Annotated in this window: 103 protein-coding genes, 2 pseudogenes and 1 riboswitch (2 of these 106 running past the window's edge); of the genes and pseudogenes, 58 read left to right on the top strand and 47 right to left on the bottom strand. The window is 63.3% G+C overall.

The window, feature by feature from the left end; translation table 11 throughout:
- The 3 genes in view from RhoBH5_RS13790 to RhoBH5_RS13780 are tightly spaced (at most 25 nt apart) and all read left to right on the top strand, a layout consistent with a single transcriptional unit that may run on beyond the window.
- Positions 1–1,259: the 3' portion of a PepSY-associated TM helix domain-containing protein gene (locus RhoBH5_RS13790; RefSeq protein WP_007734624.1), read on the top strand. The gene continues 172 nt to the left of window position 1, outside the view; 1,259 of the gene's 1,431 nt are visible here — the last part of the coding sequence; its start codon lies off the left edge, out of view; its stop codon occupies positions 1,257–1,259.
- A gap of 25 nt (positions 1,260–1,284) precedes the next feature.
- Entirely contained in the window at positions 1,285–1,785 is a 501-nt protein-coding gene (locus RhoBH5_RS13785) for a copper chaperone PCu(A)C (RefSeq protein ID WP_228401951.1), read from the top strand.
- On the top strand, positions 1,778–2,995 hold the full coding sequence (locus RhoBH5_RS13780; RefSeq protein WP_270008421.1) for a Dyp-type peroxidase: 1,218 nt from the start codon (positions 1,778–1,780) through the stop codon (positions 2,993–2,995). Before RhoBH5_RS13785 ends, RhoBH5_RS13780 begins: the two co-directional genes overlap by 8 nt.
- 80 nt (positions 2,996–3,075) lie before the next feature.
- Here RhoBH5_RS13780 and RhoBH5_RS13775 read toward each other — a convergent pair whose 3' ends face one another.
- Both RhoBH5_RS13775 and RhoBH5_RS13770 read right to left on the bottom strand, forming a co-directional pair.
- Entirely contained in the window at positions 3,076–4,212 is a 1,137-nt protein-coding gene (locus RhoBH5_RS13775; RefSeq protein ID WP_047269279.1) for a GIY-YIG nuclease family protein, read from the bottom strand.
- 45 nt (positions 4,213–4,257) lie between these two features.
- Positions 4,258–4,845, bottom strand: coding sequence for a TetR/AcrR family transcriptional regulator (locus RhoBH5_RS13770; RefSeq protein ID WP_270008420.1), 588 nt, complete (start codon positions 4,843–4,845; stop codon positions 4,258–4,260).
- A gap of 178 nt (positions 4,846–5,023) precedes the next feature.
- Between RhoBH5_RS13770 and RhoBH5_RS13765 the strand changes: the two genes are divergently transcribed.
- The 3 genes from RhoBH5_RS13765 to RhoBH5_RS13755 all read left to right on the top strand — a co-directional run bounded on the left by RhoBH5_RS13765 (position 5,024) and on the right by RhoBH5_RS13755 (position 8,231).
- Positions 5,024–6,589: an LVIVD repeat-containing protein gene (locus RhoBH5_RS13765; RefSeq protein WP_270008419.1), complete on the top strand. Its 1,566-nt coding sequence runs from the start codon at positions 5,024–5,026 to the stop codon at positions 6,587–6,589.
- Positions 6,586–7,242, top strand: a complete 657-nt coding sequence (locus tag RhoBH5_RS13760; RefSeq protein ID WP_054187968.1) for a DUF305 domain-containing protein — start codon at positions 6,586–6,588, stop codon at positions 7,240–7,242. Before RhoBH5_RS13765 ends, RhoBH5_RS13760 begins: the two co-directional genes overlap by 4 nt.
- A 65-nt stretch (positions 7,243–7,307) precedes the next feature.
- A complete protein-coding gene (locus RhoBH5_RS13755; protein WP_270008418.1) occupies positions 7,308–8,231 on the top strand; it encodes a DUF2797 domain-containing protein in 924 nt (307 codons plus the stop codon).
- A 7-nt stretch (positions 8,232–8,238) separates the two neighbouring features.
- Here the strand turns inward: RhoBH5_RS13755 and RhoBH5_RS13750 are convergent, their stop codons facing one another.
- The gene (locus RhoBH5_RS13750) at positions 8,239–8,709 is read right to left on the bottom strand and encodes a hypothetical protein (protein WP_003945723.1); all 471 of its coding nucleotides are present in this window, start codon (positions 8,707–8,709) and stop codon (positions 8,239–8,241) included.
- A gap of 251 nt (positions 8,710–8,960) precedes the next feature.
- Here RhoBH5_RS13750 and RhoBH5_RS32585 point away from each other — a divergent pair, with 251 nt between their 5' ends.
- The 3 genes and pseudogenes from RhoBH5_RS32585 to RhoBH5_RS13735 all read left to right on the top strand — a co-directional run.
- A complete protein-coding gene (locus tag RhoBH5_RS32585) occupies positions 8,961–9,782 on the top strand; it encodes a roadblock/LC7 domain-containing protein (RefSeq protein WP_333482247.1) in 822 nt (273 codons plus the stop codon).
- Positions 9,783–9,894: 112 nt separating this feature from the next.
- Positions 9,895–10,260, top strand: a complete 366-nt coding sequence (locus tag RhoBH5_RS13740; RefSeq protein WP_232319051.1) for a pyridoxamine 5'-phosphate oxidase family protein — start codon at positions 9,895–9,897, stop codon at positions 10,258–10,260.
- 78 nt (positions 10,261–10,338) lie between these two features.
- Positions 10,339–11,082 (top strand): annotated as a pseudogene (locus RhoBH5_RS13735) (HNH endonuclease family protein); the annotation flags it as partial.
- 16 nt (positions 11,083–11,098) lie between these two features.
- Here RhoBH5_RS13735 and RhoBH5_RS13730 read toward each other — a convergent pair.
- The 4 genes from RhoBH5_RS13730 to RhoBH5_RS13715 all read right to left on the bottom strand — a co-directional run bounded on the left by RhoBH5_RS13730 (position 11,099) and on the right by RhoBH5_RS13715 (position 14,669).
- Positions 11,099–11,269, bottom strand: coding sequence for a hypothetical protein (locus RhoBH5_RS13730; protein ID WP_007734610.1), 171 nt, complete (start codon positions 11,267–11,269; stop codon positions 11,099–11,101).
- 353 nt (positions 11,270–11,622) lie between these two features.
- Positions 11,623–11,991 (bottom strand): hypothetical protein, encoded by a 369-nt coding sequence (locus tag RhoBH5_RS13725; RefSeq protein ID WP_029537646.1) that lies wholly within the window; start codon positions 11,989–11,991, stop codon positions 11,623–11,625.
- Between the two features lie 289 nt (positions 11,992–12,280).
- Positions 12,281–13,399 carry an Ig-like domain-containing protein gene (locus tag RhoBH5_RS13720; RefSeq protein WP_042452525.1) on the bottom strand — a complete coding sequence of 373 codons (1,119 nt, stop codon included), beginning with the start codon at positions 13,397–13,399 and terminating at the stop codon, positions 12,281–12,283.
- A 55-nt stretch (positions 13,400–13,454) separates the two neighbouring features.
- On the bottom strand, positions 13,455–14,669 hold the full coding sequence (locus RhoBH5_RS13715; protein ID WP_042920340.1) for an Ig-like domain-containing protein: 1,215 nt from the start codon (positions 14,667–14,669) through the stop codon (positions 13,455–13,457).
- Between the two features lie 297 nt (positions 14,670–14,966).
- Between RhoBH5_RS13715 and RhoBH5_RS13710 the strand changes: the two genes are divergently transcribed.
- The 3 genes from RhoBH5_RS13710 to RhoBH5_RS13700 are packed head-to-tail and all read left to right on the top strand — an operon-like array spanning position 14,967 to position 17,574.
- The gene (locus RhoBH5_RS13710; RefSeq protein ID WP_215515674.1) at positions 14,967–16,466 is read left to right on the top strand and encodes a SulP family inorganic anion transporter; all 1,500 of its coding nucleotides are present in this window, start codon (positions 14,967–14,969) and stop codon (positions 16,464–16,466) included.
- A 35-nt stretch (positions 16,467–16,501) separates the two neighbouring features.
- Positions 16,502–16,927, top strand: a complete 426-nt coding sequence (locus tag RhoBH5_RS13705; protein WP_051649485.1) for a MerR family transcriptional regulator — start codon at positions 16,502–16,504, stop codon at positions 16,925–16,927.
- Between the two features lie 26 nt (positions 16,928–16,953).
- A complete protein-coding gene (locus RhoBH5_RS13700) occupies positions 16,954–17,574 on the top strand; it encodes an L-threonylcarbamoyladenylate synthase (protein ID WP_003945756.1) in 621 nt (206 codons plus the stop codon).
- Between the two features lie 34 nt (positions 17,575–17,608).
- Here the strand turns inward: RhoBH5_RS13700 and RhoBH5_RS13695 are convergent, their stop codons facing one another.
- The 3 genes from RhoBH5_RS13695 to RhoBH5_RS13685 all read right to left on the bottom strand — a co-directional run bounded on the left by RhoBH5_RS13695 (position 17,609) and on the right by RhoBH5_RS13685 (position 21,417).
- Positions 17,609–19,522 carry an alkyl/aryl-sulfatase gene (locus RhoBH5_RS13695; protein ID WP_003945738.1) on the bottom strand — a complete coding sequence of 638 codons (1,914 nt, stop codon included), beginning with the start codon at positions 19,520–19,522 and terminating at the stop codon, positions 17,609–17,611.
- A 99-nt stretch (positions 19,523–19,621) separates the two neighbouring features.
- Complete coding sequence (locus RhoBH5_RS13690) at positions 19,622–20,185, bottom strand: TetR/AcrR family transcriptional regulator (protein ID WP_270008417.1); 564 nt, start codon at positions 20,183–20,185, stop codon at positions 19,622–19,624.
- Positions 20,182–21,417 (bottom strand): cytochrome P450, encoded by a 1,236-nt coding sequence (locus RhoBH5_RS13685; protein WP_075832365.1) that lies wholly within the window; start codon positions 21,415–21,417, stop codon positions 20,182–20,184. Before RhoBH5_RS13685 ends, RhoBH5_RS13690 begins: the two co-directional genes overlap by 4 nt.
- Positions 21,418–21,525: 108 nt before the next feature.
- Between RhoBH5_RS13685 and RhoBH5_RS13680 the strand changes: the two genes are divergently transcribed.
- Entirely contained in the window at positions 21,526–22,371 is an 846-nt protein-coding gene (locus RhoBH5_RS13680; protein ID WP_270008416.1) for a glycosyltransferase family 92 protein, read from the top strand.
- Positions 22,372–22,484: 113 nt separating this feature from the next.
- On the opposite strand, the gene RhoBH5_RS13675 is transcribed toward RhoBH5_RS13680, so the two are convergent.
- Positions 22,485–22,643 (bottom strand): hypothetical protein, encoded by a 159-nt coding sequence (locus tag RhoBH5_RS13675; protein ID WP_156423205.1) that lies wholly within the window; start codon positions 22,641–22,643, stop codon positions 22,485–22,487.
- Positions 22,644–22,848: 205 nt separating this feature from the next.
- On the opposite strand from RhoBH5_RS13675, the gene RhoBH5_RS13670 reads away from it, so the two are divergent.
- Complete coding sequence (locus RhoBH5_RS13670) at positions 22,849–23,610, top strand: SDR family NAD(P)-dependent oxidoreductase (protein ID WP_007734596.1); 762 nt, start codon at positions 22,849–22,851, stop codon at positions 23,608–23,610.
- On the opposite strand, the gene RhoBH5_RS13665 is transcribed toward RhoBH5_RS13670, so the two are convergent.
- Positions 23,592–23,729, bottom strand: coding sequence for a hypothetical protein (locus tag RhoBH5_RS13665; protein WP_003945592.1), 138 nt, complete (start codon positions 23,727–23,729; stop codon positions 23,592–23,594). The two genes, RhoBH5_RS13670 and RhoBH5_RS13665, sit on opposite strands and share 19 nt — an antisense overlap.
- Before the next feature lie 219 nt (positions 23,730–23,948).
- Between RhoBH5_RS13665 and RhoBH5_RS13660 the strand changes: the two genes are divergently transcribed.
- The 3 genes from RhoBH5_RS13660 to RhoBH5_RS13650 all read left to right on the top strand — a co-directional run bounded on the left by RhoBH5_RS13660 (position 23,949) and on the right by RhoBH5_RS13650 (position 27,220).
- Positions 23,949–24,893 (top strand): alpha/beta fold hydrolase, encoded by a 945-nt coding sequence (locus RhoBH5_RS13660; protein ID WP_047269548.1) that lies wholly within the window; start codon positions 23,949–23,951, stop codon positions 24,891–24,893.
- A 263-nt stretch (positions 24,894–25,156) separates the two neighbouring features.
- Positions 25,157–25,930, top strand: a complete 774-nt coding sequence (locus tag RhoBH5_RS13655; protein WP_042452552.1) for a VOC family protein — start codon at positions 25,157–25,159, stop codon at positions 25,928–25,930.
- Positions 25,931–26,065: 135 nt separating this feature from the next.
- Positions 26,066–27,220: an alkaline phosphatase family protein gene (locus tag RhoBH5_RS13650; RefSeq protein ID WP_007734589.1), complete on the top strand. Its 1,155-nt coding sequence runs from the start codon at positions 26,066–26,068 to the stop codon at positions 27,218–27,220.
- Here the strand turns inward: RhoBH5_RS13650 and murJ are convergent.
- The 4 genes from murJ to RhoBH5_RS13630 all read right to left on the bottom strand — a co-directional run bounded on the left by murJ (position 27,206) and on the right by RhoBH5_RS13630 (position 31,989).
- Positions 27,206–28,834 carry a murein biosynthesis integral membrane protein MurJ gene (gene murJ, locus RhoBH5_RS13645; RefSeq protein ID WP_238565244.1) on the bottom strand — a complete coding sequence of 543 codons (1,629 nt, stop codon included), beginning with the start codon at positions 28,832–28,834 and terminating at the stop codon, positions 27,206–27,208. The genes RhoBH5_RS13650 and murJ overlap by 15 nt on opposite strands.
- 97 nt (positions 28,835–28,931) lie before the next feature.
- The gene (locus RhoBH5_RS13640) at positions 28,932–29,960 is read right to left on the bottom strand and encodes a beta-ketoacyl-ACP synthase III (protein ID WP_003945837.1); all 1,029 of its coding nucleotides are present in this window, start codon (positions 29,958–29,960) and stop codon (positions 28,932–28,934) included.
- Between the two features lie 161 nt (positions 29,961–30,121).
- Positions 30,122–30,763 (bottom strand): response regulator transcription factor, encoded by a 642-nt coding sequence (locus tag RhoBH5_RS13635; RefSeq protein ID WP_003945784.1) that lies wholly within the window; start codon positions 30,761–30,763, stop codon positions 30,122–30,124.
- Positions 30,751–31,989 carry a sensor histidine kinase gene (locus RhoBH5_RS13630; RefSeq protein ID WP_179090776.1) on the bottom strand — a complete coding sequence of 413 codons (1,239 nt, stop codon included), beginning with the start codon at positions 31,987–31,989 and terminating at the stop codon, positions 30,751–30,753. Before RhoBH5_RS13630 ends, RhoBH5_RS13635 begins: the two co-directional genes overlap by 13 nt.
- Before the next feature lie 109 nt (positions 31,990–32,098).
- Here RhoBH5_RS13630 and RhoBH5_RS13625 point away from each other — a divergent pair, with 109 nt between their 5' ends.
- The 4 genes from RhoBH5_RS13625 (at position 32,099) to RhoBH5_RS13610 (ending at position 37,940) form a co-directional block, all read left to right on the top strand.
- Positions 32,099–32,881 (top strand): ABC transporter ATP-binding protein, encoded by a 783-nt coding sequence (locus RhoBH5_RS13625; RefSeq protein WP_051649487.1) that lies wholly within the window; start codon positions 32,099–32,101, stop codon positions 32,879–32,881.
- Positions 32,881–35,364 carry an ABC transporter permease gene (locus tag RhoBH5_RS13620; protein ID WP_270008415.1) on the top strand — a complete coding sequence of 828 codons (2,484 nt, stop codon included), beginning with the start codon at positions 32,881–32,883 and terminating at the stop codon, positions 35,362–35,364. Before RhoBH5_RS13625 ends, RhoBH5_RS13620 begins: the two co-directional genes overlap by 1 nt.
- A 21-nt stretch (positions 35,365–35,385) precedes the next feature.
- Positions 35,386–36,015 carry a class I SAM-dependent methyltransferase gene (locus tag RhoBH5_RS13615; protein WP_270008414.1) on the top strand — a complete coding sequence of 210 codons (630 nt, stop codon included), beginning with the start codon at positions 35,386–35,388 and terminating at the stop codon, positions 36,013–36,015.
- Between the two features lie 89 nt (positions 36,016–36,104).
- Complete coding sequence (locus tag RhoBH5_RS13610) at positions 36,105–37,940, top strand: acyl-CoA dehydrogenase (RefSeq protein WP_007734578.1); 1,836 nt, start codon at positions 36,105–36,107, stop codon at positions 37,938–37,940.
- 85 nt (positions 37,941–38,025) lie between these two features.
- On the opposite strand, the gene RhoBH5_RS13605 is transcribed toward RhoBH5_RS13610, so the two are convergent.
- Positions 38,026–38,658, bottom strand: coding sequence for a hypothetical protein (locus tag RhoBH5_RS13605; protein ID WP_270008413.1), 633 nt, complete (start codon positions 38,656–38,658; stop codon positions 38,026–38,028).
- Positions 38,659–38,837: 179 nt separating this feature from the next.
- Here RhoBH5_RS13605 and RhoBH5_RS13600 point away from each other — a divergent pair, with 179 nt between their 5' ends.
- Positions 38,838–39,560 carry an ATP-binding cassette domain-containing protein gene (locus RhoBH5_RS13600; protein WP_007734574.1) on the top strand — a complete coding sequence of 241 codons (723 nt, stop codon included), beginning with the start codon at positions 38,838–38,840 and terminating at the stop codon, positions 39,558–39,560.
- A 5-nt stretch (positions 39,561–39,565) separates the two neighbouring features.
- Positions 39,566–41,578, top strand: a complete 2,013-nt coding sequence (locus tag RhoBH5_RS13595; protein WP_270008412.1) for a YhgE/Pip domain-containing protein — start codon at positions 39,566–39,568, stop codon at positions 41,576–41,578.
- A gap of 2 nt (positions 41,579–41,580) precedes the next feature.
- On the opposite strand, the gene RhoBH5_RS13590 is transcribed toward RhoBH5_RS13595, so the two are convergent.
- Positions 41,581–42,153: a nucleotidyltransferase family protein gene (locus RhoBH5_RS13590; RefSeq protein ID WP_270008411.1), complete on the bottom strand. Its 573-nt coding sequence runs from the start codon at positions 42,151–42,153 to the stop codon at positions 41,581–41,583.
- Positions 42,154–42,218: 65 nt separating this feature from the next.
- Between RhoBH5_RS13590 and RhoBH5_RS13585 the strand changes: the two genes are divergently transcribed.
- The 3 genes from RhoBH5_RS13585 to RhoBH5_RS13575 all read left to right on the top strand — a co-directional run bounded on the left by RhoBH5_RS13585 (position 42,219) and on the right by RhoBH5_RS13575 (position 44,018).
- Positions 42,219–42,464: a helix-turn-helix transcriptional regulator gene (locus tag RhoBH5_RS13585; RefSeq protein WP_007734566.1), complete on the top strand. Its 246-nt coding sequence runs from the start codon at positions 42,219–42,221 to the stop codon at positions 42,462–42,464.
- A complete protein-coding gene (locus RhoBH5_RS13580; protein WP_270008410.1) occupies positions 42,461–42,949 on the top strand; it encodes a hypothetical protein in 489 nt (162 codons plus the stop codon). The genes RhoBH5_RS13585 and RhoBH5_RS13580 overlap by 4 nt, the downstream gene beginning before the upstream one ends.
- Before the next feature lie 85 nt (positions 42,950–43,034).
- Positions 43,035–44,018 carry an LLM class F420-dependent oxidoreductase gene (locus RhoBH5_RS13575; RefSeq protein WP_007734562.1) on the top strand — a complete coding sequence of 328 codons (984 nt, stop codon included), beginning with the start codon at positions 43,035–43,037 and terminating at the stop codon, positions 44,016–44,018.
- Between the two features lie 4 nt (positions 44,019–44,022).
- On the opposite strand, the gene RhoBH5_RS13570 is transcribed toward RhoBH5_RS13575, so the two are convergent.
- Both RhoBH5_RS13570 and RhoBH5_RS13565 read right to left on the bottom strand, forming a co-directional pair.
- Positions 44,023–46,245, bottom strand: coding sequence for a VanW family protein (locus RhoBH5_RS13570; protein ID WP_065352000.1), 2,223 nt, complete (start codon positions 46,243–46,245; stop codon positions 44,023–44,025).
- A 294-nt stretch (positions 46,246–46,539) separates the two neighbouring features.
- Complete coding sequence (locus RhoBH5_RS13565; protein WP_003945465.1) at positions 46,540–47,895, bottom strand: acetyl-CoA C-acetyltransferase; 1,356 nt, start codon at positions 47,893–47,895, stop codon at positions 46,540–46,542.
- 130 nt (positions 47,896–48,025) lie between these two features.
- Between RhoBH5_RS13565 and RhoBH5_RS13560 the strand changes: the two genes are divergently transcribed.
- A complete protein-coding gene (locus RhoBH5_RS13560) occupies positions 48,026–49,372 on the top strand; it encodes a 3-oxoacyl-ACP reductase (RefSeq protein WP_270008409.1) in 1,347 nt (448 codons plus the stop codon).
- Positions 49,372–50,235: a MaoC/PaaZ C-terminal domain-containing protein gene (locus tag RhoBH5_RS13555; RefSeq protein ID WP_007734551.1), complete on the top strand. Its 864-nt coding sequence runs from the start codon at positions 49,372–49,374 to the stop codon at positions 50,233–50,235. The genes RhoBH5_RS13560 and RhoBH5_RS13555 overlap by 1 nt, the downstream gene beginning before the upstream one ends.
- A gap of 100 nt (positions 50,236–50,335) precedes the next feature.
- Here the strand turns inward: RhoBH5_RS13555 and RhoBH5_RS13550 are convergent, their stop codons facing one another.
- Together RhoBH5_RS13550 and RhoBH5_RS13545 are read right to left on the bottom strand one after the other, a co-directional pair.
- Positions 50,336–50,935 (bottom strand): TetR/AcrR family transcriptional regulator, encoded by a 600-nt coding sequence (locus tag RhoBH5_RS13550; protein ID WP_003945885.1) that lies wholly within the window; start codon positions 50,933–50,935, stop codon positions 50,336–50,338.
- Positions 50,936–51,007: 72 nt separating this feature from the next.
- Positions 51,008–52,186 (bottom strand): glycoside hydrolase family 3 N-terminal domain-containing protein, encoded by a 1,179-nt coding sequence (locus tag RhoBH5_RS13545; protein ID WP_058039141.1) that lies wholly within the window; start codon positions 52,184–52,186, stop codon positions 51,008–51,010.
- A gap of 101 nt (positions 52,187–52,287) precedes the next feature.
- On the opposite strand from RhoBH5_RS13545, the gene RhoBH5_RS13540 reads away from it, so the two are divergent.
- The 4 genes from RhoBH5_RS13540 to RhoBH5_RS32580 all read left to right on the top strand — a co-directional run bounded on the left by RhoBH5_RS13540 (position 52,288) and on the right by RhoBH5_RS32580 (position 58,570).
- Complete coding sequence (locus tag RhoBH5_RS13540; protein WP_003945900.1) at positions 52,288–52,755, top strand: universal stress protein; 468 nt, start codon at positions 52,288–52,290, stop codon at positions 52,753–52,755.
- 45 nt (positions 52,756–52,800) lie between these two features.
- Complete coding sequence (locus RhoBH5_RS13535; RefSeq protein WP_083058398.1) at positions 52,801–53,889, top strand: isochorismate synthase; 1,089 nt, start codon at positions 52,801–52,803, stop codon at positions 53,887–53,889.
- A 129-nt stretch (positions 53,890–54,018) separates the two neighbouring features.
- Positions 54,019–54,192 (top strand): DUF2613 domain-containing protein, encoded by a 174-nt coding sequence (locus RhoBH5_RS13530; protein ID WP_003945488.1) that lies wholly within the window; start codon positions 54,019–54,021, stop codon positions 54,190–54,192.
- Positions 54,193–54,235: 43 nt separating this feature from the next.
- Positions 54,236–58,570, top strand: a complete 4,335-nt coding sequence (locus RhoBH5_RS32580) for an alpha-(1->3)-arabinofuranosyltransferase (protein WP_333482248.1) — start codon at positions 54,236–54,238, stop codon at positions 58,568–58,570.
- A gap of 23 nt (positions 58,571–58,593) precedes the next feature.
- On the opposite strand, the pseudogene RhoBH5_RS13520 reads toward RhoBH5_RS32580, so the two are convergent.
- Positions 58,594–59,643: pseudogene (locus RhoBH5_RS13520) on the bottom strand (acyltransferase family protein); the annotation flags it as partial.
- A 216-nt stretch (positions 59,644–59,859) separates the two neighbouring features.
- Between RhoBH5_RS13520 and RhoBH5_RS13515 the strand changes: the two are divergent.
- On the top strand, positions 59,860–60,993 hold the full coding sequence (locus RhoBH5_RS13515; protein ID WP_270008408.1) for a DUF3068 domain-containing protein: 1,134 nt from the start codon (positions 59,860–59,862) through the stop codon (positions 60,991–60,993).
- A 169-nt stretch (positions 60,994–61,162) separates the two neighbouring features.
- Positions 61,163–62,119 (top strand): ABC transporter substrate-binding protein, encoded by a 957-nt coding sequence (locus RhoBH5_RS13510; protein ID WP_136471523.1) that lies wholly within the window; start codon positions 61,163–61,165, stop codon positions 62,117–62,119.
- Here the strand turns inward: RhoBH5_RS13510 and RhoBH5_RS13505 are convergent.
- A complete protein-coding gene (locus RhoBH5_RS13505) occupies positions 62,100–63,326 on the bottom strand; it encodes a lipopolysaccharide biosynthesis protein (protein WP_116057169.1) in 1,227 nt (408 codons plus the stop codon). The two genes, RhoBH5_RS13510 and RhoBH5_RS13505, sit on opposite strands and share 20 nt — an antisense overlap.
- Positions 63,327–63,359: 33 nt before the next feature.
- On the opposite strand from RhoBH5_RS13505, the gene RhoBH5_RS13500 reads away from it, so the two are divergent.
- Complete coding sequence (locus RhoBH5_RS13500) at positions 63,360–65,099, top strand: hypothetical protein (RefSeq protein WP_270008407.1); 1,740 nt, start codon at positions 63,360–63,362, stop codon at positions 65,097–65,099.
- Here the strand turns inward: RhoBH5_RS13500 and RhoBH5_RS13495 are convergent.
- Positions 65,046–66,260 carry a glycosyltransferase family 4 protein gene (locus RhoBH5_RS13495; RefSeq protein ID WP_270008406.1) on the bottom strand — a complete coding sequence of 405 codons (1,215 nt, stop codon included), beginning with the start codon at positions 66,258–66,260 and terminating at the stop codon, positions 65,046–65,048. The genes RhoBH5_RS13500 and RhoBH5_RS13495 overlap by 54 nt on opposite strands.
- Positions 66,261–66,433: 173 nt before the next feature.
- On the opposite strand from RhoBH5_RS13495, the gene RhoBH5_RS13490 reads away from it, so the two are divergent.
- From RhoBH5_RS13490 to RhoBH5_RS13470, 5 genes are all read left to right on the top strand, one after another.
- A complete protein-coding gene (locus RhoBH5_RS13490) occupies positions 66,434–67,204 on the top strand; it encodes a class I SAM-dependent methyltransferase (protein WP_003945692.1) in 771 nt (256 codons plus the stop codon).
- Between the two features lie 4 nt (positions 67,205–67,208).
- Positions 67,209–68,096 (top strand): ROK family protein, encoded by an 888-nt coding sequence (locus tag RhoBH5_RS13485; protein WP_076948595.1) that lies wholly within the window; start codon positions 67,209–67,211, stop codon positions 68,094–68,096.
- A 139-nt stretch (positions 68,097–68,235) separates the two neighbouring features.
- A complete protein-coding gene (locus tag RhoBH5_RS13480; RefSeq protein ID WP_007734522.1) occupies positions 68,236–69,423 on the top strand; it encodes a phosphotransferase family protein in 1,188 nt (395 codons plus the stop codon).
- Between the two features lies 1 nt (position 69,424).
- Positions 69,425–70,594 carry a hypothetical protein gene (locus tag RhoBH5_RS13475; protein WP_042452600.1) on the top strand — a complete coding sequence of 390 codons (1,170 nt, stop codon included), beginning with the start codon at positions 69,425–69,427 and terminating at the stop codon, positions 70,592–70,594.
- Positions 70,595–70,598: 4 nt separating this feature from the next.
- Positions 70,599–72,044 carry an aldehyde dehydrogenase gene (locus tag RhoBH5_RS13470; protein WP_003945530.1) on the top strand — a complete coding sequence of 482 codons (1,446 nt, stop codon included), beginning with the start codon at positions 70,599–70,601 and terminating at the stop codon, positions 72,042–72,044.
- Positions 72,045–72,374: 330 nt separating this feature from the next.
- On the opposite strand, the gene RhoBH5_RS13465 is transcribed toward RhoBH5_RS13470, so the two are convergent.
- From RhoBH5_RS13465 to RhoBH5_RS13445, 5 genes are all read right to left on the bottom strand, one after another.
- Positions 72,375–73,076 carry a (2Fe-2S) ferredoxin domain-containing protein gene (locus RhoBH5_RS13465; protein ID WP_064111920.1) on the bottom strand — a complete coding sequence of 234 codons (702 nt, stop codon included), beginning with the start codon at positions 73,074–73,076 and terminating at the stop codon, positions 72,375–72,377.
- Positions 73,073–74,044 (bottom strand): ABC transporter substrate-binding protein, encoded by a 972-nt coding sequence (locus RhoBH5_RS13460; RefSeq protein WP_228232469.1) that lies wholly within the window; start codon positions 74,042–74,044, stop codon positions 73,073–73,075. Before RhoBH5_RS13460 ends, RhoBH5_RS13465 begins: the two co-directional genes overlap by 4 nt.
- Before the next feature lie 86 nt (positions 74,045–74,130).
- The gene (locus RhoBH5_RS13455) at positions 74,131–74,949 is read right to left on the bottom strand and encodes an ABC transporter ATP-binding protein (RefSeq protein WP_270008405.1); all 819 of its coding nucleotides are present in this window, start codon (positions 74,947–74,949) and stop codon (positions 74,131–74,133) included.
- Positions 74,946–75,953: a FecCD family ABC transporter permease gene (locus RhoBH5_RS13450; protein ID WP_047269567.1), complete on the bottom strand. Its 1,008-nt coding sequence runs from the start codon at positions 75,951–75,953 to the stop codon at positions 74,946–74,948. The genes RhoBH5_RS13455 and RhoBH5_RS13450 overlap by 4 nt, the downstream gene beginning before the upstream one ends.
- A 117-nt stretch (positions 75,954–76,070) precedes the next feature.
- Positions 76,071–76,206, bottom strand: a riboswitch (cobalamin riboswitch).
- Positions 76,207–76,222: 16 nt separating this feature from the next.
- Positions 76,223–76,831, bottom strand: a complete 609-nt coding sequence (locus tag RhoBH5_RS13445; RefSeq protein ID WP_270008404.1) for a TetR/AcrR family transcriptional regulator — start codon at positions 76,829–76,831, stop codon at positions 76,223–76,225.
- 52 nt (positions 76,832–76,883) lie between these two features.
- Between RhoBH5_RS13445 and RhoBH5_RS13440 the strand changes: the two genes are divergently transcribed.
- The 3 genes from RhoBH5_RS13440 to RhoBH5_RS13430 are packed head-to-tail and all read left to right on the top strand — an operon-like array spanning position 76,884 to position 79,111.
- Positions 76,884–77,822, top strand: coding sequence for an alpha/beta hydrolase (locus RhoBH5_RS13440; RefSeq protein ID WP_161120897.1), 939 nt, complete (start codon positions 76,884–76,886; stop codon positions 77,820–77,822).
- Between the two features lie 10 nt (positions 77,823–77,832).
- On the top strand, positions 77,833–78,780 hold the full coding sequence (locus RhoBH5_RS13435) for a cation diffusion facilitator family transporter (protein ID WP_042452614.1): 948 nt from the start codon (positions 77,833–77,835) through the stop codon (positions 78,778–78,780).
- A gap of 28 nt (positions 78,781–78,808) precedes the next feature.
- On the top strand, positions 78,809–79,111 hold the full coding sequence (locus RhoBH5_RS13430) for a hypothetical protein (RefSeq protein ID WP_063314961.1): 303 nt from the start codon (positions 78,809–78,811) through the stop codon (positions 79,109–79,111).
- Positions 79,112–79,168: 57 nt separating this feature from the next.
- Here the strand turns inward: RhoBH5_RS13430 and epsC are convergent, their stop codons facing one another.
- From epsC to RhoBH5_RS13400, 6 genes are all read right to left on the bottom strand, one after another.
- Positions 79,169–79,747, bottom strand: coding sequence for a serine O-acetyltransferase EpsC (gene epsC / locus RhoBH5_RS13425; protein ID WP_003945907.1), 579 nt, complete (start codon positions 79,745–79,747; stop codon positions 79,169–79,171).
- A 5-nt stretch (positions 79,748–79,752) separates the two neighbouring features.
- The gene (cysK, locus tag RhoBH5_RS13420; protein WP_003945916.1) at positions 79,753–80,688 is read right to left on the bottom strand and encodes a cysteine synthase A; all 936 of its coding nucleotides are present in this window, start codon (positions 80,686–80,688) and stop codon (positions 79,753–79,755) included.
- A 181-nt stretch (positions 80,689–80,869) separates the two neighbouring features.
- Entirely contained in the window at positions 80,870–82,699 is a 1,830-nt protein-coding gene (locus tag RhoBH5_RS13415) for a phosphoenolpyruvate carboxykinase (GTP) (RefSeq protein WP_003945806.1), read from the bottom strand.
- A 277-nt stretch (positions 82,700–82,976) separates the two neighbouring features.
- The gene (locus tag RhoBH5_RS13410) at positions 82,977–83,315 is read right to left on the bottom strand and encodes a DUF6802 family protein (protein WP_058039155.1); all 339 of its coding nucleotides are present in this window, start codon (positions 83,313–83,315) and stop codon (positions 82,977–82,979) included.
- A 134-nt stretch (positions 83,316–83,449) separates the two neighbouring features.
- Entirely contained in the window at positions 83,450–84,601 is a 1,152-nt protein-coding gene (locus tag RhoBH5_RS13405) for a hypothetical protein (RefSeq protein ID WP_231915004.1), read from the bottom strand.
- Positions 84,602–84,782: 181 nt separating this feature from the next.
- Entirely contained in the window at positions 84,783–85,679 is an 897-nt protein-coding gene (locus RhoBH5_RS13400) for a GTPase domain-containing protein (RefSeq protein ID WP_007734494.1), read from the bottom strand.
- Between the two features lie 199 nt (positions 85,680–85,878).
- On the opposite strand from RhoBH5_RS13400, the gene trmB reads away from it, so the two are divergent.
- From trmB to RhoBH5_RS13385, 3 genes are read left to right on the top strand one after another with little or no spacing between them, the layout of a single operon-like run.
- Positions 85,879–86,637 (top strand): tRNA (guanosine(46)-N7)-methyltransferase TrmB, encoded by a 759-nt coding sequence (gene trmB, locus RhoBH5_RS13395; RefSeq protein WP_270008403.1) that lies wholly within the window; start codon positions 85,879–85,881, stop codon positions 86,635–86,637.
- Positions 86,634–87,341, top strand: coding sequence for an NYN domain-containing protein (locus RhoBH5_RS13390; protein ID WP_003945733.1), 708 nt, complete (start codon positions 86,634–86,636; stop codon positions 87,339–87,341). The genes trmB and RhoBH5_RS13390 overlap by 4 nt, the downstream gene beginning before the upstream one ends.
- A gap of 10 nt (positions 87,342–87,351) precedes the next feature.
- Entirely contained in the window at positions 87,352–90,291 is a 2,940-nt protein-coding gene (locus RhoBH5_RS13385) for an MMPL family transporter (RefSeq protein ID WP_007734492.1), read from the top strand.
- Here RhoBH5_RS13385 and RhoBH5_RS13380 read toward each other — a convergent pair.
- Both RhoBH5_RS13380 and RhoBH5_RS13375 read right to left on the bottom strand, forming a co-directional pair.
- On the bottom strand, positions 90,266–92,128 hold the full coding sequence (locus tag RhoBH5_RS13380) for a DUF2339 domain-containing protein (RefSeq protein WP_270008402.1): 1,863 nt from the start codon (positions 92,126–92,128) through the stop codon (positions 90,266–90,268). The genes RhoBH5_RS13385 and RhoBH5_RS13380 overlap by 26 nt on opposite strands.
- A gap of 121 nt (positions 92,129–92,249) precedes the next feature.
- Entirely contained in the window at positions 92,250–92,822 is a 573-nt protein-coding gene (locus RhoBH5_RS13375) for a TetR/AcrR family transcriptional regulator (protein ID WP_042920278.1), read from the bottom strand.
- A 152-nt stretch (positions 92,823–92,974) separates the two neighbouring features.
- Here RhoBH5_RS13375 and RhoBH5_RS13370 point away from each other — a divergent pair, with 152 nt between their 5' ends.
- Together RhoBH5_RS13370 and RhoBH5_RS13365 are read left to right on the top strand one after the other, a co-directional pair.
- Positions 92,975–93,502, top strand: coding sequence for a cupin domain-containing protein (locus tag RhoBH5_RS13370; RefSeq protein WP_007734488.1), 528 nt, complete (start codon positions 92,975–92,977; stop codon positions 93,500–93,502).
- 35 nt (positions 93,503–93,537) lie between these two features.
- Positions 93,538–93,990 carry a MaoC family dehydratase gene (locus RhoBH5_RS13365; RefSeq protein WP_003945664.1) on the top strand — a complete coding sequence of 151 codons (453 nt, stop codon included), beginning with the start codon at positions 93,538–93,540 and terminating at the stop codon, positions 93,988–93,990.
- 4 nt (positions 93,991–93,994) lie between these two features.
- Here RhoBH5_RS13365 and RhoBH5_RS13360 read toward each other — a convergent pair whose 3' ends face one another.
- Genes RhoBH5_RS13360 through RhoBH5_RS13345 form a run of 4 tightly spaced genes read right to left on the bottom strand, consistent with a single transcriptional unit; the run spans position 93,995 to position 97,787 of the window.
- Positions 93,995–94,714, bottom strand: coding sequence for a DUF1707 SHOCT-like domain-containing protein (locus tag RhoBH5_RS13360; RefSeq protein WP_007734485.1), 720 nt, complete (start codon positions 94,712–94,714; stop codon positions 93,995–93,997).
- A gap of 17 nt (positions 94,715–94,731) precedes the next feature.
- Positions 94,732–95,364, bottom strand: a complete 633-nt coding sequence (locus RhoBH5_RS13355; RefSeq protein ID WP_047269712.1) for a response regulator — start codon at positions 95,362–95,364, stop codon at positions 94,732–94,734.
- A 28-nt stretch (positions 95,365–95,392) separates the two neighbouring features.
- Complete coding sequence (gene macS / locus RhoBH5_RS13350; RefSeq protein ID WP_270008401.1) at positions 95,393–96,616, bottom strand: MacS family sensor histidine kinase; 1,224 nt, start codon at positions 96,614–96,616, stop codon at positions 95,393–95,395.
- Positions 96,609–97,787, bottom strand: a complete 1,179-nt coding sequence (locus RhoBH5_RS13345) for an AI-2E family transporter (RefSeq protein ID WP_007734480.1) — start codon at positions 97,785–97,787, stop codon at positions 96,609–96,611. The genes macS and RhoBH5_RS13345 overlap by 8 nt, the downstream gene beginning before the upstream one ends.
- Before the next feature lie 192 nt (positions 97,788–97,979).
- Here RhoBH5_RS13345 and RhoBH5_RS13340 point away from each other — a divergent pair, with 192 nt between their 5' ends.
- Complete coding sequence (locus RhoBH5_RS13340; RefSeq protein ID WP_003945952.1) at positions 97,980–99,458, top strand: adenylate/guanylate cyclase domain-containing protein; 1,479 nt, start codon at positions 97,980–97,982, stop codon at positions 99,456–99,458.
- A gap of 9 nt (positions 99,459–99,467) precedes the next feature.
- Entirely contained in the window at positions 99,468–100,574 is a 1,107-nt protein-coding gene (locus RhoBH5_RS13335) for a TIGR00374 family protein (protein ID WP_058039159.1), read from the top strand.
- Here the strand turns inward: RhoBH5_RS13335 and RhoBH5_RS13330 are convergent.
- Positions 100,571–101,251, bottom strand: coding sequence for a FadR/GntR family transcriptional regulator (locus tag RhoBH5_RS13330; protein ID WP_007734477.1), 681 nt, complete (start codon positions 101,249–101,251; stop codon positions 100,571–100,573). The two genes, RhoBH5_RS13335 and RhoBH5_RS13330, sit on opposite strands and share 4 nt — an antisense overlap.
- Positions 101,252–101,414: 163 nt before the next feature.
- Here RhoBH5_RS13330 and RhoBH5_RS13325 point away from each other — a divergent pair, with 163 nt between their 5' ends.
- The 4 genes from RhoBH5_RS13325 (at position 101,415) to RhoBH5_RS13310 (ending at position 105,750) form a co-directional block, all read left to right on the top strand.
- A complete protein-coding gene (locus RhoBH5_RS13325) occupies positions 101,415–103,151 on the top strand; it encodes a 2-isopropylmalate synthase (protein WP_270008400.1) in 1,737 nt (578 codons plus the stop codon).
- Positions 103,152–103,229: 78 nt separating this feature from the next.
- On the top strand, positions 103,230–103,778 hold the full coding sequence (locus tag RhoBH5_RS13320; protein ID WP_003945643.1) for a YceI family protein: 549 nt from the start codon (positions 103,230–103,232) through the stop codon (positions 103,776–103,778).
- A gap of 64 nt (positions 103,779–103,842) precedes the next feature.
- Complete coding sequence (locus RhoBH5_RS13315; protein WP_042920346.1) at positions 103,843–104,220, top strand: DUF3054 domain-containing protein; 378 nt, start codon at positions 103,843–103,845, stop codon at positions 104,218–104,220.
- Positions 104,221–104,277: 57 nt separating this feature from the next.
- On the top strand, positions 104,278–105,750 hold the full coding sequence (locus tag RhoBH5_RS13310; protein ID WP_003945468.1) for a peptide MFS transporter: 1,473 nt from the start codon (positions 104,278–104,280) through the stop codon (positions 105,748–105,750).
- A gap of 6 nt (positions 105,751–105,756) precedes the next feature.
- Here the strand turns inward: RhoBH5_RS13310 and RhoBH5_RS13305 are convergent, their stop codons facing one another.
- The 3 genes from RhoBH5_RS13305 to RhoBH5_RS13295 form a co-directional block, all read right to left on the bottom strand.
- Positions 105,757–106,494, bottom strand: a complete 738-nt coding sequence (locus RhoBH5_RS13305; protein WP_003945554.1) for a sulfite exporter TauE/SafE family protein — start codon at positions 106,492–106,494, stop codon at positions 105,757–105,759.
- A gap of 30 nt (positions 106,495–106,524) precedes the next feature.
- Positions 106,525–108,204 (bottom strand): NTF2-like N-terminal transpeptidase domain-containing protein, encoded by a 1,680-nt coding sequence (locus RhoBH5_RS13300; RefSeq protein WP_064074132.1) that lies wholly within the window; start codon positions 108,202–108,204, stop codon positions 106,525–106,527.
- Between the two features lie 107 nt (positions 108,205–108,311).
- Complete coding sequence (locus RhoBH5_RS13295) at positions 108,312–110,129, bottom strand: penicillin-binding transpeptidase domain-containing protein (RefSeq protein ID WP_270008399.1); 1,818 nt, start codon at positions 110,127–110,129, stop codon at positions 108,312–108,314.
- A 96-nt stretch (positions 110,130–110,225) separates the two neighbouring features.
- On the opposite strand from RhoBH5_RS13295, the gene RhoBH5_RS13290 reads away from it, so the two are divergent.
- The 4 genes from RhoBH5_RS13290 to RhoBH5_RS13275 all read left to right on the top strand — a co-directional run bounded on the left by RhoBH5_RS13290 (position 110,226) and on the right by RhoBH5_RS13275 (position 114,103).
- A complete protein-coding gene (locus tag RhoBH5_RS13290; protein WP_003945732.1) occupies positions 110,226–110,780 on the top strand; it encodes a hypothetical protein in 555 nt (184 codons plus the stop codon).
- 218 nt (positions 110,781–110,998) lie between these two features.
- Positions 110,999–112,600, top strand: coding sequence for an ABC-F family ATP-binding cassette domain-containing protein (locus RhoBH5_RS13285; RefSeq protein ID WP_162114325.1), 1,602 nt, complete (start codon positions 110,999–111,001; stop codon positions 112,598–112,600).
- Between the two features lie 8 nt (positions 112,601–112,608).
- The gene (locus tag RhoBH5_RS13280) at positions 112,609–113,190 is read left to right on the top strand and encodes a hypothetical protein (protein ID WP_228401920.1); all 582 of its coding nucleotides are present in this window, start codon (positions 112,609–112,611) and stop codon (positions 113,188–113,190) included.
- 142 nt (positions 113,191–113,332) lie between these two features.
- Positions 113,333–114,103, top strand: coding sequence for an alpha/beta fold hydrolase (locus tag RhoBH5_RS13275; RefSeq protein ID WP_003945805.1), 771 nt, complete (start codon positions 113,333–113,335; stop codon positions 114,101–114,103).
- Between the two features lie 18 nt (positions 114,104–114,121).
- Here RhoBH5_RS13275 and RhoBH5_RS13270 read toward each other — a convergent pair whose 3' ends face one another.
- A protein-coding gene (locus tag RhoBH5_RS13270) for a heavy metal translocating P-type ATPase (RefSeq protein ID WP_099697079.1) crosses the window boundary here: on the bottom strand, positions 114,122–115,343 show its 3' portion. The gene runs 857 nt beyond the window's last position; the window shows 1,222 of its 2,079 coding nt (coding positions 858–2,079); the start codon falls outside the window, past its right edge; its stop codon occupies positions 114,122–114,124.

The following is a 115,343-nucleotide window of genomic DNA, read 5'->3' as shown; positions in this document are numbered from 1 at the left end:
TGGCACCCACCATCGAGAAGTTCGTTTACAGCGACTACCTCCAGACCGACACCACCGGACAGATCGCGTCACTGAACGACCAGATCCGTTCCGCTCAGCAGTACCGCCCCGACTTGACGGTCTCGGCAGTACGTCCGTCCCCTGCTGCCGGCGAAACCACCCGAGTCCTGTTCACCGATCCGTCGCTGGGCGAATCGGAGAGGCTCGCCGTCTTCGTCGATCCGGTACTCGCACAGCCGGTCGGCGAGTTGGCGGTCTACGGAAGCAGTGGTTCGCTGCCGCTGCGAACCTGGATCTCCCAACTGCATCGCCACCTTCATCTGGGCGAACCCGGCCGCCTCTACAGCGAATTGGCCGCGTCGTGGATGTGGGTGGTCGCACTCGGCGGTGTCTACCTCTGGTTCCGTCGTTACCGCACCGCCCGGAACGCTCGACTGCTCACGATCGACCGAGCATCCACCGGACGAAGCCGGACCCTGAACTGGCACGGTGTCGTCGGCATCTGGATAGCAGTTGCATTGGTCTTCCTCTCGGCGACCGGCCTCACGTGGTCGACCTACGCCGGAGAGAACGTCAGCAATCTGAGAACCGCGTTGAGTTGGACGACGCCCTCAGTTGTGAAAACTCTCGGCGACGCTCCCCCTCCGGCGACAGGCGGGCACGAGGGTCACGACATGGCCCCCGCCGCCACCGGCACGCTGACGGACACCAACGTCGGACGCGTCGACACCGTCCTCGGTATCGCCAGGTACAACGGGATCACCGGTCCCGTCGAAGTATCGATACCCGCGAACGCCGAGACGGCGTTCACCGTCGCCCAGACACGTCAGCCCTGGGTGTACAGCAACAACACCATCGCAATCGACGGAGCGACGCAAAAGGTCACCGACGAGTTGTGGTTCTCGGATTGGCCACTCGCAGCCAAACTTTCGGCCTGGGGAATCCAACTCCACATGGGCCTGCTGTTCGGTCTTGCCAACCAGATCGCACTCGCCGCACTGGCACTCGCACTGGTCAGCGTGGTCATTCGGGGCTACATCATGTGGTGGCGCCGACGCCCCACTCGTGGCTCCGACTGGGCAGTCGGCCGGGTTCCTGCCCGCGGCGGAATCCGCAACCTCTCCCCGGTCGGCCTCGTTGCTCTCGTCGCGATCACGGCGTTGGTCGGCTGGTTCGTTCCGCTACTCGGCATCAGCCTTCTCGCATTCCTGCTGATCGACCTGTGCATTGCGGCGTTCAAACGCCGTGCCACCACCTGACACTTCACGAATTACGGAGACACACATGACTGTTCGCACAAAGATATTCGCAGCTGTTGCACTGTCCGCAGCTCTCGCCCTGACCGGCTGTTCTTCCAACTCCGACAAGGAAACCGAAGCTGCACAATCCATCACAGTTCAGGATCAATGGGTCAAGGCCGCGCCGGAAGGAATGAGCGCGGCGTTCGCCGAACTCGTCAACTCCGGTGACAAGGACGTACGCGTGGTCTCGGCCACCAGCCCCGCGTCGTCTCGACTCGAACTGCACGAAGTCGTGACCGGCGACGGCGGAACGATGACGATGCGTCCCAAGGACGGCGGTTTCCTGGTCCCTGCCAACGGGTCCGCCTCCCTCACCCCGGGCGGTGACCACCTCATGTTCATGGACCTGTCCGCGCCACTGCTCCCGGGCGCAGAAACCGACCTCACCTTGATCTACGACGACGGTTCCAGCACCACGTTCACAGCCCAGATTCGCGACTTCTCCGGTAATCAGGAGAACTACGACCCGAATCACGGTGGCTGAGAACACGAACCCGCCCAGCCGAGCACTCAGCCGGCGGCGCCTTCTCGGAGGAGGCGCCGCCGCGCTCGGCGTCGCGGGAATAACTTGGGGCGCAACCACAGTGGTGGAGCGCAGCGAACACGAGCAGCAAGCAGGCAAGCTGGTGGAACCGTTCTACGGCGTCCACCAAGCTGGGATCGCCACCACTCCGCAAGCGCACGGCACGTTCATCGGGTTCGACCTATTGCCTGGAGCCGATCGAGCTGTGGTCGTCGGGATCATGAAGATGTGGTCCGAGGATGCGTCACGGCTGACCGCCGGTAACCCGGCGTTGGCGGACACCGAACGGGAACTGGCCGTGGATCCGGCCCGCTTGACGGTGACCGTCGGCTACGGTCCTGGCCTGTTCACCAAGCTGGGATTGCAAGCACGTCAACCGGACTGGTTCGAGCCGTTGCCGAGCTACGAGATCGACCGACTTGACGACCGATGGGGCGGGTCGGACCTGTTGCTGCAGATTTGTGGCGACGATCCGGTGACCATTGCTCATGCTGTGCGAGTTCTGACCAAGAACGTCCGATCACTGACGACCATCCGGTGGACGCAAAAGGGATTCCGCAACGCTCGCGGCACCACGCCTGAGGGAACCACGATGCGCAATCTCATGGGCCAAGTGGACGGGACCGTCAATCCTGCTCCGGGAACAGTGGATTTCGATTCACTGATCTGGCACGACGGCGCGGGTCAGTCGTGGCTGGCGGGCGGAACCTCGTTGGTACTGCGACGCATTCGCATGGAAATGGATACCTGGGACGAACTCGACCGTTCGGGGCGCGAACTCACGATGGGGCGCACGTTGTCCAATGGCGCTCCGCTCAACGGAACCAACGAATTCGACGAAGCGGATTTCACACTCACGGACAAGTTCGGCATTCCGGTGATCCCGCCAGGATCACACATCGCGCGAGCCCACCAGACGCATGAGAAGGAGCAGTTCTTCCGTCGGGCATACAACTACGACGACGCACCCGAGAGCGAGCAGACCTCGAATTCGGGATTGATCTTCGCAGCATTCCAACGGGACATCGCCGAGCAATATCTACCGGTCCAACAGCGATTGAGTGACTTCGACGCACTCAACGAGTGGACGACGCCGATCGGTTCTGCGGTGTATCTCATTCCGCCGGGATGCACCGAGAACGACTATCTGGGAAGCGGATTGCTCGGCTGACAACCCCGGGCAACGATATTGTGGGGGCTGGATCCGAACGGATCCCGCCCCCACAATGCCTTCTACCTGAAGTTGTTGCGTTACTTGGACTTACGAGGTCCCGGCATGACCGCACCTGGACGGGCGGTAGTCAACCTCGTGACCCAACCACTGACGGGCCACTTCTTCAGTCCGACGTTGTGTGGGGTGACCTCGGTTCCGACGTACTTGGCAGCAAGCTCGTCGTCGACGGTTCCGTTGAACCGCCACAGTTGGCTTCCGTCGGCATTGCGGGTGGACACCTCCCATGACTGAGCACGGAAGGCACCACGAATGATGCTGTCGGCAAACACCAGAACGGGGATTCCGATCTCGGCACGAACGGCCGCACCGGCAGACCACTCGGCGCGCGCGAGTTCGTAGATCTCTTCCGGCGTTGCTCCCGGACGGGCGGAGGCCGGTACGTGGAGGACGATGCTCGGCGTCGGGAGTTCCGGCGCGGGATCAGCCGAGTAGCGCAATGCGAGTTCCTCGACGCGGGTCGCTCGGGCGTCCTTGTCCGAGGTATCGCCTGCGAGATTGGTCAGACCCTCTCCCGCGTCGGTGATCCGCAAGGCTTCCACGATGCCGCGGACGACCTCGTCGGTAGTGGCGGCCGAATCCGTGGCGGCAGAGACCGAGCGGAGGAGTACGAAGTGCTCCACCGCCGAACCTGCGTCGTAGATCTCGCGGATCCGAGCGATCTTGGCTGCCGTCACAGCAGCATTCGACTCGGCCGGAGCGTCCGCTCCTTCGAGGTTCGCGAGTTCACCGAGCGCTTCGAATACCGGCGCGAATACTTGATTTCCCGTGCCGTGCCCGACATGGAACACCTGGTCGTTACGCGGGTCACGCAAAGCAAAGACATACTGCCCCAGCCTCTTCCCGACCTTCTCGGAGAACGGCTGCGGAGCGGGCTTCCTGACGACGACCTCGGTGGACAGAGTGCGCATCACGGCCAGACGTAGTGCGTCTGGCACGCTGGTGGAACCGGCAGCACCGGAAAAGATTGCCGCCGAAGCAGCGCTGATCGAGGTGAACGTGCGGCCGACTTGCTTCTCGAGAGAGGCAGAGACCGTACCGACCGCAGTCAGTTTTGCATCGAGGGTGCCGTCACCCTCGACAAGGAACTCCTTGATCAACGGAGCAACGAGCAAAGTGGAGCCGATAGCGCGAGGAACTGTCCAGACAATAGCCATGCCACGAGCCTAGGCGATCACCTCGAGACGCGAGGCGAACGCGACTCAGCCCGCCGCTGCCGGCCCGGCCAGTCCCTGCACAAGAAGGTTCCACGCCGAGTGTGCGACTTCTTTTCGCGAGCTCTCGGCAGTCCGTTCCATGATCGCGGCGAACATGGCGATCGCCAGGATCACGTCCTCAGCAGTCACGGACTCACGGATCTTCCCAGCTCGACGCGCCCCCTCGAGGCGTCCTTCGAGGAGATCGGTCAAACGTGTGCCGGCCGAATTCAGTCGAGAGTCGCCGAAGGAGACGGGCTTGATGACCTCCACGAACACGATGGAGGTGGTGATCTGGTCTACCAACAAACGAAAAAGATCGTCGAGAGTCGAATCCGGATCGGCAGCCATATCTTGCAGCTCGACGATGTTCTCGTCGAACACCGCGAGTGCGAGGCTTTCGCGAGTGGGAAAGTGCCGGTAGAGGCTGCCCTGACCGACGCCGGCCGTGCGGGCGATCAGGCTGAGCGGAGCAGCAAAACCCTGAGTGGCGAACACCTCACGAGCTGCTGAGACGAGTGCCGCACGATTGCGCGCCGCATCTCTCGGCCCTCTGTTGAGAGATCCGCTATTGACGCGGCCAGACGATGTCACGCACACTACGATACCAACCGGACAGCATTGTCCGGTTGGTTGCGGCCCGACACCGGTTCACACCCCGACCCGATCGTCGTGAGCGCTCGAACACGCGCCTGCCCTCCGTGCTGCCTGTCCGTGAGATACGTCTGCCCGTGAGATACGAAAGGCAATCCCGCACCGGGAGTTGGACTCGATGAAATCGTTCACGACCATCAGAACCAGATCTGCCATCGCACTCGTCGCCTTGATCACCGTCCTTCCCGTGTGCGTCGCGTCGGCTGAGCCCGCCACTGCCCCGGGCTCGATCCACGAGAATCCGGGTGTCGCTTCCACCGCCGCAAGCCGCGCCGAATGCGGCCCGGGATCGATGCCCGAGACCGGGTTGCAGGGTGATGTTCCGGCCGAGGACCGAAACAGCGGACGCAGCCGAGACGGCTACAGCTGCAACATGTCTCAGATCGGCGGCTACTCGGGTCGCGGCGGCGGGATCACGTCCACCAACTTCGAACACTGCTCGTACGTCGGCAGTTTCTTCCCCGGGAACCTCCTGGGCCCCGCACAGGGCGTCCAAGTTCTCGACGTATCGGATCCTGCCAATCCCGCTCTCACCGCCACGCTGACCGAACCCGCGATGCTGGCCGGAACGTGGGAGAGCCTCAAGGTCAACACCGCGCGAAAGCTGCTGGTGGGCACGGGCGTTCCGCTCTTGACCGGCGTCGGCCTGATGTCGGTCTACGACATCTCCGATTGCGCGCACCCGAAACTACTCAACCCCGGACCAGGAACCGATCTGGGGATGCTGCTGCCCATCACCAATCACGAGGGAGGATTTTCACCGGACGGGAACACCTACTGGTCTTCCGGCACCGCTCCCGGCGTGGTGAGCGCCGTCGATCTCACCGATCCCGCCAACCCACGCGTCGTCTGGCAGGACCTCATCGGGTTGTCGACGCACGGCTTCGGAATCAGTCCCGACGGAAATCGCATGTACTTGTCGAACAATCTCGGCGGAATACATGTCCTCGACATCAGTGAGGTTCAGCGCCGGGTCCCGAATCCTCGGGTGCGCCAACTGTCCCAGCTCTCGTGGACCGACGGTTGGGCCACCCAACACAGCATTCCGGTCACCTACGACGGTTCGCCGTACCTGTTCACCGTCGACGAAGGTGGTTCCGGCGGAGTCAAATTGATCGACGTCTCCGATGACGACGAACCGTCGGTCGTCAATTCGGTGAAGCTCGAAATCAATCTGCCGGAGAATCAAGACGCTGCGCTGGCGTCTGCTGCCGGCGGATCGCTGTTCGCGTACGAATCTCACTACTGTTCGGCAGATCGCCCGGTCGACCCGACGGCGCTGGCATGTGGATGGATCTCGAGCGGGATTCGGGTCTTCGATGTTCGAGATCCCTTCGACGTCCACGAAATTGCGTACTTCAACCCACCTGCTCGGACCGGCGACAATCTCGAACTCGCCAACTCGCCACACGCTCTCGCGTCGCTCATCGGCGTACCCGTTCTCAGCACCCCGGCAATCGCGCAGTCGATCGCGCAGGGCCAGTTCGACCCCGGCCAAGCACTGAGTTCGCGGTCGGGCATGGTCGCTCTCGGCGACATCTCGACCGATTGGTGTTTCTCCCCACCCGAATGGCGAGGGGCCACGTTGTGGGCGACGTGCGCCGACAACGGCTTTGTTGCCATGCAACTCGAAAACGGTGTCTACACACCACCCGCTGACCAGAAGACGACCGTGGGATCATGACGGCGCCGCGATCGGTCAAAGCCGTCGCACTCGTGGCCGCGGCACTGATGCTGCTCGTACTCGGCGCAGCACTACGTCCGCTGTTCGCACCCGAGAACCACACGCAGAGAGCTGTTCTGAGCGAAACCGAAATCGGATTCGTGCACGACATGGCGGCCCACCATCAACAGGCCCTCTTCATTCTCGCGCGTCTGAGTCCCGATGTGGACCCGGCGGTGACGAGACTGGCCCAGCAGATCGACGATGTTCAACGAACGGAAATCGGTGTCATGCTCGGCTGGCTGAGGTTGGCCGGTGTCCCGCCGAACAGTAGAACGCCGATGGCGTGGATGGAGGCGCCGCCGAGCGGCGCCGGCGACTCTCGTCATCACCCGGCAACGCTGGACACCGAGACCGACTCCATGCCGGGTATGGCTACGACCGAAGAACTCGAGAAACTGAGCAGCGCTCGCGGGCTCGACGCCGAGGTCCATTTCCTTCAACTGATGGAACGCCACCACCGTGGCGGGATCGCCATGGCGCAGGCCGCCGACGCCCTACTCGAGAGCGGGCCGGTGAAACAGTCCGCCCGCGACATGATCAACACCCAGAGTCAGGAATCCGGGCTGATGACGCTGATGCTCGAACAACGTGGGGCACAACCACTGCACTGACCCGCATGTGCAGTGACTACCATAGGTGTCGACCTGCGAACTACAGAAGGAATCGACACTTCATCATGACCCTGCTCGTTCGCGGAATCGATTGGTCGAACCCGACAGCACCGCGGATCCGATGCGTCGACGACACCACTTCCGCTACGACCTTCTTCACTCACGACTCGGTGCTGCGATTCTCCGTCGACGAGACGAAGGGCCGCCGCTGCCTCGGCTGGCGAGATCTCACCGCCGAAGGTCCAGGACACTCGCCGTGCGACCGCGGGGCGACGGTCACCGCAGGACGCCAATGCGACCGATGCCGAAATCGTGAGGGGTTCACCACGGTTCATCAGGCACACGTCAGCGGCGCGCACATTCATCCGAATGTGCGTACCTACCTCGCACAACCACAATGGCTCTACGTCGACGTATTCGCCGGCGGCCAGATGAAGGTGGGGACGGCGTCCGAGTTCCGCAAGCATCCGCGAGTCGCCGAACAAGGGGCAATCTGCGCATTGTTCGTAGCGCGGTCGACGGACGGTTACAGCATTCGCGCCCTCGAAGCCCGAGTTTCGGAGCACTTCCACTTGAGCCAGGCAATACGTACGTCTCGGAAGATCGAAGCGTTGACAGGCCCCTTGGATCGAGAGAAACTACGAAAGTCGTTGCACCACTTCGTATCGTCGATCAAAGACGAGCTGAATGACATCGGATCGGACATCGACGGAATCGAGATCCTGGAGGCTCCCGAAGAATGGACGGCGCCGGCGTGCGCTGACGTGGTCTTCGATGCGGCACCGTTGATCGCGTATCCGCACACTTTCGAGTCCGGGGAACATTCCTTGTATCTGGAGGGCCTTGCCGGTTCGATCGCCTCGCTGCGGATCGACCCCGATCCTGAATCGCCACGCTTCGTCGCGGATCTGTCCGGACTGGTCGGTCGAACCATCACCGTCGGCGAGTTCGAGTCCCCTGGCGTGGCGATTCAGGAATCGTTGTTCTGAAAGTAGGTCAGCAACTTCCCGCGGTCGCTGCGGCGAATCCGCGAGTGACCTCGGCCTGCTCGTCGGCAGACAGGCTCGACCATTCGGGATAAGCCTGGATGGAGGTCAGCATGTCGTTTGCCAATGATTCACGCGTCATGCCCATTTCCTCTCCGGACTCGTCGATGGCCGGCTGGTATGCGTCGAGGTACCGGAGAACGTCGGAGCACGCCTGCGCGTAGGTCCGTGGCAGCGCCGAACTCACATTCGGGTCGGACGGGACCTCAGCCGGAGCACTCGAGTCGACCGAAGGGGTCTCGGTAGGTATTTCCGACGACGTCGCCGGAGCCTCGGATGACGTCGTCGACGTCGCTGTGGTGGTCGCCGAAGCAGAGGAAGTGAGTGTTCCGACCTCGGTCGGCTTGTCTCCGTCTGAACCGCAGGCAACCAGCGCCACCAGCGAGCAGGCACCGATGAACCCGGTGATCGTTTTCTTCATCCCTCAAGGATGCCAGAGGGCCACTGGCGTTCGAACGGACCGGCATCGCCCGTCAGCGCCAATTGCCCGAGCATCCGGCCGAATCCGAGCGCCTCGCCCTCCCGACTGCGGGATTGGACTGTATGCCCCGTTCGCGAACCCATGCTACGGTGACTTAACTGCAAAATAACTACGGGTGGGATTGTCCGGTCTGCCGCGTTCATCCGGAACGCTCCGATCGGAAATAGTTCGTCTATAAGGGGCTGGAACGAGTGGGACTTTTTCGTCGACGAGGTTCCCGCGAGGAAGACGACGATCGCGGGCAAAACCTCGATCGCAGCGACCCCGGGTACGCCGCCTGGTTCGCGAACGTCGCCGACGCGGGTGGTCAGCCGATTCCGTACAAGCGACCGCTGACCGCACCGGTGTATCCGCAACTCCAGCCGCCGGCCCCGGACTACGAGACGGATACGAGACGGCCACTCAACGCACCCGCCGGAGACGGCTGGCTACCCGCAGACCGCATCGACGAATTCGAGTCGTCGAATGGCCGCCCATCTGCACCGAACGGAACGAGCCCACAAATCTCCCAAACTGAAAAGTTGCCGCCCGACCCACTCCCGACGCCGCAACCAACGATTCCACCTCGAAATGTACCGATGACTTCACCACCGAAGCATCACCTGGAGTCGCCCCGCGCGACTCGGCCCTACCAAGGAGAAGCAATGAGCAACATCGACAAGATCCTCGGCGAATTGATGCGCATCGACGGTGCCAGCGGTGCAGCCGTCGTCGACGCCGACAGCGGAATGGTTCTCGGCATGAGCGGCAACCCGTCATTCAGCCTCGAGTACGCCGGCGCCGGCAACTCCGAGGTTGTGCGAGCAAAGCTCCGCACGATGAGTAACTTGAGGATTACCGACACCCTGGAAGACATCCTGATCACCCTGAGCAACCAGTACCACCTCATTCGCGTCCTCGAGACGCCCGGACTGTCGACGCTGTTCGTGTACCTCGTTTTGGACCGTGCGCGTGCGAACCTGGCGCTGGCCCGCCACAAGCTGGGCGAACAGACCCCCAAGATCGAGATCTGACGCTTCCACTCCCTTCCCGACAATGCCCGGTCCTCGCCAACGGCGAGGGCCGGGCATTGTTCGTTCCGAACACTCGATTGGTGAACCTCGCGCCGGCGCCGATACTGGGACCGTGACTATCGCGGATGCTCCTTGCGTGTGGTTGACCACCCTCCGAAGCGACGGCTCGCCGCACACGACTCCGGTCTGGTTCTTACTGCATCAGAACACATTCTGGATACCGAGCGCTGAGCAGAATCGTAAGGTTCGGAACCTGCTGGACGATCCTCGGGTCTCGTTGGCAGTCGACGGATCCGCTGGCGACCCGTGGGTCGCACAGGGCCTCGCGACAATTCATCACGATGTCGGCGAATTCGTCGACCTCCTGAGACTTTTCGGCGAGAAGTACGACGGCTGGGATGCCGCAGACGAAACTCGTGAAGGTCCGCGGGTCCTCGTCTCGGTCCCGGTGACTCGATGGTTCCTTCGACCGGACTGACAGACAGTGCCGGTTAGGCCCGAATTGTCGTGAATGACATACTTGTAGTTCATCTCTCGCAGAAATGGACTCTCACACATGGCACGCACGGCACATCACAGGCGCGGCATCACCGGCGTCACCATCGGCATTGCTGCCGTGATCGTGCTGGGAGGTTGCGCCAATTCCAACGCCGACGCGCCCGAAACATCTTCTCTCGGTTCGGGAATCGGATCCGGTGTCACCACGACGGTCGTGACCGAAGCCTCGGCTCCTTCGTCCGCCGCAATTGAACTGCTGGCACAGATCCCCGTCAAGGGACGCGCACCCAAGACCGGATACGACCGCGCGCTGTTCGGTACCGCCTGGACCGACGACGTCACCGTCGAATTCGGCCACAACGGCTGCGATACTCGCAACGACATCCTGCGGCGTGACCTCACCGACCTGACATTCAAGGACGGCTCCAAAAGCTGCTCGGTCCAAACCGGTACGCTCCGTGACCCGTACACGAACAAGACCATCGCGTTCACCCGCGGCCAGGACACGTCTTCTGCAGTCCAGATCGATCATGTAGTCGCACTCTCGGACGCCTGGCAGAAGGGCGCACAACAGCTCGATACACAGACGCGAACCAATCTGGCCAACGACCCTCGAAACCTGCGCGCTGTCGACGGGCCCACGAACCAGAAGAAGTCGGATTCCGACGCGGCGACCTGGCTGCCACCCAACAAGGCCTACCGCTGCCAGTACGTGACTGCTCAAGTGGAAGTCAAAGCGGCATACGGTTTGTGGGTCACCCAAGCCGAACACGACACCATCGCAGACATTCTCGCGACCTGCTGAACTCTTGCGGTGATCAGCGGCCCTTGATCAGATACCGCACAATCGCCATTCCGAGCGCGAGGCCCACTACGGTGGCGAGCGCTGCAACCAGACCGTGACCGGTCAGTGCGACGAACACACCGGTGATGACTGCGACGACGGCAATGATCCCCGCGTCCACTCTGCTTTGACCACGTTCAGGCATGGCACTCTCTCGTGCTGTCAGGTCCGTCCGCTCCCCTCGTAGCGGACGGACCCAGCGGCAATCTGTCGAAATGCGCGAACTCCGGTGGCCTCACCGGGCTGACTTTGCGGGCGGTCCTGCGAGGCCGGCACGTCCCCCGGAGCCAACTCACATCGGTTCACGAAGTCCGTACCTTCGCAGAATATACCGATTGGTAGGTAATTACCGAGGGCTAAAGTCCCTGGTCATGGACTCATGCGACGAGTGGTCGGAAACTCGAGACGAACGAGCACATCCGCGAGGCGAGCGTTAGCCGAGATAGCAGAGGTCCGTGGCCACGGCCAGAGGCCCATCTGGAATCAGAGCGGCGACGTCTATGACCCGAAAAGTGATCCGAGATCCAACGATCCGACTGACGACACTCGCTTCCAATCAGCGCAATATGCGGTGGTGAAGCGAGAATCCGTCAAGAGAATCGTGACTGTCGCCGGTTCGAGGGTGCTTTCGAACTCGAGGACATTCAATTCACCATCGCCGTCGACTTTCGCTCGGCCGTATATGCACGGCATGTCAGCTGATACGGGCCCAGACGTCGTGTACGTTCCCGGCAACACCTCCCACGGCACGTCGAACAGTCCGTGACCAGGAATCGTTCCCGGCGCTGCTGAGGCCGCAGACGTCCCGATCATTGCCACACCGACAGCTACTGCTGCAGCGGACGCGAGCAAACTAACCTTGCGCATTTTCCCTACCTTGTTCATACCTGAACCGCAGCGGCGAGTTCGAAGGCTTGTTGATGTAAGAACCCGCGGTTCGCGCAGTTCTTCAACTAACGGTAGTAAAAGGGCACGAGTTTTGGTGAGCTACCTTTTTGTGGTTCTGGCCCGATTTCCGTGACGGAGACTCCCATTGAGAAGATCAGAGAACGCCGGCGTTGCGGCTCTCGGCATGATTCGAACCTGTCATTCCAGTATTCGATCACACACCCGTCTTCGAGCCGAAACGTCGACGCTCCCCTGCCGTTTGGGTGACTCAGCCTCCGAGTGAGCCCGTCGGCAGCTTCGAGAAGATGTCCCCGAGGCTTCCGGTTCCACCAGGAGTTTCCGGTTCCGTCGGATCCACCGGCTCGACGACGATGACACCAGGCACGGTGACGGTCACGGTCTTGTCCGCAGATTCCGAAGAACTGAACTTCTTGGTACCCAAGAACTTTGCGGTGATGCGATGCTCGCCCTGGTCGCGGAACGGCCAGACCAGTTCTGCATGGCCATTGGAATCGACTGTGGCGCTGCCGATCTTCGTATCGCCGTCGAAGAACTCGACCGTTCCCTCACCCGGGTTCGGGTCGATACTCGCCGCAATCTTGACGTCTTCGCCCGTCAGTGCCTCCAGTGCGACAGCGACCATCGTCTCGGTCTGGTTGGTCGTGAAAACCTCGGTAGTCGAGAGGGCGTTGCGTCCTTCCCCCGCAGCAACACAATACCCAGCGGCATTGACCCACCGGGACTCACCGAAACTCATGCTCGTGTCTTTGATCTTGATGCTCGGGCTCGTCGCCCCGGCGCGCAGGTGCGTCGTCGCGTTTCCCTCGTCGGACCGAGCTTCGAGTTTCAATTCGACTGCCGGTAAACGAAAGTCCGTGTTGGCCTTGACTTGCAGCCCTTCCTTGGGCTTGTTGTCGTTCGCGCTCGGACCGTCGTTGACTGTCTTGTTGCCGGTACCGGTAATTCGCAGGTACTCACCCGCCGGGTTCGCGTTTCCGTCTGCGCCCACCCGGAGCAGCACCGCAGTCTCGCCGGTCAAGTTGGACGACGAATCACCGACGAGGGAGTACGAAACCAGGGTTGCCCCTTGCGGTAGTGCGATGTCGTACTTGATACGACCGGTGTCCGAATCCGAACTACGCATGGTGCCTGGATGCAATTTCACTGTGAACTGTTCGCCGGGACGCACGGACGTGGGCGCCGTTACCTCCATGTTGTCGGAGAACGACGAATCCCAATCGGTGGCGCCGTCGACCCGGCACTTGTGTTCGAAGGAAACTGTCCGCGTCACGGTATCGGAAGCCGCTGCCACCGGCGCGGACACAGCGAGGAGTCCGGCCGCGAGTGCTGGTACGACAGCGCAAACTGCCAGAGTGCGGGGGTTCATGTGTTGCCTTTCAGAAGAACTCGGCCATTGAAAGTTCAGTGAGGTAGGACCGTGATCACTTGCCACCGAGCGAACCCGTTGGCAGCTGCGGCAGAACGGACTCGAGGCTGCCGAGACCGCCCGGAGTGCCCGGATCGGTCGGGTCGGGATCGACCGGACCTGTGGTGTCACCGGTCACCGTGAGTACGTGTGCCGCCGACGTGTACTTCGCCTCGTCTCCGGTAGCGGTGAATACTGCAGTCACGGACTTGGTACCCGCCTTACCGAAGGTGAGATCCAGGCGCGCAATACCGCGAACCACCGGCCGCGGGTCACCGACGGGTTTGCCGTCGACCATGAACTGTACTGTTCCCGTTGTGTTTTCCGGATCGACGTGAGAAGCAAAAGACACCTTGGTACCGGTCGCGGCGGTAGCCGGTCCTTCGAGCTTAGTCACGATGTCCGCGCCTGGCTCAGGATCAACGGGCCCCAGGTCCCCGTCGATCTTCGTGGATGCCAGGGCGCCGGCACCGGCATTGAGGGGGCCGGCCTCAGCGTCGCGCGGCGAGCAGGATGTGGGCGCCCAGATGGTTCCCGCGAGCCAGTGACTGACCTGAGGGAGGAAGGTCAAAAATGACTCGGGCCCGCCGAAAGTACCTGCAGCACCCGAAGTCCGGACATTGGTTTCGACTGCGCCGGACGGCCCGGCCTTTACGGTGATTCTGATCTTCGGAAAGACGATGTTGGTCTCGACTCCGGACTGAGCATTGATCGCCAGCCCACCGTGCGCACCCGACGACGATGACGGGCTGTTGCCGATCGCTTCGTTTGCGCCGGACAACCGGAGTATCGGACCGTCCGCTGCGGGAGTGCCGTCTTCGTTGACACGAATCACCGAAGCAGGTTTCCCGGCAATAACATTGCCCGGATCGGTGACCGTCGCCGAAACGAACTCCGCGTTGGTCGGAATCGGCAGATCAATCTTCAGACGCGAGATCTTCTTGACGCTTGCGCCGCTCACATCGTTCGGGATCTGGACGCTACCCGGATCCACGTCGATGTCGAAGACCTGACCTGGCGCGACTACCGTCGGAGCCGAAACCCGCACCGTGGCAGGCTTTCCGTCTGACGAAGGACCGGAGAACGCACTCGGAACTGCGCGGCACGTGACCTGGAACGTTGTCGACGTGGTTTCTGCAACGGGCGCCGCGGTCGCCGGAATCACGGCCACAGCGGTTCCACCGGCAAGGAGGCCGGTAAGGAGCGCAGCATTCAGTAGGCGTTTTGACATGATGTCCTCTCGGAACAACCTGATTGACGTTTGCCGCCGAACTGTAACGGAGCCAGCGCCCGAGTTGACCCTTTTTCAATAAACAAAAACCACACAGTAGGTAAATACTTGGTAAGGGTTACTGGTCGTCACATCTGACCGCCACCGCGAGCGTTACCCCTCTCGATCAATCTCGCGATTCGAGATCCATTGCGGGGAAACACAATTCGACAGAAATCCGCGCCGTAGTGAGAACTCCGTTCATACTCTACCCTTACAGGAGGGTAGAGTATGAGAACCTCGTCAGGACGGAATCTCATGGCAGTAACCATCGCTTCATCCACCAACGACAATTCGGTTCGCGCCGCGCTCCGGTCACCTCACCGTCTCAAAACGGAGGTTTTGGCCGGACTGGTCGTGGCGTTGGCACTGATTCCCGAGGCGATCTCGTTCTCGATCATCGCCGGCGTCGATCCGCGGGTAGGACTGTTCGCGTCGTTCACGATGGCAGTGACCATCGCCGTCGTCGGCGGACGACCCGCAATGATCTCCGCAGCTACCGGCGCCGTCGCACTGGTCGTCGCTCCACTGACGCGCGAGTACGGAATCGACTACCTGATTGCGACAGTCCTTCTGGCCGGCCTTCTCCAGATCGTGCTGAGCCTCCTGGGCGTCGCAAGGTTGATGCGCTTCATTCCGCGCAGCGTCATGGTGGGATTCGTCAACGCACTCGCCATCTTGATCTTCATCGCCCAACTCCCCCACCTGATCGATGTTCCGTGGCTCGTCTACCCACTCCTTGCAGTCGCACTTCTGATACTCGTATTCCTGCCGAAACTGACGAACTCCGTCCCGGCTCCACTGGTGGCAATCGTGCTACTGACAACCGCCACAGTCGTTTTCGCGTTCGATGTCCCCAACGTCGGCGACGAGGGCGAGCTTCCGTCGAGCCTACCGACGCTACTGTTCCCCGACGTCCCCCTGGACATGCACACACTGTCGATCATTGCGCCGTACGCATTGGCCATGGCGCTCGTCGGACTCCTCGAATCGTTGATGACGGCCAAGCTCGTCGACGACGTCACGGATACTCACTCGAACAAGACCCGAGAAGGGTGGGGCCAAGGCGTCGCGAACATCGTCACCGGCTTCTTCGGGGGCATGGGAGGGTGCGCGATGATCGGCCAGACCATGATCAACGTCAAGGTCTCCGGCGCTCGCACTCGAATCTCGACTTTCCTGGCGGGCGTGTTCTTGCTGATACTCGTCGTCGGCCTCGGCGATGTGGTGGCGTTGATTCCCATGGCCGCATTGGTGGCCGTCATGATCATGGTCTCGGTCGGCACTTTCGATTGGCACAGCATCAATCCGAAGACCCTGCGCCGCATGCCGATCGGCGAGACAGTGGTCATGTTGGTCACCGTGGTAGTCACCGTCGCGACCCACAATCTTGCCTACGGCGTGATCATCGGAGTGATCACCGCGATGGTCATCTTCGCTCGCCGCGTCGCGCATCTCACCGAAGTGATCGACGTCGCGCATCCGGACGAGGACACCCGTGTCTATGCGGTTCGAGGCGAACTGTTCTTCGCATCCAGCAACGATCTGATCTACCAATTCGACTACGCCGGCGACCCGAAGAACATTGTCATCGATCTGTCCGAGTCTCATGTCTGGGACGCGTCGACCGTCGCGACACTGGACGCCATCACCACCAAGTACGCGGCCAGAGGCAAGAATGTCGAGATCGTGGGGCTCGGCGACGCATCGGCCGAGCGCCACCTGCGCCTGTCCGGTCGCCTGGGTGACGGTCACTGAGAGTATGGAGGCCCAGCGCGAGGAAAGTGGGAGTGATGTCTGAGCCGGAACATGCGGGCCAAGGGCCGAACATGCAGATCGGACAGGTTGCCGAACGCACCGAACTGTCGATCAAGACGATCCGTCATTACGACGAGGTCGGTCTGGTTACTCCGTCCGAGCGGAGCGCCGGAGGATTCCGCCTCTATACCGAGGCCGATGTCCAACGGCTACTGGTAATCCGACGAATGAAGCCGCTCGGATTCAGTCTCGAAGAAATGAAACAACTTCTCGATTCTCTGGCAGTGCTCGGCGACGAAGCTTCGGACGCGTCAACGCGCACCGCTGCAACCGAATTCGTCACCGACTGCCACACCCGGGCGGAAGAAAGCTGCACACACTTACGTAAGCAACTCGCCTACGCCGAAGAGCTGACGGGTTTGCTCGCCGACCACAGTCTCAAGGGTGAACGGCATTCGTGATCTGCAAGCTGAACTAAGCTGAGTTGATGGCCCGATACTTCGACGTTCACCCGGAAAACCCGCAGCCGCGCGCGATCAGCCAGATCGTCGAAATGCTGCGCAACGACGCGGTCATCGCCTACCCCACCGACTCCTGCTACGCCCTGGGCGCCCGAATGGACAATCACTCGGGCACCGATCGGATCCGCGAGATCCGTCATCTGCGTTCGGACCATCACTTCACGCTGGTCTGTGCCGATTTCGCGCAGCTCGGGCACTTCGTCCACGTCACCAACTCGGCGTTCCGCGCGGTGAAAGCGGCTACGCCTGGGCAGTACACGTTCATCCTTCCCGCCACGAAGGAAGTTCCGCGTAGGCTGGCACACGCCAAGAAGAAGACCGTCGGAGTGCGTATCCCCAGCCACCCGGTAGTGCGGGCACTCTTGCAAGAGTTGGGTGAACCCATCCTCTCCAGCACCCTTCTCCTGCCCGGCGCCGAGGAACCGATGACGGACGGCTGGCAGATCAAGGAAGAACTCGACCACCAACTCGACGCCGTCATCGACTCGGGTGACTGCGGAACCGAACCCACCACAGTCGTCGACTATTCGTCCGGTGTTCCCGAAATCGTGCGCGTCGGCGCGGGAGATCCTTCTCGTTTCGAATGATCCCCCGCCCGGGCCACATCATGGAGTCGACCAGTCACGGCGTGACGATATCGAACCACAGATCGAAGTCCTCCAGCAGCGAGATGAACGTCTCCAGTTCGGACTGATCTCCCACAGCTTTTGCCGTTCCGGCCTTGATGGATTCGGTGAGCGAGGTCGTTCCCAGATACACCTCGTTGAACACGGCACGGGTCAAGGTCAGAGTCAGAGCGGCCGAAGCATCTGCCTTGTCCATGTCGTAGTTCAGCACGCCGTTGCGCACTGTGACCAGGACGTTGTCCGCGGTGTCCGACAACACGAATCGCAACGACAGGTCGACGTCGGCGGCCTTCGGGCCATCGAGGCGAACTGCCCAGAAGTCCAGCATCTGCTCGAGCGGCATCACTGCGACCACGGCCGGGCCAGTGGGGTTGTTGGACGGCATCGGCGCCAGCGGATGCCGCAATTCCATCGCTCCGACCAGGTAGAAGTTGCGCCACGTACCGTTCTCGGCTTGGTAGCCGAGTTGTTCGTACGTGTCCGCCAACAACTCTCGCGCTTTCTGATTACTCGGATCGGCGAACACCAGATGGTTCACCAACTCCGCGGCCCAGCGGTAGTCGCCGTCGTCGAACGCCTGCTTGCCCTTGGTCAGAAGTGCGTCCGGCCCGCCGACGGCTTCGACGTAGCGCTTGCCGTTCTCCACCGGCGGATGGGGATTGAGATGAGCGGGAACGCCGTCGAACCAACCGAGATAGAAGGTGTAGATCGCTTTGACGTTGTGACTGAGCGAGCCGTAGTACCCACGGTTGTACCACTGCTTTCCGATCGCGTCGGGTACCTCGATCTGGTCGGCAATCTCTACCGGTGTCAGTCCCTTGTTGGCAAGGCGCAACGTCTGATCGTGCAGATACTTGTACAGATCTGCCTGATCCGACATCAGCTTCAAGATCTTGTCGTTGCCCCACGTGGGCCAATGATGCTGCGCAAAGATGATTTCGACGTCGGGGAACAGTTCCATTGCCAGACGCACGTAGTGCGACCACGCTTTGGCGTCGCGAGTCTTGGCGCCGCGCAACGTGTATAGATTGTGCATCGTGTGCGTGACGTCCTCAGCTGACCCGAGCGCCTTGAAATCTGGTAAATAGAAGAGCATTTCGGACGGCGCTTCGGTTCCCGGCGCGAGCATGAACGTCACGCGCACACCGTCGATGACCTCTTCGTGCACCGGTTCGGTGATGACGTCGGTAGGCACGGCGAACGTCGAAGTGCCGTGAGAAGTGGACAGGCCGAGACCACCGGATACCTGCCCTTGTGGCCCCGGACGCAGGAACGATCCGTACATGTACATTCCGCGACGTGTCATCGCCGTGCCGGCAAGTACGTTCTCGGAAATCGCTTCCTCCGTGAAACTGTCTGGTGCGTAGACCTTTACGGCACCGGACTCGATCTCTTCGTCGGTGACAAATCCTTTGACACCGCCGAAGTGATCGCCGTGGGAGTGCGTGAAGATGATTGCCTTGACCGGAACCTTCGGGCGGTGCTGGTAGTACAACTCCAGCGCGAGAGCGGCTGTTTCCGCGGACATCAGAGTGTCACCGATGATCAACCCGGTGTCGCCCTCGATGATCGTCGTGTTGGACAAGTCCTGGCCGATCACCTGGTACAGACGATCAGCCAGCTTGAACAGTCCACCGCCCTTTCCCATCAAAGTGGCTTGGCGCCACAGACTCGGGTTGACGGTATCCGGTGCATCGCCGTCGGCGAACCCGTAGGCGTCGTACGAGAAGATGAACTGCCCTTTGTCACCTTTGACCAGTCCGCCATCGATGAGCGGTGCCACGAGACCTCGAGAAATCAGTTCGAAGTCGAAGGTGTCGTCGAAAGGAAGGTCACGGAGAACCTGGGCATTTGCCAGGCGAGTCGCTTCGGTGGCGGGCTTGGGGTCGAGTTCGGACGGTGTAGTCATCTTCTCTTACGCTCCTCGGGAACTCGCGGTGACCTGTGTCGGGATATCGGTTCATCCTCGATTCCCACGCAGCCCTCGCGCATCACCCGGAAGGGATGATCAGGTGGCCCGTCCAGCAATCAACAGCGCAACGACGAACTCACGCACCAACGTCCGCTCGTCGTTCTCGTCCGCCCCCGGCACCATGAGCAGCGAGAGGATCACCCGCACGATCCAGCGTGCCCGCGACGCTGTGCCTGCTCCGAGTTCACCGAGCATCGCGACACCAAGTCCGTTGATGACGTCGGACGAATTGGCGAGTTCACCGGCAAGACTCGCATCGCCCGGGGCGAACCATGCAGCCAACGTCGGAGTGCTACGCACCGCGGAGACTGCGGTGAGTATGGCCGTCTCCAGACGCTCACTCGGATCGTCGATGGTCGCTACCGATTCCGCGATCGCAGTTCCCAGCCTGCGAGCTTCGCGGTGAACGAACGCAATGTGAAGAGCCTGCCGATTCTCGAAGTACCGATACAAGGTGGCTCGGGAACATCCTGCAGCAGAGGCTATCTCCGCCATACCGACCGCGTTGACGCCTTTCTCGACGAACAATTGTGCCGCACTGTCGAGGATCTTCTCGGCTGCCGCCAAGGCGCGCCCCTCGGCGAGCCAGTCGTTGCTCATGGCCGAGTCACCGACATCGGAGCCGAGAGCGGACGGCGCACGTAGTTGCCCGGCGCGTATTGCATCGCGTCGATGTCGACATGGAAGTCGGGAATCCGGGAAAGCAACTCTTCCAAAGCAACTCGCGCCTGCATTCGAGCTGCCGACGCGCCCAGACAATGGTGGGCGCCATGGCTGAAGGTGAGGATCTTCTGCGGTCGACGCAAGACGTCCAACTCCGCCGCGTCGGGTCCGTACTTCTCGGGATCACGATTGGCCGCACCGTACATCAGCAGAACCTTACGTCCTGCCGGAATCACTTTGCCACCCAAGGCCACATCTCGCGTCGTGGTGCGTGCCAGTCCTTGGACCGGCGAGGTGAGTCGAAGCAACTCGTCGACCGCGTCGGTGATCAATGCGGGATCGTCCAGCAGGATCTGACGCTGGTCGAGGCGTTCGGTCAGCATCGCCACCGAACCACCCAGCATTCCTGTCGTGGTGTCGTTTCCCCCGGCCACCATGGTGAAGGCGAAGCCCAGAATCGACAGCAGGCCGGACATGTCGCCGTCTTCACCGAGTCCAGCGGCGAGTAGGTGCGAAATCGTGTCGTCATCCGGTTCGACCTTGCGGCGTTCGATCAGCGAAGCGAAGTACATCATCAGCTCACCGGTGGCGGCCTGCGCCGTCGTCGCTGCCGCGGCCACACCACCTGCCGAATTGGCAGCGACAATGGCTTCGGTCCAGCCGTCGAACTGGTCACGGTCCGATTCCGGCACACCCAGATAGTGTGCGACAACCATAGACGGCAACGGTTTGAAGAGCTCGACGACGATATCGCCGCTGCCACGCGCTTTCAGCGCCTCGATACGTTCGACGACAAATTCGCGAACCATCGGCTCGACCGCCGATACCTGACGCGGAGTGAAACCCTTCGACACCATGCGCCGGAACTCCGACTGCACTGGCGGATCCTGCATCACGAACGGCGGATTGTCCTGCATCCCGATCTGTTCGAGTTCACCGTAGACAGTGGTCAATCCCTTTGCCGACGAATACGTCTCGTAGTCGCGAGCGGCGTTGTAGACGTCTTCGTGACGGGTGAGCACCCAGTAGTCGTCCTGCGGCGCAGCTTCCGGCACAACGTTGTGCACCGGGTCGTTCTCGCGCAATGCGTCGTACATGGCCCAGGGCGAACGCCAGGACTCCCCGGTGGAAGGTACAAACCGTGGCGAATGTGACACAGAAGTTGTCATGACTCGACTATGAGACAAATTGCCAAATGTGTCAACGTTCTACGATCAACCGTTCCCACGAGCAGCATTGAGTAACTCGCATCCACGCAGAGCACTATCGCGTGTCGGGTGATCACGGATCCGAAGAATCATCCGAACAGCTCTGACGCCGGGCGCCGCGCCGTGGTTGCGGTCCTGCTCCCCCGCGAACATCTCCCCTTCATCAGGAACTGGTGCCTGCACCACATCGAGCAAGGCTGGGAGGTTGTTCTCTACGACAACACCGGTTCCGTCGGGTCCACCCGCAAGACAAGCGCATTCAGTCTCAACCGTTGGCACGGCCGCAGCGAGGACAAGAGAGGCAACTCTTACGGCGCCTTCACCCGATCGATGTCGGACAGTGAAGTTCAGGTCGCATTCCGCAAAGAACTGCACGACCTTCCGGTGACGATCGTCGACTGGCAACCGCGCGACGCGGACGGTCGGATCGTGCACGGACAGGTAGAGGCGTACGTCGATTACGTGAGCCGGTACCGCGACACCGTCGCATGGGCAGCATTCATCGACGCCGACGAATACCTCCAACACGCACCAGGATTGGACTGGGAGGTTCTACTTGCCGGCGTTACTCAAGCGGGTTCGCACCGCGTCGTTCTCGATGCTCTGGTCTACGAATCCAGGTGGACGCGCGACGGGCAATTGCGAGACGTCGAGGAATTGAAATGCCTTGGGCTACAGAGCCATGGTTGCAAGAACATCGTCAGGCTGTCGGAGATTTTGCGAGCAGACGTCCACTGGGCCTGGAAGACAAGCGAACCGGACACCCTCATACGACCGGACAGATCGCTCTACTACTTCCGCCACTACCGCGGTTCGGAGGCGATGCTCGACTACACTCCGCTGCCGAACTTCGGACCCCAGGTCCACGAAGAAGGTGCGGATGTGCCGGCAAAGATCGACGTATCACAAAAATGAATGTGCCTGCAAGACACAGGTATTCATCTGCAGACAAACCTCCGGCCCGCATCCACGAAGGCAATACCTTCAGAATGCGGGCCGGGGGCCGTAAATCCGGTTCAGCGAAGCAATCAAGCCTTCGGCTGCGAGCTTCCTGCGCCACCAATTGCGCCGAGAAGACCTGCAACTGCGCCGATGCCGACGAGAACGCCGCCCAGGCCTGCAATGATCTTCTGGAAGTCGCCGAGAGTTGCGAGGTCCGTCTTGCTGCTGCCAGTGGTGAATGCCATGTCTAGCTCCTCATCATGGAATGTGTACGCGGTCCGCGCGCCCGGTATGTAACGGCGCTCACAATATACGTAAGACGACCGAAATTTGAAGCGGTGCCGCTGAGTGGGACGTAACTCACATCTCATCCAGCGGGAACCCACGAGTAACAATGCGCGATTCGGACAACGCTTCGGGAACCGTTGAATGACGAGCAGGAGAACAGCAGTGGGCAAGTTGGATGGAAAAGTGGCCCTGATCACTGGCGCAGGGCAAGGCGTCGGCCAGGGAGTTGCGTTTGCGCTCGCCAAGGAGGGCGCTTCCGTCGCGGTCGCGGGCCGCACTGAGTCGAAACTCGTCGTCACATGTAACGAGATCGCCGAACGCGGAGGCCGTGCCGAACCGGTGCTCATGGATATCGCCGACGCAGATTCCATCACCGGAGCCGTGGCGCGAACGGTGAAACTGTTCGGCGGCGTCGACATTCTGATCAACAACGCCAGCCTCAACCCGCTCGGCAACGTCCTCGACCTCACTCCGGAGCGCCTTGCCGACGGATTGACGTCCGGCCCCGTCGCGACTCTGCGAACCATGCAAGCCTGTTACCCGTTCATGAAGGAGCGCGGCGGCGGGGCAATCATCAACATGGTCAGCTCCGTGGCCGTCCGCTGGGACGCTGCCGGCTACGGCGGCTACGCGGCCGTGAAGGAATCCGTCCGAGCCCTCAGTCGCGCGGCAGCATGCGAATGGGGCGTCGACGGGATCCGGGTCAACGCGGTTGCTCCCCACGCGTCGTCGCCGGGGCTGCAGCGGTGGGCAGATGCACGCCCGGAGGAGGCTGCCGCCTTTGTTGCCGGGATTCCGCTACGGAGGATCGGCGACTGCGAAACGGACATCGGAACCGCGGTGGCTTTCCTGGTCGGCCCGGATGCCGCGTATCTGACTGGAGCAACAATTCCGCTCGACGGTGGTCAGTCGCGCTGGGGCTGAGAGCTGGCGTCGTCGAAGGCAAGCACCGCCGACTTGGCTTCGGCGATCGGGCGGCGGAAAACGAAACCGACCAGAACGGATGCCAAAACCAAGGCGGCCAGAACAATGAGCCCGACCATCCACCACATGGTTTTCAGTATGCCCGAACCGACCTCCGCCGGACGCGCGCCACGGCCGTCGGAAAGCGGCGACAGCCTCGAAAAGTGCTGAACACCAGTCAAATTCCGTTTTGCCCGTTTCCTGAGCTTCTTGAGAAGCCGTGATCGATGACACATATTCGGATCCCGAACCGGAACGAGTGCGTGACTACGACGACACCTCGGTGCGTCCTGGCATGTATGGAATCCGCTGTTTCGGCCCAACTCGTCGACGGAAGCACCCTCACACACCCGTGGGGCGGGACAAGCAACATCACCGATCTCGGCGGTGACGTTCACTGGATCGACTTCGGCGGTCCCAGCGGAGCGCCGCCCATCGTGCTCGTTCACGGTCTGGGCGGCTCGCACCTGAACTGGGTGCGGGTCGCACCGGCGCTGGCGGCGCGCACGCGCGTGTACGCACTTGACCTCGCCGGATTCGGACTCACCTCTGCCCGTGGGCGACACACCGGCGTCGACGCCAACGCAGTACTTCTGAATCGCTTTCTCGACACAGTGGTGGGTGAGCCCGCCGTCCTGTTCGGCAATTCCATGGGCGGAATGGTCTCGGCAATGTCGACCCATGCCAGTCCCGAATCAGTCGCCGGCCTGGTGCTGGTGGATCCGGCGCTCCCCCTGCCCGTCCAACTTCCCGATCTGACCGTCGCCGCCCAATTCGCGCTCTACTCGATGCCGTACGTCGGTGAGCAGGTTCTCGGCTTCGGACGCCGAAAGATGTCAGACCGGCAGTTGGCCGCTCAGATGACCAGATTGTGTTTTGCCGATCCGACGCGAGCCGACCCCGCGGTCCTCGACGCGGGCGCTGCCTTGACGGCGATTCGCCGCAACGAACCTACCCAGGATGCCGAATTCCTTCAGGCAGCACGGTCACTGCTGATGACCCTCGCCCGTCCTGCCTCCTATCGAAAGACATTGCGAGAGATCACGACTCCGACGCTCCTGATGCACGGCGATCGCGATCGGCTTGTCCCGGTCGAGGCCGCACGGGCAGCCGCTGCTGCACATCCACACTGGACCACCATCATTCTCGGCGACACCGGCCACACCCCACAATTGGAGATTCCGGACGAGTTCACCCGTCATGCGCTCGCGTGGCTCGATCGCACGGGGCTGATCAGGAGCTGACACGTACCGGCACTACACCCGCGGAACGGCCTCGCCGATCGAGCAAGTGCCCCATCAACTTCGGAGTATCAAGAACGATTCGGCGGTCGTCTGCGTTGGCAGGTCCGGCCCACCGGGGAACGCGAAACGGTCACATACCCCAAAGCTCTCGAACCCTGGGAATGTGTCGGGGTACGCGCGTAGCGTGAGATTCAGGCCTTCCTCGGCCAAACATTTCCGCGTCCCCTGCTTGTGTATCCGTTTCGGTTAAGGAGAGTTTTCAGATGCCCGCACGCACAGCGCTCGACGGAACACCCTGTTGGATCGACCTCACCAGCTCCGACACCGAGGTTGCCAAATCCTTCTACACCAACGTGTTCGGCTGGCAGGCTGACACAAACGACGACCCGCAGTACGGCGGCTACGCGATCTTCAGCAAAGACGGGCAGCCCATCGCCGGGCTCGGACCCCAGCAGGAGGGAAACCCCTACGGCAACGTGTGGACCACCTACATCTCCTCGACTGATGCGGCAGCGTCGGCGTCCAAGGCCCAAGCCGCGGGCGGAACGATCATGATGCCGTCGATGCAGGTCGGTCCTCAGGGCAGCATGGCGATCGTGGGCGATCCGGCCGGTGCCGTCGTCGGCATCTGGCAGGCAGATCAGCACCACGGCTTCGGTTTGGTCGGCGAGGCCGGAGCGCCGGTCTGGCACGAGACCTTGTCCAAGAACTACGCCGCGGTCCTGCCGTTCTACACCGACGTGTTCGGCTGGACTTACGAGTCGATCGGTGACAGCGACGAGTTCCGGTACTCACAGGCCAAGCAGGGCGACACCGTCGTCGCCGGTTTGATGGATGCCAGCTCGTTCCTCCCGGCAGAGGCGCCGTCGTTCTGGCAGGTGTACTTCGGGGCGGACGACACCGATGCGGCCGTCGCCAAGGTCGTCGAATTCGGCGGCAGCGTCTTGCGCGATCCCGAGGACACGCCCTTCGGCCGTCTCGCGTCGGTGGCCGATCCACTAGGTGCCAAGTTCCAGATCTCCACGATCATGGAATGAATCTCCGCGCGGAGGCCGCACCGGTCCGCGGTCTCTGCGCGCTGATCATCTGGAAAGTCCGGATTTGACCGCACAGATTTGAACACTCGCCCAGAAGGTATGCAGTTTTCTGCGTCCAACGCCTAATCTCATGGGATGCCCGCCCCCGCCCCTCTCCTCGATGTGTACTCGCAGCCGACTCTGTCGACGCTTGCGCCGTCGGTACTCGCTTCTCTCGGAGTGAGCGGCGAAGCGAACCGTCTCGATCTACAGCCCAGCAAGAAGACCGTAATTCTGCTGGTAGACGGGATGGGCGCGAACTTGCTCGCCCGCAACGCCGAACACGCACCATTCCTGAATTCACTCGTCGGAACGCCCATCCGGGCAGGCTTCCCCACGACGACGGCCACCAGCATTGTCTCACTGGGGACCGGTCTGCCTTCGGGAGCGCACGGCATCACCGGCTACCAGTCCTACGTCGAAGAAGCCGATTCGGTGTTCAACTGGCTGGGTTGGCACAGCGCGGGCAAGAAGGAATCTCAGACCGACTCCATCGTCCCGGAAACCCTGCAGCCGCAGGCCACGACGTTCGATCGCGCCGCCGCAGCCGGCATCACCGTTACAACCGTCGTACCGTCGAAGTTCGACGGCAGCGGCCTCACCCGTGCCGGGATGCGCGGTGCCCAGTTCGCCGGAATCCAGGCATACGGAGACCTCCTCGCTCGCACCGTGGCGGCGTCGAAATCTGCCGACCGCACGTTCACGTACTGCTACATCAGCGAGATCGATGCACTCGGCCACGTCTACGGACCCGAGTCCGAGCCGTGGATTTTCCAACTGATGCTGGTCGATCGACTGGTCGAGCAACTCGCCGCGGCTCTCGGTCCGGACGTGAGATTGCTGGTGACGGCAGACCACGGAATGGTCGACGTGTCGGACGAGAACAAGATCGACTTCGACAACACTCCGATTCTGTCCAAAGATGTACTCGCTCTTGCCGGTGAACCTAGATGTCGTCACATCCACACCCGAGAAGGCGCTGCACAAGATGTTGCGGACCGCTGGCGCGCCGAACTGGGTGACCGCATGTGGATCGGGACGAGGTCCGAGGGCATAGTCGCAGGATTGTTCGGGCCTGCAGTGCATTCCGAGTATCACGGCCGGATCGGTGATGTCATCGCCATTGCGTCCGGGGACGTGGCCGTCGTACGTCGATCTGTCGAATCGGGACTGTCCGGACTCCGTGGACAGCACGGCGCCCTCACTCCGGACGAACTGCTGGTACCGCTCTTGTCCTCAGGACAGCAATAGGGTTCGCGCCCGGCGAATCTCGGGAACACCGACGACCTTGCATGCACCCAACAGGACGACGGCACCGACGGCCGCACCCGCCGACAATGAAATAACAGCAGCAAGCCTGGGCTCGGGAACTCGGTTCTGAACCGCCACCACCAAAGCGAACGCACAACCACCTGCCAGAATTGCCGCCGCCGAAATCCTTCCGACGGTGGCCTGCACGCGACGGAATCCCAACAGCCCGTATCGCTTTCGAAGAAGGATGTGGCCGAGTACCGCTCCACACACGTAGGAGAACGAGCCGGCAGCACAGACGGCCAGGACCAGCCTTTCGTCACTAGCCGACAGTGACGCAAGAAGGACGAGCACAGTCTTGGCGACCACCATCACCAGGGCGATCACCGCGGGAGTTCGGGTGTTGTTGTCGGCGTAGAACACTCGCAGCTGAAGCATGACCATCGCAAAGGGCACCAGCCCGAATGCACTGACCGCAACGGCCGTCCCGATCAACCGGGCACTGCTGCCGTCGACCCGGCCGAAGAAGATCAAGGTGGTCAACGAGGGACCGAACACCATGAGCGCCACAGTGACCGGAATCAGCGCCACCACAGAATACCGGGCTCCCCGGCCGAGATCGGATACGACGCCGACGTCGTCACCCGCAGCAACCGACCTGGCGATCCGCGGCATCAGCACCGTCAACAACGACACACCGAGAATGCCGTACGCCACTTGAAACAGCAGATCCGCGTGCGTGTACATCGAGTAGACGTGACGGGAGAGAGTGACCTTCATCGTCACCCACACACCGATCTGGCCGGCAACGACGTACACAAGTACCCAGCCGAGCAACGGCGCCCCGACGCGCACCGGGCGCCAGGTGTGCGGTACGACCCGCACGCGAAGGCGCCACCGAAACCCGTTGCGGTGCAGCGCTCGAGCAACGACGGCGGTTTGCGCCACGATCCCGAGCAGAGTGCCGATACCGATCACCAGAACCTGCGCGGTGGTCATCGACTCGGGAGTCAGAGCCACCGGCCCCGGGATACACAGGAAGACCGCGACCGTCACCAGAAGGACGACGTTGTTGATCACCGGTGCCCAGGCCGGCGCGCCGAACACCGATCGAACGCTGAGCACAGCCGTCATCATCGCCGTGACGCCGTAGAAGAAGATCTCCGGAAGAAGCAAGTACGCGAAGAGCGTCGTCAGCTCTCGTTGAGCCGGATCATCGATCACGGCCGAGACCAGAGGCGGCGCGCACACCACGGCCACTACCGTCACGAGCGCAAGAGCCAGCGCTCCGACGGTGAGAACGCGCTGCGTCTGCTCTCGTTCGAGCGTCCGCCCACGGCTCCGTTGCCGCGTCAGATACGGAAGCAGGACGCTGGCGAGAATCCCGCCGAGGAGGAGCTGATAGACCATGTTCGGGAAGCTGTTGGCCGCGTTGTACGCATCACTGACCAGGGCGATGCCCAGGACCGCGGCAAGGGCAAGGGTGCGGACGAAGCCGGTGATCCGACTGACCGTGCTGGCGAGCGCCACTTGCCCGCCCATCTTCGCCAAGCTGCCGCCCGTCACACCATTACGTTCGGACTCCCGTTCGGACTCCCCCACGTTCTCGACCATCTCGCCAGAGTGCCACATCGCAGACGTTCGACGATCCGGACGGAAACGGAAGGGCGCCCCGAACCGTGGGTTCGAGGCGCCCTTGCGAAAGGAACAATCAGGCGGATTCTGCTCCAGCCAACGGCGGCATGACGACAACCTGACCGGCGAAGGACAGGCCCGCACCGAAGGCGAGAAGCAATGCCTTGTCGCCCGGCTTGCACTGGCCGTCGCGCAGCATCTGCTCCATGGCGAGCGGGATCGAGGCCGCGGACGTGTTGCCCGTCTCGGCGATGTCGTTGGAGACGGGGAAGCCCTCGGGCAGCTTCATGCTGCGAGCGATGACCTCGTTGATGCGCTGGTTTGCCTGGTGCGGCACAAAAGCGTCGATGTCTTCGATACCCAGCCCCGACTTCTCCAGGGTGCGAGTGGCGACCTTGCCCATCTCGAAGGCAGCCCAGCGGAACACCGCGGTGCCGGCCATCTTGATCCACGGCCGAGGTCCGGTCGGGTTCTTGGTGTAGTCGAGCCAGCTGGGCTCCTGAACGATGGCGTCGGACTGGCTGCCGTCCGAACCCCACTCGACCGGGCCGATTCCGACGGTGTCGCTCGGGCCGACGACAACTGCGCCTGCGCCGTCACCGAAGATGAAGCGCACGCTGCGATCGGTGGGCTCGGTGGCCTCGCTCATCAACTCGACGCCGACGACGAGTACGTGATCAACCGTGCCACCGCGAACGAGGTCGCTGGCCACTGCAAGAGCGGTACAGAAACCGGCGCAGCCTGCCGCGACGTCGAAAGCAGCCGGACCCTTGATGCCGAGCTCGTGGGCGACGATGGACGCAGCCTGGGGAGTCTGCAGGTCCCACGTCGACGTCGCGATGATCACGGCGCCGATCTGCTCAGGGGCAATGCCGCTGACGTCCAGTGCTTTACGGGCCGCGCTGATCGACATCGCGAGGATGCCTTCACCCTCGCCGGAGAACCGGCGCGACTTGATACCCGATCGCGTCTGGATCCACTCGTCGGTGGAATCGATCAGCTCACAGATCTCGTCGTTGGTCACGACTCGCTCCGGGCGGTGAACGCCGAGCCCGAGAAGGACGGACTGCCGACCTCCGGCCACACTGGCAATCGGCTTACCCATTGATCGATCTCCTCGTTGGTTTCTGGTGATGACGCGCATTCGACATCACACGTTACGTACAGGACATAAGCCCCTGCCTCTCAGGTCACCGTTCGATCACGGCAACAACATGAGGCTGGCTCACATTACGCTTCGGTCAGGTATGTAGTCCAGATCCATGATCAGGCGCGCAAATGAGCTAGAACTGCCAAAACACGACGATGCCCGCTTTCGGAAGCCGACAGGCCGAGTTTTGCGAAGATATTTCCTATGTGCTTGCTCACAGCAGTGTCGCTGACGACCAGTTTCCTGGCGATTTCCTGATTTCCCAACCCCTCCGCCATCAGTCCGAGAACTTCGGACTCGCGTGGAGTCAGCGATCTGATCGGATCGTCGGCGCGTCGACGGCTCATCAGTTGGGATACGACCTCGGGATCCATCACCGTTCCACCGTCGACGACCCGGTTCAATGCGTCGACGAACTCGGCTACCTTCCCGACTCGTTCCTTGAGCAGGTACCCGACCCCGCCGGCGCCTCCTGCCAACAATTCACCGGCGTAGCGATCCTCGACGTACGCGGAAAGGACCAGGACGGGAAAGCCCGGGCGAAGCTTGCGCACCTCGATCGCCGCTCGAAGTCCCTCGTTGGTGAAAGTAGGAGGCATCCGGACGTCGAGCACCGCGGCGTCGGGGGCGGTCTCCTCGAACACCGTGAGGAACTGCGCGGCGTCGGAGACAGCAGACACCTCGAAGCCCTCTCCGCGGAGCAGCAGTGCCAGCCCCTCTCGCAGGAGAGCGTCGTCCTCGGCAATCAGAATCCGCACGGTAGTTCCACCCTCATCGTTGTCGGTCCACCCTCCGGGCTCTCCAATACTGCGGTTCCTTCGAAAGCCTCGACCCGGCGTCGAATACCCGCCACGCCGCCGCCCGGGCGTTCGTTCGCGCCGCCGTGACCGTCGTCGATCACGTCGATGAGCATCGTCTCACCCGACGAGTCGTCCGACGTCTCCGTCCGTGCCGTGACGGTGACCCTGCGGGCTCCGCTGTGTTTTGCGACGTTGGTCAAGGCCTCGGCGACGACGAAGTACGCAGCAGCCTCGACGGCAGCCGGGGCACGGCGGAGCTCGTCGATCTCGAGTACACAGGGCACGGCGGAGCGCCCGGCGAGCGCCGAGATCGCGCCCTCCAGACCCAACTCGTCGAGGATCGGCGGGTAGATGTCGTGCACCAACGTCCGGAGTTCGCTCAACGCCTCGGTGGCCGCATCTTGGGCCCGATGCAGTTGTGGCAGAGCCTGGTCCGGATTGTTCTGCAACGACCGCTCGGCCATCCCCAACATCATCACCACCGCGACCAGACGGTTCTGCGCTCCGTCGTGCAGATCCCGCTCGATGCGCTTGAGTTCGGCCGAATGCGCGTCGAGCGCCGCAGCGCGGCTGGCCGTCAGGGCGGTGACGCGCTTCGAGAGGTCCGAACGCGTATCCGGCGCAAGCAAAGTCGTGGTCGACCAGCTGATCCATTTCGCCATCGCGGGGATCAACCACCACGCGATCAGGAAGTACAGGATGCCGATCAACGGCATTCCGGCAGCGCCCAGCCACGACGTCACGGGGTACGGGTTGTTGACGGGTTCGCCCGCGGGCATCTGCTGCCAGTACAGCGGGACGGCAATCGCATTGAGCGCACCGAGTGGCAGAGCAATGGTCAGCATCGCCGCGACGAAAGCACCCAGACCATGAATCGACAACCAGGCCGCGTCGCGCCTCGTCGACTGATCGGTGAGGAACCGGCTCCAGTCCCCGAATGTCGGATTGCTGGGCATCGGTGGGTATCGCTGCAGAACAGGGCGTCCGGTGTACGCAGCGGTGCGTTTGCGAGCCAGGCCGGCCCACCACCGGAGCACTCGCACGTACGACGGCAACAGCAACCAGCCGACGATCAGAATCGAGAGCGACAACAGAATGAGACCGACCATCAGCAAGAACAGGGAAACCACAGCTGCCGCGCCCTCGACGAGCACGTACACCGCAGCCCTGGTTCTCTTCTTCACTGCCCCAGCATGCCGCACCACACCGCACGATCCACTACAGCTGGCTACACCATTGATTCGGGACTCTGCTGGATGTCGACGAATGGCGAATCTCCATAGCGTTCTTCCCATGAAGAATCGACACTCGGTCCTCGCCCCGCCGGCTCCTGGTGCCACGGGAGCTCGAACATCTGCCGTGCGACTCGAAGGGGTCAGCAAGGTCTACGGCAACGGCCGCGGCGCCGTGACCGCCCTCGACAACGTCAGCCTCACTCTGCCGCGCAGCACCTTCACCGCAGTGATGGGCCCGTCCGGATCAGGTAAGAGCACTTTCCTGCACTGCGCCGCGGGCCTCGACCGACCGAGCAGCGGATCGGTGTGGCTGGGCGACACCGAAATTTCACAACTGAAGCCGAAGGCCCGCAGCATCTTCCGTCGCGATCACATCGGTTTCGTCTTCCAGGCCTACAACCTGCTCGGCGCTCTCGACGTCGAGCAGAACGTCACGCTCCCCCTACTCCTCGCCGGGCGACGAGCCGACAAGCAGTACCTGACCTTCGTCCTCGAATCCGTCGGACTCGGATCACACCGAAAGCGCAAACCCTCCGAACTGTCCGGCGGTCAGCAGCAACGCGTCGCCATCGCGCGCGCCCTCGTCACTCACCCCGACGCACTCTTTGCCGACGAACCGACCGGCGCCCTCGACTCCCGCAGCGCCAAGCAGGTTCTGGAGTTGTTGCGCCGGACGGCTGCCGAGTTCGATCAGACCATCGTCATGGTCACGCACGACCCGGTGGCCGCGTCGTACGCCGATCGTGTGCTGTTCCTCGCCGACGGGAAACTTGTCGGGCACATCGACCGCCCGACCCCGCAGCAGATCGCCGAGCGCATGACGCACCTCGGGGACTGGTGATGATGAAAGCGCACACCTTTGCGCACCTGAAAGCGCACCGCTCCGGTTTCGTCGCCGTGTTCGTCTCCGTATTCTGTGCAGCGCTCCTCACCTGCGGTCTGGGTGTGCTGCTGGAATCGGGAGTGCGAGGCGGTGTCTCACCACATCTCTACGCCGGTGCCGACGCCGTCGTGAGTGCACCACAGGCGCTCGAGGTCAAGGAAGACGCCGATCAGCCCTTTGCCGAGCGAGTTCTCCTCGCCGGCGATACGGTCCGCAAGCTCGACGCACTCGATGTCACCGTGGTTCCCGACATCTCCGTCCCCGTCAGCACCGCCGAGGGCGTCGTACTCGACGCACATCCTTGGGAAACAGCACAATTGGCGCCGTACTCGCTCATCGAGGGGCGCGCTCCGCAGAGCCGCGACGAGGTGGTCTCGACCACGGGCGCCGCGCTCGGCGAGCGAATCACGCTGGCTCACGGCGCGGTAACGGACGAGTACACCGTCGTCGGCACAGCTGATTCGGCTTCGGCGCCGTCACCCGACCGTCCGGCACTCGTCTTCCTCGACGACGCAGAGGCCGAACGGTTGTGGCCGCACCAGAACTCGGTCACCGCAGTCGGATTGATCGCTCCCGAAGGCGTCAACGCCGCCGCTCTCGCTCGCGACGCACTCGCCGGAACCGGTGCGGAGGTCTCGACCGGCACCGCACGCGGAGGCATCGAATTCCTCGACGCCGGTGCTGCGCGGACGCAGTTGATCGTGCTCTGCGCGTCGTTTGCCGGTCTCGCGTTGATGGTCAGTATGTTCGTCGTTTCCAGCACGCTGTCGCTCTCGATCAACGCCAGACGCCGAGAGTTCGCTCTGCTGCGGGCAATCGGAGCCACCACGCGGCAAGTGCACGTCATGATCGGACGTGAAGTGCTGCTCGTTGCTGCTGCGGCGGCAGCTCTCGGCGCGGTGCCCGGATACCTGCTCGCCCGAGTGCTTGGCGCACAGTTCGCCGACGCCGGGGTCATGCCCACCGATTTCGCGCTGGCCTACAGCCCGCTTCCGGCGATCGCAGCTTTCCTGATCTGCGTACTCACTGCCCGCGCGGCAGCGGCGATCGCGGCACGACGACCGGCGAAGCTCGACCCCGTCGAAGCGCTTCGCGAATCCGAAAGCGGCCCGGCGAAACTGAGCCGCGGACGCATCGTCACCGGGCTGATCTTCGGCGCCGCCGGCCTCAGCGCCTGCGTCCTCCCTGCTTTCCTGCCCGGCAGCGTGGCGGCCGCTGGAGCCGGTTCGAGCGCACTGTTGTTGATCTTCTCGGTCGCGCTGCTCGGCCCCTTGTTGGTGCGCGGCATCATCAAGGTGATCGGCGGTCCGCTGCGCCGCAGTGGGTCGGCGTCCAAAGTTCTCGCTGCCGCCAACGCCGAATCCAATTCGAGACGGCTCTCGTCGGCGGTTGTTCCGTTGGCTCTCGCAATCGCGCTCGGCTCGGTGCAGTTCTTCAGCCAGAGCACCGTCGCCGCCGAGGCGACCAACCAGTCGATCAAGGGCGTCACCGCCGACCTGATCGTCGGCGCACCAGCCGGTATCGCTCCCTCACTCCTCGAGTCGATCGCATCGGTGCCCGGAGTGAGTGCGGCAAACCCGGTGGTCCGCAGTCAAGTCCTCCCGGTACCCAGCGGTGAGGAAGGCGGCTCAGCCGACAGCGCGATCGCGGCCCAGGGCATAGACGCCGCCAGCGCCGACGCGACCCTCGATCTCGCGGTGACCGAGGGCGACCTCAGCGCTCTGACCGGCGATACCGTTGCCGTGAGCGAAGACGGCGCCTTCACCCTCGGAGCCAAGGTAGGCCAGCGCGTCGACCTCTATCTGGGTGACGGAACACTGGTACATCCCATGGTCGTCGCAAAATATGGTCGCGGCCTCGGATTCGGGGACGTGACCATGCCGATCGAGACTTTGCGTCAGCACTCCACCGACGCTCTGATCGACACCGTTCTGGTTGCTGCCGAACCCGGACGGTCGGCCGAAGTCCAGCAGTCGTTGCGCTCGTTCCCCTCGATCGCCGCGATGAACCAGGACCAGTTCGGGGCCGCAGGCGAAGATCAGCGTCGCATGCAGTCGTGGGTCAGCATCCTCGCCGTCCTCGTCCTGCTCGGCTATCTCGCAGTCGCCGTCGTGAACACCCTGGTCGCCGCCACTGCCGAGCGTTCCCGCGAGTTCGCGCTCCTTCAACTGGTGGGCTCGCGGACGAGGCAGGTCCGAGCAATGATGCGCATCGAGTCGTTGATGGTGGTGGGAATCGCCGTCGTGGTCGGATCACTGATCGCCCTGCCGCCTCTGATGGGCATTGCCGTAGCGGTGTCCGGGCAGCCGATCCCGGCGATTTCACCGGCGATCTACGGTTCCATCGTCGCGGTGACCGCTGTTCTGGGATTTGTCTCCATCGCGATCCCGACGCGCGCCGCTCTACGCAAGAACCCGATGGACGGAGTGCGTAACCACTGAGTGGCACTACCGTCGTCATCTATGGATGCGGCCTGGGACAAGAAGTACGAAGAAACCGAGCTCGTCTGGGGCGCTCCTCCCAACGAACTGCTGGTGGAATACGCGACGGCCCTCCCCCACGGCCAGGCACTGGACCTGGCGTGCGGCGAGGGCCGTAACGCGTTGTGGCTCGCGACCCGCGGTTGGGAGGTCACCGGGATCGACTACTCGGCCGTCGCGATCGAGAAAGCCCGCACGATCGCGGCCCGCTCGCCCCGATCGGTTCTCGACCGGCTCGACTACCGATGCGGCGACGTCACCGTCGCGGATTACGCCTCGAGGAACGGGCAGGGATACGACTTGGCCCTGCTTCTTTACCTTCATCTGCCCGCACCACAACGCACCCTGGTTGTGAACCGTGCCATAAATTCTCTGAAACCTGACGGAATCCTCATGATTTTGGGTCACGACCGAAGCAACATCGACTACGGCGTCGGCGGGCCGCAAGATCCCGAAATCCTTTACACACCAGAAGAATTGATGCAGGAGTTCCACGGAAAGCTCGAGTTCGAGATCGCCGGAAATCCCCACAGGCACACCGAAACGGGAATCGCGGTCGACGCGCTTGTCATCGGACGCAAATCCGGTGTTGGCAATGCAAAGAACGGCTAGTAACATGTATTAAGTTACCGACGAGTAATAAACTTCGGGCGGTACTAGGAGTGCTGGACCGCACCACCTCACTGGGAGAAGCAGAAGACATGGGCCATTACAAGAGCAACGTTCGGGACCTGGAGTTCAACCTCTTCGAGGTTCTCGGACTGGAGAAGCCACTGAGCGAAGGCGCTTGGGGCGACCTGGATGCCGACACTGTCCGCAACATGCTGGCAGAGGTCGCACGCCTGGCCGAGGGACCGCTTGGCGAATCTTTCGCCGATGCGGACCGCAACCCCCCTGTCTTCGATCCCGAGACGCACACCGTTGCACTTCCGGAATCCTTCAAGAAGTCGTTCAAGGCTCTGTGGGATGCCGAGTGGTACCGCATGGGATTGAGCGAAGAGGTCGGCGGCGTGCCGGTTCCCCGCTCCGTCGTGTGGGCCATCGGTGAGCTGATCCTGGGCGCACAGCCTGCAGCGCACATGTACCAGGCCGGACCCGCTTTCGCGGACGTGCTGTTCAACAACGGCACCGAAGAGCAGAAGAAGTGGGCCGCCACCATCGTCGAACGAGGATGGGGCGCCACGATGGTCCTCACCGAGCCCGACGCCGGCTCCGACGTCGGTGCCGGACGCACCAAGGCGATCAAGCAGGACGACGGCTCCTGGCACATCGAGGGCGTCAAGCGCTTCATCACCTCGGCCGACTCGGACGACCTGTTCGAGAACATCTTCCACCTCGTTCTCGCTCGCCCCGAAGGTGCCGGACCGGGCACCAAGGGCCTGAGCCTGTTCTTCGTCCCGAAGACGCACTTCAACTTCGAGACCGAAGAGTTCGGCGAGCGTAACGGTGTCTTCGTCACCAACGTCGAGCACAAGATGGGCCTGAAGGTCTCCGCCACATGTGAGGTCACCTTCGGCGGCCACGGCATCCCCGCACAGGGCTGGCTGGTCGGCGAGGTCCACAACGGCATCGCCCAGATGTTCGACGTCATCGAGCACGCTCGAATGATGGTCGGCACCAAGGCAATCGCCACCCTCTCCACCGGTTACCTCAACGCTCTCGATTACGCCAAGCAGCGCGTGCAGGGCGCAGACCTGACCCAGATGACCAACAAGGCAGCACCGCGCGTGACCATCACGCACCACCCCGACGTGCGTCGTAGCCTGGCAATGCAGAAGGCATACGCCGAAGGCCTGCGCGCGGTGTACCTCTACACCGCAGCTCACCAGGACGAGGTTGTCGCCCAGCTCGTCTCGGGCGCAGACAAGGACACCGCGTTCCGCGTCAACGACCTGCTGCTCCCGATCGTCAAGGGCGTCGGCTCCGAGCGTGCGTACCAGTACCTGACGGACAGCCTGCAGACCCTCGGTGGATCCGGCTTCCTGCAGGACTACCCGATCGAGCAGTACATCCGCGACTCCAAGATCGACTCGCTGTACGAAGGCACGACGGCCATCCAGGCTCAGGACTTCTTCTTCCGCAAGATCGCTCGTGACCGCGGCGTCGCGCTCGCTCACGTTGCCGGACAGATCAAGACCTTCATCGACAGCGAAGCCGGCAACGGTCGTCTGAAGGCGGAGCGCGCACTGCTCGCCACCGCACTCGAAGACGTCCAGGCCATGGCCGCCACGCTCACCGGCTTCCTCATGGGAGCTCAGGAGCAGCCCACCGAGCTGTACAAGGTCGGCCTCGGCTCCGTCCGCTTCCTGATGTCCGTCGGCGACCTGCTCATCGGCTGGCAGCTGCTCCGCCAGTCCGAGATCGCTCTCGCGGCACTCGACAACGGCGCTTCCGACAAGGACAAGGGCTTCTACGAGGGCAAGGTCGCCATCGCTTCCTTCTTCGCCAAGAACGTCCTGCCCGAGCTCACCGCTTCACGCGAGATCATCGCGAACACCGAGAACGACATCATGGAGATCGACGAAGCAGCATTCTGATTCGTTCCTGATTCATGAAAAGTGCCGGTCCCGAGAACGTTTCGGGGCCGGCATTTTCATGCTCAGCAGTCCATGGAATCCGAGGTCATCTGCGCTCGACGGTCGGACAACTGATCTGTGCGGACAGTACGGACGTCGTCGGTTGTTCGCCGGGCCGTGCCGCCCTTCCCACCAGGGAAAGCGCCACGCGCCTGCGGTCCGGAGAACTGACGATTTCGATGGAATTGTCGTCACCGCCCCCGAAGGACACGAACTGTCCGCTCTGATCCGAGAACTTCATGATCGCCGACCCGTGCTGACCTGGTTCCGGTTTTTCGTTCACGTAGACCTGCAACTGGAAATCACGTCCCGGATACTCGCCGCCGCCGTCGTACTCGTAAAAGGAACTGGTGTGCACCTCGTAGGCCCACTGGCGGTGACCGGCGGGCAGCGAATCCGCCCAGTTGTGCTCGAAACACGTGACGGATCCGGGCAGCGAGACATTGGCTGCGCCGCTCCACCCACCGGACAGGGTGATGGCTCCGTACGGCGCTGCTTCGGACTCGTGCCGATCGGAAGGCAAGGGCGGAACGGTCACGGGTCCGACATTGCGACCGGTGAACTCGAAAAGCCTCTCGCTCGACACGAACGGGGGCGACTCGCGCTCACCGGCACAGGAGACAACCGACAGGGTGGCCATGACCAGTAACGCACACATACCGCGTCTACGAACCGGCACCTCGACTCCCCCGTTCCGTTTCCAACAGAATACATACCGTTCGGTCTTCAAGTTGTCGAACGTGTCCGACACATCCCATTCATGGGACCGCTCGCCCGCTACCGATGTGATTGGGTGAGCACGAACGTCCACTGAACCAGCACTCGGTTCTTTCGCAGGCCGAGTAGATCAACAGACAGGTGATCATCGTGGTCGCACCAGAGCACGCACAACCCGATTACGCCCCTGACCTGGCATTGACCGCCACGGACTTGGCGCTCGACGGCCCATGGGGGCCGGTGTTCGGACCCGTCAATCTCGAGATTCGTGCGGGCGGTGTGACCATCCTCGAAGGCTCGGCCGGTTCAGGACGTACGTCCTTACTTCTGACACTCAGCGGACGAATGAAAGCCAGTTCCGGCTCACTGTCCGTCTTCGGTCGAACGCGTCCCCGCGAGATCTTCGAGATCGCCGGGGTCGCCGGGTTCGAGGACATCGACGAGCTTGCCGAATCCGTCACCGTCCGCGATCTGATCACCGAACAAATTCGCTGGGATGCGCCCTGGTACAAGCTCATCGGACGCGCCGGAGACCGCGAACTCGAAGCGGTGTGCGCTCCCGTCTTCGGCGATCATCCGTTACCTGCGCTCGGCCGGTACGTCAGCGATCTCGGGGAACTCGAGGCGATCCTGCTGCGTATCGCCGTCGCGAACACGAAAAAGCCGGCCCTGCTTGTCGTCGACGATCTCGAACAAGTGCGGCGCGACTCCGAACGTGCGTACCTCGTCGAGCGACTCGTCGAGATGGGGAGCTACCAGACCATCATCGCGTCGACCGTCAACCCGCTGCCAGACGGATCACCCATCGATGCCGTCACCCTGCTCCAAGAAGTCACCAATCCCGACCAAGAAGGGGCGAGGTAACCGCGATGCTCGCTGGAATGTCTCTCGGAACCGAACTCAAGCGGTTCTCCCGCGGCGCGATGCCCAGGATCGCACTCGTCACCATCATCTTGATGCCACTGCTGTACGGCGCGATGTACCTGTGGGCCTTCTGGAATCCGTTCGGTGAGGTCAACAAGGTCCCCGTCGCGCTGGTCAACACCGACCGCGGCGCGATGGTGCAGGGTCAGGAGCTCAACGCGGGAGACGAGGTAAGCCAAGCGCTGCTCGATTCCGGTGAGCTCGATCTCCACCTGGTCTCGCAGCAGGAAGCCGCTCAGGGAGTCTCGGACGGCACGTACTACTTCTCTCTCACATTGCCTGAGAATTTCAGCGAGGCCGTCGCCTCCCCGACGACCAAGGACCCCCACAAAGCTCAGTTGCAGTTCACCTTCAACGACGTCAACAACTACCTCGGCACCATCATCGGCCAAAACGCCGCCCAGCAGGTCCTCAGTCAGGTCAGCGACAAGATCGGCGCGCAGTCCGTCGAAACAGTTCTGGTCGGATTGACCGATGCGGGTGCTGGTTTGAAGCAGGCCGCCGACGGAGCGCTCCAGCTCTCGGCCGGAGTGAACACTGCCAACGCCGGAGCCGGCGAATTGGCGTCGGGCTCGAAAACTCTGGCCGACAACATGGTTACCGCACGTGACGGTGCAGCCACTCTTGCCGGCGGTACAGCGCAACTCTCGACCGGTATCAACACCGCCACGGACGGCGTCCTCGCACTGACCGACGGTCTGGGGCAGCTCGATCTCGGAGCCGTCCAACTTGGCGACGGCGCAAGCCAACTCAGTGGTGGCGTCACCCAGGTCGTCGACCAACTGAGTGTCCTCGGGAACACACAAGCAGACGTCGCACAGCTGGTCGGGCAGGCAGTGGCCAGCCTTCGACTGAACCCGGATCCCGTCAGCCAACAGATCGCCAATGCCCTCGCACCTGCCCAGGACATGCTGCGCACTCAGGGTTTCGGTGAAGCGACCATGGGCCAACTGGGCGAACTCAAGAGCGGTGCACAACAACTCGCCTACCAACTCGACGATCCGTCGAGCACCTTCCGAGCCGGGCTCAGCGCCGCGGCCAACGGCGGTGGTGAACTCCGCAACGGCCTGGTACAGCTGCGTGACGGCGGTCAGCAAGTCAACGACGGCGCTCAAACCCTCAGCAGTGGACTGGTTCAACTCACCGACGGAAGCGTTCAACTCTCCGATGGTGCAGCCAAACTCGCAGACGGCACCGAGCAACTCCGTGCCGGGTCTGCCGAACTCGCGACCAAACTCACCGAGGGCGCCGGTCAGGTCCCCAGTTGGAGCGATCAGCAGCGAACCGCAACCGCTCAAACCCTCTCCAGCCCGGTCGAACTACAGGAGACGTACGAGAACCGGGCAAGCACGTTCGGTACCGGTTTTGCACCGTTCTTCCTGCCCCTCGCGCTGTTCGTGGGCGGCATCATCACCTGGATGCTGCTCAAGCCGCTCCAGAACCGGCCCATCGCAAACGGACTCGGTGCGCTACGAGTAGTCCTCGCCTCGTACTGGCCGGCATTGCTCATCGGCATCTGCCAGGTGATCGTGATGTACCTGGTCGTGCACTTCGCCGTCGGCCTGCACCCCACACACGCCCTCGGCACCGTCGGATTCCTGATGCTCATCACTGCCACGTATATGGCGTTGATCCAGGCATTCAACGCCATATACGGAGTCTCCGTCGGACGCGTCATCACCCTGGCCTTCCTGATGCTGCAATTGGTTTCGGCCGGCGGCATCTATCCCGTCGAAACCACCGCGAAACCGTTCCAGATCATCCACCCGTTCGACCCCATGACTTACGCGGTGAACGGGCTACGACAACTCACCGTCGGCGGTATCGACTCGAGACTGTGGGTCTCGATCGCCGTCCTCGGCGGCCTTCTCGTCGCCTCACTGGGCGCCAGTTCACTTGCTGCACGCCGAAATCGGCAATGGACCATGGACAGGCTGCATCCGCCGATCGAGGTCTAGGTTTAGGTCTCAGGCCAAGGCTCCACGGTCAGCGCAGGCCATTCCCTGCGCCACCGTGCTGCCTTGGCCTCGTAAACCTCTCTCGGCGCCAGTACCGGGTTGGGGCGGACGATCATGTCGAAAAGATCGTCGTATCCATGCGGGGCATACACGTCCAAGGTCCCATCCGATCCCTTGGTGATCCCGAAACAGCAAGTTGTGGAAGCGAAGTGGTCGACAGCGTCGCGGCAACTGGTGAACGGAACGCCGGGAATCCCGAAATGCTGCTCGTACCACAGGTGCACGCGGGCTTCGTTGCGTACTTCGACATCGGCATCCACATCGGCGAACAGTTCTGCCGCCGAACGAATCACACGGTCCTCCGCGTCGTAGCTCAGATCGCCGGCGTCGAAGTAGAACAGGTCGTAGTCCTTGATTCCGGCGCCGAGGTCACGGCCGTCGATGTGATTCCAGACGGTTTGGAAGAGCCCACCCGCCGTCAGGTACCACTCCGGCAATCCCAGCTTCGGCGCACGCTCCACGATCGTTGCGACCACCGGATTGGCCAGGGCGATCTCGAGAAATCGTTCACGCATGCTCTTCAGCCTCTCATATGACAAGTAAACTTGACATCTAGTGACAAGTATTCTTTACTTTTTGCATGACTGGAAAGGCCGGCGACAACAACGTGCGGGAGCACCGACGCCTCGCCGGCCTCACCCAGGCGCAACTGGCCACGGCAGGTCAGGTGAGCAGACAGAGCATCGTCTCCGTCGAACGCGGTGACTATGCACCGAGTGTGTACCTGGCACTTCGCCTGGCCCTGGCGCTGGGGACCACCGTCGAAGCGCTCTTCCCCTTACCCGAATCGGAACTCACCACAGAAATTCCAGAGGAGACGGCATGAGCACCATGATGAAGGCAATGCGGTTCGTCGGAGATCTGGACGACGACTTCTACAAGGACGAGCGTCAGCGCGACGTCTGGAACGAAGCCTCGGCGGTGGGACTCCAGAGTGTCTTCTGGGCAATATTCGTCAGCTCGGCGATTCTGCCCTGGGTCGCCGGCCGAACAGGGGCGTGGATCTCGCTCGCCCTGCTGATCGTTGCGTTGTTCGGCTCGTTGATCACGATCATCTATGCACTTCGGTGCGACGTCGATGTCTACGTATTGTCCACCTACGGCAGCCCTCGCGTGGTGATCAGCATCGCGCTCTACCTCGTGGCCGCTGTCGGAATCATGGCCCGTCTCGAATTCGATTCGTACGAAGAATCGTCAACCTGGGTCGGCGCGCTGGTAGGCGCCATCATCGGCGGTGGCATCGCAATCGCAGTCGTCAAACTTCACCAGCAGCGCGCCAAGCGACGCGACGCGGCCGAAGAACTTCTCTGACTTCCGGAAGTCTGCCCAGCACAACGGAATCCATAGAGTTGGTAAAATCGTGCCAGGTCAACCGATCGCGAGTAACGTCGAAACGGTGAGCACTCGCCTCGGATACCAGATGCCCAACTTCAGCTACGGCGGTCCGGTCAAGGACCTCTTCCCCACCGTCATAGCGCAGGCCCGCGAAGCCGAAGCCGCAGGCTTCGACACTGCATTCGTGATGGATCACTTCTACCAACTCCCCGGAATCGGAGCGCCGGACGCCCCGATGCTCGAGGCCTACTCGGCGCTCTCCGCGCTGGCGACGGCCACCGAGACCATCCAGTTGTCTGCACTGGTCACGGGAAACACCTACCGCAATCCACCCATGCTCGCCAAGACCGTCACCACCCTCGACGTGGTGAGCGGCGGTCGGGCCATCCTGGGCATCGGCGCCGGTTGGTTCGAACTCGAACACAATTCGTTCGGATACGAGTTCGGAACGTTCACCGAGCGCTTCCAGAAACTCGACGAAGCACTGCAGATCATCGCGCCGATGCTCCGCGGTGATCGCCCCACCTTCGACGGCAAGTGGTACCACGTCAAGGACGCCATCAACGAGCCTCGCGTCCGCGACGACCTGCCGATCCTGCTGGGCGGTGGCGGTGAGAAAAAGACGTTCGGCCTCGCCGCTCGCTTCGCGGATCACCTCAACATCATCTGCGACCCGTCGGAACTGCCGCGCAAGATGGAAGCACTTGCGGCACGCTGCGACGAAGCCGGTCGCGATCCCGCAACCCTCGAGACCAGCTTCCTCACGTTCATGATGATCGACGAGGACGGCGACAAGGCTCGCGCCCATCAGCGAACGTTTCTCGCGGAGCGTGGCCTCGACATCACCACGGCGCCGGAAGACGTGGTCGCCAAGGCCACCGAACGCCATTTCGTCGGCAGCCCGGACGACGTCGCCGAGCAGGTTCAGACGCGCATCCTCGACCACGGCATCGACGGCGTCGTGATCAACCTGATCACCAACGGCGAAGAGCCAGGCATCGTCGACCTCGCGGGCCGCACCCTCGGCCCACTCGTCGGCAAGTAGTTCCCTACTCGCACTTCACGATCGGCACCGGGTCGTACTTGACGGTTCGGGTGTTCGAGGAAATCTCGGCGCCACTCGCGTGGTCGGTGATCACGCGAGTGTCGCTGACCGTGAACCCGGGCGCACCGCTCGAAGCCACACAGCCAGGCCCCTCCGGCAAGGTCACGGTGTTCGGCGACGTCGGCGACGTCCGCGGGCCGGTCGTCGACGTGACATCGACAGTTTTGGTTCCCCAGATCCGAACGGTGATGTTCGACGACGTCGCAATCGTCTCGATCATCACGCCGGTCTTCGCCGGATTACGGAACTGCAGGTCGATCGCACCATCGAAGATGGTCGCCTCACGAGCCTCGGGGTACCGCGAGATGTAGTAACTGTGCTCGGTGTGCGCGACGTCCTCCATACCTGCGAAATACGTCGCGTTGTAGAGCGTCGTCGCGAGCTGGCTGATACCGCCGCCGACAGCCTTGTCCGGGCGACCGTTGTTGATGATCCCCGACTCGATGTATCCCTGCGCCGCACCGCGCGGGCCCGTGTACTCGTTGAGCGAGAACGTGTCACCGGGCTTGATCACGGCCCCGTCGATCTCCGACGCGGCCAGGCCGATGTTCACACCAGACGCGTATTCGAAACCACCGGTAGTGAATTCGCCGATCACCTCGTTGATGCCGAGTGCCTCCGCGGCTTCGGTGGTCAACGCCGGCGGGACCGGTCCGTACACGGCGGGCGTTGCCCGAGAAGCCGTGCTGCCCAACAGAACCGGAAGTTCCTTGACCGTGTCCGGCCAGTTGATCAGATCACCGACGACACCGGGCACAACCGACGGTTTGCCACCGGCGAAGGTGAACGACGCGTCCTTGGGTTGTACTTCCGTCGACGCCAACTGCGGAGTCAGAATCTTGATCGCAGCATCCGTGTTGTACTGCGGAGTCAGCCCACCCGAGCCGTCGGGCGTGAAGGTCAGAACCTCGCCGATCTGATCGACGCCGAGTGTCGCGACCTTGCCGTCACGGCCGTTGACCACGACGTCACCCGAGACAGCTGGAATAGCGATCTCCTGCAGCGCACGATCGACACCGGCCTGAGTGACCGTCACCGGAACCTCGTCGACCGGAAGATCGACGACGCCACCATCGGACCATTCAGCGGCGAAGGTCGAACCCGCCTGCTGCGTTTCGAGCGCCTGACCGGGAGCGGGCGAAACACCAGTCGCCTTCCCGTTCTCGAACACGACTGCACCTTCGACGGGCGCACGATCGCTGTTCGCCGCGAGCTGCGCCATCGACGCATCCAACGCACCCTGGTCGATTGCCGACACCACGGGCACCTCGCGGGAGCCGAAGAACGACGTGATGCGGGTGATCGGGTTGATGGGCTGAGCGTTCACGCCCGACAGCGTCGCCGACCAGTCGACGTCCACACCCGCAGACGAGGGAACGATCTCGGAGTCGACGCCGCCTGCATGTACCGCTACCGGTTCGACGAGCCTCGGGCCGAGTTGGGCGCGCAGCGTGGCCTCCGCGTCGGCGGGCGTGAGATCACCGATGTCCACCCCGGCGACCTGAGTGCCGCGTGGTGTCTTCCCGGACGAGGTGAAGATGTCCACTCCGTAGGCAATCGCTGCGACGGCAAAGATGGCGCCGACTGCTATCGCCGGTTTGACCCACTTGCGGGAAGACTGCGAAGCGGGCGCCACCGGTTGTTGCGGCGCCGGGGGTGCAACTACCTCTGGTTCTCGGACAACAGGCTCGTACTGCTGCTGGATGGGTTCGAGTTGCTGGGTGTCGTACTGCTGCACGAACTCGGGACGCGGCGGCTTCGGGGGAACCACCACTGCCGGGGGCTCGAACTGCTCTGTCTGCTCGTCGATGGCTTCTGTCGCCGGAGCCGAGTTGACTACTTCCGTCGGCGGTGCGTCCTCCGCTGGGACGACAGGGATGACGGTGGTGACCTCGTTTGCCGATTCGTCGACTGTCGCTTCCGTGGAATCGCTTGCTTCTTCGTCGACAGGCCTTGGTGCTTCGGCTGGTTCCGGTTCTACTGATTCAGCCTCGACAACGGCCTCAGTGTCCTCAGGGGCCTCGGGTTCCTCGACCGACTGGGGTTCCTCGACCGACTCGGTCTCTTCGACCGCCTGAGGTTCCTCGACCGACTCGAGTTCCTGTTCCGGGAGGGACGAGTCCTCGCTGTTCGTCTTCTCGACGGACGGACCCTCTTCGTCACTCACCTGTTGGCTCCTCGCTGCATCAACCGTCGCTGCGGCGCTCACCGACAACTCAATACAGGATATCCGGACATACGAGAGCCCCGCGCTGCTGCCAGGTCGGGGGTCAGGCAGCAACACGGGGCTGTCATGAATATCGGTAGCTATTCTGCAGCGTTACACGCCTGCGCGAAAAAGTTTGCAAAGAGTTCGGGGATCCGGCCACCCCTCGTGGCCGGATCCCCGATTACGCATCCCCTCGCGACGATCACTGCAGGTGAGCGCAGTTTTCAGTCGCATGGGGAGATTGTGGAGCGGTTACCGCTCGATGATCGCCGTGACACCCTGGCCACCGGCCGCACAGATCGAGATCAGGCCGCGGCCCGAACCCTTCTCCGCGAGCATCTTTGCGAGGGAAGCCACAATACGTCCGCCGGTCGCCGCGAACGGGTGACCTGCAGCCAAGGACGATCCGTTGACATTGAGCTTGCTTCGGTCGATCGATCCCAATGCGCCGTCGAGGCCGAGGCGTTCCTTGCAGTACTCGTCGGACTCGAAGGCCTGCAGGGTTGCCAGAACCACCGAAGCGAAGGCTTCGTGGATCTCGTAGTAATCGAAGTCCTGCAAGGTCAGACCGTTGCGGGCCAGCAAACGCGGGATCGCGTACGTGGGAGCCATGAGCAACCCGTCTTTGCCGTGGACGTAGTCGACGGCAGCGGTTTCGGAATCGACGAGGTGCGCCAGAACCGGAAGATTGCGCTCGGCTGCCCACTCGTCGGTGGAGAGGAGCACTGCAGAAGCGCCGTCGGTGAGCGGCGTCGAGTTGCCTGCCGTCATCGTCGCGTCGCCGAGCTTGGTACCGAAGACGGGCTTGAGCGTCGACAGCTTCTCGACGGTCGAACCGGGACGGAGGTTGTCGTCGCGGGTCAGGCCGAGGAACGGGGTGACGAGGTCGTCGAAGAAACCGCGGTCGTAGGCAGCTGCCATGTTCTTGTGGCTGGCAGCGGCAAGTTCGTCCTGGTCCTCGCGCTTGATGCCGAATTCCTTGGCGGTGATCGCAGCGTGGTCACCCATCGACTTGCCGGTGCGAGGCTCGCCGTTGCGCGGAATCTCCAGGCCGAGCATGCCCGCACGGACGTTGCCGAGCAGCTTGATGCGGTCGCCCGTGGACTTCGCGCGATTGAGGGAGAGCAGGAACTCGCGCGCCTGATCGTTGACGCCGATCGGGGCGTCGGACGTGGTGTCCGTGCCGCCGCCGATGCCCGAATCGATGCGGCCGGCCGAAATGGCGTCGCCGACGGCGATGATCGACTGCAGTCCCGTGCCACACGCCTGCTGAAGGTCGTACGCCGACGTGTACGGGCTCAGCGCGCTGCCGAGAACGGACTCGCGAATGAGATTGAAATCACGGCTGTGCTTGAGCACCGCACCGCCGACGACCATGCCGAGCTTCTCGCCCTGCAGATTGAATCGGCTCACCAGACCGTCGAGCGTCGCAGTGAACATGTCCTGGTTGGACGCCTGTGCGTACGCCTTGTCCGAGCGTGCGAACGGAATGCGATTTCCGCCGACGATCGCAACCGGACGGCGCTGACCTGCAGAATTTGCAGCGGCTGCGGCCGGTGCAGTGCGCGGTGCGGCGGGCTTTGCATTTGAACGGGCTTTGCTTGTCACTTGCGTCTCCAAGGATGGTGCGATTACCTGTTGAAGACTATTCTTACTCAGTAGTAAGTTACTTGTCTATCGCCGCATTCTTTCGATTGCCCGGTGAGAGACAACCCGAAACACAACAGAAGGTAGGACCGTGGCAGCCAGCAAGGGAGCTCCCGACCTCTATTCACAGTTCCTCTCGTCCGCCCCCGGCGCATTCATCGCGTCGAAGGCCGGCCTGCCCAGGCCCGAGAACCTGCGTCGCTACAAAGCAGGGGAACCCGCACTCGCCGGACCTGTCCTCATCGGCGGCAAGGGTCGGCTCGCAGAACCACTTCGCGTACTGCTCTCCGACTACCCGGCGGCTCAGGCACACGACAGCAGCTTCGGTGGACTCGTGTTCGACGCCACCGGAATCACTCAGGTCAGCGAACTCGAGCAGCTGTTCGAGTTCTTCCAGCCCGTAATCCGCAACCTCGCACCGTCGGCTCGCGTCGTCGTTCTCGGCACGACGCCGGAAGAAACGTCGAGCGTCGACGAGCATGTCGCGCAGCGCGCTCTGGAAGGCTTCACCCGCAGCGTCGGCAAGGAGATCAAGCGCGGCTCCACCGCTCAGCTGGTCTACGTCTCCCCCAAGGCATCCATCGGACTCTCCGGCGTGGAATCGACTCTGCGCTTTCTCCTTTCGGCAAAGTCCGCCTTCGTCGACGGCCAGGTCATCGTCGTCGGCGCTGAAGATTCCGTCGCGCCCGCAAGCTGGGACAAGCCGCTCGAAGGCAAGGTTGCCGTCGTCACCGGCGCAGCCCGCGGTATCGGCGCCACCATCGCCGAGGTCCTGGCCCGCGACGGCGCGCACGTCGTCTGCGCTGACATCCCGGCCGCCGGCGAAGCGCTGTCCGAGACCGCGAACAAGGTCGGCGGCACGTCCCTCGCCCTCGACGTCACGGCAGCCGACGCAGCCGAGGTCCTCGCAGCTCACCTCCTCGAGCGTCACGGTGGAGCGGACATCATCGTCCACAACGCCGGCATCACCCGCGACAAGACCCTCGCCAACATGGACGAGGGCCGCTGGAACATGGTCATGAATGTCAATCTTCTTGCACCGCAGAAGATCACCGAGCACCTCGTCGAGAAGGGCGCCCTCAAGGAAGGCGGCCGCGTCGTCGACGTCTCCTCCATCGCCGGCATCGCGGGCAACCGCGGGCAGACCAACTACGGCACCTCCAAGGCCGGCGTCATCGGTCTCGTACACGCCGAAGCTCCCGTCCTGGCGAAGAAGAACATCACCATCAACGCCGTCGCACCGGGCTTCATCGAGACCGCCATGACCGCAGCCATCCCCTTCGCCACCCGCGAAGCCGGCCGCCGCATGAGCTCGCTCCTGCAGGGCGGCGAGACCGTCGACGTCGCCGAGACCGTCGCATACTTCGCCAGCCCGGCCTCCAATGCCGTTACGGGACAGGTCGTTCGCGTCTGCGGCCAGAGCCTCCTGGGCGCATGATGGCAACAAAGACCGTCGCGCTCACCGAGCAGCCGAAGACCCTCGACATCTACTCCCGCGCGGTACTGGGATTGTTGCCGTGGAACAAGTCCAACTCGCGCTCGGTGCCACAGCAGACCTTCACCCTCACCGGATTGAAGGTCGACACCGACAATCTGGCGGCGTACTGCCGCGTGACCGGACTGCGGTTCGGCGACACTCTGCCGATCACGTACCCCTTCACCTTGGCCTTCCCGACCGTGATGAAGCTGATGGTGTCGAAGGACTTCCCCTTCGCCGCCGTCGGCTCCGTTCACGCCGAGAACGTCATCGAATCGCTGCGGCCCATCTCCGTCAGCGAACCGCTGGACCTCTCGGTGCATGCCGAGAACCTGCGTGAGCACCGCAAGGGCCTGCTGATCGACGTGATCACCGAAATTCGGGTGGGACGGGAACTGGTCTGGCGACAGACCTCGAGCTTCCTGAACCAGCAGAAGACCTCCCTGTCCGGCCAGCCCGGTCCGGAGCCCAAGGCCGACGAGGTCCCCCCGATGCCGATGAGCACCATCCGCGTCGACCAGACCACGATCAGCAAGTACGCCGCTGTCTCCGGCGACCGTAATCCGATTCACGTCTCGTCTCTGGGCGCGAAGGCTTTCGGTTTCCCGAAGACCATTGCTCACGGAATGTGGAGTGCCGCGGCAGTTCTGCGGACCGTCGAGGGGTCCGTCGCGGACAAGGTAACCTACAGTGTGCGTTTCGGGAAGCCGATTCTGCTACCGGCGACGCTGAATGCCTACGCTGATCGCACCGACGACGGCTGGGATCTGTCACTGCGCCACCCGAAGAAGGGTTACCCGCACGTCACTGCGACGCTGCGCTGACCTGAGTTTTGTCGGGTTCCCACCCGCCCCAATTGAGCGAACGTACCTTTCGGCGCCTTGGATGCGCTGAAAGGTACGTTCGCTCAGATTGGTTTGAGAGCTATTCGGACTTCTTCTTGCCCGACAGACCGCGCCACGCGAGGGATTCGAGTAGATCCGCTGCGGCATCCACTTCGATTTCCCCACCCGCAACCCGGTCCGCTACCGCCTCACCTGCGCCGACGAGCGCGATGGCAATGATCCCGTAATCGTGCGCGGCATCAGGATCCTTGGTGCTGGACTCGAGCAGATGCGCGGTCAACTCGATCAACCGATCGCGACTGGACTGCACGGTGCCCGCAAAAGCCTGCTGCCCGACGGCCTGACGGTAGAGCACCATCCACGACTTGCGGTTTGCGCCCACGAACCCGAGGAAACCCTCGAGAGCGGCGCGCAATTGTTCACGCGGAGTCAGGTTCGGCGCGCCGGCCGGGGCGAGTGCTTCGAGGAAGCGGAGCCCTTCGCGATGGATGCACGCGGCAAACAACTCTTCCTTCGAGCCGTAGTACAGATACAGCATCGGCTTCGAGATCTCGGCCTTGGCCGCGATGGTGTCCATCGAAGTTTCGTGAAATCCCCTGTCGGAGAACACGTCCACAGCCGCGTCGAGCATCTGCTGCTCACGCACTGCGCGTGGCAGTCGCTTGGTACCGCCGGCCATGCTTCCTCCAACCACAGGGTAAATGTCGATCTTACTCTACGGTAAGATTGCGCGTCGAATCCTGACTTCGACTCAGCAGGTCACGGCACCTTTGGCAGCGGCAACTGTGACCACAGCCTGATCGACCCGCGTCTGCGGAAGCTCACCCGACGCGACGGCCTGCTCGAGATGATCGAGAACCCGCGGAACGTCGTCGGTGGTCAGCCACAATGCCTGATCGACTCCAGCCACCAGCGCAGCCTGAACCGCGTCGGCAATATCGTATCGGTCGGTGATCGCCTGCATGCCGCTGAGGTCGTCGGTGAACACCGGGCCGGTGAACGGCGCTGCGCCGTAACCCACTCCGTCGCGAAGCAACGCAACGGCTGCGGGGCTGATGCTGGCAGGGGTACCGGGCTCGGTCAGACCGGGAACCTCGAGGTGACCCATCATGACGCCGACTCCGGTTCCCGACAGCTCGCGGAAGGGAATCAGGTCCGACGCGATCAGATCCTGCAGCGGCGGCGTGGTCACCTCACCGCGGTGCGAGTCACCCGACGCGCTGCCGTGCCCCGGAAAGTGCTTGATCACCGGGAAGATTCCGGCGTCGCGCATCCCCTGCGCGTACGCACCGGCGTAGGCAACCACGGTCTGGGGGTCGTCGGAGTACGAGCGGTCCCCGATCACGGAGTCGTCGGGTTGGCTGCTGACGTCGACGTCGGGGGCGTAGTTGACGGTGATCCCGAGATCCTTCAAACCGCGTCCACGCTCGAGTGCCATCTGGTACGTCTGTTCCACTGTCATGGTCTGCGCCGTTTCCCTGGCCGACGGATCGGGCCCGAGGATGTCCGCGACGCGCGAAACCCGTCCACCTTCTTCGTCGATCGTCACCATCAACGGCAACTTCGACGCCGAAGCAACCTGCGGCACTTCGCGATTGGTGAGCATCGACTGATCGGTCCAACTTCCGACGAAGATACCGCCGATCTCCTCGTTCTGCACTATCGACAACGCGTCGTCGGTCCCGGTGACGCCGACGTTGAGCAGCTGGGCAAGTTTCTGACGCAAGGACAGCGAGGCTAGAAGGTCACTACCGCACGATGCGGCGACGGGTGCGGAGCTCGATGCCGCAGGCGTCGACGTGATCTCGGTGCTGGTGCTGGTCGGGGCGCTCGAAACCGGATCGGCGGTCCCGTTTTCGCCCGAGCATCCCGCAACCAACCCTCCGCACAATGCAATGGTCGTTGCAGCCTTCAGAAACTTGATCCGCATACCTCGACCGTAACGGACCCGGTACCAATACACTCCCTCACGGGCACATCGGGACGGTAGCCTGGAAGAGAACCGATTCCCCCGCTGACGAGGAGGTCGTGATGCCACAAGGTCTGATGCTCATCGCGTACGACGGTTCCGACAACGCCAAGCGTGCAGTCGACTATGCGGGGCGTTTCCTCTCCGCCAATCGTGCTGTTCTCGTCACTGCCTGGGAGCCCATGGTTCGCCAGGCCGCTCGCATGTCCGGCCTGTCCGGGGTGATGCAACCGGAGTGGGTTCCCGACGACGACGTCGAGGACATCGCCTACACCGACGCCAAAGTCACCCTCGCCGAGGGCGTCGCACTGGCCGAGGCCGCAGGCCTGACCGTCGAAGGCAGAAGCGCCGAGTGCCGATCCGCGATCTGGTCTGCAATCTGCGAAACCGCAGACGAATTGGACGTCGACATCATCGTGACCGGCACCCGTGGCACCACGGGTTTGCGGTCGCTACTGCAGAGCAGCGTCGCGGATCATGTTCTGCGTCACAGTCATCGGCCGGTGTTGATCGTCCCTCCGGGGAAGTGACCTTCGCGCATTCCTGATCCGTGGCCGACTAGTGTCGAAAGCACCATGGACGGTTTTGTTCTCTCGCGCCCCGATCACAGCGTGGTCACCCGCGGCGTACGACGCAGCTTCGACAGCTCCGACGCGGCCACCAACGCTCTGTCGGCAGGTACGACAAAGCTGATCGTCGGAGCGCTCCCCTTCGACCCGGCTGCCGCAACGGCGTTGTACGAACCTGCCGAGGCGACGATCGCGTCGCGGCCGTGGCAACCGCGCGATCCCCAGGCCCTGCCCACGACCCGGGTTGACCGGGAGATCCCGTCGTCGTCGGAGCATCTTCGTCGAGTGGAAAAGTTGATCGGACGCCTCCGCAGTGGAGAGATCGACAAGGTTGTCGCGGCTCGCACTGTGGAACTTCGCACGCAGACCCCGATCTCCCCAACCGCGCTCGCCGCACGCATGGCGGCGCTCAATCCCGTCGCCAACACCTTTGCCGTCGACCTCTCTGCTGCGGGAGCCGAATTCGAGGGCCACAGCCTGGTCGGCGCGACGCCCGAAGTATTGGTCAGTCGACGCGGGCGCGTCGTGACGTGTCGCCCGTTGGCCGGGACCACCAAGCGATCCGCCGACGCCGATCAAGACCGCGAGGCAGGCGAAAGCCTTCTGCATTCGACGAAGAATCTGGCCGAGCACGCCTTCGTGACGTCGTGGATCCGCGAGGTCCTGCAACCGATGTGCAGTGATCTGTCGGTGCCGGCAACTCCCGAACTGACCAATACTCACGAGGTCTGGCACTTGGCCAGCCCGATCCGCGGCACGCTGCGAAACGACACTACTGCGCTCGACCTCGCCATCGCGCTGCATCCGACGCCCGCGCTGTGCGGAACACCCACTGACGCGGCACTGAAGGTCATCCGCGAGACCGAGGAACCTCGGCGTTTCTACGGCGGCGCCGTGGGATGGTGCGACGAGGCCGGTGACGGCGATTGGGTAGTTGCCATCCGCTGCGCCGAGATCAGTGCAGACGGCCGCAACGCCTGGGCCAGCGCGGGTGGTGGAATTGTCGCCGAATCGGATCCGCAGGACGAACTCGACGAGACATCTACGAAACTGCGCACTCTGTTGACCGCGCTTGGCGCCGAAACCCTCGACTGACCAGCACGTCACGAGGGTAATCGTCCGGATTCTCGAGTGCGGGTGATACCTTGACCCGAGCAGTTCGTACGGGCCGGTAAGTCCGTCCGACCGCGAACGACCGACTAACGACCAATTGGGAGATCCGCGATGACGAAGTTCCTTGTCCCCGGTGTGGCCAGCGCTGTCATCGGTGCCGTTCTGGGTGCCGGCGTCATCTTCGGTGTCACGGCCGCCGCGTCGGACAACACTCGTCCCGAGATCGACCGCAGCGGAAACGCAGATTCTTCCGTGCTGAACCAGGTTGAGTACGGCAGCCGCTGAGAGCGCAGGCCTCGCGAGTTCCCGTTCTTCCGCCGACGCAGCGGTGTCTTCGGTAGACACCGCCCCGTCGGCAGAGCCCCTGTCGAAGCGGTGGCTGTTCGGCGCCTCCGTCGTAGCGTTTCTTCTCACTTTTCTGCAATCGCCGGGTCTGATCACCGCTGACACCAAGTACGACCTGACGCAGAATCCGTTCGGTTTTCTCGAACGCGCGTCGCATCAGTGGAGTAGTCAGGCCCCGCTCGGCCAGGTTCAAAACCAGGCCTACGGATATTTCTTTCCGCACGGGCCGTTCTTCGCGCTCGGCGAGTTGGCGAACGTTCCGCCGTGGGTCACCCAGCGCATCTGGTGGGCGCTGCTTCTGATCGCGGGTTTCTGGGGCATCATCCGCGTTGGCGAGGCTCTCGGAATCGGCAGCCGTAGTTCGCGCGTCATCGCAGCGGTTGCCTTTGTTCTCTCTCCCCGCGTGCTGACCACTCTCGGTTCGATTTCCTCGGAAACCCTGCCGATGATGTTGGCGCCGTGGGTGTTGTTGCCGGTGGTTTTGGCCTTCGGCCCTGTGCGTGGAAAAGGGGTCCCTGGACTCCCTGACCACTCACGGGGGTTGAGGCGGTTGGCCGCACAATCCGCACTTGCCGTCGCACTCATGGGTTCGATCAACGCCGTCGCCACCGCCGCGGCCTGCCTGGTCGCGATCATCTGGTGGCTCTCGCACAAACCCAACCGAACATGGCTGACGTTCACCGCGTGGTGGGCGCTGTTCGTCGCTCTCGGCACCCTCTGGTGGATCGTGCCGCTACTTCTGCTCGGCAAGATCAGCCCACCGTTTCTCGACTACATCGAGTCCGCCGGTGTCACCACTCAGTGGGCATCGCTCGCCGAGATACTTCGCGGCACGGACAGTTGGACCCCGTTCGTCTCCCCCGAACGCATTGCCGGCGCCGTCCTGGTCACCCAACCCGCAGCAGTCGTCGCCACCGGCCTGGTTGCCGCCGCCGGCCTCGCCGGGCTCTGCATGCGGTCCATGCCTGCTCGCGGCCGGCTGACGCTCATCCTGTTCGTCGGTATCACCGGCCTGGCCGCGGGTTACGTGGGTGAACTCAGCTCGCCGGTGTCGGAGTCGGTGCGCCTGTTCCTCGACTCGGCAGGCGCGCCGCTGCGCAACGTCCACAAGCTCGAGCCGTTGGTCCGTCTGCCGCTGGTGCTCGGACTCGCACACCTGCTGGCCAAAGTGCCACTGCCGGGATCGGTTCCACTCGCCCGATGGCGCCGCGCGTTCGCCCATCCCGAGCGCGAACCGATGGTCGCACTGACCAGCCTGATCCTCGTTGCCCTCACCCTCTCGACCGCCTTGGCCTGGACGGGAAAGCTCGCTCCCCGCGGTGCGTATCCGGACGTCCCCTCGTACTGGAACGAGGCGGCGCAGTGGCTCGAGGACAACACCTCCCCCGGATCGGAAGCCGAACGTGCCCTGGTCGTCCCGGGAGCGCCCTTCGGCAGCCAGGTGTGGGGTCTGACGCGTGACGAACCGCTTCAGGCGTTGGCGAGTACGCCGTGGGCAGTACGTGACTCGGTCCCGCTGACCCCTCCCGGCGCCATCCGAGCGCTCGATTCGGTGCAACGTCTCATCGCCGACGGACGTCCGTCGGACGGCCTCGCACAGACCTTGCTGGGGCAGGGCATCCACTACCTGGTGATGCGCAACGACCTCGACGGCGAAACGTCGCGCTCGGCCAGGCCGATTCTCGTGCACCAGGCGGTCGAAGGCTCTCCTGGAATCGAACGAGTCGCGCACTTCGGTGAGGACAACAGCCCCGAACCGATCGAAGGGCTGGTCGCGGACAGCGATCTGCGCCCCGGTTACCCGGCCATCGAGATCTTCGAGGTCACCCCGCCCGACGGCACCGCGGCGGTCAGCGGACCGTACTCCGTCGACCTGAACCAGGTTCCGCGCATACAAGGTGGGCCGGAATCGTCTGTGCGACTTCACGAAAGTGGGCTGGTTCCGGGGACCGGGCCGATGATTCTTGCCGCCGACGCCGAAGCTGCGGGACTGCCCGTCGATTCTGTCACCGTCACCGACACACCGCGCGATCGGGAAACCGATTTCGGTCAGGTCGACAACCACAGTTCCGCCCTGCGCACCCCTGACGACGCTCGTCGTACCTACAATCTGGTGCCCGACTACCCGGTTGCGAACACGCCTCTCGTGGAAGGCCGTTGGATCGGAGCTTCGATCACCGTCTCCAGCGCCGCCTCGGATGCCACCCAGCTGGGCGGCACTTCACCGTCGAGCAGTCCCGCGTCGACGGTCGACGGCGATCCCGCCACCGGCTGGTTCAGCAACGGCATCGAGCGCGCACTGGGCCAGTGGTTGCAGATCGACTTCGACACACCGATTTCCAGTGGGTTGCTTCATCTGACCACCAGTGCCGCGGCAATCGGAGCTCCCGTCAAATGGCTCGAGGTCTCGACACCGAACGGCAGCACAGCGGTGAAGGTGGAGCGTCCCGGTGAGCCCATCACCGTCTCGATCCCGGGCGGCACCACTCCGTGGGTACGCATCACAGCGACTCACACCGAAAACGGATCGCCTGGAACACAGTTCGGCATCAGCGAACTCTCCGTCGAAGACTTCTCCGATCGCAGCGCACCGAAGACCGTACCGATCCGTTTCGACACGGTCCTGCCGAATACGCCGACGGGCGCATCCGTGAACGCCTGGAATCTGAGCCAGGAGTTCCCCGGTCGCAACGCGTGCGCGGACTCGACCGACCGCGTGCGGTGCAGCAATGCATTCATGGCGATACCGGAAGAGCCGAGCCGCTTCCAGCGCACGCTCACGGTGCCCGAAAACACAGTCGTTACACCGACACTGACTGTCCGAGCGCGTCAGGGCAACGCCCTCGAAGATCTGCTTGCCGTCCCAGGCCGAATCACGGCTTCGGGTTCGAGCGACATCGGCGACACACGCGGATCTGCCTTCGCTGCCACCGACGGCGACGCACGCACCACGTGGTCGGCGCCGCAGAGCACCACAGAACCGGGCGGCCCGAAACCGACGCTGACTCTCAATCTTCCCGAGCCCACCCTGGTCACCGGCCTGGACATCACCCGGGGACTCGGCACCCTGCCGTCGCTGCCGACCAGCGTCGCGGTGAATCTCGGCAACGGGCCGCAGGTGCGAGAGCTGCCCGAACCCTCGGACGACACGCCTCGAACCAGTCGAATTACCCTCTCCCCCTTCGTCACCGACAAGATCGTCCTGAGCATCACCGATTGGGAACCGGTCCTCGATCAGACGGCGCTCGGCTTCGCCCAGGCGCAGCCCACCGGCCTCGCCGAGGTCGGCGTCATCGGTGCCGACGGAACCCCGATCGCCGGTTCGGGAGTGCAGGGCTCGGACTCATTCGACAACCGCACCGTCACCGTCACCTGTGGCGACGGCCCGACCATTTCGGTTGCCGGACAGCAATTCCCCACCTCGATCACGGCGACGGCGACGCAACTTCGGACCGGCGCACCCGTCGAGGCACGTGTGTGCGGTCTGGACGCTTCGGCGACTTTGCCGGCGGGACAGCCTGAAGTGGTCGTCGAACCAGGCCCCGCATTCTCGGTCGACAATCTCGACCTGGCGGCGGTCGGTCCTTCAGCCGCGCAGCGGAATACACCGCTCGAATCGACCGCGTGGACGGCGAATCACCGCGAACTCACCGTCACGAACTCGTCCGCCGATCAGCTGATCGTCAATCCCGAGAGCACCAGCATCGGTTGGATCGCCACGGCGCCGGACGGTTCCGAGCTGACGCCGGTGGTCGTGAACGGTTGGCAGCAGGGCTGGATCGTGCCGGCAGGCACCGCGGGAACCGTCACCATCGACTTCCCCAGCGACCGTTGGTACCGCCTCGGCATCTTCGGCGGGCTCGTGTTGCTGATCCCGCTGCTGTTCGCGGCTCTTGTCCCCACTCGCCGAGAGCCCAAGCCCCTCACACCACCCCGACCGTGGCGCAGCGTCGCGGCAGGATGGGTGGGCGTACTCGCGGCGGCCACCGTCATCGGCGGCGGAGTGGGAGCGGCGATCGCAGTTGTGTGCTCGATCCTCGGACTTGCCGCGCTGCGAATCTTCGGCCCGGCGCGGACCGCACGCATTCTCGTCGGCACCGCCGGCGTGGCCGCGATGATCGGCATCACGCTGCTCTCGACCGGACCGTGGCGGGCACCGGGCGGCTACGTGGGCGACTCGTTCGCGATTCAGTTCTCGATGTTGGTGGCCTTGGTCGTGACCGGGTTGGCCGCGTTGCCCTTTGCCGGTTCACCGATGTGGCGACGCTTCTCCCAGCGCGTCACCGCGACGCGCGCCGGTTCCTCCACCAAGGCGTAACTGGCCGAGGCCACAGCGACGCTCAGGACGACCGTCAGGGCCAGGACGTAGAAGAAGCTGCCCGAGAACGGAACTATGCCGAACACGGGGAACACAGCGTTCAATACGGCCAGGTGCCAGATGAACAGGCCGTAGGACCAGCGTCCGATTGCCAGCGCCAGCGGGCTCGCCAGGAATCGATGCTGCGATTGATCGCGCAGAACCAGTGGAGCGATCAACGAGAAGCTGATGATCGCACCGAGTGCAATCTTGATCGCGTACTGCCACGGCTCAGGCCGCACCAGACCTTCGGGCCCGGCCAGATCAGTGCACGAGAGAACGAAGGCGATAAAGGCAATGAGGGTCAGGAGCACCCGCCGGTGCGCGAGGCGATGCATCCACGTCGACGGGCCCACGGCCAGCTCGGCCAGCACCATGCCGGCGCCGAACCACGGCAGGTAGCCCGGCAGCCAGTTGTCGTGGTGAATGGCGTCCGGAGTCGGGATCGGAATGAAAGCCCACGTCAGCGCCAACACCGACACCCCGAGCAGAAGCGGGAGCCGGAACCGGGCCGAGTTTCCGCGTAGTCGCACCATCAGATACGCGAACAGCGGTAGCAGAACATAGAACGCAACCTCGACCGACAGGCTCCACATCTGCGTGAGGCCCTCGGTGAGTGTCAACGGCACGAAGACCTGCGCCAACCCGAGATTCGCCAGCCACACTTGGTAGCCCCCGCCGGCTCCGGGCAGGAACAGCAGGATCAGCACCACCGCCACCCAGTACGCCGGCAGGATTCGCGTCGCGCGGGAGATCCAGTACCGGACGGTCGACTGCGGCTGCCCGATTCCGCGGGCCTTTGCCGCGTGGGGGCGCCACAGGAGAAATCCGGACAAGGCAAAGAACACCGCTACGGCGAGATCGAGTCGACCGAACGCGCGCCCGATCGCGCCGGACTGCGCTTCACCGGTTTGGAACGCGACATGGGTGACGAGGACACCGAGCGCCGCCAATCCACGCATACCGTCCAAAGCCGGAACGAAGCCCCGAGCCTGTGGCGGGACCGTCTGAGGGGAATTCGTGGAACTGATCATCACGGATAAGTGTGCACCCCAGGCCGATTGAGGGAAACCACCAGGGACTCACAACAAAATGCCTGGCCAATTCATGCCCTCATGCGACAAACCGGGCCGGTGGACTGTTAGTGTTCTGCCACACATGGTGTCCATCGGGGGCCCCATGCGATCTGCGCAGCTCATATTGTGCCGGTTGGGGAACCTCGAAAGACTTAACGGGTTAGGAGTCACAGCATGGCGGAACGCTCAGGGCCGAGCCGGATACTTCCTTGCATTCTGGTGGGCCTCGGTGCCTTCCTTTTGGCCATCGCCATCCTCATTCCTACCTACACGGTAGGCAAGCTGGAGAAGACGCCACTCGACCTCGAGGTGACCACTGTCGCCACAGGCACCGGTAGCGTCCTCAACTCGGCGGCCCTCCTCGGCGGAAAGGCACAGGTCGACACCAACGTGCCGATCGTCGCTCAGCGCTACGTCACCACGCAGGACCCGTCCGACGCCGACATCATCACCGTCGAAGCCGGCCAGACCGTCCGTCGTACCGACAAGCAGGGTGACACCGGACTGCTGACCGCAACCCTGGACCGCGTCACGCTCGATCGCGTCAGCTCGATGCCGACCAACGATCCGGTCGGAACCGTCCAGACGTCCAGCGACCAGCCCGCCGAAGAAGTTTCCCGCGACGGTCTGCAGTACAAGTTCCCGTTCAACACGGAACAGAAGAGCTACCCCTACTTCGACCTGAACGCTCGCGCCACGAAGGACATCGACTTCGTCGAAGAGACCGAGATCAACGGTCTGAAGGTGTACCACTTCCAGCAGACGATCGATCCCGTCGACCTGTCGAAGGTCGTCAACTCCCCCACCAACAAGCTGAGCCTGCCCGCCGACACCTGGGGCGTTCCCGGTGGCGCTACTCCGATCACGATGACGCGTTGGTACACCAACGTCCGTGACCTGTGGGTCGAGCCCAAGACCGGCGTCGTCGTCAAGGGCCAGGAGCAGTTGCACCAGTACTACGGACGCAACAAGGACTCGGTCGACGTCGAGGTTCTCAAGGTCACGCTGCCCTTCGACGAAGCAACCATCGAGTACCAGGTCCAGCAGGCACGTGACGGCATGGACAAGCTCTCGCTGTTCGCCCGCACAGTCCCGATCGTGGCAGGTGTGCTCGGCGTCATCGCGCTGATCGCCGGTATCTTCCTCGGCATTCGCGGCGGCAAGGGCGGAACTCCGGCCCGCGCTGCACACGGCGGAACGAACCAGAATCCCAGCGGCCAGGGCTCGCCCGAGCCGGCTCCGGGTGAGCACGACTGGACCTCGGACGACACTCAGGTGATTCCGCGTCCGGATCTGCGCAAGGACTGATTCAGACAGTAAGCAGAGCGCCCCTTCCACACGGAAGGGGCGCTCTGCTGCGTTTCGGGGCTTTGTTGCCGGATCGGCGTACGGATTGGCGCAACGCGTCGTTCTCTCCGCGTGGTTGCGGGCTTAGCGTTTTCTGGAAGTCCAGACCACCCCGAACACGAGGAGCCACATGCCCGCATCAACAGTTCTGGGTTCGCACATCTGTGTCAGCGATCTGACGCGACGGAGATTTGTTGTCGGCACGGCTGCATTCTCCGGGCTGTTCGCCGCCGGTTGCGCGAGGTCCGCCGGTACCGAGGGCGATTCGGCCGGGATGCGCACGGTCACGACCTCGCTCGGAACCTACGACATTCCGGTGACACCGAAACGCGTCGTCGCCATCGACTCCCGACTCGACCTCGAACCAGCCGTTGCGATGGGCCTGCCGGTCATCGCGTACAGCTTCGACGCCGCCGAGCCGTGGGTTCCGGCCGATCCCACGGCACAGGTGTTCGAGGCACCGGTCAACGTCGAGGCAATTCTCGCGCTGGAACCGGACCTGATCATCTGCACCGACATCGGTGAGGCCTCCGACATGTGGCCGCTACAGCAGTTGAGCCAGACAGCGCCTGTGCTTCCGATGGACTTCACGCGCCCGTGGCGCGAGAACATCGATCAGCTGGCGAGTTGGCTGAATCGCACCGAGAACCCCGACGTCCGTCAGGTCATCGGAGCGTACGAGGACAAGGCAGCCGGATTGAAGGAACGCCACGCCCCGAGCTTGGCGAGCAAGCAGATCGTGCTGCTGAACTACGTGAATCAGAAGGTCAACGGCGTCAACCGCAAGGGCATCTCCACACAGGTGGCCGAAGACCTCGGCGTCCAGCTCCAGTGGCCGGTCGAGGGACAGAAGGAGATCTCTACCGAAAACCTCGTGACTGCCCTCGACTCGGCCGACGGAATGATCGTCACCACCCCGCCCGGCGTGGATCCCGTCAGCGACGACCGCGCGATGTGGAACCGTATCCGCGCAGTACAAGGCGACAACGTCGTCTACACGGGTGGGAACATCAACTACGGATCCGTCTACACCGCGATGCGTACGCTCGACTACTTCGACGATTTGTTCACGCGTCTGGAGAACTGACGCCGGTGTGAGGTGCCGGCCGGGCGCGGTCGGCACTTCGCACTGCGGCGACGGACACCGCCAACGCCGTCGTCGACGCAACCACCACGGCGACGCCGATCAACTCTCCCGGCGTCTTCGCCCACACCAGCATCACCGTCGCCTCCACGGCCAGTCCTGCCCACGCCAGAACGGCCACTCGTGTGCGTTCTGACGCGATTGCGGACAGCAAAGCACCCTGGAGTACCGCCAGCGCTGCACCGTGCAGGGCGAAGGCCCACAGCATCGGAGCCACGGCGGCGTACGCGTCGCCCACGAGCATCGGCACCAGCGGGCCGGCAACCGCGGCCCCCAGAACCAGGACGGCGCCGATACCGACGAGCACCGCCAACGCCGAGCGAACCGCCTGCGCCGAGTGCGCCGGGTTCGCCATCTTCGGGTACAGCACGACGCCCACTGCCTGTGGCAGCCAGAACGCCACCTTCGTCGCGACGGCGCCGAGTGCGTAGACACCGGCGTCGTATTCGCTGAGAACGACACGGACGATCAGCAGGTCCAGCGAAGACAACGCGATCAGCGCGAGCTGAACCTGAGACGCCGCGAGCACGGAGACGACGCCGATACGCACCGGACGGTCCTCGCTCACCGAGACGGTTCGGTCGACCACTCGAACTATCGCCACCAGCAACGCAGTTCCGGCCGCGCCCGCGACCAATGCCGCGCCTGCTCCGCCGCCGAAAGCCAGAACGATCACTGCCGGAAGGACTTTCATCACCCCGGCCCCTGCCAGTACGGCGCTGAGAGTGCCGAATCGACCGTGTCCTTGCAACAACCCCTGCTCCGTGGCCAGCAGAACCAACATGGGCGCAGTCACCAATGCCGAGAACGACGCCACGATTCCGGTGTCGAGCAGCCACGCCATCGCCGGAGTGAGCGCCACCGCGAGGACGGCGACGATCGCGGTGCATCGATACCCCAACGACCGCAACGCATCTGTGCTCTTGCCACGCACCGCCTCGCGGGCGACCACCGTCTGCAACGCCAAAGCCGGAACCGCAAGTACCAACTGGGCGGCAAGCAGACTCGCGAACTCGCCGTAGCCGACCGGACCCAACCATCGGCTGGCCAACCATGCCAACAGGTACGACGCGACATTGGCCGTCATCGATCCCACCAAAACCATGCCGACCCCGGCCGCGGCGGCGCGATCGAGTGGTTGGCGAGGCATGGCAGTAATGATGCACCACGTATCGTGCGCGTCATGACAGTGCAAGCCGGATACCGCCGTTACCTGCCTGCGGCGTACAGCCTGGCGCTGGCACTGTTGATCCTCGGACCGCTGCTCGGCCCCGGCTACCTCCTGCTGCGCGACGCCGTCAGCACGCCGCGCTCGTACCTGACCGACTCCGCCCTCGGACTCACCGACGCCGCGGCCCGCGCCGTTCCCCAGGACGCACTGATCGCAGCGTTGAGCACCGTGATCGACGGCGGACTGGTGGTCAAGTTCATCCTGCTCGTGGCGCTCTGGCTCGCCGGTTGGGGTGCGGCGCGCATGGTCGCCGTCCTGCTGCCGACGGCCGGTGTCGGTCCACAACTGGTCGCGTCGACGGTGATGCTCTGGAACCCCTACGTGGCCGAGCGCCTGTTACAAGGACATTGGAGCCTGCTGACCGGTTATGCCGCACTGCCGTGGATCGTGTGTGCCGGAATCGGAGTTCGCCGAGCCACGCCCGGGTCCTGGTGGGCGTTGGCCGCGTCACTGGCATACGCGGGTCTGACACCTACCGGCGCTCTGCTCGCTCTGACAGCCGCGCTGGTGGTGGTAGCCACCCCCGGAGGCCGAACCTCGGCCATGCGGCGTGTCTGCGGCGCTATCGGGCTGTTCCTCGTCGCCGCCTCGCCGTGGTTGGTCGCCACCTTCGTATCCGGAGCAGCAGGCGACGGTTCCGATCCAGCGGGAGTCGCCGCCTTTGCCGCCCGAGCAGAACCGGGACTCGCGACGCTCGGCAGCCTCGCCGGGCTCGGCGGTATCTGGAACTCGGCAGCGGTACCGTCCACGCGCACAACACTCTTCGCGTTGGTCGGAACAGTTCTTCTGCTTGTCGTGGTGTTTGCCGGTGTGCCCGCTCTATGGCGCCGACGCCGGAACCCCGTTGTCAGTGGACTCGGCGCGCTGGCCCTGTTCGCGGTGCTCGCTCCGACCCTGGGCGCTACTCCGTGGGGGCTCGACGTCGGCCGATGGTCGGTCGAGGTGTTCACCGGCGCCGGTCTACTGCGTGACGCGCAGAAGTGGGTCGCGCTGGCCGTCCCGTTCTACGCACTTGCTGCGGCCGCCGCGGTGATGTGGGCAGGAAATCGGTTCTCCCTCCCCCGCCCGGCATTCTCGGTCGCCGCCGTCGTGGTGACGATCGTGGCACTGCCGGATCTGGTGTGGGGTGTCGGCGGCGCGTTGAAGCCCGTGCACTACCCCGGGTCCTGGACCGTGGTGACCGAGCAACTGCGAGACGAAACCGGTGACGTTGCAGTGCTTCCCGCCGGAATGTTCCGCGCGTTCCCCTACAGCGGTGATGCGCCGGTACTCGACCCTGCACCACGCTTCCTGCCCCTCGACGTTCTGCAGACCGGCCAACTGGTGGTTGCCGGTGGTGCTGTCGGCGGCGAGGGGACTCGGGCAACTCGGGTCGAGGACCTACTGCTGGCCGGCGGAAGTCCTACGCAGTTGGCCGATCTCGGAGTCGGATGGGTACTGATCGAGCGCGGGACACCAGGTCAACTCGGCAACTCGGCAACCACGCTCGACGGCTTGGAACAGGTCTTCGCCGACAACGATCTCGCGCTATTCCGAGTACCGGGAGACATTGCCACGCAGGAAGCCTCGACCAGTGCCCGAACTGCCGTCGTAGTTGCGCATCTCGCGTGGGTACTGATGGGTGCGATCGCGCTGATCTCAGTCGGACTGAACCAGAACCGAATTCGACTCGCGCGGCGCGGCCAGTCCTGAGACCCACCGACCGTCGTTGTGCGCGGTCAGCACCTCGAGCACTCCGGTGCCGGTCTGCTCCCAGGAGAACTCACCGGACCACACCCGAGCTTTCTCACCGAGCACCATGCGAAGTTCGTGGTCGCGGAGCAGAGTGCCGGCAGCCTGCGTCAGATCGGCGATGTCGCCGTCACCGGCATTCTCGCCCCCGACCAGAAGGCCCGTCACTCCGTCGACGATCGAGTCGGTCAGACCCTTCGAACTGCGGTAACCGATCGTCGGAACACCGTGCTGCGCAGCCTCGATGACCGCCAGGCCCCACCCTTCCTTCCGCGAAGGCATGAGGTGGATCCACGACGGCGCCAGCAGTTCGTGTTTACGAGCCTCGTCGACGTGGCCGTAGAACGAGACGGCGTCACCGATCCCCAACTCGGCGGCGCGATCGCGCAGGTTCTGCTCCCACCAACCACCACCGATGACGTCGAGATGGATGTCCGGAAGCGTCGGCCGCAGGGCTGCGACCGCTTCGAGTGCGTCCTCGATCTGCTTGTGCGGCACCAGCCGTGAGAGAACCGAGATGGTGGGACGCTCGGCCCTGGTGATCGATCCGCCCGCGTCGACGCCGACGGGGAGCCGATCGGCACCGTTACGCACCACGGCAATTCGTTCGCGCTCGACACCGAGGTCCACCAATTCTTCCGCTGAGGGAAGCGACACCGTCAGATACTGACTACGTCGATGGGTGCGCGGTGACAATCGCGATTCGACCCACCAGCCGATCCGGCCGACGAGCTTGCCTGCCACCGGCCACTGTTCGCGATGGCAATGATGGACCAGAAGCGTGACCGGTGCACCCGCCACGGTCTTCGAGAAGAAGGGGATGCCGTTCTGGGTGTCGATCACCGCGTCGGGGCGGATGCCCTTGAGCGATCCGAAACCCAGACGTCCGGCGGCAATGGCGGCCAGAGCGCGGGGGTACACGCTGAAACGTCCACCGGCCCGGCTGATCGTGATGCCGTCTCGAACCTCCGACGCGGGCGCCCCGGGATACGACGCCGTCCGCAGCGTCACCTTGATACCGCGCTCGGCCAACTGGGATCCGACCTGCTCGAGGTAACGCTCGCTTCCACCGCCCTGGGGATGCCCGGTATCGCGCCAGCAGAGCAACAGAACCTCGCGCACGTGCGTTACTCCCTGAGTTGGTCGGTGGCCACCCCGGTTCGGGCGATCCTGCGGGATGCCCCGCCTGACCGGCCGGTAACCCTGCCGAACACCCTAACTGTTCGAGCGTCCGTATTGCCGCGCTCCTGACGGTGTTCGTGGACCGGGCGACCCAGTGGCTAAAGTTGCTACCCGTGACCAAGCCCGCAGTGACCCGCATTTTCGGCCGACGGGCAACCCTGAAACGCTCGTTCGGCCTGCTCAGCGACTTCCGCCACGAGCAGTCCGCGCCCGACATCTTCTACGGCGCGCTTGCGCGCGACTCCGTCGAATTGATCTCGGACCTGCACGAAGGTCACACCGGACGATCCCTCGACGGTCTCACCGTCCTCGACGTCGGCGGTGGTCCGGGCTATTTCGCGGAGGTCTTTCAAGCCGCAGGTGCCCGCTACATTCCCGTCGAACCCGATCCGTCGGAGATGCATGCTGCGGGTCTGACCGTGGGCGGCGCGGTGCGTGGATCCGGTTTGGCACTGCCGTTCCTGGACTCGTCCGTGGACATCTGCTTCTCCTCCAACGTGGCCGAACACGTCAGCGAGCCCTGGCTGATGGCCGAGGAAATGCTGCGCGTGACCAAGCCCGGCGGCTTGATGGTTCTCTCGTACACCCTGTGGTGGGGTCCGTTCGGCGGCCACGAAACCGGACCGTGGCACGCGCTGGGCGGCGAGTACGCAGCCAAGCGGTACCTACGCAAGACCGGGCGCGAACCGAAGAACAGATTCGGGGTGTCGTTGTTCAAAGTCGGCGCCACAGACGGCTTACGCTGGGCCCGTGGAACCAGCCAGGGCACGTTGCTCGCCGCGATCCCGCGCTACCACCCGTCGTGGGCGTGGTGGATGGTCCGAGTCCCCGGTCTGCGGGAGTTCCTGGTGAGCAACCTCGTCGTGGTTCTCGAAAAGCGATAGCGACATGCGCCTCGCAGTCGACATCGGTGGTACCAAGATGGCTGCCGGGGTCGTGTCCGAGGACGGCCGCGTTCCCGTGTTCGACAGCGTGCCGACGCCGCAGACCGACCCGTGGAGAGCGTGTGCGGCGCTGCTCGAACGAGTCGCAGACGGCCGAGAGGTCGACGGTGTCGGCATCGCGTGCGCCGGGCCGGTGGACACCGTCGCCGGCGTCGTCGCTCCCATCAACATCACCGAGTGGGCACAGGGATTCGAGCTCGTAGCGGGCGTCCGCAGCGTCTTTCCCGATGCCGGAACCGCCCTCGCCATGGACGGAGCCGCAGCGGCATTGGCGGAGTTCCACCACGGCGCCGGACGCGGAACCCCGAACCTCCTGAGCCTGGTCGTCTCGACGGGAATCGGCGGAGGAATCGTTCTCGGCGGTGAGATTGCTCGGGGTCGCACGGGGAACGCCGGTCACATCGGCCACATCGTCGTTCCAGGATCTGCCGAACCGTGCAGCTGCGGGGGCGTCGGCTGCCTCGAGACGGTGGCAAGTGGACCGTCCGCGGTGCGATGGGCTCGTAGCCAGGGCTGGTCGGGGAACACCGGCCGTGAACTAGCCGAGGGTGCACGCAGCGGCGACGCGATCGCCGTGGACGCGCTTCACCGTGCAGGCACGGCGCTCGGTGGTGCCATCGCCTCGGCGGCTGCCCTCCTGGACGTGGACCTCGCGGTGATCGGCGGCGGTTTCGCCCAGTCGGGTACACCGCTGTGGGAACCGATGCTCGACGCGGCTGCCCGACATGCCCGTTTGTCGTTCGTCGCCGGGCTCCGGATCGTTCCCGCCGAGCTGGGTGGCGCCGGAACTCTGACTGGTGCGGGCTTGCTCGCGCTCACCGCCGTTATCTGACACGCGTTCTTCCCCGATAAATCCGCAGGGAGTCCCACTAAACGGGTGCCACCTGTTCCCAATTTCTGTAACGTGTTTTAGTGTTCTGACTCACACCGTTACGGGCATTGCACGTGACGCCTACGGGAAGGAGGTGACCGTGAGCCCAGACGCTTCCTCATCTGACGTTGCCTCGACTGCTTCTTCGACCGATGAAACCGAGCATCACGCCCAGGTCGCCCGACCAAGCGATTCCCTCCGCGACACCGAAGACCTCCGTGAGCGCCTGGAACGGTGGATGGCCGGCAAGGTGCCGAGCGGATCCACTGTGACCGTCGCCGACGTCACCTTGCCCGCAGCCAACGGCATGTCCAGCGAAACCATCCTCTTCGACGCCACCTGGGACGGCGAACATCATCCCTTGGTCGCTCGGGTGGCGCCGACGGAATCGACCATGCCGGTCTTTCCTGCCTACGACCTCGAATCCCAGTTCCGCACCATGGCTCAGGTGCGCGAGCACTCGGCAGTGCCCGTACCCGCGGTGTACTGGTCGGAATCCGACCCGGACGCGTTGGGTGCGCCGTTCTTCGTGATGGAACGCATCTCCGGCGACGTGCCACCGGACGTCATGCCGTACAACTTCGGATCGTGGGTCACCGAAGCGTCTCCCGAGCAGCGAAAGACCCTGCAGCGCAGCTCGGTCGACGTCCTGGCTCAGTTGCATGCCATCGACAAACCTGGTGAGCGTTTCGACTTCCTCCGACTCCCGAATTCGGGAACGACTGCACGAGAAGCATTCACGGCGCACATCGCCGAGCAGCGCGCGTACTACGAGTGGGTGGTCTCCGACGGGATCAGATCACCGCTCATCGAACGTGCCCTCGACTGGATCGAGGAGAACAATCCCGCGGACGATTCGCCGGCAGTGCTCTGTTGGGGCGACTCGCGCATCGGCAACGTCATGTACCAGGACTTCGCGCCGGTAGCCGTACTGGACTGGGAAATGGCAACTCTCGGCCCGCGGGAGATGGATCTGGGCTGGATGGCATTCCTGCACAGGTTCTTCGAGGACATCGCCGGACTGGCGAACCTACCCGGTCTTCCCGACTTCCTTCGACTGCCGGATCTCGCGCAGACCTACGCCGAGATCACCGGCCACACCCCACACGATCTGGAGTTCTACGTTACCTATGCCGCACTGCGTCAGGCGGTCATCATGTGGCGAATCCAGGCTCGCGCCATAGCTTTCGGCCAGTCACAGCGACCCGAAGACCCCGACGACATGATCATGCACCGCGCTTCGCTCGCCGCGATGCTCGACGGTACCTACTGGGAGAGGTTGGCCTGACATGCTCTCACCGATGGACGACTATCCCGTTCACCAGATCGCCGAACCGATCCGTCACGTAGCCACCTCGGATCGAAACTTCTACGACCGCTACTACTTCAACTGCTACCCCACCGAATCCCCCGACGTGTTCCTCATCGTCGGACTCGGCCAGTACCCCAACCTCGGCGTCATGGACGCCTTCGCGGTACTGCGCCGCGGTGACGACCACATCGTTGCTCGTATGTCGAAGGCTCTGGGCGCCGACCGCACCGACACCACCGTCGGACCTTTGCGCATCGAAGTGCTGGAAGGACTGCAGAAGCTCCGCGTCGTCCTCGAACCAGGCAGCGAATACGATCTCTCCTTCGACATCACCTTCGACGCCACCATCCCGGCGGCGCTCGAGCCCAAGCACTTTCGCCGTCAACTCGAACGAGTCACGTTCGACACCTCACGCTTCCTGCAGACCGGAACCTGGACCGGATCGCTCACCGTCGACGGGGAGGACTTCGCGATCGACCCGAAGACGTGGCGAGGTAACCGCGACCGCTCGTGGGGTGTGCGTCCGGTCGGTGAAGCCGAACCGCAAGGCAGACGCGCCGTCGACGGAATCCAGAACTTCTTCTGGATCTACGCGGTCATGCAGTTCGACGAGTTCACGATCTCGGTGATCATGCAGGAAGACGAGCAGGGCAGGCGCATCGTCGAAGAAGCCATGCGAGTGTGGCCGGACGAAGCCAGGGACAACGAATGGCTCGGCCGGCCCGAACACGAGCTGACGTTCTGCCCCGACACCCGCGACGTCACCGGAGCGACCATCACCTTCCACCGGCCAGGCGGTGAAGTCCTCACCGTCGCCTGCGAACTGCTGCTGGCCAACTACATCGGAATCGGCACCGGCTACGGGCTCGAACAGGACTGGCGTCACGGAATGTGGCAGGGCGAACTCGTCGTACAAGGGCTCCGCCACAAGGTCCACGAGATCGAACCGTTCCAACGCATGTTCTCCCCCGTCGACAACCTCGCGTCCTTCACGCTCACCGAAGGCACGAACACCAACACCGGCACCGGTCTTTTCGAGGTAGCCGCCATCGGACCGCACGAGAAATACGGATTCACCAGTTTCACCGACACCGCACAGGCAGACGACGCGTATGCCCTCGCGGCGACCGACAACACCGAGGAATGAATTGATGACTGACTACGACAAGCTCTACATCGGTGGAGCATGGGTGGCCCCGGCCACCGACCAGGTACTCGAAGTGTTCTCTCCCGCAACGGAGGAGCGCGTCGGCAGCTGTCCCATCGCAGCACCGGCAGACATCGACGCGGCCGTGTCCGCAGCCCGCGCGGCGTTCGAGGGACCGTGGTCACGCACCACCCCCGCCGAGCGCGGCGCGATCCTCGCCAAGGCCGCCAAGCTGATCGAAGAGCGCAGCGCGGAGATCAACCAGCTCATCTCCAACGAGATGGGCCAGCCGCCCGCCATGGTCGGCATGATGCAGCAGACCCCGTCGATGGCGACGCTGGGCTACTACGCCGAGCTGGCCGACAAGTTCGCGTGGGAAGAGAAGCGCACCGGCGCTTTCGGGCAGACCAAGGTGACCCGTGAGCCCGTCGGCGTCGTCGCCGCCGTGCTGGCCTGGAACGTCCCGCTGTTCCTGGCGATCAACAAGCTGGCCCCCGCACTGCTCGCCGGCTGCACCGTACTGCTCAAGCCCGCACCCGAATCCCCTCTCTCCGTCCACGTGATCGCCGAGATCTTCACCGAGGCAGGCGTTCCCGAAGGCGTCATCTCCGTGCTCCCCGGCGGAGCCGAGACCGGCGAATACCTGGTCTCTCATGCGGGCATCGACAAGATCACGTTCACCGGATCCAGTGCCGTCGGCCGCAAGATCGGTGCCATCGCCGCACAGAACCTCAAGCGCTGCTCCCTCGAACTGGGTGGCAAGTCCGCCGCGATCATCCTCGAGGACGCCGACATCGCCGCCGGAATGCCGATGCTCGTCATGTCCGGCCTGATGAACACCGGTCAGGCCTGTGTCGCTCAGACCCGAATCCTCGCTCCCCGTTCGCGTTACGACGAGGTCATCGAGGGAATGAAGACCGCCGCAGGCTTCATGACCGTCGGCGATCCGTCCGATCCCGCAGCACAACTCGGCCCGCTGATCTCCGAGAAGCAGCGCGAGCGCGTCGAGGGTTACATCGCCAAGGGTAAGGAAGAAGGCGCGCGCGTCGTACTCGGTGGTGGACGCCCCGCCGGCCTGGACAAGGGCTGGTACGTCGAGCCGACCATCTTCGCCGACGTGGACAACTCGATGACCATCGCACGCGAGGAGATCTTCGGACCCGTTCTCTCGGTGATTCCGTACGACTCCGAGGACGAGGCCATCAAGATCGCCAACGATTCGGATTACGGCCTCGCCGGATCGGTGTGGACCACCGACATCGATCACGGACTCGAAGTTGCTGCGCAGATCCGCACGGGTACCTACGCGATCAACTGGTACGCCTTCGATCCCGGATCGCCGTTCGGTGGTTACAAGAACTCCGGTATCGGGCGCGAGAACGGACCTGAGGGCCTCGAAGCCTTCTGCGAGACCAAGTCCGTACTCATGCCGCCCGGCTACGTGGGCTGACCCACCCGGGAGTTGGCACCCTTTGCTGACAGTTGGCACCCGTTCCGACCTGCCGGAACGGGTGCCAACCCCATGAAATGGGTGCCAACTCCCAGCGAATCCACAGATCCACCCGGTACCGTCGAAAACGAATCAGTCATCTCACAAAGGACATTCATATGCTCACCAACGCCATCAACGCTTTCCTCGCACTCTGGGGCAGCGCCTCCGTCGGCAGCAGTGGATACCAGATCCCGCCGGGAACCCTTCCCTTCGGTTCCTGAGACAGGACAACAGAACCCGCTGAGCGCACTTCGCGCTCAGCGGGTTCTCTGTTTCGCCGACCTGTATCTACCGGTCCAGAACGTGATCCTCCAATTGATTCTCCTGACCTGCGACCAATGCTTCAGCGTCACCGGCGTCCACGTGCCCGAACCAGGTACCGCCGGGGTTCGCGATCACCAACGGCCCCAGGTTGCACGGGCTCAGACAACCGGTTCCGGTCACCTTCGACGAGGTACCTTTGGCCGCCGCGCTCATCGCCCGGTGCAACGGTCCTGCTCCGTACGCCATACAACGAGGGCCCTTGCACACCAACAGATGCCTATCGTGCTGCTCGATCACGGACCACGCCGGACTGCGATACGACGCCGGACTCGCGGTGATCGGCTTTCCCGCCGAGTCGAGTTCGTCGATCACCTGCCCGGCCACCGCACCTTCGAGCGTTTCCGTTTCATGGAGCGTCACTTCCAGTTCGGCGTCGATCCGGGTTTCGCGCCAGTTCGCAACCGCCTTGCTGGTCCACGTGAGCAGGTACCGATCCCTCGGCACCGCAACTGGAATCAACACGACCTTGTCGACGTCATCGACATGGGCTCGATCGAGTTCCTCGTGAAGGCTCGGCGAGGAGACATCGAGGTACGCAACGCGAACGTCGGCGTCGGTGCCGGCCCGAACAGCGTCGAGCATCCGTCGCGCAGCCGACTCGTCCAGGCCGCTGACAGTCGGCCGTAAGACGACAATCACCCGACGCGAGCACCGGTTGTTGCTCATGCCGACGGCGCGGTTGTCCAGTCGATGCTGCTCGACGGAGCCAGCCCGAACTCTTCGATCTTCGCGCGCAACTGTTCCGCGCCGTAGATATTGGGGAACCCACTGGTGAACATGGCGAGCGGGAGTACGACGAAACGGTTCTGCTTGACTGCGTCGAGGTCACGCAGGCCTTCTCGGCTCTTGATCGCGTCGATCTTGCCCTGTACTTCGTCGGCACTCTTCTTGTAGTCCATGATCACGATGATGTCGGGTTCTGACTTCGCGACGGTCTCCCAGCTCGCTTTGAACCAGGTGTTGTCGACGTCGGCGAACACATTGGTTCCCCCGGCGACGTCGATGATTCCGTTGGGGGCTCCGTTGCCTCCGCTGGTGTACAGATCTTCTTCACCGCTGTCGTAGATCAGCACCTTCGGCTTGTCGGCGGCATCTGGCGCGGACTCCAGACGTGCCAAACGTGAATCCAATTCGGTCAATGCCTCGGCGGCGGTGTCCTCGGTTCCGAACAGCTTTCCGTAATTGGTCACGTCCGCACGAAGGGCATCCCACGGACCCATCGTGCCGAGCGCGGAATCCGCTGCGGCACTCTGCCGACAACTATCGGAGATCACATATGCATCGATGTTGTTGCTCTGCAGCGATTCCGGCGTCACACCGGAGGCGCCCTTGAACAAGCCACTGTAGGAGCCGACCACCAGGTCCGCCTGCTTACCCAGAATCGTCTCCATCGTGATCGTTCCGTCCAGGTGTGGGACGTCCGCAATTCCAGGGCCGAACATCGACTCCATGACCGCGTCGTTGTTCGTGTTCAACACGACGGCCGCGAGACGATCCAAACCGCCGACTCGGAGAATGGTGCCGATATTGGCCGCATTGCTTGTCGCAACGACGTTCTCGATCGGAAGCTGGAAAGTGCTTTCGGTCCCGCAGTTCTCCAATGTCACCGAAGTCTTGTCTGCAGCTTCGTCCACCGGTGCAGTTGCCGAGCAGCCGGCAACTGTCAACAACGCTGTCGCGGCTACAACCGCACCGAACGACGCTCGAGTCTTGACCTGTATCAAAGTGCACTCTCCGAAAATGATTGTTGTAGTTGAGAATTTCGTGATTCGAATACGAGGTGTGAACGGCCTGTCGCGGGGTTCACGAGCTCGAAAGTCTCGACGCCGAAGACAGTTGCCACCACCGAGGTGGTGAGTACGTCGGATGGATGTCCGAACGCCCTGGCCACTCCATCCGCGAGCACGAGCACCCGATCGCACACTGCCGCAGCCAAATCGAGGTCGTGCAGTGCCATGATCACCGTCCGGTCCAACGACCGGACCAGATCGAGCAGTTCGAGTTGATGCCGGATGTCGAGATGATTGGTCGGCTCGTCGAGGATGAGCACACCGGCGTCCTGCGCGAGACCTCGGGCGAGAAACACCCGCCGGCGCTCACCGCCGGAAAGCGTGTCCATCGAAGAGAACCGGTGCTCGATCATTCCGACCTCGCCCAGAGCACGATCGACGACGGCATTCTCGTGCTTTCCACCGACGCTCCAGGGCTTTGCATGTGGCGTGCGGCCCAGACTCACGTACTCGTGAACCAACAAATCGGCGGGACTCTGCTCTTCCTGCGCCACAAAGGAAGTGGCTTTGGCCCTCGACCGCGCGGACATCGCGTGCACGGAGTCGCCGCCGACACGAATGTCACCGCCGGCGATCGGCCCGAGACCCGCGAGAGCACGCAAGAACGTCGACTTGCCCGATCCGTTCGGACCGACGACGCCGACTACTGCACCGGCGTCGGCCGCGATGTCGACGCCTTTGACGATGGTTCGACGGTCGATGCGGACAACTACTCCGGACGCGGTCAGCGCCAGGGCTCGGGCGCTCACGAACTGCCACCGAATCGGTAGCGCCGACGGCCGAGAAGCAGGAGAAACAGCGGGGCCCCGATCACCCCGGTCACCACGCTCAGCGGGATCTCGGTCGGCCGCAACGAGGTCCGCGCCACGACGTCGACCCACACCAGGAAGGACGCGCCGATCAGTGCTGCCGCCGGTAACACCACTCGATGTCTGGCTCCGACGAGCATGCGTGTGACGTGCGGTATGACCAAGCCTACGAAGGCAATCGCGCCGGACACTGCAACCATCGTGCCGACCAACGCTGCCAGCACGCCGAACAGCACGTTTCGCAGGGTTCGGACGGGAATACCGAGCGAAGCCGCGACGTCCGGTCCGGCCGCCAGCGCGTCCAGCCAACCGTGCAGCGCGAACACCGCTGCCGTGAGCAGGAACACAACGATGACCGGCGCCCACAACTTGTCCCAGGATGCCCCGGCCAAACTTCCCAGGAGCCAGAACAATACGGACTGCGCGGCCTGGGAATCATTGGTACGCAGCACCAGAAAACTCGCGATCGCCGACAAGGCGGATGCGGTAACGGTGCCGGTCAGAACCAATCGCAGTGGAGTGATACCGCCTTGCAGCGTCGCGATGGTGAAGACGAGAATCGCAGCTCCCAGCGCCCCGATCATCGCGCCGAAACTGAGCGCCCACACTCCCGCGCCGGCGAACAGTCCGGTGGTGATGACGGCGGTGGCACCGACACTCGCGCCGGACGACACTCCCAGCAGGTGGGGATCGGCGAGAGCGTTACGGACGAGGGTTTGCACCACCGCGCCGGCGACGGCAAGACCAGCGCCGACGGCCAGACCGAGCAGTACCCGAGGTGCTCTGATCCCCCACACAATCGCAAGTTCGGAACGCGTGACGGGTGGGCCTCCGAAGCGCGAGTGCACCACGTCCACCACAGTGGACACGGGGAGCATCTCGGATCCGAATGCCAACGCGCACACAGCAGAGAGCACGGTGACGACCAGCAGAGCGGGCAGCACGATACCCGGACTGAGCCGTCCTCGAGGCGCACCAGCCTTCGGCGAAGGCAGGTGGGTAGGTGGAGACAGAGCTCCGCCAACAGCATTCATGGTGTGACCGATCCATCCTCGTGGCATGACACAACGTCAACGAGGGTGGTATCTGGCTACGGTCGACGCAGGGACGACCTCACAGTGGCGGGACCGCGCCGGAATTGCACCGACTTCCCATTACCTCGATGATGACGTCAGAACCATAACGGACTGCGGTCACCATTCCGCACACCGGATCAGGATTCCGACGCGATCATCGATCTCGCCTGCCGCACGACGGCTTCCGTTCGCACTCGAAGTTCTTCGGGTGAATCCGATTCCAGCACAACCCGATGCACCTGACTGTCCACGGCAGTCACGGTCAGCCGCGACGTCAACAACGCATCCTCCGCAATGAAACCGTAGCTCTGGAGGTACTCCGAAAAGCCGAGTACCAGTTGACGATTCATTCCTTCGACCTGCTCGATGAGCTCACGCGTACGTGGAACCTGATCGTAGAGCAGGTGGAAGAACTCTCGCGGCTTACTGTTCACTTCGACCGCGCACTCCACCAACATCCTCACGGCCTCGTCCAGGGAGAGTTCGCGCTCGACGATGTCGGCAAGGCAGAGCGCAAAACTCTCCCGCGCAGCACTCACGTGACGGTTCGCCAACTCCGCAAGGATCTCGTACTTGTCGCTGAAATACTGGTAGAGCGAGCCCACCGACACCCCTGCTTCGTCAGCGATTCGGTTGGTGGTCGCTGCCATGGCTTCCGAAGCGAAAACGCGAGTAGCTGCCTCCAGGATCGCGTCGTAGGTAGCCCTCGAGCGCTGCTGGGAGGGCCTTTTCCGCCGAGTCGACACGGTCCTCCGATGCGAGTTGTCAGCCGCGACGCCGATACCGAGAATTGTGTAGGTGACCAGCGCCGATTACTCGAAGTTTATGCCCGACCGGTACACCGACCACATGCCGGCGCCGACCCCGACGTGGTGGGAGTGGAACGGCAACACCGTCCACGTCGCACGGGCCGTGGTTCCAGACGCGCCGGTTCGTGTTCTCGGCATCCACGGCGCCGGCGGCTACTCGGGCGCGTTGTGGCCGTTCGCCGGGATCGGCGTGAAACTCGGAGCCGAAGTCCTCTTCCCTGACCTTCCGCTGTACGGCGACACCGTCGTAGCCGATCCCGCCGGCGTCCGGTACGAGCAGTGGGTCGATCTCCTCTGCGATCTCGTCCGGGCCGAGAAGGCAGCCGACGATCGGCCGCTGGTGTTGTTGGGAGCCAGCATCGGCGGTCTGCTGGCCTACGAGGTAGCCGCGCGGACCGGTCTGGCCGACGCCGTCGTCGCTACCTGCCTGCTCGATCCCTCGGATCCATCGGCCAGAGCTGCCGCGGCGCGGTTCGGCCCGATGGGTGTCTACGGCACTCCCCTGATGCGGCGCACCGAACGACTGGTGGGCCGTATCCGCGTGCCCATCCGTTGGGTCGCCGACGTGGCGAACATGAGCAGCAATCGGGAGCTCGCAACGCTGTGCGCAACCGATCCGCGCGGTGGCGGTGTTCGGTTGCCACTCGGATTCCTCAGCAGCTACTTCTCGTTCGAGCACACCGCACCCGAAGCATTTCGGACGACGCCCGTTCTGCTCACCCACCCGGCCGACGACCGATGGACGCCACCCGAACTGAGCCTGCAGTTCCTCCGCCGCATCAACGCACCCACCGAATTCGTGATGCTGGACGGGTGCGGGCACTTTCCCGTCGAAGAGCCGGGCCTGACGCAGTTCCACGACGCCGTCGCCACACTGCTGCACTCCGTCGCCGAGCGTCACCGCACGAAACCGTCGTCACCCGCCTAGCCTGAGAATCGTGAGCACCGAAACGGAAGCATCGGCCGACGAGAGCACCACGACGGTCGTACTGGCGTTTGCGGCGAACGCGCTGATCGCCGGTGCCAAGACGGCGGCCGCCATCGTCACCGGATCTGCATCGATGGTCGCAGAGGCCACCCACTCCTGGGCCGATACCGGCAACGAAGTGCTGCTGCTGATCGCGAACCGCCGCTCGAAAAGGGTTCCCGACCGAGACCAGCCACTCGGCTACGGCCGGGAGGCCTACATCTGGTCGATGTTCGCCGCCCTCGGACTGTTTGCACTCGGCGCGGGTGTCTCGATCACCCATGGCATCCAGGAACTGTTCCATTCCGAACCGGCGTCCGACTTCGGTGTCGCCTACGCCGTCCTCGGCGTCTCGTTCATCCTCGAAGGCATCTCGTTCCGGCAGGCGTACAAACAACTCCGAAACGAAGCGTCCGCCGTGAACCGCGACGTCATGACCCAGGCACTCAACACATCCGACCCGACGACTCGGGCCGTGTTCGCCGAAGATGCTGCGGCACTTATCGGTTTGGTCATCGCGTTCGTCGGTGTTCTGTTGCACCAGGTCACCGGTTCGCCGATCCCCGACGCCCTCGGCTCCATCTTCGTCGGCATTCTCCTCGGGGTCATCGCAATCATTCTGATAGATCGGAACCGCCGCTTCCTGGTCGGCGAAGAGGCCTCACCGACGCTGCGGGCAGCAGCCGTCGAAGCTCTCACCCAACTGCCCGAGATCAACCGAATCACGTTCCTGCGTATGGAATACCTCGGGCCGCGACAGGTCTACCTGGTGGCCAGCGTCGACCTGGTCGGTGACTACGCGGAATCCCGTGTGGCCCACACGTTGCGCGAACTCGAGCGCTCACTCGAGCAGAGCCCACGTGTCGTGCGGGCGATCCTGACCCTCTCGACCCCCGAAGAACCGTCGATCACAGTCTGAACTTCCGGCCGGGCGATAGGCTCGGGCGATGCGCACACTGATCGTGATTCTGGCGGTTCTGGGATTTGTAGTCGGGGGAATTCCCCTGGTGGGCAGTCTGATCGACGTGATGACCAGCCCTGACGAGACCATCGTCTATCAGGGTTCCTACGTACCGTTCCGGGACGTGCAGATGGCTCGGGACTACGAGTCGACAATAGCCACCGCCTACGAACCCTTAGACGGACCGCGCTGGCTCGTCCTGGCCTGCTATCCCTTGATCGGAGCAGCATTGGGCGCTGCGACGGCCGTCGTACTGGGACGTCGCGGGTGGCACCTGACGCGAGCCTGAACAGACGCCGATGGCCACCCGCCGTCTACACGAGGGGTGGCCATCCGAGGAATACGTTCAGATGTACATCGCAGGGTCGATGTAACTGTTCGGGTCCACCAGTTTTTCCTTGGTGGTCCGTGGCCGCGCCACCGCCGGGATACCCGTCGCGATGGATTCGGCCGGAACATCTCTGGTGACAACGGCATTGGCGCCGATAGCGCTACCTTCACCGATGACGACAGGTCCGAGGATCTTGGCACCAGCGCCGACGGTGACCCGGTCTCCCAGCGTCGGGTGACGCTTGACCTGCTCGAGTGAGCGACCACCGAGAGTGACGCCGTGATAGAGCATCACGTCGTTACCGACCTCGGCCGTCTCCCCGATCACGACGCCCATGCCGTGATCGATGAAAAACCGCCGACCGATGGTGGCACCGGGATGAATCTCGATGCCGGTGACGAAGCGTGTCAGCTGCGAGAGCACTCGCGCCGGGCCGCGTAGCGCAGGGACGGCCCACATGCGATGTGCAACCCGATGCGCCCAAATAGCATGCAGCCCTGAATAAACGAGCGCGTTCTCCACATTGCTGCGCGCGGCAGGATCCTGACCGCGCGCAGCCTGCAGGTCCTCGCGAATTGTCCCGAGGATACTCACAAGTCTCAGTCCCGGATGTGTTCGAACAGCGGGGTGGAGATGTAACGCTCGCCGAAGTCGCACACGACAGCCACGATCAGCTTGCCGGCGTTTTCCGGACGCTTCGCCAACTCGAGTGCTGCCCAGACGATGGCGCCGGACGAGATGCCGCCCAGGATGCCTTCCTTGGTGCCGAGTGCGCGAGCGACCTCGATGGAATCGGGGAACGAGACGTCGATGATCTCGTCGTAGATCTCGCGATCGAGGACGTCGGGCACGAAGTTCGCGCCGATTCCCTGGATCTTGTGGGGGCCGGGCTGGCCACCGTTGAGGATCGGCGAGTCGATGGGCTCGACGCCCACGATCTTGACCTCGGGCTTGTACTTGCGAAGGGTGCGTCCGACGCCGGTGATGGTGCCGCCGGTGCCGATGCCGGACACGAAGATGTCGACGGCGCCGTCGGTGTCGGCCCAGACCTCTTCGCCCGTCGTTGCCTCGTGGATGGCCGGGTTGGCCGGGTTCGCGAACTGGCTGGCCGAGACAGCGTTCTCGGTCTGCTCGACGATTTCCTTGGCCTTGGCGACCGCACCGGCCATGCCCTCGGATCCCGGGGTCAGCACGATCTCGGCGCCGTAAGCACGCAGCATCACGCGACGCTCGGTGGACATGGTCTCGGGCATGGTCAGGATGACCTTGTAGCCACGAGCAGCACCGACCATGGCGAGTGCGATACCCGTGTTACCGCTGGTTCCCTCGACGATCGTGCCACCGGGCTTGAGTGCTCCGGACTTCTCGGCGGCGTCGATGATCGCCACGCCGATCCGGTCCTTGACGCTGTTGGCCGGGTTGTAGAACTCGAGCTTGACGGCGACCTGTGCGTCCAGGCCCTCGGTCAGACGGTTGAGCCGCACGATCGGGGTGCGCCCGACCAATTCGGTCACGTTGTTGTAGATCCCGCTCATATCTGGTCCTCCTGAGGATCGAGTGTGTCGACCCGCTCGCTGATCACTGCTTTACGGCTGAACTGCATAACGGCTGAACTGCTTAACGGCTACAGGCAAGGGCATACAGACGACCGATGCCGCATCGGTTCATCAAATTGAACCAATGCGGCATCAGGCCACTACATACGGGGGCGGTTTATCAGGCCAACCGCTGCTTCAGAGCTTCGAACTCGTCGCGAATGCCGGTCGGCAGCTTCTCGCCGACGAAGTCGAACCACTCTTCGATGAGCGGGATCTCGGCCTTCCACTCGTCGATGTTGACCGCGAGAGCCTCGGTGATGTCGGCGTCCGACACGTCCAGGCCTTCGATGTCGAGTGCCGATCCGGTGGGAACGACGCCGATCGGGGTGTCGATACCGGCAGCCTTGTGCTCGATACGCTCGACGATCCACTTCAGGACGCGGGAGTTCTCGCCGAAGCCTGGCCACAGGAAGCGTCCGTCGTCGCCGCGGCGGAACCAGTTGACGTAGAAGACCTTGGGGAGCTTGGACGCGTCCGCGGACTTGCCGAGGTCGATCCAGTGCTGGAAGTAGTCACCGACGTTGTAGCCGAGGAACGGCAGCATTGCCATCGGATCGCGGCGAACCGTACCGACCTGGCCTTCGGCTGCTGCGGTCTGCTCGGAGCCGACCGTTGCACCCATGAAGACGCCGTGCTGCCAGTCGCGAGCCTCGGTGACCAGCGGAACCGTCGTCTTGCGGCGTCCGCCGAACAGGATTGCCGAGATCGGCACGCCCTTCGGGTCGTCCCACTCGGGAGCCATGATCGGGCACTGCGACATCGGGGTGCAGTAACGCGAGTTGGGATGAGCCGCATGGGTGCCCGACTCGGGCGTCCACTCGTTGCCCTTCCAGTCGATCAGGTGCTGCGGGTCGCCTTCGAGGCCTTCCCACCAGACGTCACCGTCGTCCGTCAGAGCGACGTTGGTGAAGACCGTGTTGCCCTGGTCGATGGTGCGCATGGCGTTGGGGTTCGAGGACCAGTTGGTGCCGGGAGCCACGCCGAAGAAACCGAATTCCGGGTTGACGGCGTACAGCTGTCCGTCCTCACCGAAACGCATCCAGGCGATGTCGTCACCGAGGGTCTCGGCGCGCCACCCGGGGATGGTCGGCTGGATCATCGCGAGGTTGGTCTTGCCACAAGCGGAGGGGAATGCCGCCGCGATGTAGTAGGCCTTGTCCTCGGGCGAGATGAGCTTGAGGATGAGCATGTGCTCGGCCAGCCAGCCCTCGTCGTGCGCCATTGCCGAGGCGATACGCAGCGAGTAGCACTTCTTGCCCAGGAGAGCGTTTCCGCCGTAGCCGGAACCGAAGCTCCAGATCTCACGATCCTCGGGGAAGTGGGTGATGTACTTGGTGTCGTTGCACGGCCACGCGACGTCTTCCTGGCCTTCGGCCAGCGGAGCGCCCAGCGAGTGCAGCGCCTTGACGAAGAACCCGTCGGTGCCGAGCTTGTCGAGAACCTTGCTGCCCATGCGGGTCATGACGCGCATGGAGACGACGACGTACTCGGAATCGGTGAGCTCGACGCCCAGCTTCGGGTCCTCGGCGTCGAGGGGGCCCATGCAGAACGGCACGACGTACATGGTGCGTCCACGCATGCAACCGCGGTACAGGTCACCCATGAGGGTGCGCATCTCCGCCGGGTCCATCCAGTTGTTGGTGGGACCTGCGTCGATTTCTTCCTTCGAGCAGATGTACGTACGCGATTCGACTCGCGCGACATCGGACGGATCGGAGTTGCCGAGGAAAGAGTTCGGCTTCTTCTCGTCGTTGAGGCGGGTGAAGGTTCCTGCCTCGACCAACTTCGTTGTCAGTCGGTCCCATTCTTCGTCCGAGCCGTCTGCGAAGACGACGCGATCAGGCTGGGTGAGTTCGGCAACCTCTTGCACCCATGCAAGCAGTTCCTTGTGCTGCGTGGGGGGCGTGCCGTCAGTTCCATTGAGACCGGGAATGGTCGCTGAGGTCATCAAACTCTCCTGGGGTGAGCCGGAACCGGGTTCTCGTGACACCGGATGCGAACTGCAGCGCCCCGATACCAGTCGATCCCGGTGTCCCCCTCTCGACGGGGTCCAGCCGCGTCATCCACTCACGTGGATTTCACGGACGCCGGGTGTCCTATGTATTGAGGTTAACGCTGGCTGTTCACCTGCAGGTAATCGGGTGCGGTCAGAAATGTCACAGAAACGATTCAGTTGGTGTGTTCAGGTGCCTACCCGGCGCTCAGAGCACATAAACGGAAGCTTTTCAGAGCGCTCCGGCATCGATTTTCTGCCACACGAGGGCGCCTTCGTCGTCTCGACTGCATTCCCAGGCCGAGTAGTCGCCGTCCGAGTCGATCATCGTGAGGCGATCGGCGCTACCGTCGCGATCGAAATCGGACACGATCACGACGGCGTCGTCGGAGTGGACGACACGGCTGTCGACCGTTCCGTCACCGTCCAAGTCGAAGGCGTCGAAGTTCAGGTCGCCGGCATCGACCGGTCCCGACGCGGGCCCGAAGGTCTCGGGCTCGATACGCCCAGGATCGAGCGCTTCGGCTTCGTGCCCGTCGATGTGTCCGGCCGTGATCAGAAATGCTTCCATTACTCCCCCTACTGGATGGTGACCTACTGCTTCGGCAACCCCTACCGAAACCGTCCGCTCAGTATTACCAGACCCCGACGATCAGTCGTGGCCGAAATTGCCGCACTGTGGAGAACTCTGCACTCGCGAAATGATCAGTAGGCGGTGTTCAAAACGGCGAGGTCGCGCTCGCACGACGCGAGCTGACCCGATCTGGCCGCGGCGAGCTCACGAAGTTCACCGTCGATCTCCACGATTCGAGCCTGCGCCGACGCCAACTGCTCGCGACTCTCCGCCATGATCGCCGCTCCCAGATCCGCCTCGGCCTCGAGCAGCACGCTCTGCACTCGCTGCTCCCACTGAGCGCGAACCGCCGACATCGATTCGACGATCCACGACCTGGAGTGGGCACGATCGGCCGTCAGCCCGCGAGTTCGCGCCAACCACCACGCCGCGGCGCCACCCAGAATCAACGTCACGGGGATACTTGCGAACTCCAAGGCCGGAATCATTTCCAGCGGAGTCACTGCGATACGGCCGAGGCCGAGACCCGCGGACGCGCCGACAAGAATTGTCACCCGGTCCTCGTTTCCGCGCTGACGGCCCGGCAGGCCCTCCGGAATCTGCGGGGAAGGCATGTATCCGTTCGTCCCCGCAGATTCCACCGCTGCCGCCATCGCGGCGTCGAACACCCGGGTGTGGTGGTCGACCTCGTGCTGCAGTCGCGTCGGCACGCTGCCCAATTCGGCTCGCGAGGCCGTGTCGACCCAGGCACGTGCCCCGGCGACCGTCGCCCGGGTTGCCTCGGCGATTTGTTGTGACAGATCCCCGCGCGCTCGTTGCAGTCGGCTTCGCACCTGCACCAGGCGTTCGCCTCGCCGGCCGTCACGGTCTGCGAGCAGCTGCGATCGCTCTGCCCGCAGTTCGGCACCAGGAACACCGTCACGTAGATTCCGGATCTCCATCTCGATCATCCGGCGCGTCTGTGCGATGACTCCGGAATCCGAACCACCTGCTTCCCTCTCCCGTGCCGCCCGGCTCACGACCGCAACGAGTGACTGCTCCTGACCAGGCGCAATCGGGACCACCGGAGCCTGAGCAAAAGCGGTGCAGTGCGAAGCGAGAATCTCGGCATCACGCCGGCGCACCGCCTGCCAGTCTCGATAGACGTCGACGCGGGTCAGCGCGACCACCACCGGGGTTCCGCTCGCCGCAGCGTCGCCGAGGAGAAGGAGATCCTCGCGTCCGATCACACTGGCGGCGTCGACGACCAGAAGTACGACGTCGGCGTCCACCTCGCGTGTCACTGTCGAACAGTCATCAGAAGCATTGAACATCCGGGCGACGTCTTCCCGTCCACACCTCGGTGGGCCGACAACGTAAATGCGAGTGCCCCTGCATGTTTCGGCGGCGACCTGGCGACCCGGATCGGATGCCGGATTCCATCGCTGCACCACGCGCAGCACCGAATCCGGAAGTACCGAAACGCTATTCATCGGTCACCGCCGGGGCAGAGCGATCGCCTCCGAGCTGCGCCCACCGACGCACATACCCGCGTCGAATCAGTGAGACCCTTTGTTGCGGACACTGTTCCGACTCGTCCACGAGCTCGCCCCACCACCGGCTGCACGTGCCCGCGTCGTCAGCGGTACGAGGATCGGGAGGCTCGCCTTGACGCAGGGCTCGAATTTCGGGGCTCATCATCGCCGCCGCAGCGCCGAACAACACCGCGGAGTCCGAACTCAGATACAACTCGATCTCGTCCCTGCCCGCAATGCTGCGCGAGGCAGATCGCCTCAGCGCCGGGCCGATCTGCTCGACCCGGCCCCACCACTGCGCCTCCAGAACAGGTCCGAGAGCCGCGAACAACTCTTCGACGCCGCGCCCGGTCAGTGTCTCCACCGGAACCGTGGGCACGCCGACGTTCTCCGAGATTTCCGCCGCCCGTCCCAGCGCCTCGTCCCAGCGCGGACCGAACAAGTCAGCCTTGTTCGCAGCGACGACCACACGATCGGAAACTCGAGCAATGGCTCGGCCGTCGACGTCGCGGACCGCGTCGACCACCACGTAGACAACGCAACGACGACCCAGATCGGGGTTCGACGTTCCAGGGACATCGAATGCCCTCGACTCGGTCACCACAACCGGTGCGCCGACAACTCTGCGCGAGAACCGGTCGTCGCGCCCCAGGATCCGCGCCAACGACGACCGCCCCACCCCGGCTCGCCCGGCGACCACCAATTCGAGCGGCGCTGTCAGCGATCCGAGCACCGAGTGAACCGCCTCGGCGGCTCCCGAATCGATCGATGTCAGCCGATATGCCAGAGCGCGCAACTGATCGATCGGCTCCACGCAGGCGTCGTCGATCGATTCTGCGGGCAACATTCGTGACCAATTACTGCATGCAAATCCTGTGTTCATCCCCACCCCACGTCCCCATCGTGTCGGTGAGATTCTGTCAGGTTCTCGGCAAGGACGGCAGGTGACACCGCCCTTTCGCCGACAGTCCGAAGTCGACGGTTTCAGGACTTTCCGTGGAAAGTCTCAACTCAAACTTCAGACCCGTCTGCGCTAAACGGGGGTCATGCGTGACAATGGGTTCGTGAACGAAGCCGATCAGCATGCACCGCAGACCCCTGACACGGGGCAGACGGACCACACCAAGGGGTCCCGTCTCCATCCGAGAGTGACCAGCTTTCGCTCTCGCCGGGGTGCGCTGACCGACGCACAGCAGCAGGCTTGGGACCGTCAGTGGCCGCTCATCGGCGCCGACGTCTCGGACACACCGCTCGACGCGAACGCATGGTTCGGACGCGAAGCACCCCTGATCATCGAGATCGGTTCGGGTACCGGCACCGCGACGGCCGCAATGGCCAAGGCGGAACCGCACGTGAACCTGATCGCGATCGAGGTGTACCGCCCCGGGCTCGCGCAGCTTCTCCAGCAGGTCGAACGCGAAGAAATTCCCAACGTCCGCGTACTGCGCGGTGACGCGATGGACGTACTCGAGAACATGGTCGCCCCCGAGTCCCTGACGGGCGTCCGGGTGTTCTTCCCGGATCCGTGGCCCAAGGCCCGCCATCACAAGCGTCGCCTCCTGCAGGGGCCGACGTTCTCGCTGATCGCCAACCGCCTCAAGCCCGGCGGAGTCCTGCACGTGGCAACCGATCACGCCGATTACGCCGAATGGATCGAAGAAGCCGGCAATGCCGAGCCGCTGCTGACCGCACTCGACTGGGAGTCTCCGATGACCCACGAGCGTCCGGTCACCAAGTTCGAGGACAAAGCCCATAAGGTCGGAAGTGCAATCACCGAGCTTATATGGGGGAAGATCAGAGCATGAGCGTCAGCGAACAGCTATCCGACGACGTGACGTCGTCGGAATCTCCTCTCGACTTCGGTCGTGACTCCCGCCACCCCAAGCGGGTGCTTCTGGTCTGGGACGCCCCTAACCTCGACATGGGCCTCGGCGCTATCCTCGGTGGCCGGCCTACCGCCGCCTACCGGCCACGATTCGACGCTTTGGGTCGTTGGCTGCTCTCTCGCACCGCCGAACTGTCCGCACAGAACAGCGGCACGCTCGAGCCTGAAGCGACCGTCTTCACCAACATCGCGTCCGGCAGCGCCGACGTCGTTCGTCCTTGGGTCGAAGCCTTGCGTAACGTGGGTTTCGCGGTGTTCGCCAAGCCGAAGGTCGATGAAGACAGCGATGTCGATTCGGACATGCTCGAGCACATCGCGCTCCGGTACGGCGAGGGCCTCGCCGGAATCATGGTCGCGTCCGCCGACGGCCAAGCGTTCCGCGAACCTCTCGAGGACATCGCAGCAACCGGTATCCCGGTCCAGGTTCTCGGGTTCCGTGAACACGCCAGCTGGGCTGTGTCGTCCGATATCTTGGACTTCGTCGATCTCGAGGACATCCCAGGTGTCTTCCGTGAGCCTCTGCCACGGGTAAGCCTGGACACCCTGCCCGACGAGGGCGCCTGGTTGCAGCCGTTCCGACCGCTTTCTGCCCTGCTCATCGGGCGAAAAAGTGTTGCCGAGTAGGAGTTGATCAGTGTTCGCCAGCTGGGGAAGCATCGTCTATCGAGCCCGCTTCACCGTCATCGCTGTCATGGTGGCGGGGCTCCTCGGGCTCGCTGCGTACGGCCTGAGCCTGCAGGATCATCTCAGCCAGAGCGGCTGGGACGATCCGGGGTCGGAATCGGTAGAGGCTGCCAAACTCGCTGACGGCACGTTCGGACGCAGCACGACGGGTGACGTTCTGGCGCTGTACACGGCGCCGGAGGGCAAGACCGTCGACGACCCCGAGTTCCAAGCGAAGGTCATCGACAATCTGCAGCGACTCGTCGCCGACAACCCCGACCAGATCATGAAGATCAACGGCTCGTACTTCAAGGTCGACAACGGTCTCTCGGTGGCGGCCCTGGCGGACAAGACCAAGCAACACGCGGTCACCAGCATCGCGATCGCCGGAGACAACGACACCGCGGTGTCCAACAACTTCCGCGACGTCGAGTCGCAGTTCTACATCGACGGCGTCGACGTGCAACTCGCCGGCCTGCAACCTGTCGCGAATTCGCTCAACGACACGATGGCCAACGACATCAAGCGCATGGAAATGCTCGCGATTCCTGCTGTCGGTGTCCTGCTGTTCTTCGTCTTCGGTGGCGTCGTCGCTGCTGCCCTCCCGTTGATCGTCGGCGGTCTGACCGTCATCGGCGCCAACGGCATCATTCGACTGATCACCAACTTCACCGAGGTCAACGCGTTTGTTGCGCCCGTGGTCTCTCTGGTCGGTCTGGGTCTCGCGATCGACTACGGACTGTTCATCGTCAGCCGTTTCCGAGAAGAGATAGCCGAGGGGTACGACACCCCGACCGCAGTACGCCGAACGGTCATGACGGCGGGTAGAACGGTCATGTTCTCGGCGACCATGGTTGCCGTCAGCCTCGGCGGTCTGCTGTTGTTCCCGCAAGGCTTCCTCAAATCGGTGGCTTACGGCGCCATTGCTGCCGTCATGCTTGCCGCGATCTCGTCCATCACGATTCTTCCCGCGATTCTCGGCATTCTCGGCAAGCGGATCGACGCGCTGACCTTCAAGAAGCTGCGCCAGACCAAGACCAACGAGGAAATCGAGAACGGTTTCTGGGGCAAGCTCACCCGCTGGGTCATGCAGCATCCGCTCAAGGTCGCGGTCCCGATCGTCGCGGCTCTACTGCTGATGATCATTCCGCTGACGGGCATCAAGTTCGGCGGTATCAACGAGACGTACCTGCCCCCGGACAGCCCCACGCGTGTCGCGCAGGCGCAGTTCGACGAACTCTTCCCGGGCAATCGCACCGAGCCCGTTCGACTCGTCATCGAGGGAGCCGACAACACCACTCTCGGTCAGATTTCCAAGACCGCAAATGCTGCGCCGGGTCTGGTCGAGAAGTTCACCCCGGAGGTTGCGACGAAGGACGGCGTCAACGTCCTCAAGGCCGGTCTGACGGAGCGGAACGAGGCACGTCCCACCATCGACTATCTGCGGTCCGCGGACTGGCCCGAGGGCACAACTGTGCTGGTCGGCGGTACTCCGGCCATCGAGCAGGACAGCGTCGACGCATTGCTCGATCGTCTGCCGCTGATGGTCGTATCCGTCATCCTGCTGACGACCTTGCTGATGTTCTTGACGTTCGGCTCGCTCGTCCTGCCCATCAAGGCCGCATTGATGAGCGCGCTCGGACTGGGTTCGACGCTCGGAATCTTGACCTGGATCTTCATCGACGGGCACGGTTCCGGTCTGTTGAACTTCACACCGGGGCCGATCATGTCTCCCGTCCTGGTGTTGATCATCGCGATCGTCTACGGCCTGTCGACCGACTACGAAGTGTTCCTGCTCTCCCGCATGGTCGAAGCGCGCGCGCAGGGCGCGAGTACTACCGAATCCATCCGTATCGGCACGGCACATACCGGCCGGATCATCACCGCTGCCGCACTGATTCTGATCGTGGTCACCGGCGCATTCGGCCTGTCCGATCTGGTGATGATGAAATACATCTCCTACGGCATGATCTCCGCGCTGATCATCGACGCGACTCTCATCCGAATGTTCCTGGTCCCCGCGACCATGAAACTGCTCGGCGACGACTGCTGGTGGGCTCCGGCCTGGATGAAGCGGATCCAGCAGAAGATCGGGCTGGGCGAGCCGATCCTCGACAACGAGCTGGTACTCGCGAACGTCCCGCAGATCGCGCCTGTCGGTGCGATCGCCGGACCGGGGCAGCCGCGTAAGATCGAAGCGGCCTCGCGGGTCATGCCGCCGCCTGCCCCGGCTGCACAGCCGGAAAGCGGACCTCGCGTTCCCGATCCTCTCACCGAGCCCATTCCGCTCAGCGAAATGGCGATCAAGGCACCCAACACGGAGGCTCCCGCCGCGGAGAAGCCGGCACCGCGACGTCGTCTCGATATCGGGAGTGCAGCCAGCGCCCCCCAGAACCTGATCGAGGCACCTGTACCCAATCCCTCGTACCGGCCGCAACCGAATGCCAGCGACAAGCGCAGAAACCCCACGCCCGCTGCGCCGGCCGAGCGTCCCATCGAGAGTTGGTTGTCGGACCTGCGGGCCCGGGAACAGACTCCCCCGGCCTCACGTCCACTGCCGGTGGTCCGGACGCCTTCGCGGACAAACGGTTCGGCGACCAACGGTGCTGCCAGCAGCAGTTCAGGCTCCAACGGCGCGAGCCGGAACGGCTCCGCAAACGGTGCTACCAACGGCTCTGCAACAAACGGTTCAGCCCCGACCTCGGTGGAGGCGACCCCCCAGTCGCCGCCTCCACCGACCGCTCCGGAGCGTCGTAACGGGGTTTTCACGGATTCGCCTTCGCCTACCAACGAGCCCCGAGTCTCGGACGCCACCCCTGACGGCGACGACAACGCCACCGGCAGGCACCGGCCTGACGACGCAGGCGCCATCAGCGTGAGCGAGCTCATCGCTCGCCAGAAGCGAAGCTGACCTGCTCCTGCTCCTGCTTGGCGAAGGCTCGTGCATAACGTGTCCCGACCAGCAGGAGCAGCAAGCCGACCACCAGGAAGGCAACGCTGCGCACCAGCCCACTGAGTGTGGCCAGGTCGAAGAGGAACAGCTTTGCCACGGCCGCACTGGTGAGAGCAAGCCCGGCTCCGAGCAAGACGCGAGCGTGCTGGCGGTTGTTCAATCCGAGCACCAGCGCTGACGTGGCGGCAAGCATCCACACGATGGTTGCAACGCTGTGCCCGGCAACGAAACCGGTTGCACTGTCGAAAATTTCGACGCCGGATGAGACGAGCGCGCACGTCACCGCGTAGAGGACACCGAACCCTGCGGCCGCCCATAGAACCGCTGCATTCGAATCGGCGATCAACTTCAGTCGGTGAATCGCCCAGACCAGCATCACCAGCGCGCCTATCGCCGTCAGGCTCGAGAGTGCCGTGATCGCACCGAGTTGCCTGGACGCGGCGCGAGCGGTCGTCAACGCTTCCGGCGGAACCGTCGTGAGGTATCCGATCGATCCGATTGCCGCAAAGGCGGTTCCGAGTGCGAAGACGAAGCGCGAACCCGCATACAGCGAGACTCCGAGGAAGATCATTCCGACCGTGAGGATCAGCGGTACGACCAGAGATTCAGTCGCCCCGGAGAAGCAGCAGAGCAACAATGCGAGGGCGCCGGTTGCGCCCAGTCCGAATCGCAGTTGCGTCGGCAAAGGCTTGGCCGCCGCTGCAGCCGAAAGAAGTAGTGCCGCAGCAATTCCGTACAGCACTGCGGATTCGGTGCGCCCGAGCACGGCTCCGACGCTCATCAGCGGAAGGGACGAGACGACAAAGGTAGCGGTGGACCACGCCCCTGCAATGCCGTCACGCGAGGGCGAACCCGTCCACTGCATAACCATCGCGCAGCCGGCCCCCACGATTGCAACCACGCCGGCACTGACCACCAATTGCACTGCACTGTTACCGGATTCGTCAAAGATGGACTCCGACGCTATCGCTGCGAGCAGTGCGAGAACCACCGGTACGGTGCGCGCCATGCCCAGGTACTTCCAGTCACGACCGAGCTGGGCGGAGAATGTCGCCGACTGGATCGCGAAGAGGAAACCGATGAGGGTCAACGATATTCCCGACGTCAACACGGGAGCCAGCAGCGCTGCTCCCAGAACGATCATGAGCGCCAGCGATTCGGAATCCCACTTCACGGCGAGGGCAACGCCGGCTGCGGCGATTCCGAAGGCAATCACCACCGCGAGCGGCGTCGTCACCCAACCGTAGAGAACGGAGGCTGCGACGACATCGAGATACATCCCTGCAAAACCTGTGGCAGCCAGGGCAATTGCCCCCACTTTGCCCCCTGGCCGTCCGTGGACCCGCACCCCGGCAAACACCAAGGCGCCGGAAAGGAGCGCACCGCCGAGCACCCGCAGCGGAGGTCCGAAGAATCCGGCCTGCGCTGCAAGTACCAGCAGCATCACGACTCCGATCAGTGTGACGGCAACACCGGCCGCGGCCAGGAGTCGACTGATGACACCGTCGCGTTGCCACCAGGGCTGGCGAGGTGCCGCAACCGGATACGTCGGCGGCTGCCACGCGGGCACGCTCTGCTGAGGACGCATTGGAGGCACCTGCGGCACCTGTGGCGCCGGAGATGCGGGTGCCGGAACTACCGGCATGGGCGGGGTCGCAGTAGCCGAGGACAGCTGAGTCTGCAGGATCGACAGGTTCTGGCCCATGTGACGCAACTGCCGGCCGATGCTGTCGCACTCGGCCGAGAGGGCGGTCACCAGTCGCGGATCGACGGCGGAAAAGCTCGGTGTGGTCATGGCTTCGAGCTTGCTGCGTGGCCGAACCGATCAGATGAGTAGTACTACTCGATCAGCCTGAGGACTTCTCGTACTCAACTGAGGACACCTTCGACTGACTGCATCATCGACTGACAGGGCACTAACGCCGAGGTGCCGCGTTCCGCAATCGTTCGGACAGAAGCCGACCCGAAGTGTGAAGCGGAGCGGGATCCTGACGCGCCCGAGCAAGGACCAGCGCGCCCTCGAGTGCGGACAGAGCGAGAATTGCCTCGGACTCGGCGTCTTCGCGGGACCAACCGTCTGCCTCGAGGCGCTGAGCCAGCAGTGCGAGCCACGAGTTGTACCCGTCCGCACAAGCACCGCGGATGACCTCGGATTCGGTTGCGGCATCCAGTGTTGCCGTAGCCAGGGCGCATCCACGTTCGTAGTCCGAATCCGACAAACGCGCAGCCAATGCGGCGGCGAATGCCGAGATCGCGGTGGCTGCATCGGGTGAGCTCTCCAGCAGGTGCCGGATGAAATCGGCCATTGCCTCGCCACGTCGTCTCAGAGCCTCGCCTGCGAGTTCTTCCTTGCCGCCGGGAAAGTGAAAGTACAAGGAACCTTTGGTAGTCGCACTAGCCGAGAGAACTTCCGACACACCCGTTCCGGCGTAGCCCTTCCGCTGCAACAGATCGGCAGCGGCATCGACCAACAAATCCCTCGTAGACATACGTTCAATATACCGATCAGTACACATATCGACAACAGTTGAAGTGCATAAATTGTCAAAACCTTGCATCACTAGACCGATTGGTACATGATTCGGGAATCAACAAACCGGAGCGCGGCCAACGACGCTCACGACGACGAAGGACTGAATCGATGTCACCGAATTCCCCGAACAACACCACCACGACCGTCCTCGGACCGGACGAAGACCTCGCCGGGACCCTCGCGGCCACCGGCGTCCGGATGATGGTTCGTAACAAACAAACCGAGGGAGGTTTCTCTCTTGTACAACACCGCATCGCTCCGCATTCGATGACCTCACCGGTCCATCGCCACAGCCGGGAAGACGAGTACACGGTGGTTCAAAGTGGCCGCGTCGCAGCGATGGTCGGAGACGAGGTCGTCTACGCGGAGACCGGCGCCATGATCTTCAAACCGCGTGGCCAGTGGCACGCCGTGTGGAATCCCGACGACGCTCCAGCGCGGATTCTCGAAATCATCACGCCCGGAGGAATGGAAGACCTGTTCGAACTGATGCCGAAACTACTGGCCGAAGCAGGTTCCGCCGCGGAATCGGTTGCAGCGCGGGTAGAAGCAGACTTCGGGATCGAATTCGATCTCGTTGCCACCGCCGAGATCGCACAGACACACGGTGTGGGATTCGGCATCGAAAGTCACTGACCGACTGTCAGCACCTACCGATCGAAGGAAGATTCATGCTTGTACTCACCGGAGCAGAAGACCTCAGCGCCAACCTGAACCAAGAGCTGGGCGTCAGCGACTGGCACGATGTCACCCAGGAGTCCATCGACGAGTTCGCCCGGGTCACCGGCGACGATCAGTGGATTCACGTCGATGTGGATCGCGCGAAGGAGTCACCGTTCGGCGGAACCATCGCGCACGGCAACTACACGCTCTCACTCGGCCCCAAGTTCTCGTACGCAATGTTCTCGCTCGAAGGTTTTGCGTTTGCTCTCAACTGCGGATTCGACAAGGTCAGGTTGCCTGCTCCGCTTCCGGTCGGCTCTCGTGTCCGCATGCGCGCGACGTTGAGCAAAGTCGAACCGATCAACGGCGGTGTCCAGATCACGGTGACGCAGACGTTCGAACGAGAACACGGTGACAAGCCCGTGTGCGTCGCCGAGATGTTGACCCGCGCGTATCACTGAAAGGTCAGGAGCCGAACATCTTTCGGATCGTGGTACCGAAGGGATGCTTCGCGGTGACACTGCCGAATCGCACCTTGCCGTGCACCACCAGATGCAGCGGGCCCATCTGTGGGCCGGACCGAACCTTGTTCGACGCGCTTCCCCCGACTGCCTCGACACCGTTCATGTCCACCGTCGCCTCTTCGGGAACGATCAGTGAAATCGAGCTGGCGTAGTCGTCGATCGAGATGTTCACGACCTGCGTCTGCATCACCGCACGCGTGAAATCGATAGTCACACTGGACATTCTGGTGTCGACCACGACAGCTGGTGGAACGATCCAGGCACCGTTCCGCGTCACCGTCGCCATTCGTCCACGGATCACGGCAGCATTTGCCGCTCCGTAAGTACCTACAACCGGAGCCCCGACGGGAGCGCGGTAAGGCGGGCTCGGGTGAACCGGCGGCGGTTGGGGTTGGTACGTCGGCGCCGGGTAGGGCTGGCCTTGGTACATCGGCTGACCCGCATTGGGATACGCGGGTGGGTCGTAGTCGGAGATCAGTGTGATGCCCGGAAGATCGGCGAGAACCGAGTTGAGCTCACCTCGTGTCTTTGCGGCCAAGGCAGTGTCCATGCGCTCGGTGAACTCACCGAGCGAGAGCATCCCTTGACCGACAGCTTTCTGCAGCAGCTCGCCGACATGCTCTCGTTCGGCATCGGATACGCGTAGATTCCTGGCCTCCATGATTTCCAGGATAAACGTTATTCGAGACCTTGTTCTATCGCGTATCGCGTGAGCTCGACGCGATTGGCCAACTGAAGCTTCCGAAGCGTTGCCTGCACATGGTTTTCGACGGTCCGGTGGCTGAGCGAGAGCCTCGTGGCGATCTGTTTTGCGCTCAGCCCCTTGGCGACAAGACGGAGCACTTCGGTCTCACGGTCGGTGAGCCGAGGCAGCTCGGGTGCGCGATCGTCGGCCGGTGCCGTCGACATCCGGCGGTACTCACCGAGCACCAATCCGGCGAGGCCGGGGGTGAAGACGGCTTGTCCGTCGAAAGTCGCTCGCACGGCCTCGAGCAGTTCCGCCACCGAAGCACTCTTGACCAGGTAACCCGACGCTCCGGCTTTGACCGCGTCGAGGACGTCGTCACGTTCGGCAGAGGCCGAAAGCACCAGTACCTTGCTCTTCGGCGAAACCTCGAGAACTGCGGTGGTGGCGTCGGCACCGTTTCCGTCCGGCAGGTTCATGTCCATCAGAACCACCGCCGGTTGCACGGCGGCGGCCCGGCGGCGCGCACTCTCGACACCCTCCGCCGTGGCGCTCACGGTGAAGCCGGCAGCTTCGAGGTCCCGGGAGACACCGTCGCGCCACATCGGGTGATCGTCGACGACCATCACCGTCACCGGATTCTCGCCATGTTCGTCAGCCACGCTCACTTTTCCCCTTCGGAACGTTGATCTCCCATTCGGTGCCCTCCCCCGGCCCGGTTTGCAGGACTGCAGTGCCGCCGAGCACCTGCACTCGACCGAGAATGGACTTCGATACTCCCATGCGGCCTTCGGCTTCGGCCTGCGCCAAGCGACCCTCGGGGATTCCGACGCCGTCGTCGCGGATGCTGACGATCACCTCGTCCGGCAAATCTTCGAGCAATACGTATGCCTTCGCCGCGGGCCCGGCGTGCAGCCCGACATTGGACAGAGCATTGTCGACGATGGCTGCCAGTTCGATGGCTCGATCACGCTCGATCACGACGGGGTGCGCGGGCGTCGACACCGACACTGACGTGCTTGCCTGTGTGGTCAGCAGCGGACACAGATCCACTGTCTGTCCGCCGACGTCTGCCGCGGCGCCCGAAACCTGCTCGGAGATCAGCATTCTCAAGGCGACCTCCTGCTCACCGGCCAGAGCAGCCAGTTCAGCTGCCTCGCCGCCGAGTGCCGCACCTCGCCTGCGCACCATCGCCAGCACCTGCAGAACGCCATCGTGTACTTCGCGTGCCAAACGCTCGCGCTCTTCGGTGGCCGCCGCCAGACGGACGGCTTGCTCGAGTTGTCGATGCGAGCGCCGAGCGGTGGTGGTGGCCAAGCCCAACGCCAGGCCGACCGATACGAGCACGGGAGCCGTCGCATCGCGCCAGAGGTCCAGGTTGACCTGGTCGCGGATGATCGCGCTGGCCGCCGAGATGACAACTCCGGACGCCATACCGAGCCACGGCCCGCCGAGAATTGCCGCGGAGATGACCGCGTTGGTGGCCCACAGCGTGGTGGGCAGCGTCTGGTGATTCTGATACCACTCGTGGTCGGAGACCAGCCTCGTCGACGCCATCAGCAACATGACGACCACCTGATCGGCGATCACCACCTGATACCGCGGCAGCTTCTTCCCGAACAAAGCACCGGATGTCCCGAGCAACAGTGCCGACACCCCGGTCCACACGGCCATCAGAGCGACGAAGAACCAGCTGAGCCGAGAGTTGGTGTAGTCGGAGGCCGAGGCGAACTGGTAGCTGATCGCGTACACCAGCGTGACGAGCCGAAATGCCTGCGCCGCCCGCCACAGCGGGGCATCAGGGTCGGTGTCGACACCCGACGCCTCGCGAACGGTCGGCTGATAGTGCAGCCGACGACGGCGGGTGGGCTCAGTCATCGGGAGGAGTGGGGTTCACGATGCGAGGCTCGGCGCGCGGCTCGTCGGGTTCGGCGGGGAACAGTGGGGTTTCCGGATCTTCGACGTGCAGTTCGGCGTACGCGATGTCCGGGTCGTCGGCGAGGAGGGAACGAATAGCGGTATTCAGGACCGCGACGATCGGGACAGCCAAGAGCCCGCCGACGATTCCAGCGAGAACGATGCCCGTTGTAATGGCGAGAACGACTGCCAGCGGGTGCAGGCGAACAGCGCGACCCAACAACAGCGGTTGCATCACGTGCGCTTCGAGCTGCATGACGCCGATGATGATGCCGAGGACGATCAGCGCCGTCAGGAAACCCTTCGTGACCAGAGCGACAAGCACCGCGAGAAAACCGGTCAGAAATGCACCGACGATCGGAATGAACGCGCCGATGAACACCAACGACGCCAGCGGCAGGGCGAGCGGCACCCCGAGGATCGCCAGGCCGGCACCGATACCGATCGCGTCGGCGGCGGCAACCGCGACCGTGGCGCGCACGTAGCCGATCAGCGACCCGAAACCTGCAGAACCGGCGATCCGTACGCGACGACGCGCGTCGGTGGGAACGATCCGGGTGACGAACTGCCAGATCTGGTCGCCGCCGTAGAGGAAGAAGATGAGAGTGAACAGCGTCAGCAATGCCCCGGTGAAGATCTCGCCGATGACTGTCGCCGTGGTCAAGGCGCCGCTGGTCAGGGACTCACGATTGGATTGCACCGACTTGACGACCGAATCACCTGCCTGGCGGATCTGATCCTCGCTGAAGTGCAGCGGACCGCTGGTGAGCCAGTTCTGAATTTGCGTGACGCTGGCCGTGAACTGGTCGGTGAGCTGGGGCAACCCGTCGATGAACTGCTCGACGACAAACGTCATGATTCCCGCGACCAGCCCGATCGAGGCAAGCAGAACGACGATGACGGCTGCCGAGCGGGGAACACCCCACACCTGTAGCCGATCGACAATCGGGATCAGCAGAGCTGATGCCAGCAGAGCCAGCCCCACCGGGATGAGCACGGTTTCGAGGCGGAGTACGACGTACCCGAGAACCAACAGTCCGGCGAAGATCACAATGAGGCGCCACGACCATTCCGCAGCGATGCGCACGCCGGGATGCACCGCCCGAGCGTCGGCGGAGATGGGTTTGTTCATCCTCGATGCTCGCTCCGCACGCCCCCTGTTTGCGTTCACATCGCGAGCCTAACCGGCCCGGCCGACACAGGTGAGCGGACGAATAATCGGACGCGCGTACCAACACTTCGACCTCTGCCAGCTAAATTGAACCCTGTGCGGGCCTCATACAGAGCAATAGCGGTGACCATCCGCAGCCGGTGGCCCCTCTATATGCTCTCCATGCTCGCAGCCAATCTGATCGGCGCGGTACTGGTCTTTGCCTTCGTCCGGTACGGCGTGCCGATCCAGGAGTCCGACGCGATAGTTGCCGACCGGGTCCGCAACTTCGCGATCTTCGGCGTGTACCTGGCATTCGCCGGCGCCGTCAGCCTCACGGCGGCGGCGATGATGTTGAAGTCGGTCATTCGCTGGCGGCTGCGCGGGGGTCCACCGACGAGGTCCGAGCAGATGGCGGCACTGCACGCGCCGCTTCGCCAGGCCATCGTCCACCTGGTGCTGTGGATTCTGGGCGGCATCATCTTCGTGTTCCTGACCATCACCGAGATGCCCGGACTCGCGATCGCCGTGATCGTGACGGTCTGCATGGCCGCGACCACGACCTTCGGGTTCACTTACATGCTCGGCGAGCGCATTTTGCGTCCGGTCGCCGCCCAGGCCTTGAGCGAGGGCGAATTCGATCGGACCATGGCGCCTGGCGTCGGAACCCGGCTGGCGATGACCTGGGGTCTCGGCACGCTGATGCCCGTCGCAGGCATCATCTTGCTGTGCTCGACGCAGCTCACGACCGATCTCGAGTTCTCCCCCGACTCGCTCGCGTGGGCGATCCTGCTCATCTCGATCATGGCGATCGTGCAGGCCTTTGCGCTGTCGATGCTGACGGCTACCCAGATCTCCGATCCGATCCGCCAACTGCGACGCGCCATCGAGCGGGTGCAGCGCGGCGCCACCGACGTACGCGTCGAGGTGTTCGACGGCAGTGAGATCGGCCGGCTGCAGGTCGGCTTCAACCGCATGATGAAAGAGTCCGACGAACGTCGTCTGCTGCGTGAGCTGTTCGGTCAGCACGTCGGCGAGGACGTGGCCCGGCGCGCGTTGAAGTTCGGTACCGAGCTGGGCGGCGAAACTCGATTCGTGGCAGTTCTGTTCGTCGACATGGTCGGATCCACCGGTGCCGCGGCCGAGCGCCCGCCGGGTGAAGTGGTCGAGCTGCTCAACGAGTTCTTCCGTGTGGTCGTCGACGTCATCGATCGTCACCATGGTTTTGTCAACAAGTTCATGGGTGATGCGGCACTCGCCATCTTCGGTGCACCACTCGATCGGCCCGACGCTCCGACGGCAGCCCTCGCTGCGGCTCGCGAGCTGCGGTTCAAGCTCAACGACATCACCGGCCTCGACGTCGGAATCGGTGTGAGCGCGGGGCTCGCGGTCGCCGGCAACATCGGTGCTGCCGAACGTTTCGAGTACACCGTGATCGGTGATCCGGTCAACGAGGCGTCACGGCTCACCGAGCTCGCGAAACTTCGGCCCAGCCGGGTGCTGGCGTCGACGAGCGCGTTGTACTTCGCCGACGAAGAGGAACAGGCCGAGTGGGAACTCGGCGAGCAAGTCCAACTGCGTGGGCGCCGACGACTGACGCATCTGGCGTGGCCCGAAAAGTATCCAGAGGTCGATCCGGATCAAATTGGTTAGGGTGAGTCGATGGCTCAGCCTGGAAACACCCCACGGCGACTGAGACGACCACGCTCGCCCGTGGCCGAGACCAGTCGGGCCAGAGGGCGCTTCTGGTGGCTGAAGTGGGTGCTCGGGATAGCACTCATCGCCCTCCTGATAGTCGAAGGCGCATATCTCTGGCCCAGGCTAAGTGAGGCCTGGCGGGTCCTGACCGAAATCCATTGGGGTTGGGTGGCCGCGTGCGTCGCGGCCCAACTCATTTCACTCAGCGGTTACGCGTCCGTTCAACAACGTCTGCTCAATGCCGCTGGTGTGGTTGCCGGTCACCTCAAGAACCTCTCGGTCATCTATGCCAGTACGGCAATGGCGCTGACGTTGCCTGCGGGCCAGGTCTTCTCCACTGCGTTCACGTACAAGCAGACTCGAAAGTGGGGCGCTACACCGGTTGTCGCATCCTGGCAGTTGGCGATGTGCGGTGTCATCGCCGCCGCGACTCTGGCACTACTCGGCGCTACCGGCGCGGCGGCGTTCGGCACCAAGGTCAGCCCGGTGACGCTGACGATTTCGCTCGTCGGCATGGCAGCACTGTTTCTGGCGTTGCGATACATAGCCCAGAATCCCGGCAGCATCGAGCGCATCGGGCACCGAGTTCTGGCGCTGTACAACCGTTCTCGCAAGAACCCGACCGGGCGCGGTATGCACCGTTGGTCCGAAATCCTCAAGCAACTGGATTCGGTCGAGCTCAGCCGCACCGACTCGGTCATCGCATTCGGGTGGTCGGCCATCCATCGTGTCGCCGATGTCGCTTGTTTGGGTTTCGCATGCTGGGCGGTGGGCGCGGAACCCTCCTTCGCGGGGCTCCTGATTGCCTTTACCGCCGCCAAAGCAGTCGGCAGCATTCCGCTGCTGCCCGGCGGGCTGGGCTACGTGGACACCGCACTGATCACCGCGCTGACGATCGCCGGTGCCAGTGGAGCGCAGGCAATTGCGGCATGGTTTGTATATCGGATGGTCAGCTTCGTCGGGGTCGCTGTCGCCGGTTGGATCGTCTTCTTGATCACTTTCCGTGCAACCCACCACGAAGACCTCGAGATGGACCTCGAGTTCGAACGCCGCGAACAGCCGGGCGTCTAGCGTCGCAACGCTGCCGCCATGTCGTCGAGGTGTGCCCGACTGATCCGTACGGCTGCCTCCGCGTCGCCGGCTTCGATGGCGTCCACCAACATTCGATGCTCGTCCGCGTCGGGCTGGCTGTGGGGATGCAGGTCCAGAACCGCGATCAACTCGATCAACGCAGCCCGCAGACGCGGTACAAAGGTCTCGAAGAGTTCCGACAGCACGGGATTGTGTGCCGCGTCCACCACTGCTCGGTGGACGGCGATGTCGGCGTCGACGAACGCTGCGTCGCCAGAGTGCGCTGCGGCAGTTCTACCGTCGAGCGCTTGCCGCAGAGCCGCGACGTCAACGGCATCGCGCCGCTGCGCGGCGAGGCGAGCTGCTTCGATCTCGACCGCGTTGCGCACCTCGACGACGTGAAGGATCGCCTCGGCTTCGAGCACTCGGGGCCACTGATCCGGAGGCGTCGTACTCCGTAGGAAGACCCCGGCGCCCTGCCGCGATTCGAGCATGCCGAGGCCCGCGAGAGTCCGCACTGCTTCCCTGATAGTGGACCGCCCGATACCCAACTGCGCAGCAAGAGTGGTTTCACCTGGAAGTTTGGCGCCGACTTCCCATTCACCGCTCACGATCCGCGCGCGTAGCAACTCCGCGGCCTGGTCGGTGAGCAGCCGACGCTCGACGATCGGGGACACGTGAACTCCTCAGGTTGTCTGATAAGTAATTTCGTTCTAGTGTAGCCCGCATGGCTACAGGAGCACTCCTTCTCGACTGCCGCGGCGGGGCCTGAAAGACCGGCACCCCTCCGCGGGGTTTCGCCATGCCGGTCTCTCGACTCGACCGCAGGAGAAACCGAAGATGAGTACTACCCGCGCCAACCGCTGGAACAACCAGAAACCGTCACCCATGCCGTCCGAGCGCTATCGCGCCGCGTGGGATCGCGTCGACATTCCGACTTTCGAGCGGACGTGGCCGTCCAATCGCACCACCGCGGCGCCCCTGTGGGTGCCCGTCGATCTCCGTGACGGCAACCAAGCCCTCGCAGAACCGATGGACCCCGAACGCAAGCGTCGAATGTTCGAACTGATGGTGGCGATCGGCTACAAGGAAATCGAGGTCGGCTACCCCTCCGCGAGTCAGACCGATTTCGATTTCGTTCGCGACCTGGTGCGCTTCGATCTCGTTCCCGACGACGTCACTATCGTCGTATTCACTGCCGCGCGTACGGATTTGATCGAACGGACATATCAATCGATCGAGGGGCTGCCTGACGCGGTCGTCCACATGTACACGGCGACTGCGCCGACGTGGAGAAACGTCGTTCTCGGCAAGGAGCGAGAAGAGTTGCACGACATGATTTTCCGCGCCGCGCAAGACGTTGCTCGTGGCGGCGAAGGCCACGACGGCTGGCGATTCGAGTTCTCACCCGAGGTCTTCAACCTCACCGAACCCGACTACATCCTGCAGGTCTGCAACAGTCTCACCGAACTCTGGGACGCCAGCCCCGATCGCCCGGTCATCCACAACCTCCCTGCCACAGTCGAAATCGCCACCCCCAACATCTATGCCGATCAGATCGAATACATGCACCAGAATCTGGCCCGACGCGATTCGGTAATCCTCTCGGTCCACCCGCACAACGACCGCGGCACCGGCGTTGCGTGCGCCGAACTGGCAGTGCTGGCCGGCGCGCAGCGCGTCGAGGGATGCCTGTTCGGCAACGGCGAGCGGACGGGCAACGTCGACCTGGTCACACTGGGGCTGAATCTGCATGCACAGGGCGTCGATCCGGAAATCGACTTCTCCGACATCGACAAGATCCGTCGAACGGTGGAGTACTGCAACAGAATTCCCGTCCACGAACGCCACCCGTACGGCGGCGATCTCGTGTACACGGCATTTTCCGGAACCCACCAGGACGCGATCAAGAAGGGCTTCGCGCATCACTACGAGAGCGCGGAGGCTGCCGGCGTCGATCCGGGATCGGCGCCGTGGGCGGTCCCTTACCTGCCGATCGACCCCGCCGACGTCGGCCGCGACTACCAGGCGGTCATTCGTGTGAACAGCCAGTCGGGCAAGGGCGGAATCGCATATCTGCTGCAGACCGAGTACGGGGTCGAACTCCCCCGGCGCCTGCAGATCGACTTCGCCTCGCGGGTGCAGCTCGAAACCGACGACTCGGGCACCGAAATGACTGCCGACCAACTGTGGAAACTGCTGCTGCGCGAGTACGGGTACAACGGAGGAGTGCGTCGGTACTCACTGGAACACACCGCCGACGGTGATCAGTTGTTCGTTGCCATCGATCGCAACGGGCGCGAGGTCACCGCCGCGGCCAGTGCGTCCGGCCCAGTCGAGGCATTGAGCAAAATCCTGACCGAACAGGGCTCGGCCGTCGAGGTCGTCTCGCTCACCCAGCATTCACTGCCCCGCAACCCGAATTCTTCCGGGAGTGCGAATTCGGCAGTCACCATTGCAGAGTGCGTGGTGAACGGTGAAGGACGCTGGGGCATTGCGGTGCATCAGTCGGTGACAGCGTCGGCGCTTCACGCGGTCTATGGCGCAAGCACAAACACTGTGATGCAGCTCACATGATCTTGCGGAAGGATTTCCCGGGGTCCATAGTTGAAGCTACAAGAACTTGAACATTCAACTACTTATTCAGGAGCTTCCATGACCACCGCAACCTTGCCCGCATTGACCGCCGGAACCTGGGTCATCGACACCGTCCACTCCACTGTCGGATTCTCGGTTCGCCACCTCATGGTTTCCAAGGTTCGTGGAACGTTCGACGAGTTCTCCGGAACGATCACCGTTGCCGAAGACGGAACCCCCGCCGTCGAGGCCGAGATTTCCGTGGACTCCATCAACACCAAGAACGAGCAGCGCGACGGCCACATCAAGTCCGCTGACTTCTTCGACGTCGAGAAGTTCCCGAAGGCCACCTTCAAGTCCACCGCAGTGCGCTCCAAGGGCAGCGACTTCGTCCTCGCCGGCGACTTCACGCTCCACGGCGTCACCCGCGAGGTCGAGCTGAACCTCGAGTTCAACGGCGTCAACCCGGGCATGGGCCAGGGCCCCGTCGCCGGATTCGAGGCCACCACCGTCATCAACCGCAAGGACTTCGACATCTCCATCGAGATGCCCCTCGAAGGCGGCGGAGCAGTTGTCGGCGACAAGATCACGATCACCCTCGAGATCGAAGCCGGCCTCCAGGCCTAACAGCACTGTGCGCCTTTATTAACCGCCCGCGGTTAATAAAGGCGCACAGTCGTATGGTGTGAGCGTGAAGAAGTACGCACCATTCCTGCTGATCGACGCCATTCTTGTCATAATCTTCTGCGCGATAGGGCGCCGTACCCACGAAGAAGCCAATGCGCTCGCCGGTCTGGCGAAGACATCCTGGCCCTTCCTGACCGGCCTGGTGATCGGATGGGCTGCCACGTTCGCGCTCTACCGCGACAAGTTCAACGCCGTTCTCCTTGTTCCCACCGGCGTTGTCGTTTGGCTCGGCGCCGTCGTCATCGGGATGATCCTGCGAGTGTTGAGTGGCCAGGGCACCCAGTTCAGCTTTATCGTCGTCGCGACGCTGGTCCTCGGCGCGTTCCTTCTCGGTTGGCGCGCACTCGCTCCGCTGGTAGTGAGAATCCGCACCAAGTCGTAACCAAACTCCACGGCTCGGAACTACCCGAAATGCCCGAGCACGTAGGACACTTTTCGGATGAGCAACACTACGGAGCCCGTCGAACGTAGCGAGAAGGAAGACCGGGGGTTCTTCGGCCAACCCTTTGCGCTGGCGAACCTGTTCGGCGTCGAGATGTGGGAGAGATTCTCCTTCTACGGGATGCAAGGCATCCTCATCTACTACCTGTACTACAGCGTCAGCGACGGCGGCCTCGGCATCAGCCAGGCGGCAGCGACCAGCATCGTCGGCGCGTACGGCGGCACCGTCTACCTGTCGACGATTCTCGGGGCGTGGGTGGCCGACCGACTGCTCGGCTCCGAGCGCACGCTCTTCTACAGTGCTTCGCTGGTGATGGCCGGCCACATCGCACTGTCGGTTCTTCCCGGCATGTGGGGTGTCGGCGTCGGCCTCGTCATGGTCGCCTTCGGCAGCGGCGGCTTGAAGGCCAATGCGACCTCTCTGGTCGGAGATCTCTATTCCGAACAGGATGTTCGCCGCGACGCCGGATTCTCCATCTTCTACATGGGCATCAACATCGGCGGTCTTGTCGGTCCGCTGCTCACCGGAGCCGTCCAGGACGCCTGGGGATTCCACGCCGGTTTTGCTCTCGCTGCCGTCGGCATGGCGCTCGGCCTGATCCAGTACACGCTGGGCCGCAAGCATCTTCACGGAATCGGTGCCGAACCCGGCAACCCGTTGCCGGCGGACAAGCGCGCACTCTACATCGGGATCGGCATTGCCGCGATCGTCGTCGTCGCGGTCGCCTCCGTCACCGGTTTGATCACGGCGGACAACATGTCCGACGTCGTTGTCGGACTCACGATCGTCGCGTCGGTCGGTTACTTCCTCCTCATGCTCACCAGCAAGAAGGTCACCAAGGTCGAACGCAGTCGAGTCTTTGCATTCATCCCGATGTTCATTGCGAGCGCGGCCTTCTGGTCGCTGTTTCAGCAGCAGTTCACCACCGTGCCGGTGATCTCAGACAAGCTCCTGGACCGCAATCTCTTCGGTTGGGACTTCCCGCCGACGTGGGTGCAGTCGATCAATCCGGTGTTCATCATCATCTTTGCCGGTGTGTTCGCAGCGATGTGGACCAAACTCGGTGACCGTCAGCCGTCGTCGCCGATCAAGTTCGCGCTCGGCACCGGCACGATGGGTCTGGCGTTCCTGGCGTTCATCCCGATCACCGGGGGCGGACCGAACAGTGCACCGCTCCTCGGCCTTGCCGGTGTGCTTCTGCTCTTCACCTTCGCCGAACTCTTCCTGTCCCCCGTCGGCCTTTCCCTTGCAACCAAACTCGCGCCCGAGCATTTTCACACTCAGATGGTGGCGTTGTTCTTCTTGTCCGTTGCATTGGGTTCTTCGATGGCGGGAACCTTGGCCGGTTACTTCGACATCGACGACAGTCGCCCGTTCTTCCTGATCATCGGTTTCTCGTCGATCGGAATCGGAGTGATTCTTGCTCTTGCCTCGCCGTGGATCAAGAAGCTGATGCAGGGCGTGAAGTAGACGGGCTCACTTCACCCACAACCACAGAGCCAACACGAATCCCGCTATCGCTACTGCCACACGCAGTACCGATGGCGGGATTTTCTTGACGACGGGCGGGCCACACCAACCTCCGGCCAACGCGCCGAGCGCCATCGCCAACGCGGCCACCCAATGCACCTGTCCAGAGAAGGCGAAGATGAGTGCAGCCACAAGATTGGCGATGCCGAGAAAGAAACTCTTCAGGATCGTTGCACGCCACACCGTTTCGGAAGTGAGGATGAGCGTCGCAGCCAGGAAGATGACGCCGGCACCGGCACCGAAATAGCCCCCGTATACCGCGACGGCGAACAGTGCTGCGGAGTAGATTCCGGGGCGGTCACCGCCGCCGGACAACTCACGAATCTTCGGTTGCAGCAGCAGCGCGAGCGAGGCGAACACGACCATCGCCGGCACAACGGATTCGAACGAACCTTCCGGTGCCAGCCACAGGATGAGGGCACCGATGATGCCACCGGCCGCCGAATAGAGAGACCAGCGAACAAGTTTCGGACCGGTATCGGCAACTTCACGGGACGAGTTCGCCAACGCTCCGACGCCGACGGCCACCAACGCGACGGTATTGGTCATGTTCGCGCTGACCGGTGAGAGCCCGACGCTCAGCAGCGCCGGATACGAAACGATCGATGCAAGACCGGTGACAAAACCGACTAGACCGCTGAAGAATCCCGCTACGACGAGGAAAAGGAAATCGAGCAGGTTCACGAACCAGGAATCTACTCGCGGTGCCCGGTACTACTTGTCGGCAGGCTTGCCGAGTTCCTGGAAGAGCTTGTCCGTCATCTGCATTGCTCGATCACCGCCGTCGGCGTCTGCGACGAACACCGCGAACGCGAAGTCTCCGCGTGATCCGTAGAACCAGCGATCGTCACCGCTCGCTGCACCGGCCGCCATCATGTCCGGGTACCCAGCCAGTCCGCCGGCGCCTCGCATGGCGTCACGCAGACGATTGTTGACGTCGCCGGGCAATACCGTCGGCGTGACGTCGGCGGTAGCCGGTTGTCCGAAGACCATCATCGGCATCGGGGCACTGCCGCGGGCGATCGATGCCGCGAGCATCGCCATTCCGAACGGAGTTACCGTCGGTGTGCTCGCGTCGTTGGACGTCTTGTTGGCCATGACGTTGTTCATCGCCTGGTCCACGCCGGGGCGGTTCGCGGCAAGCACTGCTGTCTGCTGTTCGAGTCCCTGAATGTGGAAGCCGTTGCCGAGTCCGAGTTGCTGCCCGGTGTCGGCCAACTGCTCGGGTGACACGGCGCCGGGGTCGACGCCGTTCTGCATCGACGATGCGAGACGGACCAGATCGAGGGCGCCGCCGGCCGGGCGCAACCCGGTGAAGGCGATCGGGCCCTGTTCGATGGCCTGATTGTTCTGTGCGGCAGCCAGAATGGCGCCGTCCGACGGGCGGATCGCGACGATGGCCGCAGGAGTACCTGCACTGACGACAGCTTCGATCGCGGCGAGTTGAGCGTGCGAGTCGAGGGTCGCGGCGACGTCGGGCCCGGGAGGTCCTTGGAAGCCGGCTTGCTTGATCGGGAATCCGTTGGGCTCGACCAGATTGACCGCCCAGCCGGCGGTGGCGTCGCGATTGGCCTGCCACACGGTCCGCAGTGGGTCCAGCAACGGCGAGTTGATTCGACGGTCGGAGGCGATCAGCTTGGGTGTCTTGACCACGACGACACCGGGGATCGCAAAATCGCTTTCCAGGTAGGCGTAGTCGGGATCGCGGAGCAGTACGGCGGTGACGGGCTTGCCGGGGTTTGCGGCGAGGTCGGCCAACATCGACTCCGAAGTGACCAACGGGGCGACAGGTTCGAGCACCGTGGCGAGGCGACGAGTGGTGTCGACGGGGTCCGGCATGGTGGCCGGGTCGAGAGTGATCGCGTTGATGGTCTGCTCGTTCATGAGCAGGGTGCCGGTGCTGTCGACTACCTTCGGCGGCGCTGCGTCCGTGCGGGTGTACGAAACGGTGCGACCGTTGCCGAGGTCGGGGACGAGGACCGACGGGTCCCAGGACACACGCCAGCCGACCGACAGATCACGAACCTCACCCTGCGACTGGTAGCTCCAGTCCTTGCCTTCGCCGAAGTTCCAGGACGCGTCGAGTGTGAAGAGTCCGGAGTCGCTACCCAGATCCATGACCTGAGCGACGTCGAAGTCGGTGGACTTGGCGGCCAGTCCGTCGAACATCTGCTGGATCGACGGCCGCGCCGCGTTGGGGTACGACGTGAGCGCCGCGGCAGCTTCGGCGTCGTGGTTGTTGAGGGCGGTGACGAAGTCCTCCACCACCGAGGCGGCGTCGGATTTCTTCTCCCCACCGATGACACACGACGCGAGCGCCACTGTCAGAACGACAGCAGTTATCGACGCAACGACATATTTTCCACGACGGTTGTGCTGTCCTCCGGGCCCCATGCATGTAACTCTTTACTTCTGTCACACGAGTAACAAGCACGGGATGCCTACGAACGTGTCACGGTTGAGCTACGACGGTGTGATCCAACTGCAACGGAAAACAGGTTTCAGCGCAGAAAAGTGCCCGCTACCTGCACTGCAGGCGAAGAGCTGTCCGCACCCGCGATGAATACCGCAAATGCGAGGTCTCCCTTGATTCCGACGAACCACCCATGTGCCGGGCCACCCTCGGTTTCGGCCGTGCCGGTCTTGCCGAGAAGCCCCGGAATGTCCTGCAACGACGTCGCCGTACCGCCTGTGACGGTCTCGCGCATCATCACCCGCAACTGTTCGGTCACCTCCGCGGGAGCCGGTACAACGGTCTGATCTGCCACGCCGGGCTGTCCCTTGACCAACATCGGCGCGGGTGTCGTTCCGTTGGCGATCGAGGCCGCCACGAGAGCCATCCCGAAGGGCGTGGCGGTCACCGTGCCCTGTCCGATCGCGGACTCGACGCGTTCGGCGGGGGTGTTCGCGTCAGGGACGTTGCCCGTCACCGTCGTGAGTCCGGGGGTGACGTAGTCGACGCCGAGCCCGAACTGCAGCGCCGCTTTGTGCAGAGCATCGGCGGGCAGACCGACGGCCATCCTCGCCATTGTGGTGTTGCACGACTTCGCGAACGCGGTGTGCAGCGGAACCGATCCGAGGTCGAACTCGTCGTCGTTGGGAATCTGACGGCCCTCGATGTTCTCGGTACCCGGGCACGGCAGAACGGTGTCCGGTGTAGCGACGCCGGCTTGCAGGGCCGCGGACGTCGTCACGGTCTTGAACGTCGAACCCGGTGGGTACAGGCCGGTCAGAGCGATCGGGCCCTGTGCGTCGGCGGGGGCGTTCTGGGCCACCGCCAACACCGCTCCGGTCGACGGCTGCAGCGCAACGATCGCCGCCTGTTGTGTCACCCCGGCGAGCGCATTCTCGGCCGCGAGTTGCATCGGTCGGTCGATCGTTGTCGCGATGTTCGGAGCAACCGGCCCGTCTTGGCCGGCGACGGTGGTGACGGTTCCGTTCTGCTTCACCTGCTGTACCGCCCAGCCCGCGGACTTGTCCTGCCCCTCCTGCCACAGATCGGACAACCCACTGAAAGTCGGCGACGCCAGAGTTTTGTCCACCGAGAGCAACCGAGCCTGCGGCGCCAAGCTCACTCCGGGAATCGCCGCCAACCTCTCCTCGATCGGTGCAAGATCCTCGGCCCGCAAAGTGATTGCGGTGACCGGCTTCCCACTTGCCGACGCAAGATCGCCGCTCAGCGATGCCGCCGTGATCGTCGGTGCGATGGGCGAGAGAAGGGCCGCCACGGCTGCCGTGTCCACCGGGGGCACCGCGGCGGAATCGAGATTGACCAGCGTCACCACCTGCTGCTCCATGATCGGCTGGCCCGCCGCGTCCAGCACCGACGGCGGAGCACCGGTGGTGGGTGTGTAGCGCAAGGTCGTCGAGGAGGTCAGGTCCGGAGCCAACAGCGCCGGGTCCCACTGAATCAGCCAGTTGTCCCCGCTTTTCGACGCGTTTCCCTGCGTCGAGTAGTTCCAGTCCTGACCTTCACCGAACTTCCACGCCGCATCGAGTGTGAACGTCCCCGCAGAATCACCGGACTCGGTGGCGTCGGAGACGGTGAATGTTCCCTCGTCCTTGCCCAGCCCGTCGATCAGAGCCGAAATCGCAGTCGACGCCGCCGCCGGATCGGTGGTCAGGGCTGCCGCCGCTTGCACGTCATCGGAGGTGAGCGCGGAGGCGAACTCCTCTGCCACTGATTTCGGCTGGTCAGGGCCAGAACTGCAGGCAACTACCGATCCTGCGGCCAATACCCCCAGAGCCACGGCAGCCACGGGACGACGGAAAGTTCGGAAGCTCTGACGAGCGTGTGAAAGGCGCACGACTCCGATCATGCCCGAATTTGTGGCGCCAGTTCGACTATCGGTGTAATCATGTAATCAGTGCAATAAACGCACGCGACACTCCACCAGCTCTCCGAGGAGAACGCCATGAAGAACTCACAAAACTCCGGCGACCGCAGGTTCGGCCGTCCCGGAGGTTGGCAACAGGCTTCGGTTCCCGACGCGAGTGATGCGTCCGACTGGTTTGCCGGTCGACTTCCAGATGACTGGTTCACCGGAACGGCCGACGTCCAGGTCGACCGCGAAGAAATCGTCGTGATCGGTGAACTCCCCGCAGTCGACGGTGGCGAGGCCGCCGCGGACGGAAGGATCTCACGCTTTCGCGAAACCACGCGCGCCGACCGGATGCGCATCGCCGACGAGGCCGAGGCTCGCTACGGGCGCAAGGTCGCCTGGGGTGTACGTCTGGACGAAAAGACCGTCCTGTTCACACATCTCGCAGTTCCGGTGATGACACGACTACGTCAGCCCGAACGCAAGGTTCTCGACACCTTGGTGGACGCGGGAGTTGCTCGCTCCCGAGCGGACGCTCTCATGTGGACAGTCCGGTTGGCGGGCAAGCACAGCGAACAATGGCTCACCGAACTCCGCGAAGCGATGTCGAAGGTCGACGACCTCCGATCCGAGGGTCCGAAAATCTGACGGCCCGAAAATCTGAGCACCGAACACCGACGAGACCGACAGCACAGAATAATTCGATTGCACGGGACCGTTCGAGTGTTCTAACCTGGAACACGAATCATTCCCGACAGAACAGGAAACGGGCCGTTGCTCCTCTAGAGGTTCATCACGCGAAGGCACTCGCACCCATCAGCACTTGCTGAGCCGGGCGCACAGTCCAAGCACCCTCTGGAGTACTCATGACCCAATCCCATCTTTCTCTGTCGCTCTCGGATCTCACCTTCATCTGGCCGGACGGCGAATCAGTCTTTTCCCACACCAATTTTGTATTCCCCAGTGGCCGTGTCGGTCTCGTGGGACTCAACGGATCGGGAAAGTCGACTCTGCTGCGGTTGATCGCGGGAGAGCTCTCACCGGAATCCGGATCCGTGACCGCTTCCGGCGAGGTCGGCTACCTCCGTCAGGACATCACACTCGATCCGAGCGTTCGGGTGGATGACATCCTCGGTATCCACGAACTCCGAAACGCATTGCACCGCATCGAAACCGGCGACGGCTCCGAATCCGACTTTGCGCTCGTGGACAACAACTGGGATATCGAGGAGAGCGCCCTCTCCACCTTGCATCGACTCGGCCTCGAGAAGGTGGTTCCGGATACCGCAGCATTGAGCCGAACTGTCGGCACCCTCTCCGGCGGAGAGACCGTCTTACTCGGCTTGACCGCAACGCTGCTGAAGAATCCACAGGTACTTCTCCTGGACGAGCCGACCAACAACCTGGATCGCGACGCTCGATCACGAGTTCATGCTGCAGTCCAACAGTTTCCGGGAACCGTGCTGATCGTCAGCCACGACCGGGAACTGCTCGACACCGCGGAGTACACGATCGAACTACGTCGGGGGGATCTACGCGTGTTCGGCGGCAACTACTCGCACTACCAGGAGGTCGTGACCGCTGAGCAGGAAAACGCACTCGCCACCGTTCGCGACGCCAAGGCCGATCTGGCAAAGCAGAGCCGCGAGCTGATCGACGCTCGAACGAAACTGGACCGGCGTAAGCGCTATGGGCAGAAGATGTTCGAGAACAAGCGGATGCCGCCGATCATCGCGCAGACACGAAAACGTCAGGCCCAAGTTTCAGCGGGAAAGCTGGCCCTCAACCATATCGGGAAGGTGGACGAGGCCAAGTCTGTCCTGTCGGAGGCAGAGGAACTCCTTCGAGACGATCGCGAGATTCGTCTGGATCTGCCTGCTACAGAGGTTCATCCGGGGCAGCAGGTTGCGCGGCTCGACGAGGTGACGTTGCGGAGCGGCCAAGTGGTATCGCTCCAGATCACCGGGCCGGAGCGGATTGCGATAGTGGGACGCAACGGAATCGGCAAGACGACGTTGCTCGATGCACTCGCCGCGTCGACTCCGTTCGTAGCCTCTCGTGCGCTCCCCCAACGTCTCGACGTGTTCGACGAGGACCTCTCGGTGGCGGACAACGTCGCGTTGGCCGCGCCACACGCGACAGCCGAGGAAATTCGCGGGCAGTTGGCACGGTTCCTTTTCCGGGGAACGGATTCCGACGTATCGGCATCCGCACTCTCCGGCGGTGAACGATTGCGTGCGGCGTTAGCCACGATCCTGCTGGCCGAGCCCGCGCCCCAGCTGCTTCTTCTCGACGAGCCGACCAACAACCTGGACCTACCGAGTCTCGCCCACCTCACGCAGGCACTTTCCGATTTTCGCGGCGCCATGGTGGTGGTGAGTCACGATCTGCCGTTCCTTCGCGGCATCGGCATAACGCGATGGATCAGCATGGACGAGACTGGTATTCGAGACATCGATCCCGAGTAGGCCGACGGTTGACGCTGTCGGTGCTCGACGGTCTGGCCTACCGTGGGGCGATGTGCCTTCACCTCGACGCAACCGCCGCGCTGTCGCTCGCAGGTTGGGTTCGCGAAGAACCCACTCGATCGGCCTCTGCCCCAGTTCCGCAACCACTGGTCGGCGGTTGTGACCAACTCGTAGTGTGGGCGAGTTCGTTCTCCGTACTTGCCAGCTCCGACGACCAGGTGTGGTTTCTCTCGGCGGAGAACTATGCCGGTGGCGTTGGCGTCAGCGATGAGGCGTTTCCCTGGAATGCGTTCCGGCACGAGAGCCTGGCGGTCGCTTCCGGGCCGGCGGAGCGCGCGGCGATCAACGCCTTCTGGTCCACTCACCTCCCGGTCCTGCTGTCGGTGCGCAATGGGTACGAGTACTTGGCGCTCGCACCCGACGGTCAGGTTGTCCGTGGAGGAGAGCCGGAGTTCGAGGAGGTCACCATCGTCGCCGCTGATTTCGAGGCTCTGATTCGGGGCATAGCCGCAGGCGTCAGCACTGCAGACCCCTCCACCGATGCATTGCTTGGAACAGTGGGTACTGCCCCGCCGGGCAGTGACCGGTAGCTCTGGGGGAGGCCGAGTTGACGGCCCGACTGTTCGTGAGAGTCCACGCCATCCGTCGAATGGGACCGGACGACTACTCGAGTTCACGTGCGTAGCAACTGGCACCCATACTGGACGGGTGTTGCACGACGTGAGAAATCCGGTGGACGGTGCGCGGATCACCTATCAGATCGTGGGCGATGGCCCACCCCTGTTGATGGTGCACGGCACAGCGTTGTCGCGCTCCATCTGGCGTGGCTTCGGGTACGTCAAGGCACTTCAGGAGCAATATCGTCTGATCCTCGTCGACATGCGGGGTCACGGACGCAGTGACAAACCACACGACTCCGATTCGTATGCAATGGATCTGGTGGTCGGCGATCTCCTGGAGATCCTCGACACGGAGTCTCCGTTCGAACCGGCACACGTCCTCGGATACTCGTTCGGCGGACGCTCGGTGATGTCGCTGACAGTCGAGCACTCCGAACGGGTGCGATCGCTGACCGTCGGGGGCGGTAGCAGCCGACCGATGACGGGCGCGTTCGACGCATTGTTCTTCCCGGGCTGCATCGACGTACTCGAAAGCGGCGGTATCGAGGGATTTCTGACCGGTTGGGGCGTGAGGCGCGGCAAACCGGTGGATCCTCAGACTGCGACTGCCTTCCGAATCAATGATGCCCTCGCGCTCGCTGCCTACATGCGCCGCGCAGAGAAGGAGCACGGCATCGACGACGCCGTGCTGCAACGGATCACCACACCGGCGTTGTTGTTCGTCGGATCGAGAGATCGCGAGCGCCTGCCGGATACCGAGCATCTCGCGTCGCTGATCCCGGACAGTGCCTTGACTGTGATCGAAGGGGCTGACCACGCAAGCGCAGTCGCAGACTCCGATGCTGTACTGCGTGCGCTCATTCCGTTCCTCAGCCGACAGTAGTCCGCCTTGAACCTCTCGCTACTGCGATGTGAGCACTCTCGACTCCAGCGCGGTCACCGGTGGTTGCCGCAAGTCCAAGCGCCTCAACAACTGGGCATTCGCGGCAACGACCACAGTGGATACCGACATCAGGATTGCTCCGACCTCCATCGGCAGCACGAACCCGACGGGCGCCAGTACTCCCGCAGCGAGGGGAACCGAGATCGCGTTGTATCCCGCTGCCCACCAAAGGTTCTGAACCATCTTCCGGTAGGTGGCGCGGGAGAGCTCGATGACCGAGCTCACCGAACGCGGATCATCGCTGGCCAGAACAACTCCCGCCGACGCGATCGCCACGTCGGTTCCGGCACCGATCGCGATGCCCACATCCGCCTGGGCGAGTGCCGGCGCATCGTTGACCCCGTCACCGACCATCGCCACGCGGTGGCCCGCAGCCTGAAGCCGAGATACCTGCGCTCCCTTGTCCTGCGGAAGCACTTCGGCGAAAACTTCGTCGATCCCGAGCCTGCGAGCCACCGAATGGGCCACGGCCTCCGCGTCTCCGGTGACCATGGCCACCCGCACACCGCGAGCATGGAGGGCGTCGACGGCCAATGCTGATTCCGGGCGAATCTCGTCGGCCAATGCCAATGCGCCGATTACCTTCTCGTCACGCACTACATGCAGGACGGTCGACCCGTCACTGAGCCACTCTTCGGTCCCCGGGATCGCGGTGGCCCCGACCGATCGCAGCATCCCCGGTCCGCCGACACCGACGCGTGCACCGGCGACGTCCGCAGCAACCCCGATCCCGTTGTGCGCCTGAAAGTCGGAACCCGAAGTGAATTCGAGCGACAACTCCCGCGCCGCCGCGACGACGGCGCGCCCGAGTGGATGTTCGCTGTCGAACTCGACGGCAGCCGCTGCGCTGAGAACGTCGTCATCGGAATACCCGTCGACACCGCGTACACCGACCACTGCGGGCTCCCCCTTGGTGAGAGTGCCGGTCTTGTCGAAGAGAACGGTGTCTACGTTACGCATCGCCTCGAGGGCCATGCGGTCGGTGATCAAGATCCCAGCCCGAGCCGCCCGTTCCGTCGCGATCGAGACGACCAGTGGAATCGCCAACCCGAGCGCGTGCGGGCAGGCGATCACCAGAACGGTGATCGTCCGGGTGACTGCGCTCTCCGGGGTGCCCCAGATACTCCAGGCGATCGCGGTCAGCACTGCCGCGCCCAGTGCGTACCAGAACAGCAGAGCA

The organism is Rhodococcus sp. BH5 (assembly GCF_027583855.1).
GTDB lineage: Bacteria > Actinomycetota > Actinomycetes > Mycobacteriales > Mycobacteriaceae > Rhodococcus_F > Rhodococcus_F qingshengii.
Note: the sequence above shows the minus strand (reverse complement) of the source record. Positions and strands in the feature narration are given on the sequence as shown.

Bases quoted from the DNA above. Each gene is read 5' to 3' on its own strand.
- RhoBH5_RS13500 (WP_270008407.1), top strand. From the start codon at position 63,360: ATGACAGTGCAAGCCGGATACCGCCGTTACCTGCCTGCGGCGTACAGC.
- RhoBH5_RS13390 (WP_003945733.1), top strand. From the start codon at position 86,634: ATGAGCGTCAGCGAACAGCTATCCGACGACGTGACGTCGTCGGAATCT.
- RhoBH5_RS13465 (WP_064111920.1), bottom strand. From the start codon at position 73,076: ATGAGCAACAACCGGTGCTCGCGTCGGGTGATTGTCGTCTTACGGCCG.
- RhoBH5_RS13295 (WP_270008399.1), bottom strand. From the start codon at position 110,129: ATGATCGGAGTCGTGCGCCTTTCACACGCTCGTCAGAGCTTCCGAACT.
- RhoBH5_RS13505 (WP_116057169.1), bottom strand. From the start codon at position 63,326: ATGCCTCGCCAACCACTCGATCGCGCCGCCGCGGCCGGGGTCGGCATG.
- RhoBH5_RS13325 (WP_270008400.1), top strand. From the start codon at position 101,415: ATGAGTACTACCCGCGCCAACCGCTGGAACAACCAGAAACCGTCACCC.
- RhoBH5_RS13375 (WP_042920278.1), bottom strand. From the start codon at position 92,822: ATGTCTACGAGGGATTTGTTGGTCGATGCCGCTGCCGATCTGTTGCAG.
- RhoBH5_RS13515 (WP_270008408.1), top strand. From the start codon at position 59,860: ATGGCGGAACGCTCAGGGCCGAGCCGGATACTTCCTTGCATTCTGGTG.
- RhoBH5_RS13340 (WP_003945952.1), top strand. From the start codon at position 97,980: ATGCTCTCCATGCTCGCAGCCAATCTGATCGGCGCGGTACTGGTCTTT.
- RhoBH5_RS13620 (WP_270008415.1), top strand. From the start codon at position 32,881: ATGATGAAAGCGCACACCTTTGCGCACCTGAAAGCGCACCGCTCCGGT.
- RhoBH5_RS13660 (WP_047269548.1), top strand. From the start codon at position 23,949: ATGGAATCCGCTGTTTCGGCCCAACTCGTCGACGGAAGCACCCTCACA.
- RhoBH5_RS13720 (WP_042452525.1), bottom strand. From the start codon at position 13,399: ATGAACCCCCGCACTCTGGCAGTTTGCGCTGTCGTACCAGCACTCGCG.
- RhoBH5_RS13475 (WP_042452600.1), top strand. From the start codon at position 69,425: ATGCTCTCACCGATGGACGACTATCCCGTTCACCAGATCGCCGAACCG.
- RhoBH5_RS13370 (WP_007734488.1), top strand. From the start codon at position 92,975: ATGTCACCGAATTCCCCGAACAACACCACCACGACCGTCCTCGGACCG.
- RhoBH5_RS13470 (WP_003945530.1), top strand. From the start codon at position 70,599: ATGACTGACTACGACAAGCTCTACATCGGTGGAGCATGGGTGGCCCCG.
- RhoBH5_RS13595 (WP_270008412.1), top strand. From the start codon at position 39,566: ATGCTCGCTGGAATGTCTCTCGGAACCGAACTCAAGCGGTTCTCCCGC.
- RhoBH5_RS13415 (WP_003945806.1), bottom strand. From the start codon at position 82,699: ATGACCTCAGCGACCATTCCCGGTCTCAATGGAACTGACGGCACGCCC.
- RhoBH5_RS13400 (WP_007734494.1), bottom strand. From the start codon at position 85,679: ATGTTGCCCGCAGAATCGATCGACGACGCCTGCGTGGAGCCGATCGAT.
- RhoBH5_RS13755 (WP_270008418.1), top strand. From the start codon at position 7,308: ATGACCCTGCTCGTTCGCGGAATCGATTGGTCGAACCCGACAGCACCG.
- macS (WP_270008401.1), bottom strand. From the start codon at position 96,616: ATGACTGAGCCCACCCGCCGTCGTCGGCTGCACTATCAGCCGACCGTT.
- RhoBH5_RS13360 (WP_007734485.1), bottom strand. From the start codon at position 94,714: ATGGAGGCCAGGAATCTACGCGTATCCGATGCCGAACGAGAGCATGTC.
- RhoBH5_RS13540 (WP_003945900.1), top strand. From the start codon at position 52,288: ATGCCACAAGGTCTGATGCTCATCGCGTACGACGGTTCCGACAACGCC.
- RhoBH5_RS13535 (WP_083058398.1), top strand. From the start codon at position 52,801: ATGGACGGTTTTGTTCTCTCGCGCCCCGATCACAGCGTGGTCACCCGC.
- RhoBH5_RS13685 (WP_075832365.1), bottom strand. From the start codon at position 21,417: ATGACAACTTCTGTGTCACATTCGCCACGGTTTGTACCTTCCACCGGG.
- cysK (WP_003945916.1), bottom strand. From the start codon at position 80,688: ATGAGCGGGATCTACAACAACGTGACCGAATTGGTCGGGCGCACCCCG.
- RhoBH5_RS13550 (WP_003945885.1), bottom strand. From the start codon at position 50,935: ATGGCCGGCGGTACCAAGCGACTGCCACGCGCAGTGCGTGAGCAGCAG.
- RhoBH5_RS13715 (WP_042920340.1), bottom strand. From the start codon at position 14,669: ATGTCAAAACGCCTACTGAATGCTGCGCTCCTTACCGGCCTCCTTGCC.
- RhoBH5_RS13690 (WP_270008417.1), bottom strand. From the start codon at position 20,185: ATGAGCAACGACTGGCTCGCCGAGGGGCGCGCCTTGGCGGCAGCCGAG.
- RhoBH5_RS13615 (WP_270008414.1), top strand. From the start codon at position 35,386: ATGGATGCGGCCTGGGACAAGAAGTACGAAGAAACCGAGCTCGTCTGG.
- trmB (WP_270008403.1), top strand. From the start codon at position 85,879: ATGCGTGACAATGGGTTCGTGAACGAAGCCGATCAGCATGCACCGCAG.
- RhoBH5_RS13585 (WP_007734566.1), top strand. From the start codon at position 42,219: ATGACTGGAAAGGCCGGCGACAACAACGTGCGGGAGCACCGACGCCTC.
- RhoBH5_RS13625 (WP_051649487.1), top strand. From the start codon at position 32,099: ATGAAGAATCGACACTCGGTCCTCGCCCCGCCGGCTCCTGGTGCCACG.
- RhoBH5_RS13555 (WP_007734551.1), top strand. From the start codon at position 49,372: ATGGCAACAAAGACCGTCGCGCTCACCGAGCAGCCGAAGACCCTCGAC.
- RhoBH5_RS13300 (WP_064074132.1), bottom strand. From the start codon at position 108,204: ATGGGGCCCGGAGGACAGCACAACCGTCGTGGAAAATATGTCGTTGCG.
- RhoBH5_RS13310 (WP_003945468.1), top strand. From the start codon at position 104,278: ATGAGCAACACTACGGAGCCCGTCGAACGTAGCGAGAAGGAAGACCGG.
- RhoBH5_RS13355 (WP_047269712.1), bottom strand. From the start codon at position 95,364: ATGGTCGTCGACGATCACCCGATGTGGCGCGACGGTGTCTCCCGGGAC.
- RhoBH5_RS13590 (WP_270008411.1), bottom strand. From the start codon at position 42,153: ATGCGTGAACGATTTCTCGAGATCGCCCTGGCCAATCCGGTGGTCGCA.
- RhoBH5_RS13640 (WP_003945837.1), bottom strand. From the start codon at position 29,960: ATGGGTAAGCCGATTGCCAGTGTGGCCGGAGGTCGGCAGTCCGTCCTT.
- RhoBH5_RS13760 (WP_054187968.1), top strand. From the start codon at position 6,586: ATGACGGCGCCGCGATCGGTCAAAGCCGTCGCACTCGTGGCCGCGGCA.
- RhoBH5_RS13510 (WP_136471523.1), top strand. From the start codon at position 61,163: ATGCCCGCATCAACAGTTCTGGGTTCGCACATCTGTGTCAGCGATCTG.
- RhoBH5_RS13320 (WP_003945643.1), top strand. From the start codon at position 103,230: ATGACCACCGCAACCTTGCCCGCATTGACCGCCGGAACCTGGGTCATC.
- murJ (WP_238565244.1), bottom strand. From the start codon at position 28,834: ATGGTCGAGAACGTGGGGGAGTCCGAACGGGAGTCCGAACGTAATGGT.
- RhoBH5_RS13410 (WP_058039155.1), bottom strand. From the start codon at position 83,315: ATGGAAGCATTTCTGATCACGGCCGGACACATCGACGGGCACGAAGCC.
- RhoBH5_RS13655 (WP_042452552.1), top strand. From the start codon at position 25,157: ATGCCCGCACGCACAGCGCTCGACGGAACACCCTGTTGGATCGACCTC.
- RhoBH5_RS13430 (WP_063314961.1), top strand. From the start codon at position 78,809: ATGCGCACACTGATCGTGATTCTGGCGGTTCTGGGATTTGTAGTCGGG.
- RhoBH5_RS13610 (WP_007734578.1), top strand. From the start codon at position 36,105: ATGGGCCATTACAAGAGCAACGTTCGGGACCTGGAGTTCAACCTCTTC.
- RhoBH5_RS13335 (WP_058039159.1), top strand. From the start codon at position 99,468: ATGGCTCAGCCTGGAAACACCCCACGGCGACTGAGACGACCACGCTCG.
- RhoBH5_RS13705 (WP_051649485.1), top strand. From the start codon at position 16,502: ATGTCTGAGCCGGAACATGCGGGCCAAGGGCCGAACATGCAGATCGGA.
- RhoBH5_RS13730 (WP_007734610.1), bottom strand. From the start codon at position 11,269: ATGCCTGAACGTGGTCAAAGCAGAGTGGACGCGGGGATCATTGCCGTC.
- RhoBH5_RS13775 (WP_047269279.1), bottom strand. From the start codon at position 4,212: ATGGCTATTGTCTGGACAGTTCCTCGCGCTATCGGCTCCACTTTGCTC.
- RhoBH5_RS13785 (WP_228401951.1), top strand. From the start codon at position 1,285: ATGACTGTTCGCACAAAGATATTCGCAGCTGTTGCACTGTCCGCAGCT.
- RhoBH5_RS13725 (WP_029537646.1), bottom strand. From the start codon at position 11,991: ATGCGCAAGGTTAGTTTGCTCGCGTCCGCTGCAGCAGTAGCTGTCGGT.
- RhoBH5_RS13545 (WP_058039141.1), bottom strand. From the start codon at position 52,186: ATGCGGATCAAGTTTCTGAAGGCTGCAACGACCATTGCATTGTGCGGA.
- RhoBH5_RS13700 (WP_003945756.1), top strand. From the start codon at position 16,954: ATGGCCCGATACTTCGACGTTCACCCGGAAAACCCGCAGCCGCGCGCG.
- RhoBH5_RS13485 (WP_076948595.1), top strand. From the start codon at position 67,209: ATGCGCCTCGCAGTCGACATCGGTGGTACCAAGATGGCTGCCGGGGTC.
- RhoBH5_RS13580 (WP_270008410.1), top strand. From the start codon at position 42,461: ATGAGCACCATGATGAAGGCAATGCGGTTCGTCGGAGATCTGGACGAC.
- RhoBH5_RS13345 (WP_007734480.1), bottom strand. From the start codon at position 97,787: ATGAACAAACCCATCTCCGCCGACGCTCGGGCGGTGCATCCCGGCGTG.
- RhoBH5_RS13285 (WP_162114325.1), top strand. From the start codon at position 110,999: ATGACCCAATCCCATCTTTCTCTGTCGCTCTCGGATCTCACCTTCATC.
- RhoBH5_RS13290 (WP_003945732.1), top strand. From the start codon at position 110,226: ATGAAGAACTCACAAAACTCCGGCGACCGCAGGTTCGGCCGTCCCGGA.
- RhoBH5_RS13365 (WP_003945664.1), top strand. From the start codon at position 93,538: ATGCTTGTACTCACCGGAGCAGAAGACCTCAGCGCCAACCTGAACCAA.
- RhoBH5_RS13710 (WP_215515674.1), top strand. From the start codon at position 14,967: ATGGCAGTAACCATCGCTTCATCCACCAACGACAATTCGGTTCGCGCC.
- RhoBH5_RS13530 (WP_003945488.1), top strand. From the start codon at position 54,019: ATGACGAAGTTCCTTGTCCCCGGTGTGGCCAGCGCTGTCATCGGTGCC.
- RhoBH5_RS13675 (WP_156423205.1), bottom strand. From the start codon at position 22,643: ATGGCATTCACCACTGGCAGCAGCAAGACGGACCTCGCAACTCTCGGC.
- RhoBH5_RS13380 (WP_270008402.1), bottom strand. From the start codon at position 92,128: ATGACCACACCGAGCTTTTCCGCCGTCGATCCGCGACTGGTGACCGCC.
- RhoBH5_RS13765 (WP_270008419.1), top strand. From the start codon at position 5,024: ATGAAATCGTTCACGACCATCAGAACCAGATCTGCCATCGCACTCGTC.
- RhoBH5_RS13650 (WP_007734589.1), top strand. From the start codon at position 26,066: ATGCCCGCCCCCGCCCCTCTCCTCGATGTGTACTCGCAGCCGACTCTG.
- RhoBH5_RS13695 (WP_003945738.1), bottom strand. From the start codon at position 19,522: ATGACTACACCGTCCGAACTCGACCCCAAGCCCGCCACCGAAGCGACT.
- RhoBH5_RS13750 (WP_003945723.1), bottom strand. From the start codon at position 8,709: ATGAAGAAAACGATCACCGGGTTCATCGGTGCCTGCTCGCTGGTGGCG.
- RhoBH5_RS13665 (WP_003945592.1), bottom strand. From the start codon at position 23,729: ATGGTCGGGCTCATTGTTCTGGCCGCCTTGGTTTTGGCATCCGTTCTG.